General features: G+C 61.3%; 75 protein-coding genes and 3 pseudogenes (1 of these 78 running past the window's edge). 34 read left to right on the forward strand and 44 right to left on the reverse strand.

The features are described from left to right. Positions 1 to 198, forward strand: partial view of a hypothetical protein gene (locus MESCI_RS31805; protein ID WP_164753874.1) — the 3' portion only. Its footprint begins 54 nt before the window's first position; the window shows 198 of its 252 coding nt (coding positions 55-252); its start codon lies off the left edge, out of view; the stop codon is at positions 196 to 198. 77 nt (positions 199 to 275) lie between these two features. Next, on the forward strand, positions 276 to 761 hold the full coding sequence (locus MESCI_RS31810) for a terminase small subunit (protein WP_013525313.1): 486 nt from the start codon (positions 276 to 278) through the stop codon (positions 759 to 761). On the opposite strand, the pseudogene MESCI_RS31815 reads toward MESCI_RS31810, so the two are convergent. Then, positions 686 to 868 (reverse strand): annotated as a pseudogene (locus MESCI_RS31815) (helix-turn-helix domain-containing protein); the annotation flags it as partial. The gene MESCI_RS31810 and the pseudogene MESCI_RS31815 overlap by 76 nt on opposite strands. A gap of 404 nt (positions 869 to 1272) precedes the next feature. Continuing rightward, the gene (locus MESCI_RS31820) at positions 1273 to 2649 is read right to left on the reverse strand and encodes an ISNCY family transposase (protein ID WP_164919931.1); all 1377 of its coding nucleotides are present in this window, start codon (positions 2647 to 2649) and stop codon (positions 1273 to 1275) included. A gap of 355 nt (positions 2650 to 3004) precedes the next feature. Between MESCI_RS31820 and MESCI_RS31825 the strand changes: the two genes are divergently transcribed. Beyond that, complete coding sequence (locus MESCI_RS31825) at positions 3005 to 3205, forward strand: hypothetical protein (protein WP_013525315.1); 201 nt, start codon at positions 3005 to 3007, stop codon at positions 3203 to 3205. 410 nt (positions 3206 to 3615) lie between these two features. Then, on the forward strand, positions 3616 to 6252 hold the full coding sequence (locus tag MESCI_RS31830) for a bifunctional diguanylate cyclase/phosphodiesterase (protein WP_013525316.1): 2637 nt from the start codon (positions 3616 to 3618) through the stop codon (positions 6250 to 6252). Between the two features lie 261 nt (positions 6253 to 6513). On the opposite strand, the gene MESCI_RS31835 is transcribed toward MESCI_RS31830, so the two are convergent. Further along, a complete protein-coding gene (locus MESCI_RS31835; protein ID WP_245265372.1) occupies positions 6514 to 6720 on the reverse strand; it encodes a hypothetical protein in 207 nt (68 codons plus the stop codon). A gap of 236 nt (positions 6721 to 6956) precedes the next feature. On the opposite strand from MESCI_RS31835, the gene MESCI_RS31840 reads away from it, so the two are divergent. After that, the gene (locus MESCI_RS31840; RefSeq protein WP_013525318.1) at positions 6957 to 9170 is read left to right on the forward strand and encodes a putative bifunctional diguanylate cyclase/phosphodiesterase; all 2214 of its coding nucleotides are present in this window, start codon (positions 6957 to 6959) and stop codon (positions 9168 to 9170) included. Between the two features lie 202 nt (positions 9171 to 9372). On the opposite strand, the gene MESCI_RS31845 is transcribed toward MESCI_RS31840, so the two are convergent. The 10 genes from MESCI_RS31845 to MESCI_RS31890 all read right to left on the reverse strand — a co-directional run bounded on the left by MESCI_RS31845 (position 9373) and on the right by MESCI_RS31890 (position 19370). Continuing rightward, positions 9373 to 11352, reverse strand: a complete 1980-nt coding sequence (locus MESCI_RS31845) for a D-apionate lactonase family protein (protein WP_013525319.1) — start codon at positions 11350 to 11352, stop codon at positions 9373 to 9375. Continuing rightward, positions 11349 to 12443: an ABC transporter ATP-binding protein gene (locus MESCI_RS31850; protein ID WP_013525320.1), complete on the reverse strand. Its 1095-nt coding sequence runs from the start codon at positions 12441 to 12443 to the stop codon at positions 11349 to 11351. Before MESCI_RS31850 ends, MESCI_RS31845 begins: the two co-directional genes overlap by 4 nt. 12 nt (positions 12444 to 12455) lie before the next feature. Then, entirely contained in the window at positions 12456 to 13304 is an 849-nt protein-coding gene (locus MESCI_RS31855) for a carbohydrate ABC transporter permease (RefSeq protein ID WP_013525321.1), read from the reverse strand. Continuing rightward, positions 13304 to 14245, reverse strand: coding sequence for a carbohydrate ABC transporter permease (locus tag MESCI_RS31860; RefSeq protein WP_013525322.1), 942 nt, complete (start codon positions 14243 to 14245; stop codon positions 13304 to 13306). Before MESCI_RS31860 ends, MESCI_RS31855 begins: the two co-directional genes overlap by 1 nt. A 104-nt stretch (positions 14246 to 14349) precedes the next feature. After that, the gene (locus MESCI_RS31865; protein WP_013525323.1) at positions 14350 to 16005 is read right to left on the reverse strand and encodes an extracellular solute-binding protein; all 1656 of its coding nucleotides are present in this window, start codon (positions 16003 to 16005) and stop codon (positions 14350 to 14352) included. Between the two features lie 115 nt (positions 16006 to 16120). Continuing rightward, positions 16121 to 17128, reverse strand: a complete 1008-nt coding sequence (locus MESCI_RS31870; protein WP_206619016.1) for an NAD(P)-dependent oxidoreductase — start codon at positions 17126 to 17128, stop codon at positions 16121 to 16123. Between the two features lie 59 nt (positions 17129 to 17187). Next, on the reverse strand, positions 17188 to 17964 hold the full coding sequence (locus MESCI_RS31875) for an HpcH/HpaI aldolase family protein (RefSeq protein ID WP_013525325.1): 777 nt from the start codon (positions 17962 to 17964) through the stop codon (positions 17188 to 17190). 50 nt (positions 17965 to 18014) lie between these two features. Beyond that, on the reverse strand, positions 18015 to 18320 hold the full coding sequence (locus MESCI_RS31880) for a putative quinol monooxygenase (protein ID WP_013525326.1): 306 nt from the start codon (positions 18318 to 18320) through the stop codon (positions 18015 to 18017). Further along, positions 18317 to 19027 (reverse strand): transcriptional regulator NanR, encoded by a 711-nt coding sequence (gene nanR, locus MESCI_RS31885; RefSeq protein WP_013525327.1) that lies wholly within the window; start codon positions 19025 to 19027, stop codon positions 18317 to 18319. The genes MESCI_RS31880 and nanR overlap by 4 nt, the downstream gene beginning before the upstream one ends. Before the next feature lie 52 nt (positions 19028 to 19079). Beyond that, on the reverse strand, positions 19080 to 19370 hold the full coding sequence (locus MESCI_RS31890; RefSeq protein WP_164920106.1) for a hypothetical protein: 291 nt from the start codon (positions 19368 to 19370) through the stop codon (positions 19080 to 19082). 400 nt (positions 19371 to 19770) lie between these two features. Between MESCI_RS31890 and MESCI_RS31895 the strand changes: the two are divergent. The 6 genes and pseudogenes from MESCI_RS31895 to MESCI_RS31920 form a co-directional block, all read left to right on the forward strand. Continuing rightward, positions 19771 to 20085 (forward strand): annotated as a pseudogene (locus MESCI_RS31895) (type IV secretory system conjugative DNA transfer family protein); the annotation flags it as partial. 939 nt (positions 20086 to 21024) lie between these two features. Beyond that, positions 21025 to 22227 carry a plasmid partitioning protein RepA gene (gene repA, locus MESCI_RS31900; RefSeq protein ID WP_013525328.1) on the forward strand — a complete coding sequence of 401 codons (1203 nt, stop codon included), beginning with the start codon at positions 21025 to 21027 and terminating at the stop codon, positions 22225 to 22227. Positions 22228 to 22304: 77 nt separating this feature from the next. Then, the gene (gene repB / locus MESCI_RS31905; protein WP_013525329.1) at positions 22305 to 23270 is read left to right on the forward strand and encodes a plasmid partitioning protein RepB; all 966 of its coding nucleotides are present in this window, start codon (positions 22305 to 22307) and stop codon (positions 23268 to 23270) included. Positions 23271 to 23423: 153 nt separating this feature from the next. Beyond that, positions 23424 to 24629 (forward strand): plasmid replication protein RepC, encoded by a 1206-nt coding sequence (repC, locus tag MESCI_RS31910; RefSeq protein ID WP_013525330.1) that lies wholly within the window; start codon positions 23424 to 23426, stop codon positions 24627 to 24629. A 186-nt stretch (positions 24630 to 24815) separates the two neighbouring features. Continuing rightward, positions 24816 to 25205, forward strand: coding sequence for an MbcA/ParS/Xre antitoxin family protein (locus MESCI_RS31915; protein WP_013525331.1), 390 nt, complete (start codon positions 24816 to 24818; stop codon positions 25203 to 25205). Continuing rightward, positions 25202 to 25720: an RES family NAD+ phosphorylase gene (locus tag MESCI_RS31920; RefSeq protein ID WP_013525332.1), complete on the forward strand. Its 519-nt coding sequence runs from the start codon at positions 25202 to 25204 to the stop codon at positions 25718 to 25720. The genes MESCI_RS31915 and MESCI_RS31920 overlap by 4 nt, the downstream gene beginning before the upstream one ends. 23 nt (positions 25721 to 25743) lie before the next feature. On the opposite strand, the gene MESCI_RS31925 is transcribed toward MESCI_RS31920, so the two are convergent. Further along, entirely contained in the window at positions 25744 to 26916 is a 1173-nt protein-coding gene (locus MESCI_RS31925; RefSeq protein WP_013525333.1) for a site-specific integrase, read from the reverse strand. A 124-nt stretch (positions 26917 to 27040) separates the two neighbouring features. On the opposite strand from MESCI_RS31925, the gene MESCI_RS31930 reads away from it, so the two are divergent. Both MESCI_RS31930 and scpB read left to right on the forward strand, forming a co-directional pair. Next, a complete protein-coding gene (locus MESCI_RS31930; protein ID WP_013525334.1) occupies positions 27041 to 27994 on the forward strand; it encodes a DUF1403 family protein in 954 nt (317 codons plus the stop codon). A gap of 2 nt (positions 27995 to 27996) precedes the next feature. Next, the gene (gene scpB / locus MESCI_RS31935) at positions 27997 to 28719 is read left to right on the forward strand and encodes an SMC-Scp complex subunit ScpB (RefSeq protein WP_013525335.1); all 723 of its coding nucleotides are present in this window, start codon (positions 27997 to 27999) and stop codon (positions 28717 to 28719) included. 38 nt (positions 28720 to 28757) lie between these two features. Here scpB and MESCI_RS31940 read toward each other — a convergent pair whose 3' ends face one another. The 3 genes and pseudogenes from MESCI_RS31940 to MESCI_RS31950 form a co-directional block, all read right to left on the reverse strand. After that, on the reverse strand, positions 28758 to 29282 hold the full coding sequence (locus MESCI_RS31940) for an RES family NAD+ phosphorylase (RefSeq protein ID WP_013525336.1): 525 nt from the start codon (positions 29280 to 29282) through the stop codon (positions 28758 to 28760). Beyond that, a complete protein-coding gene (locus tag MESCI_RS31945) occupies positions 29279 to 29665 on the reverse strand; it encodes a hypothetical protein (RefSeq protein WP_013525337.1) in 387 nt (128 codons plus the stop codon). The genes MESCI_RS31940 and MESCI_RS31945 overlap by 4 nt, the downstream gene beginning before the upstream one ends. A gap of 264 nt (positions 29666 to 29929) precedes the next feature. After that, positions 29930 to 30851: pseudogene (locus tag MESCI_RS31950) on the reverse strand (type I restriction-modification system subunit M); the annotation flags it as partial. A gap of 417 nt (positions 30852 to 31268) precedes the next feature. On the opposite strand from MESCI_RS31950, the gene MESCI_RS31955 reads away from it, so the two are divergent. Together MESCI_RS31955 and MESCI_RS31960 are read left to right on the forward strand one after the other, a co-directional pair. Next, positions 31269 to 35681 carry an autotransporter domain-containing protein gene (locus MESCI_RS31955; RefSeq protein ID WP_164920107.1) on the forward strand — a complete coding sequence of 1471 codons (4413 nt, stop codon included), beginning with the start codon at positions 31269 to 31271 and terminating at the stop codon, positions 35679 to 35681. Between the two features lie 74 nt (positions 35682 to 35755). Then, the gene (locus tag MESCI_RS31960) at positions 35756 to 36802 is read left to right on the forward strand and encodes a hypothetical protein (protein ID WP_013525339.1); all 1047 of its coding nucleotides are present in this window, start codon (positions 35756 to 35758) and stop codon (positions 36800 to 36802) included. 150 nt (positions 36803 to 36952) lie between these two features. Here MESCI_RS31960 and MESCI_RS31965 read toward each other — a convergent pair whose 3' ends face one another. The 3 genes from MESCI_RS31965 to MESCI_RS31975 form a co-directional block, all read right to left on the reverse strand. Next, positions 36953 to 37579: a LysE family transporter gene (locus tag MESCI_RS31965; protein ID WP_164778385.1), complete on the reverse strand. Its 627-nt coding sequence runs from the start codon at positions 37577 to 37579 to the stop codon at positions 36953 to 36955. Between the two features lie 131 nt (positions 37580 to 37710). Further along, positions 37711 to 38820: a helix-turn-helix transcriptional regulator gene (locus tag MESCI_RS31970; protein ID WP_244507013.1), complete on the reverse strand. Its 1110-nt coding sequence runs from the start codon at positions 38818 to 38820 to the stop codon at positions 37711 to 37713. A 74-nt stretch (positions 38821 to 38894) separates the two neighbouring features. Further along, positions 38895 to 40037 carry a helix-turn-helix transcriptional regulator gene (locus MESCI_RS31975; protein ID WP_013525342.1) on the reverse strand — a complete coding sequence of 381 codons (1143 nt, stop codon included), beginning with the start codon at positions 40035 to 40037 and terminating at the stop codon, positions 38895 to 38897. 640 nt (positions 40038 to 40677) lie between these two features. Here MESCI_RS31975 and MESCI_RS31980 point away from each other — a divergent pair. From MESCI_RS31980 to MESCI_RS32015, 8 genes are all read left to right on the forward strand, one after another. Next, complete coding sequence (locus MESCI_RS31980) at positions 40678 to 41685, forward strand: YadA-like family protein (RefSeq protein ID WP_224673607.1); 1008 nt, start codon at positions 40678 to 40680, stop codon at positions 41683 to 41685. 175 nt (positions 41686 to 41860) lie between these two features. After that, the gene (locus MESCI_RS31985) at positions 41861 to 42367 is read left to right on the forward strand and encodes a hypothetical protein (protein ID WP_245268661.1); all 507 of its coding nucleotides are present in this window, start codon (positions 41861 to 41863) and stop codon (positions 42365 to 42367) included. An 825-nt stretch (positions 42368 to 43192) separates the two neighbouring features. After that, positions 43193 to 45628, forward strand: coding sequence for a hybrid sensor histidine kinase/response regulator (locus MESCI_RS31990; RefSeq protein ID WP_013525345.1), 2436 nt, complete (start codon positions 43193 to 43195; stop codon positions 45626 to 45628). Between the two features lie 5 nt (positions 45629 to 45633). Next, on the forward strand, positions 45634 to 46011 hold the full coding sequence (locus MESCI_RS31995) for a response regulator (RefSeq protein ID WP_013525346.1): 378 nt from the start codon (positions 45634 to 45636) through the stop codon (positions 46009 to 46011). Between the two features lie 263 nt (positions 46012 to 46274). After that, on the forward strand, positions 46275 to 46667 hold the full coding sequence (locus tag MESCI_RS32000) for a response regulator transcription factor (RefSeq protein WP_013525347.1): 393 nt from the start codon (positions 46275 to 46277) through the stop codon (positions 46665 to 46667). Continuing rightward, the gene (locus tag MESCI_RS32005; protein ID WP_013525348.1) at positions 46667 to 48409 is read left to right on the forward strand and encodes a YaiO family outer membrane beta-barrel protein; all 1743 of its coding nucleotides are present in this window, start codon (positions 46667 to 46669) and stop codon (positions 48407 to 48409) included. Before MESCI_RS32000 ends, MESCI_RS32005 begins: the two co-directional genes overlap by 1 nt. Before the next feature lie 2 nt (positions 48410 to 48411). Further along, positions 48412 to 49449, forward strand: a complete 1038-nt coding sequence (locus tag MESCI_RS32010; RefSeq protein ID WP_013525349.1) for a HEAT repeat domain-containing protein — start codon at positions 48412 to 48414, stop codon at positions 49447 to 49449. After that, complete coding sequence (locus MESCI_RS32015; protein WP_013525350.1) at positions 49449 to 50873, forward strand: glycosyltransferase family 2 protein; 1425 nt, start codon at positions 49449 to 49451, stop codon at positions 50871 to 50873. Before MESCI_RS32010 ends, MESCI_RS32015 begins: the two co-directional genes overlap by 1 nt. Before the next feature lie 15 nt (positions 50874 to 50888). Here MESCI_RS32015 and MESCI_RS32020 read toward each other — a convergent pair whose 3' ends face one another. Then, the gene (locus tag MESCI_RS32020) at positions 50889 to 51173 is read right to left on the reverse strand and encodes an Hpt domain-containing protein (protein WP_013525351.1); all 285 of its coding nucleotides are present in this window, start codon (positions 51171 to 51173) and stop codon (positions 50889 to 50891) included. Between the two features lie 667 nt (positions 51174 to 51840). Between MESCI_RS32020 and MESCI_RS32025 the strand changes: the two genes are divergently transcribed. After that, the gene (locus tag MESCI_RS32025) at positions 51841 to 52509 is read left to right on the forward strand and encodes a N5-glutamine methyltransferase family protein (protein WP_164752012.1); all 669 of its coding nucleotides are present in this window, start codon (positions 51841 to 51843) and stop codon (positions 52507 to 52509) included. Beyond that, positions 52506 to 53621, forward strand: coding sequence for a hypothetical protein (locus MESCI_RS32030; protein ID WP_013525353.1), 1116 nt, complete (start codon positions 52506 to 52508; stop codon positions 53619 to 53621). The genes MESCI_RS32025 and MESCI_RS32030 overlap by 4 nt, the downstream gene beginning before the upstream one ends. Positions 53622 to 53669: 48 nt before the next feature. Here the strand turns inward: MESCI_RS32030 and nadE are convergent, their stop codons facing one another. Genes nadE through asnB form a run of 4 tightly spaced genes read right to left on the reverse strand, consistent with a single transcriptional unit; the run spans position 53670 to position 58472 of the window. Further along, on the reverse strand, positions 53670 to 54677 hold the full coding sequence (nadE, locus tag MESCI_RS32035; RefSeq protein ID WP_013525354.1) for an NAD(+) synthase: 1008 nt from the start codon (positions 54675 to 54677) through the stop codon (positions 53670 to 53672). Beyond that, positions 54674 to 56218, reverse strand: a complete 1545-nt coding sequence (locus tag MESCI_RS32040) for a class I adenylate-forming enzyme family protein (protein WP_013525355.1) — start codon at positions 56216 to 56218, stop codon at positions 54674 to 54676. The genes nadE and MESCI_RS32040 overlap by 4 nt, the downstream gene beginning before the upstream one ends. Positions 56219 to 56244: 26 nt before the next feature. Next, positions 56245 to 56511, reverse strand: a complete 267-nt coding sequence (locus tag MESCI_RS32045; protein ID WP_013525356.1) for an acyl carrier protein — start codon at positions 56509 to 56511, stop codon at positions 56245 to 56247. A gap of 23 nt (positions 56512 to 56534) precedes the next feature. Continuing rightward, positions 56535 to 58472, reverse strand: a complete 1938-nt coding sequence (asnB, locus tag MESCI_RS32050) for an asparagine synthase (glutamine-hydrolyzing) (protein ID WP_013525357.1) — start codon at positions 58470 to 58472, stop codon at positions 56535 to 56537. Positions 58473 to 58658: 186 nt separating this feature from the next. Between asnB and MESCI_RS32055 the strand changes: the two genes are divergently transcribed. Next, positions 58659 to 59057 (forward strand): M24 family metallopeptidase, encoded by a 399-nt coding sequence (locus tag MESCI_RS32055; protein ID WP_027163535.1) that lies wholly within the window; start codon positions 58659 to 58661, stop codon positions 59055 to 59057. A 738-nt stretch (positions 59058 to 59795) separates the two neighbouring features. Here the strand turns inward: MESCI_RS32055 and MESCI_RS32060 are convergent. Then, positions 59796 to 61295: a winged helix-turn-helix domain-containing tetratricopeptide repeat protein gene (locus tag MESCI_RS32060; protein ID WP_013525359.1), complete on the reverse strand. Its 1500-nt coding sequence runs from the start codon at positions 61293 to 61295 to the stop codon at positions 59796 to 59798. Positions 61296 to 61417: 122 nt separating this feature from the next. On the opposite strand from MESCI_RS32060, the gene MESCI_RS32995 reads away from it, so the two are divergent. Beyond that, positions 61418 to 61675, forward strand: coding sequence for a DUF1127 domain-containing protein (locus MESCI_RS32995; RefSeq protein ID WP_013525360.1), 258 nt, complete (start codon positions 61418 to 61420; stop codon positions 61673 to 61675). Between the two features lie 345 nt (positions 61676 to 62020). Here the strand turns inward: MESCI_RS32995 and MESCI_RS33000 are convergent, their stop codons facing one another. Together MESCI_RS33000 and MESCI_RS32075 are read right to left on the reverse strand one after the other, a co-directional pair. Next, the gene (locus MESCI_RS33000) at positions 62021 to 62215 is read right to left on the reverse strand and encodes a winged helix-turn-helix domain-containing protein (RefSeq protein ID WP_027163536.1); all 195 of its coding nucleotides are present in this window, start codon (positions 62213 to 62215) and stop codon (positions 62021 to 62023) included. Between the two features lie 178 nt (positions 62216 to 62393). Then, positions 62394 to 63800: an FAD-binding oxidoreductase gene (locus MESCI_RS32075; RefSeq protein ID WP_013525361.1), complete on the reverse strand. Its 1407-nt coding sequence runs from the start codon at positions 63798 to 63800 to the stop codon at positions 62394 to 62396. Between the two features lie 86 nt (positions 63801 to 63886). Here MESCI_RS32075 and MESCI_RS32080 point away from each other — a divergent pair, with 86 nt between their 5' ends. Then, positions 63887 to 64918 carry a GlxA family transcriptional regulator gene (locus MESCI_RS32080; protein WP_013525362.1) on the forward strand — a complete coding sequence of 344 codons (1032 nt, stop codon included), beginning with the start codon at positions 63887 to 63889 and terminating at the stop codon, positions 64916 to 64918. Positions 64919 to 65204: 286 nt separating this feature from the next. On the opposite strand, the gene MESCI_RS32085 is transcribed toward MESCI_RS32080, so the two are convergent. The 12 genes from MESCI_RS32085 to MESCI_RS32140 all read right to left on the reverse strand — a co-directional run bounded on the left by MESCI_RS32085 (position 65205) and on the right by MESCI_RS32140 (position 76681). Further along, positions 65205 to 66209 carry a response regulator gene (locus MESCI_RS32085; RefSeq protein ID WP_013525363.1) on the reverse strand — a complete coding sequence of 335 codons (1005 nt, stop codon included), beginning with the start codon at positions 66207 to 66209 and terminating at the stop codon, positions 65205 to 65207. A 13-nt stretch (positions 66210 to 66222) separates the two neighbouring features. Next, on the reverse strand, positions 66223 to 67242 hold the full coding sequence (gene cheB / locus MESCI_RS32090; RefSeq protein ID WP_013525364.1) for a chemotaxis response regulator protein-glutamate methylesterase: 1020 nt from the start codon (positions 67240 to 67242) through the stop codon (positions 66223 to 66225). Between the two features lie 22 nt (positions 67243 to 67264). Then, positions 67265 to 69538 carry a hybrid sensor histidine kinase/response regulator gene (locus MESCI_RS32095; protein ID WP_013525365.1) on the reverse strand — a complete coding sequence of 758 codons (2274 nt, stop codon included), beginning with the start codon at positions 69536 to 69538 and terminating at the stop codon, positions 67265 to 67267. Then, complete coding sequence (locus MESCI_RS32100) at positions 69535 to 70239, reverse strand: chemotaxis protein CheW (RefSeq protein ID WP_013525366.1); 705 nt, start codon at positions 70237 to 70239, stop codon at positions 69535 to 69537. The genes MESCI_RS32095 and MESCI_RS32100 overlap by 4 nt, the downstream gene beginning before the upstream one ends. After that, on the reverse strand, positions 70239 to 71480 hold the full coding sequence (locus MESCI_RS32105) for a CheR family methyltransferase (protein ID WP_013525367.1): 1242 nt from the start codon (positions 71478 to 71480) through the stop codon (positions 70239 to 70241). The genes MESCI_RS32100 and MESCI_RS32105 overlap by 1 nt, the downstream gene beginning before the upstream one ends. Next, positions 71477 to 71944: a chemotaxis protein CheW gene (locus tag MESCI_RS32110; protein WP_013525368.1), complete on the reverse strand. Its 468-nt coding sequence runs from the start codon at positions 71942 to 71944 to the stop codon at positions 71477 to 71479. Before MESCI_RS32110 ends, MESCI_RS32105 begins: the two co-directional genes overlap by 4 nt. A gap of 23 nt (positions 71945 to 71967) precedes the next feature. Beyond that, positions 71968 to 73605 (reverse strand): methyl-accepting chemotaxis protein, encoded by a 1638-nt coding sequence (locus MESCI_RS32115; RefSeq protein WP_013525369.1) that lies wholly within the window; start codon positions 73603 to 73605, stop codon positions 71968 to 71970. Positions 73606 to 74122: 517 nt separating this feature from the next. Continuing rightward, positions 74123 to 74566, reverse strand: coding sequence for a type II toxin-antitoxin system VapC family toxin (locus MESCI_RS32120; protein WP_013525370.1), 444 nt, complete (start codon positions 74564 to 74566; stop codon positions 74123 to 74125). 2 nt (positions 74567 to 74568) lie between these two features. Continuing rightward, entirely contained in the window at positions 74569 to 74820 is a 252-nt protein-coding gene (locus MESCI_RS32125) for a type II toxin-antitoxin system Phd/YefM family antitoxin (protein WP_024505312.1), read from the reverse strand. Positions 74821 to 74939: 119 nt separating this feature from the next. Next, positions 74940 to 75293: a hypothetical protein gene (locus MESCI_RS32130; RefSeq protein WP_013525372.1), complete on the reverse strand. Its 354-nt coding sequence runs from the start codon at positions 75291 to 75293 to the stop codon at positions 74940 to 74942. A gap of 155 nt (positions 75294 to 75448) precedes the next feature. After that, complete coding sequence (locus tag MESCI_RS32135; RefSeq protein ID WP_013525373.1) at positions 75449 to 76096, reverse strand: helix-turn-helix domain-containing protein; 648 nt, start codon at positions 76094 to 76096, stop codon at positions 75449 to 75451. A gap of 138 nt (positions 76097 to 76234) precedes the next feature. After that, positions 76235 to 76681, reverse strand: coding sequence for a pyridoxamine 5'-phosphate oxidase family protein (locus MESCI_RS32140; protein ID WP_013525374.1), 447 nt, complete (start codon positions 76679 to 76681; stop codon positions 76235 to 76237). Between the two features lie 185 nt (positions 76682 to 76866). On the opposite strand from MESCI_RS32140, the gene MESCI_RS32145 reads away from it, so the two are divergent. Continuing rightward, positions 76867 to 77076: a hypothetical protein gene (locus MESCI_RS32145; protein WP_013525375.1), complete on the forward strand. Its 210-nt coding sequence runs from the start codon at positions 76867 to 76869 to the stop codon at positions 77074 to 77076. Here MESCI_RS32145 and fixJ read toward each other — a convergent pair. Both fixJ and MESCI_RS32155 read right to left on the reverse strand, forming a co-directional pair. Beyond that, positions 77073 to 77687, reverse strand: a complete 615-nt coding sequence (gene fixJ, locus MESCI_RS32150) for a response regulator FixJ (protein WP_013525376.1) — start codon at positions 77685 to 77687, stop codon at positions 77073 to 77075. The two genes, MESCI_RS32145 and fixJ, sit on opposite strands and share 4 nt — an antisense overlap. Continuing rightward, positions 77674 to 79230, reverse strand: a complete 1557-nt coding sequence (locus tag MESCI_RS32155) for a PAS domain S-box protein (protein WP_013525377.1) — start codon at positions 79228 to 79230, stop codon at positions 77674 to 77676. The genes fixJ and MESCI_RS32155 overlap by 14 nt, the downstream gene beginning before the upstream one ends. Positions 79231 to 79415: 185 nt before the next feature. Between MESCI_RS32155 and MESCI_RS32160 the strand changes: the two genes are divergently transcribed. Together MESCI_RS32160 and MESCI_RS32165 are read left to right on the forward strand one after the other, a co-directional pair. After that, positions 79416 to 80228, forward strand: a complete 813-nt coding sequence (locus MESCI_RS32160; protein WP_024505310.1) for a universal stress protein — start codon at positions 79416 to 79418, stop codon at positions 80226 to 80228. A 157-nt stretch (positions 80229 to 80385) separates the two neighbouring features. Further along, positions 80386 to 80655, forward strand: coding sequence for a DUF6455 family protein (locus MESCI_RS32165; RefSeq protein ID WP_013525379.1), 270 nt, complete (start codon positions 80386 to 80388; stop codon positions 80653 to 80655). A gap of 57 nt (positions 80656 to 80712) precedes the next feature. Here the strand turns inward: MESCI_RS32165 and MESCI_RS32170 are convergent, their stop codons facing one another. Continuing rightward, on the reverse strand, positions 80713 to 81411 hold the full coding sequence (locus MESCI_RS32170) for a CBS domain-containing protein (RefSeq protein ID WP_013525380.1): 699 nt from the start codon (positions 81409 to 81411) through the stop codon (positions 80713 to 80715). Between the two features lie 148 nt (positions 81412 to 81559). Between MESCI_RS32170 and MESCI_RS32175 the strand changes: the two genes are divergently transcribed. After that, positions 81560 to 81775, forward strand: coding sequence for a DUF1858 domain-containing protein (locus MESCI_RS32175; RefSeq protein WP_013525381.1), 216 nt, complete (start codon positions 81560 to 81562; stop codon positions 81773 to 81775). A gap of 2 nt (positions 81776 to 81777) precedes the next feature. Here MESCI_RS32175 and MESCI_RS32180 read toward each other — a convergent pair whose 3' ends face one another. Then, on the reverse strand, positions 81778 to 82479 hold the full coding sequence (locus tag MESCI_RS32180) for a Crp/Fnr family transcriptional regulator (protein ID WP_013525382.1): 702 nt from the start codon (positions 82477 to 82479) through the stop codon (positions 81778 to 81780). A 150-nt stretch (positions 82480 to 82629) separates the two neighbouring features. On the opposite strand from MESCI_RS32180, the gene MESCI_RS32185 reads away from it, so the two are divergent. Further along, the gene (locus MESCI_RS32185; protein ID WP_013525383.1) at positions 82630 to 83067 is read left to right on the forward strand and encodes a pseudoazurin; all 438 of its coding nucleotides are present in this window, start codon (positions 82630 to 82632) and stop codon (positions 83065 to 83067) included. A gap of 102 nt (positions 83068 to 83169) precedes the next feature. After that, positions 83170 to 84345: an NnrS family protein gene (locus MESCI_RS32190; protein ID WP_013525384.1), complete on the forward strand. Its 1176-nt coding sequence runs from the start codon at positions 83170 to 83172 to the stop codon at positions 84343 to 84345.

Genomic DNA, 84345 nt, shown 5'->3' on the forward strand with positions numbered 1-84345 from the left:
AAGGTTGAGCCGGATGATTTGACCGGCTGCGAAACTCCTCGCAAATTCCTCGTTGTCGAAAAGCTGTTGGGTGGTCACGCCATCCTCGATGATCTGCACCGCCCATTGGCCGTCTATGTGTTCTACCCGAACACCGTCCTTCTGATCGTCGCCCACGCCCGCACTCCCACACAACGATGTGGGAAAAAAACCATGTGATCGGCAATCCAGCAAGTCACAAAACCGTACGAATCCGGCCGCTGGTTAACTTTGTAAAAGCGTCGAAATTTTCGCAAATGCCCGCACCCGCAGGAAACCAATTTTGGAAGGCCCGTAGCTCACACGGCCGCAGCCCGATCATCATCGATCCAGAGAAGCTGTGGACGGCATGTTGCGAGTACTTCGAATGGGTCGACGCGCACCCGCTCTATGAGGCCAAGCCCTTTGCGTATCAGGGCGAGGTGAAGATAGAGAACGTGGCGAAGATGCGCGCCATGACGATTTCACCAGCCAGGTCGAGGAAATCATCCGCACCCAGAAGTTCGAATCGGAACTCACCGGCAAAGACGGCGAACCGTTGCCGCTGGTTCCCGTGGTCAATGTCACAGTCCGCAGTTCTTGACCTGGAGCTGCATCCCAAGCAGGGGATAGCATTCAACACCGAAGCGACCGAAACGCTGTATGGTGGCGCGGCCGGCGGCGGCGGCTCCTCATCATGGCGCCGATTGCTCGGTCGGCCGCGCTCCTTCGACACCAGCCCGCCGGCGCCGTCCTGGTCATAGGCTTGCAACAGCCGGTGAACCTGACTGCGGCTGAGATGAAGAAGCTCCGCCGCCTGGACGCTCAGCCGCCGGTCGCGGATCTTCTGGATGGCTTCAAGACGATGCAGCTCTTTTTTGCGACAAGGTGATCAAAGGCATGCCGGCTCCGCAATACGCCCGGTCTCACGCCAGGCAGTGTGAAGTCGTCAGCCTTCCTTTCCAGCTTCGAGTTGGCCAGAGCATGAGCTGTGAAAGTCGGGGACTGTCGCATCTCTAAATTGCTCAAGTGTCGCATCTCTATATAACTGCTACATCCAGTGTGGCGGCGATGTAGAAATGTCGCTCGCTCTGCAAAGTAGAAATGTCGCCAGGGCCTGTTCGAAGGGCAGGGCGCAGCAAGTTAGAAATGCGACAGTGAGGCGCTTCTTGGCACCGACGTGAGCGTCCGATCGGGCGTCAGCTGGCCGGGGCTGCGCAGCCCGATCGGGGGCGATCCAGCTTGGCTCTCTGACTTTAACTTTGAGAGCCCGCCTCACTCGGCAGCGGTCAAGCTTGCCAGTGCCTGTTCTCGCCGCGCGATGACTGCAGGATCGTTCATGAAGTCCGTCCTGCGGCCCGGCTTGGTTCCGCGCTTCTTGTAGGCACTCTGCTCGCTGTTGGTCTTGATCTTCGGCGGAGGCCGCGCCTCATCCTGCTGAGCCTTGATCCAAGTCAGCACTTCGCCGAGCCGCTTGTTCTCGGTGACCGCCGTGTGCGTGACGCGCTGCTCCTTGTCGAAGACGGTGTAGGGCAAGGAACACGCTCTCCATCGAACATCCAGCCGACCGTCGGCGAACTCATGGATATCGACGTATTTGCCGACCAGTCCGCACGAAAGTTCGTTCTTCTCAAGCATGATCTGCCTGCGTTCGTAGGAGAACGACAATTGCTGGCCGACATAACGCTGCTCCCGCTTGCACAGCACGTCACGCAGCCGATCTGGCGCAACATTCAATGCGCGATGCAGATTGTCCGGTCGGGCAGGGACCTTGGCGAACCTCTCGTTGAAGTCGACCATGAACGCCGGCAGGAACGCATTGGCCGCCTCGATGTCCGATATCCCGGCAAGCCGCAGTTCCTTCACAAGCCGGTCCTGCAGCGTCCGATTGACCCGTTCGACCCGGCCCTTGGCCTGGCTGGAATTGGCACAAAGGATCTCGATGTTGAACTCAGACAAGGCACGCCCGAACTGCGTCATGCCGCGGCCGGCGCGAGCCTCGGCCTTCGCCACCCGAAACACCGTGTGCTTGTCGGAATAGAATGCGACCGGACAACCGTGCGTCTTCAGATAAAGCTCCAGCGCTTCGAAGTAGCTGAACGTACTCTCCGACTTCACAAAGCGAAGTTGTTGAAGCGCGCTGGTTGCGTCGTCGATGAAGACGAGCAGGGTGCATGGGTCGCCCCGCTCCTCAAACCAACGGTGATCGCTGCCGTCGATCTGCACCAGCTCGCCATACGACTCCCGACGTAATCTGGGCTGATGGAACGTCCTGCGGTGCTTTCGGGACAGCCAGATTCCAGCTTCCGCCATCCATTTGCGCAACGTCTCTCGTGACACGACCAGGCCGTGGTTCGCCGCCAACTTCTCGGCCGCCAAGGTCGGCCCGAAGTCGAGATAGTGTTCCCGAACCAACTGAACCGCCAGTTCGCCGATGCCGGCGACATATCGATGGTTTGACGGTCGTCCTCGAGCCTTGTGCCGAAGTGCTGCGGCGCCTTCGACGCGGAACGCCTTCAGCAGACGCTGGACCTGGCGGGTCGTCATATCCAGCACATGCGCCGCCGAGACGACCGTCATGCGCTGCTCCAAAACCTTCGACAGCACCTCGATGCGTTGCAGCTCGCGCTCGCTCATTAAGATCAGTCCCAACCCGCCGTCTCCCTCGCTCATGGACGAGCAAGGCGACATTCCTACTTTGCGGAATCAAGACATTTCTATTTTGCGGCAATAATCCAGAAGTCGCATAACATACATTATGGAACATGAAATTATGATTTGAAATCAATGTGTTGGTAAAATTTATCGGCTGTTAGCCACCCGCTCCATCATGCTTTCGCCGCACAAGAAAAGCAAAATGCGTTTCATCGTTGGGCCACCGGGCCCCTTTTGTTGCGAATAGCTGCTTTGTGCCGCGAGGACCTTGGGAAGCTATTTCCTTTCGAAAAAACAGATTTTTCCTTTCGGGTAGAGGTTGGGATATGATTGCGCGACAGGAGTGCGATCTATGCAGAGTTTCACCGTCGAGCTGATACGCGACGGCAAAGCTGTGGAACGTGCCGAGGTTCAGGCCGAAAATGTTGTTGAAGCTGCGAAGACGTGGGGACCAGTAACCATCCCGTACGCCGAAGAGCCTGACATCGGCGAATGGATCAGGGTAACGCACCCTTGCGGCAGCACGACAAGTTGGTTCGAGCCGGATCGTTAAGCGCGGCCAATTTAGAGCTCACTGGCCAGGATGCGTCAGGGCTGTGGGTAAGAGCCGTGACGAACGTCACGGCGTCGGGATCATAGCAGAAGATGGACGGATGACCCGGTGCGAACCAGCGATGACAGCATGTAGTAGGCTAATCCATCTTCCTGATGTCGATCTCGCCCCTCCCCTCTCCCAGGCTGTCCGTCTCGCTTTCCCTACCCTTCTTCCGCCCGAGCAGGACGACCCTGCTGTTCGGCGCAGCAGGACTGGCCGGCACAGGCCCAACGGTACTACGCGCAGCGCCCAAGCGCAGCCTTTCGAAACTTGGTGGCACAGACCAGAAGCTTTTATGCAGATTGGAAGTCCAAATTTAAACAGTTCATCCTACGTTGGCCGATGGGCTTTTTGTCAAGGAAACGCAATTGAGCCGGTCGGGCAGAACGGATTTTGACTTTGATGGTGCAAGAAAGGCGGTTTTTTCGACCGCCAACTTGCCGGCGGCAATTGCGTTGGCCGTGCTTGTGATCTGCGCGGTCCTTGCGGACTTGCAGAACACGAAAGTGTCCGATCAACTCGCGCGCGCCGAAGTCCAGGCCAAGGTCAACATCATAAGGGCCAAGCTCGAAGGCAATGTAAACGGTAATCTCCAGCTTGTTCAGGGCCTCGTCTCGGCCATAGTTACAGAGCCGTACATGGGACAGCAGAGATTTGCGTCCCTGGCAAGCAACCTGTTCCGACAGAGATCGCAACTGCGCAACATCGCCGGTGCGCCCGATCTCGTCATCTCGCTGATGTACCCGATGGAAGGCAACCAGAAGGCGATCGGGCTCGATTACCGCAAGAGCGAGGCGCAACGGACGGCGGCGCTTCGCGCGCGAGACCTCGGCGTTCTTGTGTTGGCAGGCCCCGTCGACCTGGCCCAGGGAGGGCGGGGCTTTGTCGGGCGCATTCCCGTCTTTGTGCCGACGGCGGGCGGCGGCAGCCGATTCTGGGGCATCCTCTCCGCTGTCATCGATGTCGATCAGCTTTACGCGGCGAGCGGCTTGAATGACCCCGGGATTGATATTGATGTCGCCCTGACGGGGACCGACGCGCTTGGCGGTGGCGGCAAAAAATTCTTCGGGGGAGACAATGTCCTCGCCGGCAAGCCGGTGTCGGCCGATGTGCAACTGCCTTCGGGCTCCTGGCTGATTTCGGCTATACCGAAGGGAGGCTGGCCGGCCATTCCGAACAATGCGTGGATGTTGCGGGGGCTCATAGCCTTTGCCGGCGCGCTGGTGGTGCTGCCGATCCTGGTGGCCGGGCGACTGTTCGGCGAACGACAGAAAAACTATGCCGAGCTCAGACGTCTGTCTGGCCGCCTTGAGTTGGCCCTGGAAGCTTCTGGAATTGGCGTGTGGGAGCACGACCTGGCCACAAAAGAACTGCTATGGGACGACCGCGTCAACCAGATCTACGGCAAGCCAGCCGATGGCAAACCGCGCGGTTATGAAGACTGGGCGATGGCCATTCATCCCGAAGATTTTGACAGGGCGCGCCAGGAGTTCGACGCGGCCGCCGAGAGGGAGGGACCGTATTCTTCGCAATATCGAGTCCTGCTAGCGGACGGTACCACGCGCCACGTGCGCACGCGCGCAGCCTTCTTCCAGGACATCGGCGGCACGCCGAAGATGATCGGCGCCGAGTGGGACGTCACCAGCGACGTGCTGCTCAATGAGACGCTCATTCGAGAGCGCCAGCTGTCGGAATCGAAAAATGCCGAACTCAAGGTCGCAAAGGCGCATGTAGAGCATGTTGCGCTGCACGACCCGCTGACCGGCCTGCCCAACCGCCGCTATCTCGATGAGTTGCTTGCCGAAAAAAGCGTAACGGGGACCCGCACAGCGCTGCTGCATCTGGACCTCGACCGCTTCAAGCAGATCAACGATACACTCGGCCACGCAGCCGGTGACGCCATGCTGGTGCACGCCTCCAAGGTCATCAAGGTCAACACGGGTCCCGGTGATTTTGTTGCACGCATCGGCGGTGACGAGTTCGTCGTGGTGAGCCATGGACGTGATGACAAGCAACTTTCCGCGCTCGGCGACCGCATCATCACGCAGATGCGCCGACCGGTCGATTTTCAGGGCAACCCGTGCCGGTTCGGGGTGAGCATCGGAATTGCCGCCGGAACCGACGCCAAGCAACTGCTCGTCAACGCCGACCTCGCTCTTTACCGGGCGAAAGGAAGCGGTCGCAACCGACACGAATTCTTTGACGAAGAGCTGCAAAGCGAGATCGTGCGGACCAAGCAAATTGCCGACGAAATCCTGGGCGGGTTGGAGCGCGCCGAATTCACAACATACTATCAGCCGCAGTTCGACGCCAGGACACTTGAGATCGTCGGGGTCGAGGCGTTGTCGCGTTGGAAGCATCCCGAACGCGGCATCCTGGCCCCACAAAGCTATCTCAAAGTGGCCGAAGAACTCAACGTCGTGGCAGTCATCGATCGCGCTGTCCTGGAACAGGCGCTTGAGAATTTCGACCAATGGTCGAACAGCGGTCTCAAGATCCCGCACGTCTCGGTCAATGTCTCCGCCAAGCGGTTGGAGGACAAGGATCTGATCGATGGCTTGCGCAAGCTTGCCATCAGGAAGGGCACGGTGTCGTTTGAGCTGGTTGAGTCCATCTTCCTCGATGAGAATGACGACCTGGTCACCTGGAACCTGGAGCACATTAAGGAACTCGGCATCGACATCGAAATCGATGACTTCGGCACCGGCCATGCCTCGATCGTGTCCCTGCTCAAGCTGCAGCCGCGCCGGCTCAAGATCGACCGCCAACTGATCACGCCCGTCACCCAGTCGATCCCGCAGCGTCAGCTGGTCTCGTCGATCATTGAGATCGGCAAATCGCTCGGCATCGAAGTCATTGCCGAGGGTGTCGAGACGAATGATCACGCGCGCATCCTGAAGGAGCTTGGTTGCGATATTCTGCAGGGCTATGTTTTTGGCCGCCCAATGGACGCCAAGGCCTTCACGGCGTTTGCCCAATCGCGCAAATGGTTGGCCGTGGGGTAAGGTCATGCCTCGCGCGGTAAGGCAGGCAGGCCGAGCGGTTCAACCGGCGCCCAGTCGCGAATTGGCTCGAGCACACTGCACTTGCATCGGCAAACCCACCGCCACCCTTGTCCCCAAAGTGCCCGACCGGCTCTGCGTGCCGGTGAAGTGACCGAAAGCAAATTTCTCGTCAGGTCTCTCAGATCTCATAATCCGACGGTCCGGTGGCGCGGCATGGGCTGTTAGCTCCAGACAGCTGAAGATAGCCAAAAGCGTCCGGCGTTATGGGCGAAGGAGCGCGGCACCAAATTGCGCCCACAATCGATCGCAGTCATTTGCCCTGAGGCTTGGCGTTCCCGGTTCGCCGTAGAAGACCATCGCCGAACGGACATCGTAACCGAGCACCGAGGCATTGGCCACGAACTGAATTGCCATTCCCAAATTCATCGCGTTGATCCTTACCTCGGCTTTAGTGCTGAGATCGACCACGCCGAAAATTTCCGCACCCCCACTTCTGCCGGCCATAACCGTCGTCGAGAGCGCGTTCCCCAAAGCGAGTAGCATTCGTGTTCAGTCCCCGCAAAGGCCGCTCTCGAACGCGCGCGCGGCGAATTTGTTCCTTGGCAGTTCAACGCCGGGCTATCGAACTGGCCTTTTCAAACTTGCAGCTTGCCTGATGCCGCGCCTTTAACGGTCCAGCAGTTTTCTTAGCGTAAAGCAGCCTCATGACGCTGCTCCGGCATTTCGGCGAACCAACACGTCGCCTTTTTTTCAAGCGAACGGCTTTGCCCATCATTGTCGTGACGCTGCTTGTTGCGACCCTCACCACAGGCCTTTTGCTGTGGTCGGCGACCCAGTCCGATGGTGTTGCCGTGTCGCGGCAGAAAAGCTTGGTCGCCTTGATCATATCCAAGCTGGAGAGCGGAATAGCCCACGATCAGGAGAGCGTCACCGTCTGGGACGACGCGGTCAGCGCCCTGCGGAGCCAGGATGCCAAATGGGTCGACACCAATCTCGGCACCTGGATGCACACGTATTTCGGCCACGATGAGGTCTACATTCTCGATCCGAAGGACGCGCCAGTCTACGCATTCGCCGATGGATCGGCGGTGGATCCGGCGAGCTATCAATCCATACGCCCGACCACTGCGCCTCTCGTGGAGAACCTCAGGGCGAGGCTGAAACAGGGGGACACCGACGGCGTCACCGAGCAGGTGCTCACGATAGGTGCTTCCGACATGGTCGTCATCTCCGGCCATCCTGCCATTGTCAGCATCAAGCCAGTCGTTTCCGACAGCGGCCACATTGCACAAGTACCAGGTCAGGAATTCCTACACGTTGCCGTTCGCTATCTGGACGGCAGTCTGCTTGCCTCCTTGCGCCAAGACTATCTCCTCGACGACGCACACTTCTCCTGGTCAAACATGCTTAGCTCTGAAGAGGCGTCCTATCCCCTCGTCGGTCGCTCTGGTTCGACTGTCGGCTTCTTTGTGTGGCAGCCATATCGGCCCGGGGCGTTTGTCCTTTTTCAACTGGTGCCAACACTCGTGGCGGTGTTCGGACTGGTACTTGGCGGAATTATTGTAGCTCTGGCCGCTTTGCGCCGGCGGACTTTGAGGCTGATTGAGACCGAGAATCACATCTATCACCTGGCCCACTACGACCTGCTTACAGGGCTGCACAGTCGCGGCCATTTCAACAGTCGTTTGGCTGATGCGCTGACACTGCTGCCCGCGACGGGCGAGCAGCTCGCGATCCTCTATCTTGACCTCGACCGGTTCAAGCAGGTCAATGACAGCTTTGGCCACCCTGCCGGTGACGAGTTGCTCAGGGAGTTCGCAGACCGGCTGAGGCGGCTGACCCTGGAGGTGGACACGGTGGCGCGCCTGGGCGGTGACGAATTCATTATCATCCAGCGCGCGGTCGCAGGCGAGAATGAGGTCAAAACATTGTGCGAGCACTTGATCGAGTCCGCGCGCCGGCCGTTCGAGGTCGCCGGAGTTCAGGTTTTTGTCGGGGTGAGCGTCGGCGTAGCTCTTGCTCCCAGGGACGGGGTGGACCAGGTCGAGTTGGTGCGGAAAGCCGACCTCGCCCTGTATCACGCCAAAGCCGGCGGTCGCAGCGGCTATGCTCTGTTTGAACCCGAGATGGACCAGACGCTGGCAAAGCGTAAGGGTCTCGAACAGGACCTGCGCAAGGCGCTGCAAACGCCCGGCCACATCCGGGTGCATTATCAGCCGCTTTACACCGCCGACACCAACAGGATGACGGGCGTCGAAGCCCTCGCGCGCTGGTCGCACGCAGAGCGTGGTTGGGTCGCCCCTGACTTGTTCGTACCATTGGCAGAGGAAACGGGGCTCATTGAAGTTCTAGGCGAGCTGGTTCTGCGCCAGGCCTGCCTTGACGCGGTGCATTGGCCGATCGAGACCCTGGCAGTGAACGTATCGGGGTTGCAGCTGAACAATCCGAGCTTTGCCATGAAAGTGACGAGCATCTTGTTGGAAACGCAAATGGATCCACGGCGGCTCGAGCTGGAGGTTACGGAAAGCACGCTCTCCGAGCGCCCCACCGAATGCCAGCAGAACATGGCAGCGTTGCGCAGTGTCGGGGTGCGCTTTGCGCTTGACGATTTCGGTACGGGATTTTCCTCATTGGGCCGACTGCAGAGCCTGGAAGTGGACAGGATCAAGATCGACCGAAGCTTCGTGCAGGGCTTTGGCGGCTCGAACGGTGACGAGGCCATCGTTCAGGCGATTATCGACCTGGCTCGCGCGACTGGCCTCAGCACCACAGCGGAAGGGGTCGAGACCGAGAGCCAGTGCAATTATCTGCGCAAGCTCGGCTGCGACCAGCTACAAGGCTTTTTGCTTTCAAGACCGGTGCCAAAAGAGGACCTTCAGGAACTCCTCGACGGCGGATCAAGGCGGGCGACCGCATGAGAATGCGTCTATGTGATTCCCGACGGTCGACGATGCCGCACGCGGATGCAAGCAGCGAATCTTGGCGGCCTGGGACAAGGTGCGTCGACACTCCCCTGGCCAGTGACGCCTGACGATCTGTGTCACCCGCTTCGGGCCAGAGCGATTGATGCGGCTGCGCATGACGTTGGGCTCAACTCTCAACTTCAGCGCACATCGGGCTCTAGGTCGAAAATGGTAGGTCGAGATCAACTCGCGCGACGGCGTAAGCGTCAAGCGAGATGAATTGGTCATCCAGCGGTCTTGCGGTACTTTCCATGAAGTTGGGATCGGTTGCCGCCCGTTCGAACTGCTCGGCGCCAAGAAGAGCTATACGGGCACTGCTCGGCGCATCCGGAAGTTTCACAGATTGCGCCTTGGAGGTGAGGTTGGCGACCCACAGTGTCACGCGCCAATCTTTTTCAGCTGCGATCGTCGCAATGGCGTCAGCGCCGGAAGTTCCTACGGACAGCAGGGTGGCTCCGCCGAGCCTTGAGAGACCCGCCATGACATGGAAAGCGGGATAGACCGTTCGGCCGTCCTGCTGGTCATACCATGGCTGGACGAAATCAGCCTTCCTGTGGATATGGCCAAAGGGGCCGGTGAAGTCCCCTACCGCGACGGCCTCGACCCCTCCGCGAGCGCAGGCCGCGAAATAGCCGAGCGTCCATGCCGCATTGAACAGCCCGCGCTGCCGTGGATCGATGCGGCTCAGACATATGCGGGCGTTCGCTTTGTTCGGCGCGGTGCCCTTTCCGTAGGGGTTCTCGCGGCAGCCGAGCTGACTGGGACCTATGCGCAGCGGCACGCGGTCGCCCGTGAAAGCATGTGCCGAGCGTATCTGATGAGGGATAGCCTGAAGCGTTTCCATCACCGAAATATCATCCGCCGCGTGCACGCTTGGACAGGTGGTGAAGGTCACGTAGTCGAGCGCTTCGGCTGGCGGACGCTTGCGATTGAGTTCGGTGAAGTAAGCGGCCATGCCTCCGCCCAGCCCGATCCCCGGGAAAGCCCGGCGAGCGGCGGAGTAGCATTCGTGGAAGCTGGGCATGACCGGCCGCGGTGCTCCCGGCTGAACGGATTTCATGTCCTGCGCCGGAAAGACGGAGACAGCTTCCAGTTTGAGGCCGATTGTATGGACCGCATCAGCGACGGGCGCCAATTCGCCGAATGGGTCGAGCGTGCCCTTGGTGATGATCTCGAGGACCACGCCTGCGCCGGTCAGCCGTGCAAGCGCGGCGTAGCTTTCGAGTTCATCATGGCCGTGTCCGAATCGGAGATCGACTTGGCAGACCATCCACTGCGGAGCCATTCGTCGTAGAAGCTCGGGGGATTCAAGCGCGTGCCTTGCCTCGTCGCCAGCGACGCCGACGCCAACGCGAGGCACTTGGCCGACGGGTCTGCCGATCGTCAGGTTGATGAGTGGATTGCGGTTTTCAGACGCCCCGGCACGAAGCGTTCCTGACACGTGTAGCCGGACGACCTGGGTGAATTTCTGGCCCTTGGGCAGTCGGTAAGGCCACGGGCGACGCAGAGGGCGGACATAGGTTTTATAGGAAGCGTCAGACCAATTGCGTTGATCCTCCATCTCGAAGGCATCACCGTCCATGGTGCATGTGGCCCAGATCCCAGGCGCGATCTCATGCGACAACGCCCGGATATCGGTGAACGGACATTTAGGGTCGATGTGGTCCGGAAAGAGCGATAGCTCATCATGACCATCCTCATGCAGCACCTTTACCGGCTTGCCCGCCAAGGCTTCGATCGGATGAAGGACGATGAAGCCGGTCCGATTCGTCAAAAGGTCAGTCTCGGGCTCTGCCTCGGCCGCAAAAGCCAGCGCACCATCACTACTGCCCGAGATCCGTACCTGATAAACCAGGCGACCGGATGTTGCGGAACATGTTGCACGGTATGCGACGCTGAACACATCCAGCCTTTCATCGATGTGGAGATCATCGAGAACGGCTGTAGCGGTTCCCCAATTTTCGTCCCGCACAAGGAACGAGATTCCGCGCAGAATCTCAATTCCGTCAAGGCGGATGTAGCGTAACGCCCCATTGTCGAAGTCGACCGACAACGATCCCGCGCGAAGTGTGCGCAAGGGTGGCTCGACCTGTTCGGTTCCACACAAGCGGATGGCTCGAGATGCTGCCAAGGTCAAATTGCTTGCTCCGTCGCAGCGTCAAAAATCGACGCCCGGTTCATGTTGATGTCGATCGGCAGTCTCTCGCCGGGACGGCTGACGTCGTGCGCCTGAAGCTCCGCCACCACTGGCGCGCCGGCAAGGCGGAAGGTCGCATAGCTGCGCGAGCCAGTCGGCTGCAGCAGGTCGATGGTTGCATCATAGCGCAGCGTGCCCGGCTCGGGGGTAGCAGCGTGTGCGCGTGTCAGATGTTCCGGGCGCAGCCCGAGCAGCACCGACTGCCCATCTATAGCGCCATTTAGAGTCCGCCCGGGGGCGATCGGCAGCAGACCATCGGCCAGCCGGATGGCGGCGGCGCTCCCGTCCAAAGCCAGCGTGCCCGGCAGGAAGCTCATGCGTGGGGAACCGAGAAAGCCCGCGACGAAGATCGAGGCGGGGCGCTCGAACAGTTCGAGTGGCGCGCCCTGCTGCTCGATCAACCCGTCGCGCATCAGCACGATGCGGTCAGCCAGTGTCATCGCCTCGATCTGGTCATGGGTGACGTAGATCATCGTCGTGGCGATGTCCTGGTGAAGGCGCTTGATCTCGCCGCGCATTTCGTCGCGAAGCTGGGCATCCAGATTGGACAGCGGCTCGTCGAACAGAAAGATGCGGGGGTTGCGGACTATGGCGCGGCCGATGGCGACGCGCTGACGCTGCCCACCGGATAACTGGCGTGGAAATCGCCCGAGCAAGGGGATGATGCCGAGCATACGCGCTGCCTCGGCAACGCGCGCCTCTACCTCGGGCTTCGGCATCTTGCGCGCCTTGAGACCGAAGCCGATGTTCTTCGCCACGCTCATATGTGGATAGAGCGCATAGTCTTGAAACACCATCGCCACGTCACGATCGCGCGGCCGCAAGTCATTGACCACCTCGCCGCCAATCTCGATCGTGCCTTGCGAACTCTCCTCCAGTCCTGCAATCGTCCTCAAAAGGGTACTCTTGCCGCATCCGGAGGGGCCGACCAGAACGGTGAACTCACCGTCGCGAATGTGGAGGTCAATGCCGCGCACCGCATGGAAGGCGCCGTAGCGCTTGTGCAAGCCGGTGATCCTGACTTCAGCCATGCCTGCCTCTTTCTATCCGCGAACGGCGCCGAGCGTCAGCCCGCGCACGAGATGTCGTTGAGCAAGGACTCCCAGAGCGATGGATGGCACGAGGGAAACAATGGCCAGGGCCGCCGCTTCACCATATTGCGCGCCCTGGAAGCCGATGAAGGAGCGGAATACGGTTGGCAGCGTGAACGCAGTTCGACTGGTCAAAATGAGCGCGAAGAAGAACTCCGTCCAGCAAGCGATGAAAGCGAAGACGGCCGCCGCGACGATGCCCGGGGCGGCAAGCGGCACGGCAACACGCCAGAACGCCTCCCAACGCGTGCAGCCATCGACCAGGGCCGCCTCCTCCATCGACTTCGGCATGCCGCGGAAATACGCGAACATCATCCACACCGACACCGGCAGCGTGAAGACCGTATAGGCGATGATCAGACCAATATGGGTGTCGTACAGCCCGACGCCACGATAGATAAGGAATACCGGCAGGACGATGCCGATCGGTGGCAGGAAGCGCTGTGACAGCACCCAGAAAGACAGGTGCTGGCCGCCCGTGTTGTAGCGCGCCAGACTATAAGCCATCAGCGTGCCCAACAACGCTGAAAGCACGGTGGCCGACAGCGAAATGATCAGACTGTTGATGAGCCCGTCGAGGCCGCGATAAGCGAACAGCGCAGCTTTGTAGTGTACAAGGGTCGGCTCGGCAGGGAACCAGACGGGCGGCACGGTGAGGTAGTCGTCGCTCGGCTTGATCGAGGTGTTGAACATCCAGTAGAGGGGCCACAGCACGAACACGAGGAAGAAGCCGAGCAGCAGCATGCGACCGATCGGCACCGACCGGCGTTTCCTGCGGCGGGCGGGCGCGACGGCGGCCATCAGACCGGCTCCACCTTCAAGAGCCGCCGCACCAGCAGCGTCACTACCAGCGCGGTGAAAATCAGGAATAGCCAGCTTCCGGCCGTCGCCTGCGACAGATGAAACTGGGTGAAGCCGACCGTGTAGAGATAGTAGGAAGCCGTGTAGGTTTGCGTACCCGGGCCGCCGCCGGTCATGATAAAAATGGTATCGAACATTCGGATGGCGTCAAGCAGGCGGAAGGTCAACGCCAGCAGCATCATAGACCCGAGATGCGGCAGCGTGATCGCCCAGAAGGCCTGCCAGGCATTGACGCCGTCGAGTTCCGCCGCCTCGTAGAGGTTCGGAGGGATTGCGGTAAGCCCGGCGAGCAGGACGACAAACATGAACGGAGTCCACTGCCAGACATCAGCGATGATCAGCGAGACATAAAGCCATGGGCGCTCGGTCATCCAGCCGATCGTCACCTCCTGCCCCAACAGTTGCGTCAGGATGTAGTTGGTTGGCCCGAAAGGCCGCTGAAGCAGCAGCGTCCACGCTTGGCCGACTATCACCGGGCTGATGAAAAGCGGCACGATCAGGATCGACATGACGACACCGCGCCCCGGAAAGCTGCGCACCATGGTGAGCGCCACCAGAAGGCCCAGCACGAATTCGATGGCGACGCTGATGCTCGACAGGCAGGCCGTCAGCAAGAGCGACCACCGTGCCACGGGATCGAACACCACCCGCTCGAAGTTTTTCAAGCCGACAAAGGCGTGGCCCGGCACCTGGAAGTCGTAGTTGATGAAGGACACGACCAGTGAGAACAGCAGCGGATAGATCGACAGCGCCAGTATCAACAGCACCGCGGGCGCGACCAGAAGCCATTTGAAGTGGCGGTCCGCCCACTGTGCGAGGGTCGAAAGCCGAGGCGGGGCGCCGGTGGTCGTCATGCGACTGATCGTGGTGGTGTGCGGCATCGATTTATTCCAAAGATCGCCACGCGGTTGAGCCAGGGTGTTGCGAGCAAAGCGCCCGCAACACCGGTCTGGTGCTAGAAACCCGGCTCCCCTCCAGGCGAGTCTCAGAGGGTGACTGCCATGCCAAGCTTCTCCACTGTGTTGTCAGCGGTGGCGCCGGGCAGTTTCAGGAACTCGGTGTAGAATGCCTTTTGCGACTCCATCCCGAGCCGATCGGTCGTCTCGTTCCACTCGGCGGCCGCCGTTTCCAGCGATGCTTTCGGATCCGCACCAGCCCACACTGCGGTGCACATGCGGTCGATGCTCAAGAAATAGTCCTGCGCACCTGGCATGATCGGGTCGAGCAGGCCGACATTCGCCGAGTTGTTGAGGTTGGCCAGGTACTCCTTGGCGCTCGGGAACAGTGCTCCATAGAGCTCCGACTTGAAATGCGAAATGCGGTATGGGTCGCGCAGCGCATAGGGCAACATGCAGCGCGCCAGTGAGACGGGAGGCGAGCAGGCCCACTGCATGAACAGATACGCCGCCTCCCGATTGGGCGAATCCGCCGACAGCGCCTTGTTGTAGCCGGTGGCATGTTCCGGATTGCCCGGCACGACGGCATAGCCAACCTTGCCAGCGATCTGCGACTGGGGAATGAAGTTGATCGCCGTGGCGGATTGCGAATAGTTCGCCGCCATCCGGCCGCTTGGAGGCCAGGAATAGATCATCGCAACCTTCCCCGTCAGGAATGCCGCCCAAAGGGAGACGGCGTCGAGCTCGTTGTTACCGGGGATCGAGGCCTTGTTGGCCGCGAGCATGTTCGTCAGCGTCTTGACGCCCGCATCCGACACCAAGCCGGCCTTCATGTCGTCGCCGAACAGTTTCCCGCCGTTGGCACGGTACTGCTGCAGAAAGTCGAACTGATTGCCCGGGCTGCCCGCCTTGCGGAAGTGGCCTGCACCATAAACCTTCGGTGCCATCTGGTCGGTGATGAATTGGGCGATCTGAGCATATTCCTCCCAGGTCTTCGGTGGTCCGAGCTTCGCGTTGAACTTGGTCTGGTAGGCCTCCATCATCTTCGGATCCTCGAAGATGTCCTTGCGGTAGTAGAGAGCGAACATGTCGCCGTCGTCGAAGAAGCCCCAGATCTTTCCCTTGTAGGTCGGCAGCGCCTTGTAGAGAGGATGATAGTCCTCGAGGTCTGCAGGGTTCATATATTTGGCGATATAGTCGTCGAGAGGTGCGATGACGCCGCCATCGGCGAGCGACGGTGTCCAGGCTGGCGAGATGTCGAGCACGTCATAGGCGCCTGAGCCGGCAATGTGCTCGGCGACCGCCTTGGAGTATTGATCGGGATTCGACAGTTCGACCACATTCGACTTCATGCCCGTAAGCTGCTCCCACATCGGCCCACTGAAATTGCGTGGATCGAGCGCCTGCAGGCCTGCCTCGTAGGTCATGTTGATCGTGACGCCCGCATGCGCCTTGGCCGCCTCGACCGCGCGGAAGGCGGAGCCCTCCGCCGGTCCTTCCTTAGATGCTTTCAGCGCAGCGGCCTGCGCCTGTCCCAGCGGCGACGTGGCGTCGGCCAGTTCGAGCTTCTGCTGCGCCAGCGCCCAACCGGTCATCATACCCAAAATGGGTGCAGACGCTGCCAACATACCGGTCATCTGGCCGAAGCGGGTTATGAAATTCCGGCGGGTCGTTTCGCCACGCATGAAGGCGTCGACCTCTGCTTCGAGACCGGCCTGAAAGTCACGTTTTTCACGATCGTTCATAGTGCTTGGTCCTCCCGTTTCTCATTTGCTCACTCGTCCGCAGGCGCGGCGGTCGAGCATTCCTCCCGTAAGGCCCCCGCAATGGCCGCGGCGGCGCGCCAAATTCTCGCCACTCCTAGCTTCCGAAGCGGCCCGCGAAAACGGCCAGCCTATCCTTCCACCGCTCGCTCGAAAGCACCTCGCGATTGACCACACCGCGCGGCTCGCGACCATGTTGAACCTCGATTACCGCTTTGACGTCTGCAGCGCCGTTGCCGGCAAAGCACTGGTCGGTCCAGCACAATGCGTGCGGCGCAAGGATGACGTTGTCGAGTTTGAGGATTGCATCGTCAGCATCCGGCGGCTCCTGCTCCAGCACGTCGAGACCGGCGCCGGCGATACGACGCTCCCGCAGGGCTTGTGCCAACGCCTTCTGGTCGACGATCGGGCCGCGCGCTGTATTGATCAGGTAAGCAGTAGGCTTCATCAGGGCGAGCCGCTCGGCACTGACGAGATGACGCGTGTCAGGCGTCAGCGGACAACTTACCGACAGCACGTCGGCGCGACGAAACAGATCTTCCAGTCCGACCAGCTCCACGCCTAGTTCGGCAGCGACCTTCTTGTCTGCAAATGGGTCATGGGCGATGAACCTCATATCGAAGGGCTTTGCCAGGCGAAAAACTTCGGCGCCTATGTTGCCGATGCCGAGCGACCCCAGCGTACGCCCCACGAGCCCGACACCCATATGTTGGGAGCGCTCCTGGAAGCCATGAGGTCCCTTACGGGTGAGGGCGTCCTTCGTGAACAGCTTGCCGGTGAGTGCCAACATAAAGGTGATGACGGATACGGCGACCGGCCGTCTTACCCCATCGGGCGTGATGACCAGAGCGATGCCGGCGGCAGTGCAGGCCTCGACGTCGACAGTATCGTAGCCGACGCCGAAGCGGGCAACGACGGCCAGCCGACCGCTCTTGGGGACACTCGTGGAAACGAAGCGATGAGTGAGAAGGATCAGCGCATCGAAGTCCTCAAGCTGGTCGGCGCGAAGCGGGTTATTCGATTCCAGGAATGTCATCTCGAGGCCTGGCGCCTTGCGCAGAGGCTCCAGGTCGAAGTCGGGATAGGTCAGCGAGCCGTCCGGCATGCGGAAATCACCGGAAAGCGCCACCTTGAACTTTAGGTCGCCCATTCTCTCCTCCGTTCTTACTGGCACCCGGCCCGGATTTTGGAGACCGCGTCGGCGATCGCGTCGTGCAGTATCCAGACGTCGCCCGAATAACAAATGAAGTCGAAGCCTTGTGCGTAGAACTCGTGGCCCTGCTGGACGTTGGGCACCAGGCGCCCGAGCGACTTGTTGTGCCTTTTGGCGGCGGAAACGATTTTGGCCATCGCGGCGATGAAGGTCGGGTGCGCGAAGTCGCCGGGAATGCCGAGCGAGACCGACAGATCAAAGTGACCGACCCACAGACAATCGACGCCGTCCAATCCCGCAATGCCGTCGATGTTCTTGACGCCGTCGGCGGTCTCGATCAGGCAGATGAACACCGAGCGCTGGTTGGCCGCCTCGAACTTATCTGCAACCGAGCCCGGACGGTAACGGTCATGCGCGATCTGCAGCGCCACGCCGCGAGCGCCAGCCGGATGGTATTTCATGGAACTGATGATGTGCTGCGCCTGCTCGACGGTACTCACCATCGGCGCGATTAATCCTTCGGCCCCCATATCCATGGCGCGGGCGAGGAAATGGTAGTCCTGCGATGGCACACGCACCATAACCGGCAGGTCGGCCGCCTCGAAATAGCGGATCGCGCTCTTGACCGTTTCCAGGCTGAAGCCCGAATGCTCCATATCGAAAAAGGCGAAGTCACAGCCAGCGGACTTCAGGATGTGGCCTATCCCCGGCGTCGCGAACTCGGCGACAAGGGTCCCGAGCTTGACGCGTCTGTGAGACGCTAGCGCCTTGAGACTTGGCTCCGACATGAACTTCCCTCCCGTTCGCCCACAAAGGGCGCATTGCGCCTATGCGTTCTTCAAGACGAAGCTTCGACAACAAGGTCGCAGATCGTCACCAGCTTGGTGTCGACGAGCGGCGCGCTCTGCGAATTGAATTCCTCGAAATGGGCTGTCCGGCAGTGGAGCTTGAATGCCGCCTCGCTGTCGTAAATCTCGTAGAGCAGGACCCGGTCGGGCTCGCCGCGCGCCTGCGTCACATCAAAGCGGCGGCAGCCGGCTTCGCGGCGTACCGACGCGGTCGCGTTGGCGTCCACGAGCTCTCGGAATCTGCCCCGGGCACCCGGCTTGAGGCGGAAATCGACCCAGACCACGAAGCCGCTCATCCCTTGCCACCCGCAATTTCAAGATAGCGTCTGGAGACATATTCCAGATGCCTGCGCATAGCCGCTTCGGAGGCGTCTGGATCGCGCGCGGCGACGGCATCAAAGATTTCGCGATGAGCCTCGTAGGCCTTTCGGTCTTCACCTTTGGCCAAAGTTGTGCGCCGCTGTTCCAGCAGCCATTCGGCCAACGCCGCGTGAATGGCTGTGAAGATACGATTGCGGGTGATCACCGCCAGCACGTAGTGGAAGTCCACATCGGTGCGCTCGAAGCGCGTCAGGTCCCCGATCGACTGCCGGTTGATTTCGAGCGCCTCCTTGAGGCCCTCAATATCCTCTGACGTGGCATTGATGGCGGCGTTGCGGGCAAGCCCGACTTCGAAAAACAAACGCGCGCTCTGGAAGTCATGAACCCCGCCAGGGGCCGAAATCATGTGGCGCGCCGGCCCCGAGAGGGCGTCGATCACGAATTGGGGGGTTGGCCGAGTGACGCGGGCGCGCTCGCCGGATTTCACCTCGACAAGCCCCATCTTGCTCAGATGCAGCAGGGCCTCGCGGATTGAAGGGCGCCCGACCCCGAACTGCCGCATGAGTTCCCGCTCGGATGGGAGCCGGTCGGCTTCGGCCAGCTCTCCCCTGCGGATCATCCGCTCGAGGTGCGCTGCAACCTCCTCCGAAAGCTTCCGCGGTTTGATCAGAACGCCGATCATGTGGCATACCTGTTATACCAGTCAGATACGCTAGGCTCCCAGAGCGCCTCTGTCAACGATCACTTGGGCTGGATAGAGACCGAACAGAGATGCCCAGGCTCGCGCGGCCCGCCTCTTGGATGGCAAGGACGACGATGGGCTGCTCGTAGCAGATCAGCGGCGCAACCTTCACGCCCTCGACCTCGACCACAGGAGTGGCACAGACATGTGCCCTCGCCCCGCTGCGCTGCCCGACCCAGGCAAGCCAGGGCTGCCAAAGGGCGAGCGGATTTCCGCTCCAGCCGATCGCGCCAGCGGCCACACCGCCGGTGATGAAACCAAGCGAATGCAGCGCTTCAAGCATGAAAGTGAGCAAGGCCGAGAATGCCGTCGACCTGAACCCGTCCAGCGTGAGTCATATGAACCTGGGAATCTGGAGTGAAGGAAGCCATCGCCCGGAGGAACCACACCGCCGACAAGGCTGTGATGATCCTACCCTCGGAATAGATTGTGCGAAGTTCGGAATTCCCAAAGCGGACCGGTTCCGCGGGCGCACAGACCTCGCGGGAGATAGCCGCGCACAACCGCAAGGTCAGAGGCCTGCGACCGGGGCGGACAGATATGGCGATGTCACCGACTCTGGGCTCGTGCTGAATTGCTTCGATTCGCCGAAGGCCAAGCGGATAGCTCGGTGTCATGTTCAGCCGACACCCACTCCATGCGACGTGGTCGAACCACTGCTGCGCGGCGTGACGCAATGGGTTCCGGAACCAAAACTGCGACCCGATTGCAGGATTGCGACTCGTCGCAAAGCGCATTTGTCCGCGAAAACGTCGCCCGCTTCATCAACATGACACCGGAGACATTCTCGGGCATCTATGGGGCCGCATCCAGGGAAACGCACTGGCTGTCCTACGAGAGCTACGCCGCGCTCGTCTCGGGCAGAAGTTTGCGACCGACGAGGTTGCAGCGGGCAAAATCGACATCTTCATCAACGTCGACTCAACACACTCGAGAACCATCCGGACCTCGCCCGGGTCATCATTGGCTCACTGATGAATGCCATCTACAATCGCAATGAAGCAGGCCAGTTCGGATCTTGTCGATGAGCTGATTTCCATGAAATTCGTTCAGGAGATGAAATCCACCCAACAGCGCGTTGGCAAGCCTCCGACCCCGCTTGAAGATGGGCCCCCCTCCCCTTCCCGAGATCAGCTGTTCAACGGTGTCCGCGGCAGCCTACGGCGACAGCGACCTCAAGGGCCAAGAGTGACACCATAGAGCCGGGAATGATGGTCTTGGCATCGTTGTTCCCGAGCCGACAAATTCGGTTTCTACCTCAGGCCGGATTTCATCACCAAGCGTCTGCTATCAACGCTCGGGTGGCACCCTCGTCGGTTGCGAACGCTCCCTTGGCGAGCAGATAAAGGAAGTTTCGGGCGCTCGCCCGCACCGCTCAAAACGATGGTGCGCGAACTGCGGTCTCCAGCGATCGGCTTTCAGTCGGGTAACGGTTGACCTCCGCATGCAAACGCACCTGCAGGAGGCACGCTGACCTACCCTATGTCAGCGAATATCGTTTGAGGCCGCTAGAGACGAATTGGGGTCGGTCCGAGCTTTGGACGTTTGCGTCTCGTCATGATGGAGGAGGTCGGCCATTGCTTTTGATGCCTTCGACCAAGCCTCAGCCGGCAAAGCGAGCCCGCCTACCGCCTTGAGCGGGTGGAAGCGCCCTCCCCTCCCCTAAGCCGCTCCGCTGATGGGGCGGTTTTTACTGCCGTAAAGACTGCTCTTTGTGTCAGAAAAACCAGGCGTTTAGCCAGATGAGCGGGAGAGTTCCAGTCGAACGACAACCCGCCATTATCCGACGACAGCAGGAATCGGCCGCAAGGAAGCCCGCTAGTGCTGTTCACCTTCTGTTAACCTAAAACTTCTTGCCGGGCTTTCCGAATCGGAGCTTAATGGCGCTTGTTGAATAATTTCATCGCAAAAAGCGCCAATTCAGGTTTTCGACGAGAATGAATATCGCCATGCGGCTACCGAGCTTCGAGTTCGATGAGAAAATCCTCGAGCAGGGTGCTGAGATATCACGGCGCCTTAACCAGCTTCGGATGGAGAAATTTCCCCCCGATGCGGCGAAGACGCTGCGTTCGTTTTCGATGGCAGAAGTCGCTCACTATCTTGGTGTCTCGCAGAACAATCTGAAGCGCCTTCATCTGGAGGGCAAGGGCCCCCTGCCCGAGCAGATCCCATCGGGACGCCGGTCCTACACTGCCCAGCAGATGCTTGAGCTGCGCCATTTCCTGGACCAGCATGGCAGGACCGAAGTCAAGAAGTATGTCCCGCACCGCAAGTCCGGCGACAAGCTCCAGGTCGTTGCTGTCGTCAACTTCAAGGGGGGCAGTGGCAAGACAACGACTGCCGCCCACCTCGCCCAGCATCTGGCCTTGACCGGCCACCGTGTTCTTGCAATCGATCTCGATCCTCAAGCCTCACTGTCGGCCCTGCATGGCTTCCAGCCGGAACTTGATAACAACCTCTCGCTCTATGAGGCGATTCGTTACGATGACGAACGCCGCTCGATTGCGGACGTAATCCTTCCGACGAATTTTCCAGGTCTCGATATCATCCCCGCCAATCTCGAATTGCAGGAATACGAATACGACACGCCCCTCGCCATGCAGGATAAGACGTCAAATGCCGGGCGCCAGTTCTTCACGCGCATGGCGAAGGCGTTAACGGAGGTCGACGATCGCTATGACGTTGTCGTGGTTGATTGCCCGCCCCAGCTTGGCTACCTGACGTTGACGGCCATGTCGGCGGCGACGTCGGTTCTCATTACAGTTCATCCGCAGATGCTCGACCTGATGTCTATGAGCCAGTTCCTGCTCATGCTCGGCGGCATATTGAAAACCATCAAGGCCGCCGGTGCGGCAATCGAGCTCGATTGGTTTCGATATCTGATCACACGCTACGAGCCGACGGATATCCCGCAGGCGCAGATGGTAGGCTTCATGCAGTCCATGCTTGCCGGCCAGATCCTGGAGAATCCGATGTTGAAGTCGACGGCGATTTCGGACGCGGGTCTCACCAAGCAGACGCTCTACGAGGTGGAGAAGTCGGCCTTTACCCGTTCCACCTACGACCGTGCACTGGAATCCCTCGATGCGGTCAATGCTGAAATCGCGACGCTGATCCATCGTGCGTGGGGACGGTCATGACGGCGAAGTTTACGGCAGTAAAAACTGGAAATTTTGTCTTTGAAATCAAATCGCTAACCGCGATTGGAGGCGGTTAAATGGCACGCAGGGACATTTTCGGCAGTGTGTTGGGCCCTGCGACGGCAGTGGCTGATGCGAAGGACGTATCCGGGTATGCCGTTCGCGGGGCGTCGCGCTCCATCATGCAATCCTTCGAGGAGCTCTCCAAGAGCTCGGTCGTGGATCTCGATCCGGCATTTGTCGACACCTCCTTCGTTTCGGATCGCCTGGACGAAGACGATGAGGCATATCAGGAGTTGCTTGCGGCCATTCGGGAAAGAGGCCAAGATTCTCCGATCCTGGTCAGGCCTCATCCTGAGCTCTCCGGTCGCTTTCAGACCGTCTTCGGGCATCGGCGCGTCAAGGTTGCCCGCCAGCTGGGACGGCCAGTACGCGCGGTCGTCAAGAAGATGGGCGATGAGGATCATGTTATTGCCCAGGGCCAAGAGAACGCCGCAAGGGCCAATTTGTCCTTCATCGAAAGGACCCTGTTTGCCGATCGCATTCTCAAGCGCGGCCACACGCCCGACACGGTGAAGTCGGCTTTGGCGCTCGATGACACGACCTTCTCGAAGATGCGTTCTGTTACCAGCAACATTCCAGAGCCAGTCATTGTGGCCATTGGCGCCGCCAAGACTGTTGGTCGGGACAGGTGGTGGCAGCTCGCCAAGCTCATGGAGCATCCGGATAGCGCGGGCAGGGCGGCCGACTATGTGGCAAGTCCAGAGTTCGCCACGTCAGGCAGTGACGCACGATTTGCGCGTCTGTTCGACTTCATGAGCGCGCCGGCAAAACGCGCGCCAGCAGCATCGAAGACACAGGAAAAGGCTTGGGCACCGCACGACAGATCCGTGCGAGCCAAGATCACCGACACAGGAAAAGTGTTTACGCTTGCCCTGAAGGCCAAGGAAGCCTCGCCGTTCGGAGCGTTCATAACCGATCGGCTGGACGAGCTTTTCGAGGCTTTTCGGCAATCGGAAACAGCCAAGAAAACAGGAGACTGAAACCGCAAAAGAAAAAGGCCCCCGAACGTCGCCGTCGCGGAAGCCCTTCTCGTCTGTAGCAAGCTGAGAATCGCACTTCCCCGAATCACTGTCAAGAGTCGTGGCGCCATTTCGGCGAGCAGATTTCTTTTGCCTGATTGAAAGGTGAGGGAAATGGAGAGTGGGTTTGCGACGACGCCCTTCGGGCGGCGGCCGATGACGCTTGCGTTGGTGAAAGCCAACACGGCGTCAAGGCAGATACCTCAGGGGTCTGTCGTCGAGAAATGGCAGGTTTATCGGTGGCTGTGCGAGGGCAAGTCGATTGTCGGCGTCGGCGATCGCGCCCTGGCGGTGCTCAGCGGGCTTTTGACGTTTTATCCAGACGACCAGATCAGCGAGGAAAACGGGTTGATGGTCTTTCCGTCCAACGCTCAGCTATCGCTGCGGGCGCACGGCATGGCCGATTCCACGCTGCGCAGGAACCTGGCGGAACTGGTAAGTTGCGGCCTCATCATCCGCAGGGACAGCGCCAACGGCAAAAGATTTGCCCGCAAAGGGCCGGGCGGGGCTGTGGTGGAGGCCTTCGGCTTCTCCCTGGCCCCGTTGATCACCAGGGCAGCGGAGTTTCAGCAGGCGGCCGACCAGGTTCGAGCCGACGGTCGGGCGCTCAGACTGATGCGGGAGCGCATCACGCTGCACCGCCGCGACATCCATAAGCTGATCGAGGCGGCTGTCGAGGAGGATGTGCCCGGGGACTGGGGAACGCTGTGGAAGCGGTTCCGGGCCATTGTGGACGCAATTCCACGCCGGGCAGGCCTGTCGGAGCTGGAAGGGGTCGTCGCCGAGCTGGTAGAGCTGCACGAAGCGGTCAACAAGATGCTGGAAAGCTTCACAAATGCCAAGAATCCTAGCGGCAATGAGTCCCATAATGAGCGGCAGCAATCTGATTCAAACACAGACTCCGCTTTTGTATTTGAACCGGCTTTCGAAAAAAGCAGGGCGGAGGCCGAGCCAACATCCCACCCCCCCGAGAAGCCGAAAGGCTACCCGATTGGACTGGTGCTGCGGGCCTGTCCCGATATTGCCGACTATGCCGTCAACGGGATCGGAAGCTGGCGCGACTTGATGATGACCGCCGCCCAGGTGCGAGGATACCTTGGCGTGTCGCCTTCAGCCTATGAGGAGGCTTGCCATGTGATGGGCCAGGAAGTTGCCGCGATCGTGATCGCCTGCATTCTGCAAAGAGCGCAGCATATCAACTCGGCTGGCGGTTATCTGCGCGTGCTGACCGAAAAGGCAAAAGCGGGTGAGTTTTCTGTTGGACCTATGCTCATGGCGGCGCTGAAAGCCAATGGCGCGTCAGCACGGATGACCGGATGAGCGGCAAGATATCGCGGGGCAGCGGCGTAAGGATGTGACCGGTGCTGTTGAGGTGGCCTGGCACATTCCCACCTGTCGGCGGGGTTTGCGGCGCGGCCACTGAACGGGTTCGTTCTTGAAAACAGTCTACAAGTGCCATATCTTCTGCACACGAAATATGACTCCCGATATGGTAGGATGAACACCATGGGCCAGGCACTCAAGATAGCCGAGCAGAATGGACCTCTCATCTTGTCCTACATGGACCGGAATGGGAAGATTGCGATTGGGCAGGTCGCGGACGGTTTTGGCATGTCCAAAGGCCAGTTGGCCCAGACTGCAGGTCTTGCACGCGAGACGCTTTATCGGTCAGAGCGTAGCGCCACGGTAAAGACCCAGGGGCGTCTGCGAGAAATGCTCGAGATCATCAGCCGAGTGACGGAATGGGCGGGTGGCAAGGAGCAGGCGATGGCCTGGTATCGGGCTCAGCCGCTTCCGGCATTTGGGGGACGCACCGCTGAGGCGCTGGTGAAGGACGGCAAGGCAGCAGCGGTCCGTGATTATCTCGATCACATGGCCGTTGGCGGGTTTGCGTGAGGTTCGTCGGAACCTGCTACCGCGCACATGATCCACGTTGGGCATTCAAGCCGACTTCCGGCGAAGGAGCGGCGATCCGAGGGGCTCGATTCAATCCCAAAGGCGTGCCGGCGCTCTATCTGGCGCTGACCATCATGACAGCGATCAAGGAAGCCAACCAGGGCTTCGCACAGCGGATCGATCCCTGCGTGCTTTGCTCCTATGAGATCGATTGTGACGACATCGCGGATCTGACAACGGAAGAGCGGAGAGGAGAGTTTTCTGTGACGCTCGAAGAGATGGCCTGTGCCTGGGCGACGGCTCTCAGCAACGGAGAACGTCCAGCGTCCTGGTCCATCTATGAGCGGTTGCAACCCCGAAATGTTGCCGGCATCGTGGTTCCGAGCTTCGCGCCGGGGGCCGAGATGGAGGATCGCAATCTGGTCCTTTGGAACTGGGGCCCCGATCTCCCGCACAAGGTGGCTGTATTCGACCCCAGTGGTCGGCTGCCGAGGGATCAGCTGTCTTGGCGATAGACCGATCCGCCAGGGGAGGGGGCCTACAGTCCACTGGCCCTGGTGAGATTGACGCGAAACCGGTCCCTGCGCCGCTGGTAGCGGCGGGTCATTTCGGCCGACGTATGGCCAAGCTGCTTTTGAACGTAACGCTCGTCGACCTCAGCCGATGAGGCAAGACCGGCGCGCAAGGAATGACCGGAAAATTTCTCTGCACGATCGCCTTCGGACAGGTCGCCACGAACCCCGGCTGCGAGGGCGGTGCGTTTGACCAGCCGCGCCACTTCCTGGTCGTTGAGCCGCTCGGCTGCAACTGCTTTGCCGTTTCCGGTGACGCGTCGAAACAACGGCCCATGGCCGACCCTCGCCAGTTTCAGCCAGGTTTGCACCGCCACAACCGGGCATGTGGCATCGGACGAGCCACGGCCGATCTCGACCTCGCGCCAGCCGGTCTTTCCGCGCAATGCGACGAGAACGCCTTTGTCCAAAACCTCGATCCAGCCGCGGCCGTCCTGGGTTTGGTCCCTGGCAACGTCCAGGCCAACGATTTCAGAACGCCGCAGGCCGCCGGCGAAACCCAACAGGAGCATGGCGCGGTCGCGCAGGCCGCGCAACGTTCCACGGTCAAGGGTCTCGAGCATGGCAATCAGGTCTTCAGTCAGAATGGCTTCCTTTTGCCGGGGAGGGGAGGCGTGAGTGTTGCGAATGCCGGCCAGCACAGTGGCGATATGCCGGTCCTTCCTGTCCAATGGCTGGCCACGCTGAGAAAAATTCCAGGTGATCGAGGAGAGACGTCGCTCGATGGTCGAGACGGCGTTCGGCTTCTTGTCGCCCGTCACCTTACCGGACGCGCAGGCCGTGATGTAAAGGCCAACGACCTGCGGGTCGGGCGGCAACACATCGAGATGCTGGCGGCGCGCCCAGGCGCAAAAATGCTTCCAATCGGCGGCGTAGGCGCGCCGGGTGTTCGCCGAGCTTGCTGCCTCGACGTAATCGCGCGCGCGCTCGGCGAGCCCTTCCAGGTGCGCCGGCAGGGGAGGGGCGTTTTGCGGCTCGCAGGGTGCCTGCGCCATTTCCATGACGATATCGACAATATCAGGCAAGTCGTCAGCTGGAGGCGAGGGAGGGGAGGTGCTGGCGATCGCGGTCGTGCTGTGGGACGGCGCTTTGCTCTCCTCAGGACGATTTTCGCGGCTCAGGTCGACGATAGGGGCCATTCTGCTAGCATGGCTTGTAACGAACGATAATGCAACATTATCATTCATTATATCTGCACGACAGGCTGTGCGTTTTGGGTCGAAATTGATGGCGCAAAGCGCACGGGCGCTTTACGCTCCAATCATGATTCGCCTCGATCCCGCGACCGCCAGCCTCGCCGCGCCGCCGACCGTACCGGCCTGGGCGCTCGCGTCCGGTCGTGACGCCAGCGAGATCGACGCCGCCTTCCAGGCCGGCGCCGCCCTGGGTGCCCTCGACACGCTTGCCCGCGCGCAAGCCAGTTGGGCCGGGACCTGGCGGCAGCGGCTGGCGCTTCGCTGTGCCGCCGCCAGCATGCGGTTGGCTGGGCGCGCCGAAGACGAGGCCGCCCTGCGCGACGCCTGGCACCTGCGCCCGGCCGGCGCCGATCCCGGCCCCGCCGGCGCCATCCTTGGCGCCTGGCGGCAGTTGGCCGGGCAGCCGCCCGGTGCCAGCGCCGATCGACTCGAAAACATCGTCGGCCAGCTCGGCCTCCATTGGGAAGGCGCCGCGCTTGCCGACCTGGGCACGGAGATCGAACAAGTGGTGAGGTCGCAGCGGCCGGCGCCGTTCGCCGCGGCGGCGATCGCCGCTCACGTCGTCGCCGTACGCCCCGACTGCGAGCTTTTGGCTTGGTGGCTGGCCGACCTGGTGCTGGCGCACGGCCTGCGCTGGCCGCGGCCGGTGCCGCTGCTGATGGCGCAAGCCTTTGGGCCGACTTTTCGCGGCGAGGCCGGCGGCAAGCGCATCCGACCCGCGGACAAGAATTTTGAGCGCGCGGTCTGCGTCGCGCTGGTTCACGCGGCGGCGGACGCGTGCCGGCTGGCGGCCGAGCTGTCGCGTCGCGCGGAGCGGCTCATCGCCGTCGCACCGAAGCTCAGGGCGAAGGGGGCGGGCGATGTGATCCAAAGACTGCTCGACGACGACGCCGTCTCCGGATCGCTGACGACCAAAAGCCTGTCGCGCTTTGCGGCGCGACGCCTGTTCGAGCGGCTGCAACAGCTCGATGCCGTGCGCGAGCTTTCCGGCCGCACTACTTTTCGGCTGTTTGGGCTGTAGCGATGAGCGAAGCGTCCGCCCGCCGCAAGCCGAACGAACAGCCTGTGCTGCTCGACACCGAACTCGCCCACCTGCCGCCGGAGCTGCGCTGGCGCGAATGGATGGGCCGCGTCGAAGCGGTCATTTTTGCGGCCAGCGAACCGGTGACACGCGGTGTCCTCGCGCGGGTGGTGGGAAAAAACTGCAATCTCGAGCTGATCATCGACGACATTCGCGCCGAGCTCGCCGGCCGCCCCTACGAGCTGGTCGCGGTCGCCGGCGGCTGGCAGCACCGGACCAGACAGATCTTTGGCGACGCCATCCGCGCCGCATTCGGCACGGCAGCGGGCGAGCGGGCAAAAGAACTGTCGCAGGCGGAGGCGCTGGTTTTGATGTGCATCGCCTATTTCCAGCCGATCACGCGTGGCGAGCTGTCTTCCTTCTTCGGCAAGGAGGTGTCGCGCGACCTGATCGGTGTGCTGCGGGGGCAGGATCTCATCGCCTCGGGGCCGCGCAGTCCGCAGCCGGGCGCGCCCTATACCTATGTGACGACCAAAAATTTTCTGTCGCAATTCGGGCTCGACACGCTGCGCCAGCTGCCGGATTTCGAGGCGCTCGAGGACGCCGGGCTGCTGTCGAAGGAGAAGCTGCTGGCCGGGGATATACCGACCGGTCTTGTCCGGGGGGAGGGCGACTTCGAAGAGGGCGACCCAACGACTGGCGTCGTTGAGGATGAGGCGCTCTGAACTGATCGGAAATCGGGTTGCTTACGACAGCTAGCAACTCAGGGCCATGATGACTGATCGGTCGGTAGCCGGTGATCGGGATCGTGAACCGCGACCTTATCACCGTCGACAAGATTGGCCGGAAAGATCACCAGATTGGTGCCGCCGGCGTGACGCAGCGACGGAAACAGAATACCGCGAAGCCCGGTCGTAACGACCAGGTCCGCAAGCTTCCACGATGACGGTATCTTGCTGTCGATGCGAGCGATCTGGCGCCAGGCACAATCCCATTCGTTCCAGGCACTATCCCAAACATTCGGGTCGAACCCCTGAGAAAGATCGGCGATCTCGGAAAGCGTGATCTTGTAGGCGGCAAGGGTGGCGGGCGGGGTGATGCTGGCACCCTGCTTGTATTCCTCCAACGCTGTCTGAGGCGCGCGGGACAGGTAAACGGCTTCGACGCCGGGCCGATTGAAGCGCCCGCCATCGATCGCCGCGCCCCCACCACTGGTGGGCAGGAAGGCCCATTTGGGTGTCAGATAGCGATGGAAGATCTCGTCCGGCCCGACGCGGGTGACCTTCACCCGCGCGCCCCGTTCTCGAGATCCCGGATGAAGGCCAGCACTGCTTCGACCTGGCCGCCCGCGACGAGTTCGGCCGCCGTGCGATGGCCATAGTCGGCGATCGGCTCATTGCGATACCAGTAGATCGCCTTGTCGACGTCGCCGGTGAGTTCCGTTGCGGCCGAAATCACCTTCACCATCTCGCGCATCCGACCCTGCAGTCGCTCCGACGACGGGTTACGGAGCGTGTTGCGGTGGACGCCGGTCAACTGCGCCAAGTTGGCCACCTTCACGCCCAGCGCCTGCGACAGGCGCTTCGGCGAGATATAAGGCGTGCGCGGCTCCTGCAGGCTGTCGACAAAACCTGAGACCACTTTCGATTGTGCGAGCTGTGCGTGGGTCATGACAAATCTCCGACCTCTCTCTTACGCACAATATATGCACATTCCTAGGCATAGCAAGTGAACAGAGCCCGACGCCATTTCCAGCGCACTGCTTGTGCTTCCCCATCCTCGTAGCGGATGATAGCTAGCTGTGAGCTAGCGGCAGCAATGCGCCTCATTACCGCCGTACAAGCCAACATCGATATAGACCGAAAGCGGACGTGGGAAATCAGCAGCTCTCAAGGCGCACCGGCGCGCTGCTTGATGGTCGATTCGAGCCCGGCGTCATCCTTTTGAAAGCGGCAAGGTTGGAAGCCCAAGCTCGCGCAAGAATGTGTTGTGCTTCGCTGTCGCTGCGCGAAACTGCTTCTGACCAAGTCTTCATTGGCGGCTATTAGATCGATTTCGAGCTCATCCTCAGCCGTTCTGATGTAGCGGGAAATATTGAGGTTGTGACCCTCGTCGGCGATACGATCGATGCTGACGCGCTTGGAATAGGTCCTCCTCCTTACGGAACTTGTAGGTTTCGATGATCTTGCCGATATGGTCCGTTGTCCCGTTCTTGCCATCCCCTAATTTGTTCTGACGCTTGTCCTTCAAAAAGTGCTCGGCTGCGTTGATGAAGAGAACATCGTCGGGCTTCTTACACTTCTTCAGAACAAGGATGCAGACCGGGATACCCGTCGAATAGAACAGGTTGGCGGGCAGTCCGATGACGGCGTCGATGTGACCGTCCTTCAGCAGCTTGGTTCGAATGCGCTCTTCCGCCTCACCTCTGAACAGCACCCCGTGGGGGAGGATGATGGCCATTACGCCTTCATCCTTCAGGTAGTGGAAACCGTGCAACAGGAAGGCAAAGTCCGCGGCCGACTTGGGCGCCAGCCCATAGTTCTTGAACCGCACATCGTCGCCCATCGCCTCAGTCGGATCCCAGCGCAAACTGAAGGGCGGGTTGGCCACAAATGGCATCGAAGGAAGGCTTCTTTGCAGGATTCAATTCGCGCAGGATGTCCCAGTCATTGGAAAGCGTATCGCCGTGGTAGATCTCGAATTCAGTGTCCTTCACGCCATGCAGCAGCATGTTCATGCGCGCGAGGTTGTAGGTGGTGATGTTCTTTTCCTGCCCGTAGATTCTGCCGATGCCGTGCGGCCCCATGCGCTTGCGCACGTTCAGCAGCAGCGAGCCGGAGCCGCACGCGAAGTCGAGGCGCAGATCACCCGGTCTCTCTGGAGCGAATATTCGCCAAACCGGAAGCCGCCGGCAGAGCCGGCTCGTGGCGTTGTTGAAAGGGGCGTAGGCATTGTGCGGACAGAGCTCTGACGGGTGGCGTCAGCTCTGCCTGCCACTATTTTCACCTTGGTCGATAATTAGCACAACAGAATATGTGGCCAGCCGGCAACAAGCCGGCCAGCAATCTATTGCTTACCCACAAACCGACGAACAGTCGTCATATGACGACTGTTCGGTCCACGGCCTTGGCCGCAGTCTCCGCCGCATTCGAGAATTCGACGGGAACTGAGCGTGATGGCAAGAATGATCGGGCACAGGCAGGCTGTTCTTTCGCCTTCGATTCCGGGAAAGGCTTCCACGAATTCGGCTTTGCGGTGGAAGCTGCGTTCTCAAGTGAGCCGGCTTGCACTGCGATCCGCTGTTGGCGTTGCCGCAGCTGCGGGCGCGACCCTGCTGGCACCGGGACAGGCCTGGTCGGCTTGCTTCGTTGTTGGCGCCACGATCCAATGCGACAATACCACCACCATCGACACGACGTATCCTGATAACCCGCCCAATGACCGAGCTTACTCTGGTGCCATCGCAACACCGATCATCCTCAACATCGATGCAGGAACGACGGTAAGCGGCAATGGCCTCGCAGTTTCCAACACTGGCGCCGGTGGTCTCAACGTCACCAACAATGGCACGATCAGCATTGATGCCGGCAACATGCCAACAGCTGGCGGCACCGCGGCGCTCTCGCTCTCGGCAGCCGGCGGCGTGATCACCTACACGGGTGGGAGCATCATCAACAACGGCACCGGCAATGCCTTCGATGCGGCGCAGACGGGAGGTGCCGGTTCGGTCGACATCAACATCGCCGCAAGTGTCTCTGCGGCAACAGGCGAAGGCATCACCGTCCGCGACGTAGCGACCAGCACCGGCGTTTCGGTCAAGACCAACAATGTCAGCGCGCTGGCGTTTGGCAAGGACGCGATCGATGCGCAGAGCCAGTCGCTGACCGGCAACATCGCGGTGACCGCCAATGGCGACCTTCAGGCGGGTAACGCCGGTTTGGTGGCGGTGATCGTTCCAGGTGCGGCAACCGGCAATATCGAGGTGACCACCAACGGGTCGATTGACGCCCGGTTCGGCATCGACGCCGAGAATCTCGGCACGGGCAGGACGACGGTGGTCGCAGGGGGTCCAATTGCCGCGACCACCGGCAACGGCATCTTTGCCGCATCGGTCGGCAGCCATGTAATAGTGGCAGCGCGCGATGTCACCGCCACCGGCAACACGGCGATCGTAGCCTGGCACGCCGGAGCTGGCGCGGGCGCGGTTGACATGAGCGCGAACAATGTCTCCGGCACGACGGGCATCGTGGCCACCAACAATGGCACGGGCACGGTTGGCGTCACTGCCACCGGCACGATCACCGGCACCCTCGCCGAGGGTATTGTGGCGACCGGTAACAATGCAGTGAGCGTAAGCGTCCTCGAGGCAGTGACCGGGGCGACCAACGGCCTGACCCTGATCGGCGGGACCGGCGGCGGCGGCGACATCTCGGTGACCGGCGTCGGCGGCTTCGTCGGCGGGACCGGCGACGCGGCGAACATCCTCAACAACGGCGCCGGCACCCTCACGGTCGACATTGCGGGCGCGAGCAACTCCACCGGCGGCCATGGCATCTACGTTCGCGATACAGCCCTTGGCGGCGACATTGGCGTCACCACAGGTGCCGTGAGCGCGCTGGCCGGAACCGCAATCGACGTGCAGACCCGGTCGGAGACCAGCAATCTCGACGTGACGGCCAACGGCGCAATCGATGGCCGCAGCGGGATTTCCGCCGTAAACTTGGGCGGGGGCACGCTCACGGTGACGGCGGCTGGTCCGGTCACCGCGACTGGCGGCGGCAGTGGCGGCATCTTTGCGCAGGGCAGTGGCGGCAATATCAAGGTGACTGCGGGCGACGTCACCGCCACCGGGTTTGCAGGCATCACCGCCCAAATGGTCTTCGCAGCGACTGCGGCCACGGTCGATGTGACCACAGGCAATGTCTCTGGCACGAGGGGCATCGCCGCGACCACTGGCGGCACGGGCGCGATCACCGTCACCACGGCCGGCATGATCACCGGCACCCTCTCCGAGGGCATTCTGGCGGCCGGCGGCGGCGCAGTGACAGTGAATGCCGCCAACACGGTGACCGGCGCGACCGATGGCCTGGAGCTGATCGCCGGCACCGGCGGCGCTGGCGATATCTTGGTCACCGGCGCCGGCGGTTTCGCCGGCGGCAGCGGCGATGCAGCCAACATCCTCAACAATGGTTCCGGCACGGTCAGCGTCAACATCTCAGGCGCCAGCAGCTCGATGGCAGGCAAAGGCATTGTGGTGCGCGATACCGCCGCAGGCGGCGCCATCACTGTCACCACCGGCGCGGTAACGGCGCTGGCCGGCAGCAAGGACGCCATCGATATCCAGGCGCAGTCGACGACCGGCAATGTCACGGCGCTGGCGAACGGCGACATTAAGTCGGGCAATGCCGGCATCGTCACCGCGATCTTCCCAGCTGCCGCAACTGGCAACATCAACGTGACGGCCAATGGTGCCATCGGCGCACGATTCGGCGTCGACGCGGAGAACTTAGGCTCCGGCTCGACGACGGTGAAGACGGTCGGTCCGGTAACCGCGACGTCGGGCAATGGTGTCTACGCGCGCACCACCGGCGGCAGTGTGTTGGTGAACGCCGGCGCGGTGTCCTCAACGGGCAATACGGCGATCATCGCGCGTCAGACCAACGCGGCGGGCGCCGGCACAGTTGGTGTGACGACCACCGGCGCGGTGTCGGGCCTGACCGGCATCGAAGCGACTAATAGCGGCACCGGCACGGTCACGGTGACTGCCAACAGCGCGGTCACCGGCACTGCCGCCGAAGGCATCAAGGCAACCGGCGCCGGCGTGGTGAACGTCAATGTTGCCGGCACGGCCAGCGGCGTAGCGCGCGGTGTGACGGTGACGGGTTCCAGCGGCACCATCACCAATACGTCGGTTGGTACGATCCGCAACAGCTCCGGGCTGCTGACCGACTCAGCGCTCGTGGCCACCGGCGGGCCGTTCGTCCTTGCCAACGCAGGTTTCATCACCGGTACGGTGACCTTTGGCGCTGCTGCTGACACATTCAACAACAACGGCACTTGGCGCACGGCGGGCGGCACCAGCGATTTCGGCGGCGGCGGCGGCGGCGACACGATGACCAATGGTCCCGGGAGCATCGTCGATGCTGCCGGAGTGGGCGGTATCGCGACAACCAACTTCACCAACCTGGCGATGTTCGTGAATCAAGGCCGCACGACGGTGGTCAACGGCTTCGCCGGCGATGTGCTCAACACGAGCGGCAATGCGCAGTTCGATGGAAGCTCGATCTATGCGGTCGATATCGGGGGCCTCAATCAATCGGACAAGTTTGTCTCGACTGGCACGACGACGCTGGCTGCCGGTTCCACTCTTGAAGTCCATATGGTGGGCAACCTGCAAGTCGGCGCGCAATACAAGGTGCTCACCGCCGACGGCGGCTTGACCGGCGAATTCGGTTCGGTGACCGGCGTCACCAATACCGCATTCCTGTCGGTGACCGACACCTACGACGCCAACAACGCCTATCTCGACGTGGCCAAGGTGCGTGACTTCGCCGATGCCGGGCTGACGCCGAACCAGATCGCCACGGGCGAAGGGCTGGACAGGCTGACTAGCGGGGCTGTGTTCGGCGCCGTCGCCGGGTTGGCCACCGATGCCGAGGCACGCACTGTCTTCGACCAGCTGTCTGGCGAAATCCATGCCTCGGCCAAGGGCATGCTGGTCGAGGACAGCCGCTTCGTCCGCGATGCCGCGACCAGCCGTGTCCGCGCCGCCTTCGGCGATGTTGGCACCGCAGCACTTCCCGTCATGGCCTATGGCGAGGGTGGCCCCGAGATGGTCGCCGCCGACACCGATCGCTTTGCCGTCTGGGGCCAGGCTTTCGGGTCCTGGGGCAACACCGACAGCGACGGCAACGCCGCCGCTTTCGATCGTTCGACGGGGGGCCTGCTGGCGGGCGCCGACACGCTGGTGGGCGGCTGGCGTGTCGGTCTGCTTGGCGGTTACAGCCATGCGAACTTCGATGCCGATGATCGCAGCTCCAGGGGCGACGCCGACAACTCCCATCTCGGTCTCTATGGCGGCACCAACTGGGGCGCCATCGCTTTCCGAACCGGTGCGGCCTACAGCTGGAGCAGCCTGTCGACAAAACGCTCGGTCGCCTTCAACGGATTTGCCGATCAACTTTCGGCCGACTATGACGCCGGCACCGCGCAGATCTTCGGCGAACTTGCCTACAAGGTCGGTAGCAGCGGGCCCGATGCCGAGGGCTTCAAGTTCGAGCCCTTCGTCAATCTCGCCTATGTCAGCGTGCACACCGACGGCTTTACCGAAAAGGGCGGCGCGGCAGCGTTGACCAGCGCGGGTTCCACCACCGACGCCACCTTCACCACGCTCGGCCTGCGCGGCTCGACCGGTTTTGCGCTCGGCAACATCAATGCGACAGCGCGCGGCATGCTCGGCTGGCGGCACGCTTTCGGCGATACCACGCCGCTGTCGACGGTCGCCTTTGCCGGCAGCGATGCCTTCACCATCGCCGGCGTGCCGATCGCCACGGACAGCGCCGTGATCGAGGCCGGCATCGACCTCAAAATGTCGGCCAATGCGACGCTCGCCCTGTCCTATTCGGGACAGTTCGGCGGTGGCGCTGTCGACAATGGCGCTAAGCTCGATCTCGCGGTGAAATTCTGACGGCGAGAGGTGGCGATCATCAGGAAGCGCCGTCACCTTGGTTGCAAGATTAGCCAGAGACTGATGGAGGCAGCATGGTCAAGTCGATGGGCGATTTCCACACGAAGCATGAAAGCGGCTTTACGCCAACAGAGGGGTGTAAACTGCCGTTCGACGCGGACATTCTGGAAGGTGAGGCCAAGGCGCGAAAGCAATTGCTTGGCCATCAGAACGCTTTCCTTTCCAAGCCCAAACGGTCCGCCAAAGACGTCGACGATCTGATCGAACAGATGGTCGCGTTCGACAAGATCCGGTCCGGGCACTATTGGCGAGAATATCGAACGGATCTGATCGCGCGGAACGTGCGTTCGGCGGTTGGCGAAGCAGGATCCATGCTTGATCTGGGCAAGTTGTCGCCACGACCGGCGACCAGCACAGTCATGATACCGCGCCTCAAATTGCCGGACTTCGACCCCGTTCCTTTTGGTCCGGTCGAACGGGGGGAGCGACAGATCATCGACCTGAGCTCGGTGGCTCGAGGAACCTACTTCGACAAGTGGTTCAACTACAATGGGCGCTGGACGCTCACCCAACTCTTCGATCACGCCGTGACTGATCCGGTACCCCTGTCAATGGATTTCGTCAGCGCCAACAATTTGGACCCATACGATGCGGATGGCCTGTGGGCTGCGAGCGAAACCGGCGTCTGGTTCACCTATGTGCCTGATATCGACGGCTACGTAACGCTTTTCTGGCTATCGGACCCACTTACCTATCGCCTGTTCACACAATACTCTCCGCGCGACGCGGACGGTTGGGCGAATGGTTGGCTCTCGGTGGAAGGGGTTGTCGGCATCTGGACACAAAATTCATTCGCAGGGCGCGACTATGTCGAGATAGCGAGCAGCAACGGCAATGCGCATGACACGCTGCAGGCAACCGGCGTCCTTTTCATTCACAACAGCACATACCCCGTCCAAGCCGGGAAACCGGTCAATGTGCTGATCGGAACGCGGTCGAACATATTTGGTGTCTGCGACGGAACTGGGATTAATTTCGGAGCGGGCGTTGTCGCGCGGATTGACCAGCCCATCTCCGTCTTCACACGAGCGGACCGGGAGCCATATTCGCCGTTCTATTAAACCGCGCAGGCGAGCCGATCTTCGGGGACTGGAGATCGTCGGGAGTGCGTCGCTAATCGCCGATGGCGCGAGTGCGGCCCGGTCGTCGCTTGCCGTCCTAGCAAATTGCAGTGAGCGCGACCCTGTCCAGTCCAGACACCGCTACATGTTTTAGCCCTTCAACGACCCAAGCGCGGCGAAGCCGAGCGCCACCAGGGCACCTCCCAGGACGATATCCGCATGCTTTCGGAAACGTCTGTAGAACCGCTGTGTTACAGGTTGGGAAATGCAAAGGCCAAGAAGACCAAACCAGGCGATCGCAATGGCAAACACCAATGCGACCACGGTTAGGTAAGTCGCCCCGCGGAGATTTAAGTTCAGCGTTGAAGAGGCGAAAAATATTGCAGTTGCGGGATTTGCCACCGCAGTGACAAAACCCAGCCGGAAGTGCCGAACGTTTGCGACCGGTTTCGGCTCATCCGGTCCCGTCTTGATCGACCAAGCTCGCCGCATCGAGTTCCATCCAATGAGGACCAGCAGTGCGCCGTAGAGGCTGGCGGCTATCTGATGCGCGATGCCCTCGTGCGGCAATGAACCGACCCCCGTCGCGACGACGGCCGCCAGCGAACTTGCGCCAAGGGCGATACCGGCGGCAGCGGAAAGCGCCGTAGCACGCGACGCGGTCAGCCCGGCCTGCGCAACGACGGCAAAATTGGCACCCGGCAGCATTGCCACGAGCGTATAGGAAACGGCAAACGGAAATAATCCGGCCGCGACAACGTATCCGGTTTCCATCATTGATTGGCCCCGCATCATCAACGACCTGCCCTACTTCATGGCTGGCCACTGCAAACCTAGCCAAAATCTGGCCGAAAGACGCGGCCCCGAACAATCGGCAAATGCCGACTGTTAGATTTTTTGTTCGGGAATTACCGGCCACGGCCGCTGAGCGGCTCGGTACTTTTGAGCAGCGCGACCAGTTCGCTCTGCTGCCGGGTCCGGGTCTTGGAGAAAATCCGTTCGAGATAGGTGCGGCAGGTCTTCACGGTAATGTGGGAAAGGGCCGCGGCTTCCTTTAGAGACCGCCCCGATGCCAATGCCGTTGCAAGCCTCGCTTCGGCGGGTGTCAGGTCAAACAGGCTGCGAACATGTAGCTCGAAGCCATCGGGAGTGCGCCGGGCGACCTCCGTCACCATGATCACCGCGCAGCGCTCCGACGCCAGGCCATAGGCGCGGGCATCGACGAACGGTGCGACTGACAACACCAGCCGCGTCAGATCAGATCGCTTGTGATCCGATGGCACGATCAGCGTTCCTCCGGTGCCTGGCATGGCGCCGTTCCGCAACGAGCAGGCATCGGCAACCAGCCGTTGAAGCTCCTGCGCATCTCCGGCATTGGAGGCGACTACCACACCGTGCTTCAGCGCCAGCGGACTGTCGGGCCGCGCCAGCATCGCCTCGGCGGCCTCGTTCATCTGCACGATCCGCTGATGGCCGTTGATCAGAAACACGCCGAAGGGCAGATGCGAAAAAGCCGATGCCAGCGCTGACGTATTCTCCAGCCGCCGGCCGATCTGCCCGGCGCGCAGCATGTGCGGCACGATCTTTTGCAACAGCTGGACGTCGTCGCCACCGAACGCTTCCTGCCTCAAACCGCGATGAATATCAAAAAACCAATAGGAGCCGTTGGCGGCCAGAAGATTACAGGCAAGCCCGTGATACATGTCACGCGGCCTGTACCAGTCTTGCCAGAGTTCACGGCGGCGGAAGCCGGCGCCCCCTTCCGTTACCAGCGTGCGGTCATAGACTTTGCCCACAGGCAGGGCGGCCGCGACTACGCTGATGGGATCGCGCATGTGCGCAGCGGTTACTTCGGACGAAACGAACTCGGGATCATAAACTGTTGAAACTGCGTTGCTCGTCGTTGGATCGAGCCGCACAATGCAGGAGCGCGAGCCGCCAAGGAGATCGCGCAGACCAGTCACTGCCTCGAGCCAGCGTTCCTGATCGTAGGCAGCCTCGTAGATCTGGCCGACCACGGCGGACACCGCTTCCAGGTTTGCGTCAGCCATTGGCCTCGAAATCCTTAGCACGCTCGCTGTGCATGAGCCGGCTACCCGCCGCGCCCGCTAAGCGGTTCGGTGCTCTTGAGCAGCGCAACCAGTTCGCTCTGCTGCCGGGTGCGGGTCTTGGAGAAGATACGTTCGAGATAGGTGCGGCAGGTCTTCACGGTGATGCTCGAGCTTGCCGCGGCTTCCTTCAGCGTCCGCCCGGATGCCAATGTCGCTGCGAGCCGGGCTTCGGCCGGCGTCAGGTCGAACAGGCTGCGGACATGCGTCTCGAAGCCATCGGGGATGCGCCGGGCGACCTCGGTGACCATGATCACCGCGCACCGTTCCGAGGCCAAACCGTAGGCGCGGGCGTCGACGAAGGGCGCAACCGACAGCACCAGCGGCGTCAGGTCGGAGCGCTTGTGATCCGACGGCACCATCAGCGTTCCGCCGGGTCCGGGCATGGCTCCGTCCGGCAGCGAGCAGGCATCCGCGACCAATTGTTGAAGCTCCTGCGCATCCCGGGGATTGGAGGCGACGATCGTGCCGCCATTCAGCCTCAGCGGGCTGTCAGGCCGCGCCAGCATTGCCTCGGCGGCCTCGTTCATCTGAACGATCCGCTGGTGGCCGTTGACCAGGAACACGCCGAAGGGCAGGTGGGAGAAAGCCGATGCCAACGCCGAGGTGTTCTCCAGCCGCCGGCCGATCTGCCCGGCGCGCAACATATGCGGCACGATCTTCTGCAACAGGTCGATGTCGTCGGCACCGAACGCGTCCTGCCTGGAGCCGCGGTGAATATCGAAAAACCAATAGGAGCCGTTGGATGCGAGAAGATTCGAGGCGAGCCCATGATGCATGTCGCGCGGCCTCATCCAGTCCTGCCAAAGCTCACGGCGGCGGAAGTCGGCGCCGTCTTCCGCTATCCGTGCACGGTCATAGATGTTGCCAACCGGCAGCGCAGCCACGACGGTGCTGATGGGATCCCGCATGTGTGCTGCCGCCGCCTCGGGAGTACACAGTCCCGGATCATCGACAGTCCCCACCGCGTTGAACGCCCGCTGATCAAGCCGCGCGATACAGCTTCGCGATGCCTTGAACAGGTCGCGCAGGCCGGTTACCGCACCGAGCCAGCGTTCCTGGTCGTAGGCCGCCTCATAAATCTGGCCGACCACGGCGGAGACCGCTTCGATGGTGACGTCAGCCATGGGAACTTTCCGATCCTTGGGACCATCAGGTTTCGTGAAGAAGCCTAACACACGGAAGCTCTCGCGCAAGTTGCATTGTCGCTGAAGGCGATGATGTCGCCACCGGGTTCCCCTCATCGATAATTAGCAAAAATGAATATGTGACCATGCGGCAACAACCCGACCCAACAAGGAGGTAGCGGCCTCACAAAGCGAGGAACAGTCGGCATATGACGACTGTTCGCTTCATCGCCTTGTCTGCACTCTCCCGACACATCGGCAATTTGATCGGGGGTTTTTGGGCGTGGTGGCAAGAATGATCAAGCAGGCGGGCGCGCCGCGCCAACTAGAGACAGCCGCACCGTCGGATGGGAGGCGGTTCCGTCTCGCATCGAGAGACGCGAAAGCGACTGAGCAAGACAGCTCGCGCGGCGGTCCGGTCCTCGTCACCGCTTTGGCCGGCGCGATGGTTTTGGCCATCTCGGTATTTCCAGGGCATGCGTTGGCAGGTGAGTGCGCTGGCGGCCACGACACTGGCCATTCCAACAGCCTCGCCTGCGGCAATGATACCAGTATCCCTATAGGACAGGCACAGACATCTGCTGCCTTCGCCACAGCCGTCGGTCCGCACGCGTATGTGGGAGAACTCGAAGGCTCGGCCGTGGGTTATAATGCGGAGGCAGGGGCGCAGGGCACTGCCCTGGGCGCCTATTCAAAAGCGGGACTTGATATCGGCTTTCTGAGCAGCGGTGGCACGGCCATCGGCATGGGCGCCGAGGCGGGCGTAGCGGCTGATGGGCAGAACGAAGCCACTGCATTGGGTCACAACTCAACCGCCAATGCCTTGAACGCCACCGCGCTGGGCGCTGGGGCAACCGCCAATTTCTTGGCTTCCACCGCGATCGGCCAAGGCGCATCGACAACGCGCGACAACCAGGTCGCCATCGGCACGGGCGGAAACACCTACACGCTGGCCGGCGTCAATTCGCAGGCGAGCAAGGACGCGCAAGGCGCCACGACCTATCTGATGACAACGGACGGCGACGGCAATCTGGCGGCTTCAACATTCGATGTCGCGACCCTCGAAGGCCTGCCGGCACAGGTCGCCCAGAACAGCACCGACATCACCAATCTGAGCACCACGGTAAACAGTCATACAACGCAGATCACCGCTAACACCGCCGAGCTCGTCGATCATGAGACGCGCATCACCAACAACACGACGCAGATCGCGGCCAACACCACCGAACTCGCCGATCACGAGACGCGCATCACCAGCAACACCAACACGCTCACCACGCACACCACGCAGATCGCGGATCTCGACACCAGGGTAACGACCAATGCCACCAATATTGCTGCGCTCGACGGCCGCGTTGGCGCGCTTGAATCCGGCTTCCAGGATATTGGCAAGCAGATCAGCGCAAACCGCACGGAAGCCCGTGGCGGTACGGCGCTAGCCCTGGCGACGGCGGGACTGCGTTACGATGACAGGCCTGAGAAACTGTCGATCGCTGGCGGCTTTGGTCATTTCAAGGGGCAATCGGGCCTGGCGCTGGGACTTGGCTACAACACCAGTGAGGATTTTCGCCTCAACGCCGCCGTGTCGGCGACAACCAGCCGTGGCGATGTCGGCGTCAGCGTCGGAGCCTCATGGACACTGAACTGACGCGGCCGGCATGAACGGGGTTTTGGGGCTTCAGCAGATCGTGTCTTTTCAGTGGCGGGCGCCCGGTTGGCGGACCCCGGGCGCCCGCGGTTTTTTCGCTGCGTTGGCCGTCGCGCTGATGGTCGTCTCGGTGCCTGTGCAGCCCGCGCATGCGCAAAGCAGAGACAAGCGGGTGATGCAAAAGGCAGCCCATCCCGCCAGCATCGACCGCAACGGCGTGCTGATCCTCACCAGGACAACGCTGCTGGCGCTCGACCAGGCCAACAAGACCGGCAACTACACCGTGCTGCGCGATCTCGGCTCACCGAATTTTCAAGCCAACAGTGCCGCGGGGCTCGGCGACATCTTCGCCAGTCAGCGCAAGCAGGCGCTCGATTTCAGCGCCGTCGCGGTGCTCGATCCGCAACTGACCTTGCTGCCGCAGATCGAGCCGAACGGTATGCTGCACATAGCGGGGTTTTTCCCATCGGTACCGCTGCAGGTCAATTTCGAGCTGCTGTTCGAACCGGTGAACCGGCAGTGGAAAGTCTACGGTGTGTCGGTCAACCTCACGTCCGGCGGGCCGCAGGCGCCCGACACACCCGCCGCCGAGCCGCCGAAGAGGGCCGTTACAGGCCCGCCGCCGGATGGGCCCTCGATCGCCGTGCAAGCGAAGAAGGGAACCAAAGCGGTCAAGCCGTAGGAACGTGGATGCAGGCGGAGCGCTGTTCATCAATGAAGGCGCAACCGTTACCATCAGCAATGTCGACCTTTCCGGCAACGAGGCCAAGGGCGGCGTGGCCAGCAACATCCATCTTTCGTTTGGCGGCGGGTCCGGCGGCGCAGGCAAGCTTCGGGTGGCAATGACTCGGCAAGCCAGGGCGGCATTGGCGGCTCGCCCAATGGCGGCAACGGCGGGACGATGCTCGCAACGGTCGTCATAACCAATACGGCTCGATCGGCGGTGGCTTCCGCCTTATTGTAGTGGAGGTAGGGCACACCCAGCAGATGCCTTCCCAGATTTGCCCTGCGTAAATCGTCAGTGTCGGCAAGGACTAGGGGACCACCTGCTGTAACTGCCCCGGACTGCGCGAGTTGGTGAGCTAGAAGTCCGCCGATCTTTACGCGGCCGATAAGAAGTATGGCTTTGCCACCAAAATTGCCGCGCGATCCCGTGTTTCGACTATAGATGTACCCACGGGGCAAATGTTCCCACCCCTGTGTCTCACAGGCGTGCCGATTTTCGTCAAGGGCTGGTGGGGCAGGGGACGGGTTTTGGCGAACAAGGCTGTTCACGTGAAAAGGATGGATGGCGACTGTCTGCCAAAAATTGGCGGAACGCGGACTTCACTGCCCTAACCGGACCGTCGGCTTTGCGCCTCATGTCGGCCATAGATGCAGCAGCAATCAAGGTGGCCCCACCGAGCTGCCCTGATCGCGGGGTCGACCGCACCGCCGACCGGGCTGTAGCTTCTTTAGACCTCGGATAGGTTTTGGCGCTATCTATCGGAAAAAAGGAGCCGAAGTCATGATCGAGATCTGGCAGTCACTCCTCGCCAATCTTGCACTGGTCTCCATCCTCGTGGTCGCCTGGGACCTTGTGGCGGACTTCACCGGGCGCCTTTCGAAGCGGATGCAGTCGCTGCTTCTTGGCGTGGTCATGTGCGTGGGCGCGATCATTTCGATGGCGACGGCGTTGTCCGTCTCCGGCTTCGTCGTCGATCTGCGCGCCGCCTTCATTGCTGCGGCCGCGTTCTTCGGCGGATGGCCGGCAATGCTGATCGCCACGGTCGGCTCCATTGCCTATCGCGTCCATCTCGGCGGGCAGGGCGCCAGCGCCGGGGTGATGGGTATCCTCATCACCGCAATCGTCGGTATCGCGTGGCATCACATCGTCGCGGCCCGTTCGCGCACCATGTACGACATATTCGGTCTGGGCGTAACGGTCGCTCTCGCCGGGCTGATCACGCTTCTGGTCATCCCCACGCAAGCCGTCGCCGGCCTGGTGCAGCAGAGCACGTTCCCGTCGCTCGTGTTCCGCTTCCTCAGCACAATCATCATCGGCGTCCTGCTCGATCGGCAGCAGCGCCGGCGGGAGCTCTTGATGTCCAACATGACCTACCGGGCCATGGTTCGCGAACTGCCCGATTGCCTGAACATAAAGGATGTCGACGGCCGCTTCATCGCCGCCAATCCGGCCACCGCCGAAATGGTTGGCGCCACTTCAGTCGACGATCTGATAGGCAAGACGGATTTCGATTTCTATCCGAAAGAAGTCGCGGAGCGGTTCCGGCAGGATGAGATGGGCGCGCTGGAGGCAGGGCAGACGCTGCGGATCGATCAGCCGGCGCTTTTGCCGGATGGCCGGCAAGGCTGGCTCTACACGCTCAAGGCACCGTTCCGCGACGAGTCCGGCAAGATCGTCGGTGTCATCACCTACAATCGCGACATCACCGAGCAGAAACGCACCGCCCAGCTCAAGAACGATTTCATTTCCACGGTCAGCCATGAGTTGCGCACACCGTTGACCTCTATCCGGGGTTCGCTCGGCCTGATCGCGGCCGGCGTGGCCGGCGAACTGCCGCCCAAGGCCGCCAATCTCGTCAACATCGCCCATACCAATAGCGAAAGGCTGGTTCTTCTCATCAACGACATTCTGGACATGGAGAAGATCGAATCGGGCGTGATCACCTTCAAGATCAAGCAGATGCCTGTCCGCCAGGTCCTGGAGCAGGCCATTGCCGCCAGCTCCAACTACATGGCCGACAGTCGGATCAGGATCGTTCTGGTCGACGATGCCCCGCGCGCCGAGGCCAACATCGATCCGGATCGCCTGCACCAGGTGATGGCGAACCTCCTGTCGAATGCGATCAAGTTCTCGCAAACCGATGGGACCGTCACTGTGAAATTCCAGCGTCGTGACCGCGACATGCTGCGCATTTCCGTGGTGGACCAGGGCGCCGGCATCCCGGAGGCTTTCCGCAGCCGTATATTTGGAAAGTTCGAGCAGGCGGACGCCTCCAGCACCCGTAAAATTGGCGGCACCGGCCTGGGCTTGAGCATCGTCAAGTCCATCACCGAAAAGCTCGGGGGCGCCGTTTCCTTCGAAACCGAGGAAGGCCAGGGAACCTCGTTTCACGTCGACCTTCCCGAGGCGCACAGGCAGGCCGACAAGCCGGTTTTGGTCGAGCGCCGGGCGCGCAAGCGCGATGGCCGCCTGCGTGTCCTCATCTGCGAGGACGAGCCCGACATCGCTGCGGTGATCGCGGCACTTCTTGATGCGGAAGGCTTTTCCAGCGACGTCGCGCCCGATATCGACACCGCCAAGGCGCTCCTGAGCTCCCGCGACTACGTAGCGCTGACGCTCGACATCAAGCTGGCGGGGGAATCCGGCATCAAGCTCTTTCACGACTTAAGGGCATCACCGGTGAATTCCGACATTGCGGTCATCGTCATCTCCGCCGTCGCCGACGAGGCCAGGCGCTCGCTGAACGGCAGCGCCGTCGGCATCATCGATTGGCTGGAGAAGCCGGTGGACTCGAAACGGCTTCACGCCGCTCTCGCCAAGATCGTCGGCCGCAGGGTCGAGCCGAGGCCACAGGTCCTGCATGTCGAAGACGACGAGGGCGTGCTCGCGGTGATGTCGGAGGGGCTGGGCTCGGGCGTCTCGATCACATCCGCAAAGACGCTGCAGGAAGCTCGGCAGGCGGTCGCGAAGCATCGCTTCGATCTGATCATCCTGGACATTGCACTCCCCGACGGATCTGGCCTGGATCTCCTCGTCGATCTGCCGCTGGAGACCGGCGTCATCGTGTTTTCGGCGGCGGAGCTCGACCAGAAACTCGGCGATCGCGTGCAGGCGATCATGACCAAGACCAAGGCGTCGGAGATCGATGTGGCAAAGCTGGTCAGGAGCATGTTGGTTACGTCCCGAACCCGGCTTGCCGCGAACGCCAAGGAGTGATGCTGATGCGCGCAAGGATCCTCTATGTGGATGACGAGGACGATATCCGCGAAATCGCCCAGATGTCGCTGGAGCTCGAGCCGGAATTCGAGGTGCGGTCCTGTTCTTCGGGCATGCAGGCACTGGCCGATGCCGCCGAATGGCAACCCGACCTCATTCTGCTCGACGTGATGATGCCGGACATGGATGGGCCGGAGACGCTGAGGCGTCTGGCCGAGGCTGGCGCGACGGCCTCGATACCCGTGGTGTTCATCACCGCGCGCACCCAGACGCATGAGGTCGAACGCTATCTGGCAATGGGCGCGGTAGGGGTGATCGCCAAACCGTTCGACCCGCTTGCGCTTGCCCGTGAAGTCAAAAGATTGCTTCTGTCGCGCGCCTGAGTCGACGATTGACTGGCCACCGAGCGCGTTCTGGCTGCAGACTGTGCGATGCCGTTCAGGGCTCCTATACCATGTCGCCTTATTCATCTACTGATTGTGCCGAGGGTGCAGGCGCAGCGAATCAGGTTGTCTATAATCGCGGTGGCATCGGCGGACGTCGATGAGAGAGCTGAGAAGAATATTTCTGTCTGCATGAACCGCATTGGCGGATGTCGGTTCATGGGTTGATCACTCCGGGGGGCGACGGAACCGGAGCAAGGCTGGTGAACGGATCGAAGGCAAGAGTTCTGATTTGCGACGACGATCCCTTGTTGATCGAGCTGATGGAATTCAGGCTCAGGGCAAAGGGATATGAGGTCATCAAGGCAGTAGACGGGGCGGAAGCGCTCTTGAAGGCGGAGCATGAGGCGCCGGACATCATCGTGCTCGACGCGATGATGCCCAAGGCCGACGGCCTGGAGGTGCTTGCCCGCATCAAAAACGATCCGGCTTTGTCCGAAACTCCGGTCGTCATGCTGACCGCCCGCAAGGGCGAAAGGGATATCGTCTCGGCCCTGGAGAAGGGAGCGGACGACTATCTTGTGAAACCATTCATTCCCGAGGAGCTGCTGGCCCGGCTTGCGCGTCTGCTCGCGCGAAAGAGCGGGAAGCGCTGATGCGGCGCGGCCGGCGCGCAGCCCTTGCCGCATGGCTGGTCCTGACGATCGCTGCGCCCCAGGGCGCGGCGTTGGCGCAGACGGTGGATGAACTTTACGAGTTCGGCGTCAAGGCCAGGCAAGCGCAGCGTTTCGAGGCGGCGGCGGGTCTTTTCCGGCGAGCCCTGGCGCTCAGGCCCGACAATGCCGACGCCCTGGTGCAACTCGGTTTCGCCGAGCTTGGCCGCAACAATCTGCCGGCGGCGCGCGAAGCCTTTTCCAAGGCACTGTCCCTTGCCCCAACCTATCGGGACGCCAGCTTCGGCATGGCCGAAGTCGAGTTCCGCTCGGGCAATCCGGACGCCGCCTTGCCGCTCGCCGAAGAGGTGTCGCGTGCCGAGCCCGACAATGCCGATGCAAGTACCCTTGTTGCCAACATCCGCAAAGCCCAGCGGGCCGGCAGCAGCAAGGCGAAACCTGCGACCGCGAGGAAGATACCGCGCCCGCCGCGGCCGGATCCCGTCGCCGGCCTGATGGAGGAGGGCCGACGATCGCGGGCTGCGGGACAATTGCCGGAGGCGGAGAATGCGTATCGCCGCGCCCTTCGGCTGGCGCCGAAAAACACTGATATCCTGGTCGCCATCGGTTTGGTGGCTGGCTCCCAGCAGAAATTCGACCAGGCCGGGCAGTTCTTCGACCAGGCGCTGGCCATTAGGCCCCGCCTTCTCGGTGCCCGCCTCGGCAAGGTGCGCCTGGCGATCTGGCAGGGCGACGTACCGCGCGCCCGCGCGATGATCGATGATGTGCTTGGCACCGCGCCTGACAATGTCGAGGCGATGGCTCTCGACGCGCGAATTTCCCTGCTCGAGCAGGATTACACGCGGGCCGAGCAGTCGTTTCAGCGGGTGCTGGCGGTAGATTCGCACAATGCCGAGGCGCTGGTGGGGATCGGCGACCTGCGCCGGGCGCGTGGCGACGACTTCGCCGCGCGGGAAGCCTACCGCCAAGCGCTCGCCATCGAGCCGGGCTCTGCCGATATCGTGCAAAGGCTGGCTGCGCCGCCGCCGCGCAAATGGCGACTCGATCTGGGCAGCGAAGTCAGCGATCTCACCGAGGGGCTTGGCGACTGGACCGACAGTTCGGTTGGCCTTGCCTATCAACTCACCCCGCAGACAACCATTTCAAGCCACACCCGGATGGCGACCCGCTACGGTCGCACCGATGTTCAGATCGACGGCCGCATCGACCAGGCCTTTTCGCCGACGGTTTCGGCCTATGTGCTGGCAGCGGCGACGCCGGATGCCGATTTCCTGGCCCGATATTCGATCGGCGCCGGCGCTTCGTGGCAGATCATGGCGCCCGCGAAAGCGCTCGGTCCGTTCTCGCTCAACATCGATGCTCGCTATGACAATTTCGTCACCGCCGAGGTCACCACAATCTCGCCCTGGGTGCAGGCCTATGTCCTGGACGGCCGGCTGGGGCTTTCGGCACGTTGGGTTCACGCAGCCGACGATATCGGCACACGCGCCGATGGCTATGTGCTGCGGGCCGATCTTGCAGTCACCCCGGCCGTCAACGTTTTTGGTGGTTATGCAGATGCCCCCGAGATCTCCGACGGCACGCTGGTGCCGACGCGTACCGTCTTTGGCGGCATCTCCTGGGACGTCACCGATCCGCTGACGCTGCGCGGCAGCCTCGCCCATGAGCAGCGCCCGACATTCGACCGAACCACATTCGGGCTCGGCCTAACCACGCGGTTCTGATCATGTTGTACATCTGGCACTTATCCATCCTGCTCAGTGCCCTTTCCCTGGCGATCATGCTTCTACTGATCGTGCGTCGGGTATTGCAGGAGCGCCGGGGGACGACGGGCGCCGATCAGCGGCGCCTTCTTCTGACGGCGCTGATCGCCTTCACCGAAAATCGCGATCGCGAGGCATTGAAGACGGCGCTGCTTGCGGTGCCGGCGAGGGTGGCGGTCGATGCCGGTTTCGAGTTTATTTCGCTGTTGCGCGGCGAGGAGCACGACGAGCTCCTCTCAGCCTTCAACGAATGTGGCCTGCCGGCGCTTGTCAGTACCCAACTGGAAAAAGGCAACGCCGCCGAACGCATCCACGCGACCGAGATGCTGGCGGCGCTGCGTTCGGAAAACGCAGTGGCAAGCCTGCTTTCGGCACTCGACCGCGACGGATCACGCGAGGTCAGGATCGCCGTCGCGATCGCGCTCTGCGATCTCGGCGCCTTGCCGCCGCTCGTCATAACGCTGCGCAAGATCGGCGTGGCGGGACAGCGCTCGCGACGCCTGATCGAGCTTTTCAGGCGCTTTCCGCCGAAGCGGCTCGACGAACTTGAGGATTACGCCAGACTTCAGGGCGCGGTGCCTTTCATTAGAGCGGCCGCAATCGATGCACTTGCCCGCAACGGCGGGTTCCGGTTTGGCGACTTCTTTGCCCGCGCGGCCGGCGATCCGTCATCGGAGGTTGCCGCAGCCGCATTGCGGGCACTCGGGCTGACCGGACATGCCAATGCGACGGCCATCCTGACCAAGGCGATGGAAATTGGCGGCTGGAATGTGCGTGCAGACGCTGCCAATGCGGCGGGCCGCCTCGGCCTGTCTGAACTCGCCGCGCCCCTCGCGCAGCTTATGGACGACGAGGCATGGACTGTGCGCTATGCCGCCGCCAACGCGCTCCGCTCGTTCGGCCAGAAGGGAGAGCAGGTGCTGCGCGAGATCGCCACCAGCGAGGTCTCGCGCCGCCAGCGCACCGCCTCGCTGATCCTTGCCGAGGGGCCGGCCGCCTGATGTTCGACTGGAGCCAAGAGATCGTCCTGGGTGCCTCCATCCTGTCCTGGTTCATCATTGGGGCAGGGCTGGCGCAGACGGCGGTATACCTGCTGCAGCTTATTATTGCCGCCTACGCGCTGTCCAAGCGCCCGCCAGTCGCGCGTTCGGCGCTGCTATGGCGCCGTTATGGGGACGTCGCGCCGCCAATCGCGCTCCTGGTACCCGCCTACAATGAGGAAGTGAACGTAGTCGAGAGCGTGCACTCGATGCTGGCGCTTGAATATCCGAATTTCGAGGTGATCGTCATAAACGACGGCTCGAAGGACCAGACTCTGCAGCGCCTTATCGAAGGCTTCAAGCTTGTGAAATTCCATCGGCCCTATGAGGAGGCCCTGACGCACAAGCCGATCCGCGGTCTCTATTCCTCGCCGATGACCGAACGGCTGTTTGTGGTTGATAAGGAAAATGGCGGCAAGGCCGATGCCCAGAATGCCGGCGTCAACGTCTGCCGCGCGCCGCTGTTTTGCGTGATCGACGGCGATTCCATCCTCGAGCCCGATGCGCTAATGCGTGCCGCGCAGCCCTTCATCGACGATCCAGAGCGCACCATCGCTGTGGGCGGCACGATCCGGATCGCCAACGGGTCCAGGATCGAAGGTGGCAGGGTGCGTGAGGTCCGGCTGCCGAACCGGCTGCTGCCCCTGTTTCAGGTGGTCGAATATCTGCGGGCCTTTCTCATGGCGCGGCTTGCCTGGAGCCGCATCAACACGCTGATGCTGGTGTCCGGCGCCTTCGGCATGTTCCGCCGCGCCGAAGTGGTAGCGGTTGGCGGCTTCACCGGTGGGTCGATGGGTGAGGACCTCGATCTTGTGATCAAGCTGCACCGTCACATGATGGACACCAAACGCAAATACCGCATCCAGTTCATTCCTGAGCCGGTGTGCTGGACCGAAGCGCCCGAGTCACTCCGCGTTCTTGCCAGACAACGCACGCGCTGGCAGCGCGGTGCGCTCGAATGCTTCTTCCGTTACCGCTCCATGCTCTTCAACCCCCGTTATGGGCGTGTTGGCTTCCTCGGCTTTGGTCACATACTGGTTGTTGATGTGCTGGGGCCGATTTCGGAAGTCCTGGGCTATGTGCTCATTCCGACCTTTTGGCTGCTCGGCATTCTTTCGACCGAGTATCTCTTGGCGTTCACATCGCTGGTTTTCACCTACGGCGTTTGCGTGAGCGTGTGTTCGCTGGTCCTCGAAGAAGCCGAGCTTCAGCGTTTTCCGCGCGCGCGGGACCTCGCCGTGCTCACGGCCGTGGCAGTGATCGAGAACTTCGGCTACCGCCAGCTCAACAATTTATGGCGCGTGAAGGGCTGGTGGCAGTATCTACGCGCCGACCAGAGCTGGGGCGAGATGACCAGGACCGGCCTGACTGGACCTAAGAAGTGAGCCCTTTCGGTTAAGTCACTTCAACGTATGCTCGAGTTGTTCGATAAGCCCGTCGAGTGCGGCATGCACGGCCCCGTCATCCGGCTGCTCGATCAGCAGTGTTTCCAGCGCCGATGCCTGTACGCTGATCTCCGCAAACCCGAACGTTCCCGCGGCTCCGGCGAGCGAGTGCGCGGTCGCAATCAGTGAGTCGTTGGAACCCTTGAAAAGGACTGTGTGCCGCGCCGCCTTCAACTCCGCCAGTTGAGCGGCGCACCTGGCCAGGAAACGTTGCCGTAGGGGGGCGAAGGGATCGTTCAAAGTGGGAGGCGCTCCGCGACCAGGTTTCAGAGACATTCAAGCATAAAATTCGGTGGAGTGAAACGAAGGCTCTCCCTTTGAGTCTGCCCTTGGCTGCGAAGAACTCCGCACCCTCACCAGCCTTCAGCGCGTCGTCGAACTCCTGAAGCAGCACCTCCACCGTTCTTGTCAGCTCGCGCTGCTTTGGCGGCGGGAGATGGTCTATGCTGGATTTCATAAACGAGGATCTGTCGTCCATCGGGTATGCTTAGCCGAGACTACGCCTCGAATCCACAGACTGCCTCCCCGGGCAGACGCAATTGAAGTATGTGGAGCTTGCTGGCTCATTCGTTCGCCGCTCAGCAGACCGAGGTTGCCGTCGGTTGCAGCGGTACTCAACCGCATGCTGGCGTGCGCACGCCCGGAGTCTGTCCGACATCAAGTCCGGCAGCTACAATCGGCAACTTCAAAGACCGAAATGCGTTCGATTTCATATCCGCGCACCAACGCCGCATCTATATGGCCGAGTTGGTGCGCTGCGCAGTATCGGCGGCGATATCTTTAGCAGCCGTTTACCGGAGCGCGATAGGTCCTGTGTATGCAATACTGTCGGATGACGTAAGGAACCGCCGTGCCGCACAGAGCAGCAGCCCTAGCCGGCCGTTCTACGCCCCGCCTGCATCGTTTCATGAGCGTGATGCTCGAACTGGCTCCGGGCGTTCTCGTGCCGCGTCAGGAAACGGAGTTGCTCGGACAGAGGGCGCTTGCGATTCTTGGCGATCGCGCGCCCGGCCCGATGGTGATCGACATGTGCTGCGGCTCCGGCAACCTTGCTCTGGCGATCGCCGCGGAAGTTCCGTCGGCCCGCGTCTGGGGGGTGGACGTGACTGACAGCACGGTCGCGCTCGCCCGGAGCAATGCCGAACGCTTGGCCCTTCAGGACCGGGTCACCATCCGGAAAGGGGATCTGTTCGGTGCGCTGGAGGGCGATGGGCTTATCGGCGCAGCGGACATGATTGTCTGCAATCCGCCCTATATCTCGACCGCGCGCCTCGAAGGCGAGAGCGCGCATCTGCTTGAGGGCGAGCCGCGCGAGGCCTTCGACGGGGGGCCTTACGGCATCTCGATCCAACAGCGGCTGATCCGGGACGCAACCGATTTCCTCAAGCCTGATGGCTGGCTGCTGTTCGAGTTCGGGCAGGGGCAGGACCGCCAGGTGGCTGCCCTGATAGCCAGAGCCAAGGCCTATGAACCCGTGACATTCGCCAAGGATGAGGTCGGAATGCCGCGTGTCGCACTCCTCCGCAAGCTTGGGAACGGTTCGCCCGCGATCTCATCCTCCGCGAGTTTGGCATGAGCCAGATTCGTCCCCTGCAGGCTGCGGATATTCCGGCCGTCGCCGGGCTCTTTCAAAGAACCTTCCGGGACGGTGGCAAGCCGCCGCCTCCGGCGCTCGAGACTTATCTGCGCTGGCACTATCTCGAAGGCCCGGTCTGCGATCCGGAGATCGCGTCTCTCGTCCATATTGCGAGCGAAGGCGACATTTCAGGCTTTGTCGGCGTAAATGTGCTGCCGATGAGGCATGGCCAGTGCAAGCTGCGCGCCGCCATCTGTGGTTCGCTCATGGTCGAACCGCGGGCGAACGACCCGATGGCCGGCGCAAGGCTGCTCAGGACATTCCTGGCCGGGCCGCAGGACATCTCCTTCAGCGAAACCGCAAATGCCCTCTCGACGCAGATGTGGACGAAACTGCGCGGGGTCGCCCTGCCGCAATACAGCCTGGACTGGATCCGGGTCATCCGGCCTTCGGCCTTCCTGCTCGATCTAGCCTCGCGGCGAGCCGGCGCCGTGCGCTTGCTTGACCCGCTCGCGCGCGGACTCGATCGCTATCTTCGCGGACGGATGCAGGAGAACGAGATGCGCTGGTCCGGGGTCCCGGAACTCTGGAATGGCAAGGGCGGCCTCAAGGTAGCCGAAATCGATCAAGCCGGTTTTGCGGCTCTTTTGGACCCGTTGACGCGGCAGTTCCCGCTCCGCCCCGACTGGAGCGCCGAGCAGCTTGCGCATATCCTCGCGGAGGCTTCCCAGAAGCCGGACTATGGTGATGCCGTGTTCGCGTCCGTCTCCTCCCCCAGCGGGGCGCTGGTCGGCGCCTTCCTCTATCACACCCGCCCGGGCAGGATGGCGCGCGTGCTGCAGGTTCTGGCCCTGCCGGGGCAAGCTGGTTCCGTCGTCGACTGCTTGATTGGCGATGCGGCGCGGCGCGGCGCCGCCGGCCTGCGCGGCCGGACGCAACCCGCTCTGCTCGCAGCGATGCTGGGCCGGCGGGTCGCCTTCACTCAACCGGCCTCGACCGTGGTGCATTCGCGCGACGAGGAGCTGGTGAACGCGTTTCTGAGCTCGCAAGGCTTCTTCAACGGGCTGGCCGGCGAGCGCTGGAATCGCTTGGCCGGGGAGCAGTTCGAATAGGCCGTCATTTGCCCGCGCGGCGACGTAATCCCGATGGTCGCGCCGATCTCAGCTGGCGATTTCCTCGACGGGGCGGACGAGCTGCGGGCCAAGGTGCAGATGGCGCGTCGCCCGGCGCTTGGCGGCGATATCGGCCCAGACGCGTTCGACCTCGACCGCAGTCAGCTTCGCGGCGGCGCCGACGTCCGCGGCTGAAAGGCCGTTATTCAGGCCGAAGAGGCAAATATCCATGCGGTCATAGGGCAGGGAGAAGTAGAACTCTTCCTGCGTCTGCTCGAGGGAATAGGTGTCGGTCGTCGGCGCCCTGCGGCAGATTTCCTCGGGAATGCCGAGATGGGCGGCAAGCGCATAGACTTGGCTCTTGTAGAGATGGGCGATCGGTTTGACGTCAGCCGCGCCGTCGCCATTCTTCACGAAGAAGCCTTGGTCGTATTCGAGCCGGTTCGGCGTGCCGAGCACGGCGAAATTCAGCCGGTCGGCGTGATAGTACTCGATCTGTTTGCGCGTGCGCTGCTTCATGTTGGTGGCGGCGACGATGCCGAGATAGACCGCCGCCGACATGCGCAGCTTCGTCTGCCGGCCTTCGGGGTCCTGCACCACCAGCGAGGAGATGTTGTAGCCCTCCCCGGCGAGTGAATTGGCGATGACGATCTTTGAGGCCCAGCCCGGCCCGTATTCCGGCACCAGCTCGCGGATGAAGGTATCCCGCCGCTGATAACAACCCATCGCGTGCAGCGTCGGGCCGATATCCTCCACGATCGCTTCGACGCCAAAGGTTTCGGCGGCCAGCCGGCCGAGGCGGAGGCTGTCGGGATCGGAGTCGCTTTCCGGCATGAACAGGCAGAAGACGTTCTTCGCGCCGACGGCGCGGGCGGCGAGCGCGACCGAGACGCTGGAATCGATGCCGCCAGAGAGGCCGAGCACGAGCCCGCGCTTGCGCATGCCGCGTAGCTGCTCGCGCAACCCGGCGACGATGCGATCGGTTTCCGCTGCGTTGTCGAGCGTCAGCGCGTCGGCCGAGAAGGCGGGACGGCTCGGGGCGAGGGAGAGATTCATTGTGCAGTCCCCAACGTTTCGGCCGCCAGCCTTCGGCTGACCTTTCCGGTATCGGTCTTCGGCAACTCGCGGCGGAACTCGATGAGCTTCGGCACCATGAAATCCTCGAGATGAACGGCGCAGTAGCGAATGATGTCCCGCTCGCTCAGGGTCTCGTCCGAGAGAACGACGAGAGCGGCAATGGCGTGGCCGAGCACCGGATCCGGCACGCCGGTCACCACGGCTTCCACGATGCCTGGATGGGCGTGCAGCACAGTTTCGACTTCCTTCGGGGCGACCTTTTCGCCGCGCGTCTTGATGATGTCGTCCTTGCGGCCAACGAAATAAAGGAAGCCGTCCTCGTCCGTCCGGAACAGGTCACCGGTGTGGAGCCGCTTTTCCCAGGGATGCGGCCCGGGACGCAGCATCTGCTCCGTGGCCACGTCGTTGCGCCAATAGCCCTGCATGACATGCGGGCCGCGGATGACCAACTCGCCCGCCACGCCCGGTGGCATGCGGTTGCCCTCATCGTCGACGACGATCGCTTCCGTGTTGGGAATAGCGATGCCGACGGAACCCGGCCGGCGGTCCAGCTCCTCCGGGGGCAGGTAGGTGCAGCGCTTGCATTCCGTCAGACCGTACATGGAAAAGAGCCGTACGCCGGGGAACAGCTCGCGCAGCCGGGCGATATGCACCGGCGGCAGGGCGGCGGCGGTGTTCGAGATATAGCGAAGGCTCGGCAGGAAACCCGGCGCCAAATCGCGCATCTGCAGGATCAGCGCCGCCATCGTCGGCACCAGCGGGAAACCGGTGACCTTCTCGGCGCGGATGCGCTCGAAAATGGCCTGCGGAAAGGCGAATGATTTTTCGAGGACGAGGGTCGCGCCGAGCTTCGTCGCCATCAGCAGCTGATAGAGGCCGTAGTCGAAAGCCAGGGGCAGGACATTGAGGATGATGTCGTCACGGGTGTTGCGCAGATAGGTCGTGATGGATTCGGCCGCGGCATCGATATTGCGATGCGTCATCATCACGCCCTTGGGGCGGCCGGTGGAGCCCGAGGTGTAGATCAGCATGGCGAGGTCGATATCGATCCCGCCATGGCGAATGGGCACGGGCGCGACCTTGAGACAATCCTCGAAGGAGGCAGCGCCATCCGGCGTATGGCTGGATGGCGCTTGCGTCGACGCGACGAAGAACGGCCGGTCCGACAGCGCACGCGCCTGGATCACGACAGGCATCAGCTTGGCCTGAGTCAGGATCGCCGCAGCCTCGCAATCGTCGATGACATAAGCGAGCTTGTCGGCCTTGGTGGAGGCGTTGATCGGGCTGAAGGTCGCGCCCGCCTTGAGAACCGCGAAGATCGAGACGGCGGCTTCCCAGCAATTGTCCATGAAGACGAGAACGCGGTCGCCGCGCTGCACGCCATTCTCGGCGAGAGCGGTCGCAAGCCGGTTCGACAGATCGTCGAGCTCGTCATAGCGCAACCGCTCCCGGTCGGTGACAAGCGCCGTCTTCGCGCCATGCGCGGCCGCGTTCGTGATGAGGAATTGCTCGACCCGCATGAGCTCGGGCCTTCCGCTGCCAGCCGTCACGCCGCGACGAGCGATGCGGTCTTCGCTGTGATGAAGGCCGTGATGCGCGCCAGTGAATCGAGGTTGGCCGGCACGATATCGGCGTCCGCAACTGTGATTCCGCAATGGTCCTCGATAAAGGCCACCAGTTCCAGAACGCCGGTCGAATCGATGATGCCGTTCTCGATCAGCGAGTCCGTATCGGCGAGGGCGTGGGTGGTGTCGCCGAACAGGAAGTTCTCGATGACAAAGGCCTTCACTGCGTCTTGGATCGTATCGGTCATGTCGTTCGCTTTCCTTGGTGGTGTCAGGCGGCCTTTGCGTTGCAAATGCCTGTGCCGGTGAAAGTCGTCAGCCACAGCTGCGTCGACAGGATGCCGACAAAGGCCGCGTTGTCGCGAAAGCCGGAGGCCGGCTGGCGGCTGCATTTCTCATGTAGTTTTGCCACTGCCTTCGGATTGAAGAGCCCGCCGGCGCTGACTGCGGCGTCGCCCAGGGCCGACTGGACATAGTCCCTCGTGCCCGGCCCAACGAAGGACTGGCTATCCGGTGCGCGATAGGGCTGCTTGGTCCGCCGGCCGATGGCGGCCGGCAGCAGGTCTTTGGTCGCCTCCCGCAGAATATGCTTCTCCACGAGCCCCTTCAGCTTCATCTCGGGAGGAAGGCCGGCGGCAAACTCGACCAGATGATGGTCGAGGAAGGGAAAGCGGCCCTCGATGCCGTGGGCCATCGCCATGCGGTCGCCCTGGCTGGACAGGATATAGCCAGGGAGAAGGAAGCGGGCTTCCAGATATTGCGCCTGATGCAAGGGATGCCAGCGGGCGAACGCCTCGGGCAGCCGCGCGGCGAGCTCCTCGGCGGCGTCATATCCGGACAATGTGGCACGCAGATCGCCCGAGTAGAACAGCTTCGTCGCCGCCGTGCCGTCGAACCTCGGCCGATGGGAGAACAGCGGATCGTCAAGCGTCGCGCCGCTAGCCCCGAAGAAGGAGAACAGGTACTCGGCCGATTGCTGCCTTAGGCCGGGAAGATAGGGGTAGAGCTTGCGGAACAGATGCGGCCGGATGCGGGAGCCGGGCTGTCTCCCGCAAAAGCGCCGAACCCTGGCCTCCTTGAAAATATCGTAGCCGGCAAAGACTTCGTCGGCGCCTTCGCCCGTCAGCACCACTTTCAAACCGGCCTCGCGCACGAGGCTCGAGAGCTTGTAGAGCGGGGCAGGGGCAGTGCGCAGGATCGGCCGCTCGGTGAAGCGGATAACGTCAGGGAAGACGGCGGCGATATCGCCTTCCCCGCAGGCGACGGCGCTGTGATGCGTGCCGAGCGCACGGGCCATCTCGATCTGGAAGGGGCTCTCGTCATGTTCGGCGCTATCGAATGTGACCGAGAAGGTCCTGAGGCCACCCGGCGCCATGCCCGCCGCCAGCGCCGATGTGATGGAGGAATCGAGGCCGCCAGACAGATAGGCGCCGACTGGCACATCGGCGCGCATGCGCATGCGGGTCGCCTCCGTCAGGAGGGCGCGCAGTTCCTCGGCCGCGGCACGCTCGTCCCCCTGCCGGGGCGGCGCGTCCCGGTCGGGATACTCCAGACTCCAGTAGGGCCGGGTCGAGACGCTGCCCTCTTGCACGATCATCAGGCTTGCGGGTTCGATCTCGTAGATGTTGCGGAAGGGCGTGCGCGGCGCGATCGGGGCCCAGAGCGTGAAGATCTGGTCGAGTGCGACCGGATCAATCTCGGCCGCGACGCCCGGGGCCTGGAGGAGCGCCTTGACCTCCGAGGCGAAGTAAAGCCGTTCGCCCTGCCTTGTATAGAAGAGCGGCCGGACCCCCATGCGGTCGCGGGTCAGAACCATGCGGCGGCGGCGGCCGTCCCAGAGCGCAAAGGCGAAATCGCCATTGAGCGCGGAGACGCAATCCTCCCCCATCTCGTCATAGAGATGCAGGATCACTTCGGTGTCGCTGGTTGTCCGGAAATGGCGGCCTTTCGCGCGAAGCTGCTCGCGCAATTCCACATAGTTGAAGATCTCGCCGTTGAAGGCGATCGTCAGATCGCCCGTCGCATCGGACATCGGCTGCTGGCCGTCCCCGAGACCGACGATGGACAGCCGCGCATGGCCGAGGCCGGCCGCCTTTGTGGTGAAGAACCCCTGCTCATCGGGGCCGCGATGCGCAATGGCAGCCGTCATCCTTTCAAGGAGCGCCCTCCCATCCCGGACAGTGCCGAAATAGCCGCTAAAACCGCACATGCCGAGATATTTCCAAGTCCACCAGCGCGGCCCGGACTATAGCCGCCAAGATATCGGTAGGTGTTAAATATTTGGGACTATTCATGAGAATGGTAAATTTTGAGCGGCCGCCGACGGCTGATTCCTTGCGTGAGCATTGGATCTGCCGCGAGATGAGGGCAATGAAGCTTTTGGCGTCGTGTTCGCATGATGTTCACGGGGTCTGAGGGGCAGGCCCTCATCGCCTTCTGTCGAGGGCTAGGTCTGGGACTTCTCAAGGTCTGTCGTTGTCGGGGAAAGTGGTCCGCGCGGCAGAATGAAATCTACGACGGTGCCATTGCCGGAATTGAGGCAGGCGTGGCCGCATGCCGCCTTGGCGTAACGGCAAGCGATCTGTACAAGGCAGTCCTCGATGTTCTTGACGGCCGCGGAATTTTTTGCGGCTACCCAATCCATGGCCATTCCTTCGGACTGGGCTGGGGCGGACCATGGTTAGTGCCAGATAACAGCTTCAAGGTTGGAGCCGGGATGGCCATCGCCGTCGAGTGCATGGCGGGCCGCGAAGACGTCGGCTATGTCAAGTTCGAGCACAATTGTCCATCCTGATCGCACCGAGCTCATTTCCACCTGTCCGGCGAGGCTCTGAAGACTTGCCCTCAAACGCATGCCCAAAACACAGCTGGTATTGGTAGCAATCCGAGCGGACCAGGCGAGGCTGCCTCACTGCCGGGTAGCGAGAGAACCCACTTGGTGAACTCACGCGTGCGCCTGACATTCCGGGCACCGTGGACACGCGTCAAGCCGAGAGGATACTGCGCGAGCGATATCGAGTCCATGTCAAGTACCGCAATGTAGAGAACGTCGCGACTGCGCGTTTCTTTCCAGTTTTACATGCACGAGGACGAACCAGATATTGTTGCCGAAGGTCGAAACCAGCCGTCGCTGACACTCATGGGAGTATGGCGGTCCCGAACAGGATGCCGTGACGCCCGACCGTGGTGATCGGGTCCGGCAGCTTCCACATGGCGGGTCTTTCTTCTCGATGCGAGCGACCTGGCGCCAGGCACAATCCCATTGTCCTTCCTCACCCTCGCAGCGGTTGCCGGCTGGCGGCAGCAATGCGCCTGATCTCGGAGTTCGGCAAACTTTACCTTCGCCCGAAAGCGGACGGTCTGCCAAAGGTAACATGACTGCGTTGCTGGACGACGGGCCTGATCCAGCAATGACCCCGTATGTCAGGTTCCAACAGTATGGGAGGTTGTCCTGTCGAATATCATTGCCGTCGTCCTTCTTACTGCTCACATGCACGCAACTGCGGCGATGAGTTGTCGGACCGGCTGGATCCTATAAAAAGCCGGCCTTTCTGAAGCCGGAGAGGAAGTGTTCGGAGGAAGATGGGTCTGCGAAGGGAAGGTGGGCAAGGTAGCCAAGCGAGAGGTCCGGTTGCAGCCTCAGTGTGGCTTCGACTGCGACATGCGCGTTTTCCATCTCGCCTAGATGGGCGTAGGCCGCCGCGAGAAAGGCATGGATGAAGAACTGGTCGCCGGCCTTCCGATAAGCGTCGATGGCGTCGGCATATCGGCCGAGCAGGAAGAGCGCGCTTCCCTTCACCTCCCAGAACCAGACCGGGGGCAACGGGTCGAGCAGTATGGCCCTTTCGAGGACCGCCAAGGACTGCTGAGGCTGGCCGCCGTAGTTGAGCCAGCTTGCATAGTCTCCGGCAATGTTGACGTCGTGCGGATTGAGCGTACGGGCCTGCTGGAAATGCAGTCCGGCATCCCCATGCTGGCGCATATGTACAAGCACGAGACCCATGCTCTGGTTGCAGATGCCGTCATTCCGGTCGAGCAGGAGCGCTGTGCGCGCAGACCGCAAGGCACTTTGCAGCGTACGAGGATCGCGGTCGTACCAGAATCGCGCAACCAGGCACTGCGCTAGATAGGCATGCCCTTGAGCAAAAGTCGGATCGAGTTCGGCGCTCCGGGTAAACATGGATTCGCCCTTGTCCATTTCATACTGATGGTAGTGCGCGCGACCCTGCAAGTAGTAGTCGTAGGCGGCCCAATCGGCCGGCGGCGTTCGCCGCGAGCGGCTAGTCGCATCTGCCTCGGCGGCGCCTTGGACGGTTGAAGCCACGAGGGCCGCCACCTCCTCCTGAACCGAAAAGATGTCCTCAAGCGCCCTGTCGTAGCGTTGAGCCCACAAATGGAAGCCGCTGGCGCCGTCGATCAGCTGCGCCGTGATCCGGATACGGCTCCCGAGCCGTCGCACGCTGCCCTCGACGAGGTAGCGCGCGCCGAGTTGCCGGTGGACTTCCGCGCCCTCCGGCGCTGGCCCACGAAACTGAAAAGATGAATTACGCGCGATCACCACGAGCGACCGGTAACGCGCCAGTTCAGTGATGATATCTTCGGTGATGCCGTCGCTCAGATAATGCTGGTCCTGATCGCCGCTCAAATTGGCGAAGGGCAGCACGGCAATGGTGGGTTTGCCGGACGGCGCGATTGGTCGCTGCACTGAACCTTCCACGCGCTCGACAGGCGCGGTGAAGCGGTAGCCGACGCGAGGCACGGTGGCGATCCAGTCGCCACCTTGGTCGGTGGGGCCGAGCGCCTTCCTCAGCGTCGCAATCTGGACGGTGAGATTGCTTTCCTCGACCGCCAGGCCCGGCCAGGCAGCTTCCATCAGCTCGGCCTTGGTCAGGATGTCGCCGGGCCGGGCCGCAAGCGTGGCGAGCAGCGTGATGCCGCGATGCCCGATGGAGATCGGTATTTCATGTCGCAGGAGCGTCCCCTTCTCAGGGTCGAGCACGAACGGACCAAAGGTGAGGTGAACCCGTTGCATCCCGCCATATTAAACGTTTCGGAATTTTTCGGAACAGTTTCGGCCGCGCTTTAGTACGCAGGTCCGCTCATCCGCCAAAGTAGCGTTATCGATTTTAGCAGCACCAAGAAAGGACGAGCCAAATGAGCACGCAGCTTTCTCTTACCTCAAGACTCTACCAGTCTCTCTGGAGCGAACAGCCGACGTGGACGACTGAACCGGTATCGGTCTGGGCGAGACTCTTCGCCCTGCGCGGCCTGGTCGCGGTCTGGCGCGAGCGCAAGTACTATCGCGAGGAACTGAAGCGACTGGCGGAAGATGGGCCTCAGCGGATCGACGACGTCGGTCTCACCCTGGCTGCCGTCGAGGCGGAACTTCAAAAGCCGTTCTGGAAGGCGTGATTTGCATCCATAGCTGTGAACGATTGTCTGCACAGGGCCAGCAAACTCCGCAAGTACTGTCTCATCGACGCCGCAAAGACACGACCGGCATGTTCTATCAGTAGCCGATCAAGGACCTGCCTGTAGGCCGGGGTAGGTGCAGCAATGCTCCGCTCATCCTGGCCTGCCGGCCGGACCTCGGCGGCCAATTCTGCCGCCAGAATTGTAATCATTCTTGGTCCGGCATTTGAGGGAAGGACCAACCTGTAACCGCGCGTCGGCACTGTCTGCACGACGGCCTGGCGACTGTCGTGAGCGCCGCACGGATCTCGTGAATGCATTGGACCAGGCTGTCATCGGTGACGGCTAGCCCGTCCAGACCGCCTTCATCAACTCGTCCTTGGTGATGACGCGATCAGCGTTCTCCAGAAGGTGGCGAAGTACCGCGAAGGTCTGGTGGCGAACTGCGATTGTCCTGTTGAATTGGTCGCGCAAGGTCTCCCTACTCACGTCGGCGGTCACGCCGTTGAGTACGAACGTTGCAGGCGGCGAGCTATTCAAGCCGGTTCCCCTCAAGCACGAAGCCGCAGTCCAATACTAGCACGGTTTCGCGCTGCGAAGACTGATCATCATCCAGCGCGTGCGGGGAGCTCGGATTTCGGCGAATGATCGTAAGCCGTTCGTGACTTGGCAAATGCCCAGGCGAGAGTCGCTACCGTACGCCGACTTGAATTGTGCGTTAGTGCATTGGCAGGATGTTCTGGTTGAGGCGGAACAGATTGTCCGGATCGTATCTGTGCTTGATCTTGGCGAGCCTCCCATAGGCTTCGGCTCCCAAGGCGTCGCGTACGAGGTCCGCTCCTTCGCCATGGCCGGGGAAGTTCAGATAGAGGCGGCCGGTCGAGTAGCGCTGCACGTCCTGCCAGAAGCTGCGAACCCAGCTGATGTTCGCGTCGTCCTCATCAGCGCCTGGCCAGATGGCGTCGAGGCTGAGCATGAAGGGCATGGACCGGTCACCGAAGGCAGTCTCATCGGCTGCAACGCGCTGGACGAAACCGCCGAACTTCCAGATCGAGGCGAAGGTCATTTCGGAGGGCCGCTTCGCCATCCGCGCGGTGATCTCCCCGATAACCTCGTCGTCGAGGCGCGAGAGGTAGGTGGATTTCCAGTAGCAACGGTCGCGGCCTTTCGGGAACAGGCCGTCATAGAGCGACTGGATGGTGCGATACGGCATGCGGCCGCTGAAATCGACAATCGGTGCTCCAAAACTGCGTAAGGGCGCCACGACCCGCTCGCCCTCGTCGGCCAGTCCGTCATAGACATGCGCAAGCGCCAGGACGCGCCGGCCCCTTGCACGCTCGGGAATCGAGGGATCGTTCGGCAGCGTGGAGAATTCCGCTAGGCCGCTCAGGCGATCGGGTGCGGTCTGCATGAAGTCGCGCCAGAGTGGAATGATCTCGTTGGCGCGCTCTTCGGGATAGGCCGGACCGCATAACATCAGCTCCGGCTCGATCGGATGCAGCTTGAACTCGAAGCTCGTCACCACGCCGAAATTGCCGCCGCCGCCGCGCAGCGCCCAGAAGAGATCCGGGTTCTGGGTCGCGTCGGCATGGATGAGGCGGCCATCGGCGGTCACCAGATCGGCCGCCAGCAGATTGTCGACGCTGAGGCCGTGGCTGCCGCGCAGCCAGCCGATGCCGCCGGAAAGAGTCAGGCCGGCAACGCCCGTCGCCGAAATCAGGCCGCCCGGCGTGGCGCGACCAAGCGGGGTGGTGGCCGCATCGACATCGGCCCAAATAGCGCCGCCCTCGACGAAGACACGATCGAGGCCGGGCGCGACCCGCACGCCATTCATCAGCGACATGTCGATCATCAGGCCGCCGTCGCAGACGGCGTAGCCTGCAACATTGTGGCCTCCGGAGCGGATCGCGATCGCCAGCCGCTCTTCGCGCGCGAAATTCACCGACGCCTCGACATCGGCAAAACTCCGGCAGCGCGCGATGAGAGCGGGACGTCGGTCGATCATGCCGTTCCAGACGATCCGCGTCGTGTCATAGGATGGGCTCGACGGCTCCAGCACCTCGCCGCGCATGATGGAACGGAAGCTTTCGATGCTCGATGCTGCAAGGGTAGCGGTGGCGGCCATGTGGCGGTCTCCTCGTTTCACACACGCTAGCGCGGCGCGGGCAGGGCCGCTAAAGTCGAAAATGCTGAAAGGCGGTCATTTCTGCCATGGTTGAACAGATCGGCCCATTGAATGTGGCGATCCTTGCCGTTCCGGAGGCTACCGCCTCCACGATCTACGGCATGTTCGACCTGTTTTCCTCGCCCGGCAGGGATTTCCTGTTCATAACCAGCGGTGCGGCGGGCACGCCGCGCATGCGGCCCTATGTGGTTGCTGGGGACGGCAGCCCGTTTCGCGCTGCAAACGGCATCTGGATGCGCCCAGATCACAGCCTTGCCGATTGCCCGCCACCCGACATCGTCTGTATTCCAGATTTCTTCGTCAATCCGGGAGAAAGCGTCGCCGGGCAGTATGACGCCGAAGCCGCATGGCTGAAGCGAGCGCATGACGACGGCGCCATGCTGGCCAGCGCTTGTTCGGGCGCGGTGCTGCTCGGCGAGGCCGGGCTACTCGACAATCGCGATGCCACCATTCACTGGGGCTATGTCGAGACGCTCACGAACAACTATCCCGGCGTTAAGGTGAAGCCGGGCCAGTCTCTCGTGCTGACCGGCGAGGCCCACCGCATCGTCATGGCCGGGGGCGGCTCGAGCTGGGAGGATCTCGCCCTCTATCTGATCGCGCGCTTCGTCAGCCTCAAGGAGGCGATGCAGGTCGCCAAGGTCTACATGCTGCAGTGGCACGACATGGGCCAACAGCCCTTCGCCGCGCTGATGCGCTTTCGCCAGACCGACGACGCGGTGATCAACCGCTGCCAGAAATGGGCCGAAGGCAACTACCGGACGCCCTCGCCCGTCGCCGCCATGACCAAGTTGTCAGGCCTGTCCGAGCGCTCCTTCGTGCGCCGCTTCGCCAAGGCCACGGAAATGAAGGCAATCGACTACATCCACGCGCTCAGGCTCGAGCAAGCCAAGCAGATGCTGGAGACCGGCGATCTCCCGGTCGAAGCGGTGGCGAGTGAAGTCGGCTATGAGGATGCGAGTTTTTTCGGGCGTCTCTTCCGCCGCAAGGTCGGGGTGACGCCGGCGCAATATCGCATTCGCTTCGGTGCTCTCCGGCGAGCATTGACCCGCGATTGAATCTCAACCATCGCGGCGCGATGCTGATATTCCGCTTTGCGCCTCAAGTCAGCCGTTGAGCTGGCCCCAGCGGAATCCCAAAAGCAGAAATTCGAGCGATCAGGCGAACCGGCACGTTCCCACCCAGAACCGGACGCCCAGCGGTCATTAACGATGGGTTCGAGCTCCAGCCGCAAAGTAAGCGAGCTGGTCGGCATAGAGCTTCTTGAAGGCCCGGGCGAGCCCAGGCGCGTTCAACGTACGCTCAGAAAGTTCCATCTTAGCCTGAGAAGTACGTTCAGCTTGTCTAGCTGCGGGACATATGAACCGCGACACGATTTCGTCCTTCCGATTTGGCACGAAATAGGGCCAAATCGGCAGCATTGACGAAATCATTTGGCGTCTCGTCCGCGGTGGGCACCGCTGTTGCAACCCCGACGCTGATGGTCACACGATCCGGGCCGTGGGGTATGTTCAACTCCCGCACGCCCTGGACGAGCCGCTCTGCGATCGCACTGGATTGTTCCAGTAAAGTGTCGACCAGCACGACCACGAACTCTTCGCCTCCGTACCGCGCAGCTAGGTCGGTGGAGCGGCCGGAACCGCTCTGGATTACGCGGGCGATTTGCTTGAGCACCTCATCGCCGGCCATATGGCCATAGGTATCGTTGTATCGTTTGAAGTTGTCGGCATCAATCATCAACAGCGACAATGGGGACTGTGCGCGAAAAGCGCGCTTCCATTCGGCCGCCAGATATTCATCAAAATAGCGCCTGTTGCCGAGGCCCGTCAGGCCATCGATCCGCGTCAGACGTTCAAGCTCGAGATTTGCACCGATCAGCTGTCGCTGGCTTTCCCTCAGCGCTCGGTATGCCGCGTCTCGCTGGACGTGATCCAGATAAGCCCGCGTGTGATATCGAATACGTGCAATCAGCTCGATACGATCCGGCAGTTTGACGAGATAGTCGTTCGCTCCCGCAGCGAAGGCTTCGCCCTTGGTGGCTGGATCTTCCTTGCTCGACAGCACAATGACTGGGACCGCGCGCGTCGACGCATGCTTCCTGTATTCTCGCACCAGATGCAGCCCATCGACGCCGGGCATGACGAGATCCTGCAGGATAACGGTTGGCTTTACCTCATCCGCGACTGTCATTGCTCTCAACGGGTCGGTGCAGAAGTGTAAGGAAATATCGGGCTCGTTGGCTAAAGCACGCCTGACCGCCTCGCAAACCATGATCTGATCATCGATGAGCAGAACCATGGATGAATAGTTATCTGCGAGTGGCGGGACCAGCTCTGGTTCTTGCGTCATCTGACGAGCCCTTTCACGTGGAGCGTTCGCAGGCTTCGATTATACGTGAGCCGATCGCACTCAAAGGAAGAATATCAACAGCCGCGCCGATGTCGGCAGCGGCCTTCGGCATGCCATAGACGGCACTCGTTGCTCTATCCTGCGCGATTGTGAGATGCCCCTTGTCGCGGAGCTGTCTTAGCCCGCGCGCACCATCTCTGCCCATGCCTGTGAGCAGGACACCAATCACCGAGCCAGGCCACCATTGCGCCGCACTTTCGAAGAACACATCCACGGACGGCCGATAAACATTGTCCTTGGGGCTGGGCGTATAGCCAAGTTGCTGAGCCGATTTGAAAACCAGATGATCCGCAGAACTGGCTACGAGAACAGTGCCCGCTTGAGGACTATCCTTTTCCCGCGCCGGACGGATCGGGAGAGGCGTATGCTGTCCCAGCCAATCAGTAAGCCCCGGCACGAACTGAGCATCGAGATGCTGGACGAGCACGATCGCGCCGTCAAAATCAACGGGAAACGCACTCAGGACTGCGGCAACGGCGGCCGGCCCGCCCGCGGAGGCGCCGATTGCAATTAAGCGTCGAGGTGTCGGCTCAGCGTCACGTGACATCCGCCTTTTTGTCTTGGCCGGCGCATCACCGATCAGCTTGCCGATCGTCGCAATCTTGTTCGTTAGAAGCCGTGCGGATTGCGAGGACGCGTTACCTTCGATGCCTACTGACGGAATATCGACCGCGTCAAGCGCGCCATGACCCATTGCTTCGTAGACACCGGCGAGGTTGGCTTCGATACTGGCGGTCACCAGCAAGATTGAGCACGGGGTTTCCGCCATGATTCTGCGCGTCGCTTCCACGCCGTCCATCTCTGGCATCGCTAGATCCATGAGTATCAGATCCGGCAGATCACGTCTGCAGACCTCGACCGCCTCACGCCCATTGGTCGCGACCCATGCGACCTGATGTTCGCCGGTCGACAAGACCAGCCGGCGCAGAAGCTCAACCGCCATCGGCATGTCGTTGACTACGCCGATTCTCATTCGTTGGCTTCCAATTTCGATCTCATTCAGTCGCCTCGCCAATCATGTCCACGACCGCATGGATCAGCGCCTCGTCCTGAAAGGTACTCTTGGTCAGATAATAGTCCGCACCGGCGTCAAGCCCGCGCGAGCGATCTTCTTCCCGATCCTTGTATGAAACGATCATTATGGGTGTGTTCTTGAGATGGGCGTCCTTTCTGATCAAGCTCACCAACTCGATGCCATCCATGCGCGGCATATCTATGTCAGTGACGACAAGATCGAAAGGACCAGACCGGACGGCATTCCATCCGTCCATACCGTCGACCGCCACTTCGACATCATAACCGTGATTGCCCAACATCTTGCGCTGGAGTTCGCGGACCGTGAGTGAATCGTCAATCACGAGCACGCGCTTGCGTCTGCTCGGTTCGGGACCGCCCGCAGCGCGCCGAACAGCCCTAAATCCGCTAGACGATGCAAGTTTTTCCACCGATCGGATCAGATCATCGACGTCGAAGATCAGAACTGGCGAACCGTCTTCCATCAGGGCCGCTGCGCTGATGTCCTTGATCTTGGCAAACCGTGGATCGAGAGGTCTGATCACCAGCTCGCGTTCCCCGAGAAAACGGTCAACGATCAGGCCGTATGCATCGCCCCGACCTGCATCCACGACGACGACCGAGAGTTCGTCCGGTTCCGATCCGGACTCTCCTCGATCCAGCACTTCGCGCGCGGTCACCAGCCCGATCTGTCGATCGTTCAAGCGAAAATGCGGTCGGCCCTGCAGCAGGTTGATCTGCATCCGCTGCAATCTCATTGTCTTGGAGATGGCGGCGAGTGGAAACGCATAGGGCTCTCCATCGACTTCGACGAGTAGTGTGCGCAGGACTGACAACGTCAGCGGCAGCTGCAGTTGAAACCGGGTTCCACGACCAAATTCCGAGGAAACGCTCGTGATTCCGCGGACCTCCTTCGTCATCGCCTGCACCGCATCGAGGCCCACACCACGGCCGGACACGTCGGTAAGGCCCGCTTTCATCGAAAAGCCTGGCAGAAACAGGAATGCGAGCAATTCGGTTTCGCTGAGTGTGTCAGCACTTTCCCTGGTCGCAAGCTGTCGGGCGATGACAGCCTCGCGCAGCTTCGAGATCTCGATCCCCCTGCCGTCGTCCACCACGGCTATCTGCAGCAGCCCGGCATTGTGCCTCGCTTCGAGCCTGATCAGCCCCTCTTCGGGTTTCCCCATCGCGAGGCGCTCCTCAGGCGGTTCAAGCCCATGGTCTACAGCGTTGCGCAAAAGATGCCCCAAAGGGGCATCGAGCTGTTCGAGGATATCGCGGTCGATGCCGGTCGAGCCGCCTACGATCTCCAGTCGCGCCCGCTTGCCAAGGGTACGGCCGAGATCGCGGACCGTTCTTGCGTAGTGTCTCACGCCGTCCTCGAAAGGCCGCATCCGGCTCGCCAACGTTTCGTCGTACAATCTGTTGGCAAGATCGGTCGCTTTGCGATCCACTGAATCCAATTCATCGAGACGCTCCGCCAGGAACGCTTGGCTCAACCGAAGCTTTCGCTGGGCTTCAGCCAGCGCCGCCACTACGGCCGCATCATTTGAACCCGGCGGCAGCACTGCGTGAAGGTTGTCGAACGCACTTGCGAGGTCCGATTGAAGTCGCTTCAGTCGCAGTAGCCCGTCAGCGAATGGCCTGAGCCGCCGAGCTTCCATCAGCGACTCGCCAGCCAACCCGAGCAATCGGTTCAGGCTGTCTGCCGTCACCCGAACCATTCTATCTGAGCCAATGCTGCCGTGGGTTTGCGGTGGCGTCCCAACGAGGAGATTCGCTGAAGAGGTCGTCGCCAGCTGATCCTGGGCATGATCAGGAGTGGCGAAATCAGCTGCAAAATTTTGGGCCCCGGGCTTCGCCTCGGGGGGCGACAATTCCTCAAACTTCGCGAGAAAGCTTTCGATTTCTGAGTTGGCGCGCTCGCTCGATGATCCCGATGCGATCAATTTCAAAAGGTCACAGCCTTGCAGGAGCGCATCTATATGCTCCCGTCCCACTCTCAGATGCCCACGTTGCGCGGCGACCAGGCAATCTTCCATCGCATTTGCAACTTTGACCGCGGGCATCAGGTCGATGATGCGGGCAGCTCCCTTCAGGGAATGTGCGGCACGCATGCATGCTTCCAGGGCATCGGCGGCGACAGGATTGCGTTCCAGTGCCAGAAGCCCAGACGTTAGTGCCTGTGACTGCGTCTCCAGTTCGGCCTGGAAGAGGCTGAGCATCGAAACCTGGCTGAAGTCCTCATCTGTCATGCCATGCTCCGATCCAGCATCGTGAGCAGTTGTTCTGGGTCGAGACAACCAACGGCCCGTCCCTGCCAGGGCAGAACGGCATTAGTAGCCGCAGACAGCGCCTTGTCGATCGTGGCTGGCACAGCGAGAGTGTCGCGCGCCCGATAGCGATGTAAGCCGTGGATCTCATCAACCGTAAAGGCAACCCGCTTGTCGCGCTCGCCCACAACAACCAGGCGGCGAAATACCTTGGTTCGCGTGCTTTGCTCCCCCTCCTTGCGCTCGTCTATCCCGAGCAATTCAGCCAGGGACAGGCAAACGAGCAATTCACCACGGACATTCGCAATACCGAGCAGTGCACGGTTTCTGCGATGTGGAAGTGAATGAACGCGGCGAGATTCAGCCACTTCATGAAAAATACCGACCGGAAGTGCCAGCCATTCTTCCCCCAAACGGAAGAGAACAGCCGTCTGCAGCGCCTCGCCGTTGGCCGGATCGATCCCCGCTCGACCAGCGTTACCAGGCCATTCGTCGCGATATACCGAGGGAGCCGCACGGTCGAGGAGGTGTCGTGCAATCTTCTTATAGGTCGGGCAATTCCGGCAGTGGAGATGCTGCTCCAGCAGCGGACATGACTTGTCACCCCGTACGCCTATTTGCCGCCAGCAGTCGTCGATTTCAATCTGCTCCAACGGCTGAGCGATCCCTGTCGAAGCCGCCATCAGCTGCCGCTCCTTTTCTGGACCCGGCCTAGCCGGCCAGCCAGGGCCTCGGCGCCGTTATGGTCGCCTTGCTTGCGAAGCAGCAAAGCCAGATGGATGAGAGCTTCTCGATGATTTGGCGCGAGATAGAGCGCCTTGCGATAGCTTTGCGCGGCTTGGGGTGCTGCGCCATCCGCATCCTGGACGAGGCCCAGCAAGTAGAAGATTTGCGCGGAAGGACCGAATTCCTTGAGATGCGCCAGGGCGACCTCCTGTGCCTCCTTTACCCGTCCTGCATTGGCGATCCGTTCAACCGCGATGAGGCTTTCCGAGGCCTGTGCAAGCGGCTTGGCCGGCGCCTGGCCACGGGCTTCATTGCCAATTGTCGGTCGGGGCCGAAGAAGAGGCTTGCTCTTGTTGACCTTCGGGGTTGGCGTCGGCACCGGGATGGCGGCCGAAACTGTCGGCGCCGTGGTCTTGACGGGCTCCGATTTCAGGAAGGCAAAGGCCAATGGCCATTCAGCGGAAATAAAGCCATGCAACCTTGGAAGAGCTGCTTCCGCCGGACCGACCAGGAGGAGTCCGTCTTTGGCCAGTAGGTCCTTCAGGCAGATCAACGCGCGATCCTGCAGCTCTCGATTGAAATAGATCAGCAGATTGCGGAAAAGCACGATGTCATAGACTTCTTGCCCGAAAGACGCGCGAGAGCCGAACAGGTTTCCTACCCTGAACCGAACCTGTTTCAGCACCGCAGCTGTAGGACGCAACCCGCTCTCGGCCGCTTCGAAATAGCGATCCTTGAATTCGAGATGGCTGCCGCGAAACGAATTGCGCCCATAGATCGCGCGTTCAGCCGTCGCGATATTGCGGCTGCTGACGTCCACACCATCGATCTTGAACTCGTGCGCCTCAAAGCTGGCATCGAACATGGCCATGGCGACCGAATAGGCCTCTTCGCCGGTTGAACATGGCAGGCTCAGGACTTTAATCGGCTGAGCACGCTTGTGCACGCGCGCATGCCGCGCCAGCATGGTGAACGCTTCTCGGTCGCGAAAGAACCAGGTCTCCGGGATCACCACCGCATTGATCAACTCCTGCAACTCCTGCGAGGAACCGGTCAAGTGTTCCTTATAGGTCTGAGGGTTGGTTATCCGGCATGCTGCCATCCGATCTCTGACCGCCTGACGGACCACTGTCGGACCAACGCTGGCACTGTCCAGTCCGATGGTTTCCGTCAGGAGCTTTTCAATTGCGCCGGTCATTGATCACCGGTCGCGGCCTGGCGGAGCAATGCGGTACGTATCTCTTCCGAAAGCAGCGATGCCACTTTGACCCACTGAATGATCTCCGAACCATCGGAAGCCACCGGCCCAAGATAGGGCGGGGTTCCTGGTTCAAGTCCGAACGGCGCGAAGTCGGCAGGGTCTCGCTCAAGCGTATCCGTCACCCGTTCCGCGATCAGTCCCAGCAGGCGCTGCTCGCCATCCTGCGCGTGATAGCGCGTCACAACGATCCGGGTGCTCAATAGGCGCTCCGACGGCCGGCCAAGCGCAAGAAGAGTAACATCGATCAGCGGGATGGGTATTCCGTTGTAGCTGACCAGACCCATCACACCGGTTGGCGCACCCGGCAGGACCTTCACATCGAGACGAGGCAGCACCTCTTCAATTTGGTGGACATCGATCAAGTAGCGATCCGGACCCATGCTGAAGGCGAGAAATAGCATTGTCACCCCCTACTGCCGGCTCGCTACGCTCTCAGCTTGAACCTCGAAATGCTACTTCGCATGCCGCCTGAGACTTGATTGAGCTCGTCGATCGCGAGCGTCGATTGCTGAAGGGATTCGACTGTTTGCTGAGCTGCCTCACTCAGCTGCGTTAGCGTGTCGCTGATCTGCCCCGCGCCGGTCGCCTGCGCTTGCATGCCTTCATTGGCGACTTCGAAACGTGGCACCAGCCCCTGAACCTGCTGAATGATCTCGAAGAGTTGCCCGCCGACCTGCTGGATTTCCTGCATACCCCGGCGGACCTGTTCGGAAAACTTGTCCATGCCCATCACCCCGGCCGCGACTGCCGACTGGATGTCCTTGACCATCTGCTCGATATCGTATGTGGAGACAGCCGTCTGGTCCGCGAGCCTTCGGATTTCCGTCGCCACCACTGCAAAGCCCCGGCCATATTGGCCGGCCTTCTCAGCCTCTATGGAAGCGTTGAGCGACAAAAGGTTCGTCTGATCGGCCACTTTGGTGATGGTCGTCACCACCTGATTGATGCTGCCGGCTTTCTCGCTCAGGATCGCGAGTTTGGAATTGATCGCGCCGGCCGCTTCCATGACCTGCTGCATGGTTTCTTCCATACGGGTTAGCCCCGCTTGCCCTCCGCCGGCGACGGCAGCAGTTTGCTCGGCAACTGTCGAGACCTCGTTCATCGTGCGGACGAGCTCGTTTGACGTGGCGGAGATCTCCTTGGCTGTCGCGCGGATTTCTGTTGTGGTCGCTGCGATTTCAGTCGCAGTTGCCTGCTGTTGCTTGGAGGTGGCGGCGATCTCAGTTATCGATGTGCCGACCTGTATGCTGGACCTTTGAACCTGACCAATGAGGGTTGTGAGATCGTCCGCCATTGCGTTGAAGCCGTCGGCAAGAACGCTGAATTCGTCTCGGCGCCTCAGATCGAGGCGTTCGCTGAAGTCGCCTTGCCGCATCAATTGAACCGCGTTGACCAAACGAGTGAGCGGACCTGTAATGGCGCGAAACAGCTGGTAACCCAAAAGAAGGGCTAGTCCGAGGGCTATCAACAAGCCAACGCTCAAACCGACTTCGGCCGTTCTAACGATCGAGCTGATCCGCTGCGTCGCGCTGTTTGCCTCGCCTCTGTGATCCTCAACCATGGCCTGCAGAGCGGACTGCAACTTTACAAAGATCGGCTCTACGGTGTTCTTGATGGCCAGGCTTTCATTGGGAGTTTCACCTTTCGACAAGGCAGCCCGGCTTGTGTCCAGCACAGCAGTTTCAGCCAGACGAAATTGGTTGGCGAGTTCTTTGACGACTGCATAATTCTGCTTGTCGATGTCGGAGACGATTGTTGCTTCATAGTCGCCCATCGACCGCTGCACTTGGTCGCGATTGGTCGTGATCGCGCTTTCAAGCGTGCTTCTATCCGATGGGTTGTCCTGAAGGGCATATTCCTGAAGCAGACTATGGGCCGTCATCTGGCCCACCATGATCGCGGTGCTGTGATAGAGGTCTGGAAGGATGCCCTTCTCGACCTCAGTCGCCTCCTGCCCCGCCTGAAGAAACCAGGCGTACGCGATGACGGCGATCACGGACATGACCACCAGAACGGCAGCGAAACTGACGAGGATGCGGTGGCGTATTGTCAGACTCTTCATGGATCCGATTCACCAATGGGGGCATCGTGGGCTGCGCGACAAGCGCTCGTTCCGACGTGTTCGAAAAAGGTGCGTCGAAAAGCGGTAGTCTGACGCTGAATGGTTTCTTTTCCGTTCCATCACTAAAGATGGCGATGCCGCTCGCCAGAAGTGACGGTCGAGGACACGTGTTCCGTCGGCGCACATCAGCCCGACATCCGCTGGGCGGCACGCCCGCGTCAAGGTGGGTGGATGACTGATTGTTACCGTCTCGTTGGACGTCGATGAGAAAGGTATTCGCTGACGATGAAGCTCTCACCTCACGTCCAAGGCCCTGTCAGCGTTGGGCCTTTGAAGCAAACAACCTGGACAGCCCATAGGCAACAAGGCCTATGAACCTTGAAGGGGCACAAATATACGCTGGCCGCTGGTCGATCCAGGAAGTCCGGTGCACCGCCATCAGACTCGCCCAGCGTCGCATAACCCCGCCTACGTCATCGCATGGTCATGCTGGAGGCGCCCATCGGTCGCCGTCCGCCTATTCTGGAAGCCCGATGAACGGATTCTGATGCCGAATGCCGAGCGGCCTGAAATCCTTCTCGTTGTCCGTGAGCACGATCAGATCGTGTTGCATGCCTGTTGCAGCAATAGCGATGTCCTCGAAACCAGGTGAGATGCCAGCGGCCCGAGCGACTGTCATGAGTTGCCCAGTTATTGTTGCCGTTTCGAGGTCAAGAGGGAGGATGCGGCTACTGTAGTAGTGACGGATTTCTCCCCACCATTCAGCGAGCGCGCCCGCCTTCTTGGTGGCACCGGTTCGCTTGGCGTTCGCGATGCCGTCCTCGATCTCGGCCAAGGTGATTACGGAGAGCCAAAGGTCGGACGATCGCTCGACTATCCAGGCCGCTAGTTTCTCATCGGAGGGCGTCCTGCGTTTTGAAGGGGCAAGCAAGCTGACGACATTCGTGTCCAAAAGGTACAATGTCAGAACGCCGGATCGCGCAGAGCCCGTGCGGGCTTTCGGCTTCGCGCTGGCAGGTCAGCTTCCTCCAGGGGCGAGTTTGTGAGCAGCCAACCCAGCGACGGCACACGGGAAAGGCGTTCGTACTCCGAATAGCTGATTACGACAGCCTCTCTTTTGCCGTGACGGGTGACGACCGTCGGTGTGCCCGCAACCGCTTCGTCGACCACATGTGAGAACGTAGCCTTGACGTCTTTGAGCTGAATCTCTTTCATCATGATTGCTCCCGTGACTAAAGTGGTCATATAAATTATGGAGCGAGTTTTGGCAAGCAGTCAGGACGGATCGGTGCGCCTACGGCGCTCGATCTGCCGCCAGTTGGCAGGCTGACATCTCACATCAGGTCTAATCCGGAAAACCGCGTCTTCCCCGTTGATCTGGAAAGTACGGCGATCGACCCCGACACAATCGCGATTAGCCAGCAACACGCAGCAGCCGACACCGCCGACGGCAGATAGAGCCTGTCAAGACTGGACTGGGCGGCAGCGAGCAGCGGCTCGACCTTCTGCCCGGCGACGCTCAATTCGATGTCGGTTAGCCGCCGGGGTGATTTCCGGCCTGCAGGAACCAGCCTGTGCAACGAGGCCGAGCGCCGCCACGAATCGACCAGCGCCGATTTTTCAGCGGCATCCGACGTGATCGATGCTTGAACACGGTCTGCACGCAATGTGGCCATGTGCCGGTCCATGCCTTCCTCCCGAAGCCTGAACGCCGATAGACTTGCCGCTGTTTCCTCAATCTTCCAGCGGCATAACAGATGTCCTCCGCGCTGCTATCTTGCTCTTGTTGCCCCGCTGTCAAATGGTCTGAAGTGCTTGTACCATCCAGGAGTCGGAGCGCAGCTCATTCGCTCATCGCATGAAGCGCATCATGCCTGATGATTTCGATGCTGCGCAGGCTGAGCAGGCGGATGACGCCCTTGTCCTTCAGCCGGGTGAAGATCCGCGATACCGTCTCGATGGTGAGGCCAAGATAATCGCCGATATCCATGCGCGACATCGGAAGTTCGACCTGCCGCAATCCGCCCTGGCGCTCCGACAGGTCGACCAGGAACGCGGCGACGCGTTCGATGGCGCTCTGGCGACCGAGGACCAGCAGGTGTTCCTGCGCTCTGGTCAACCCCTTCAGCGCCAGAGGCAGCAACTGATGGGACATATCCGCTCCAGCTGTGAGGCGGAAGACGCGGACACCGGTGGAATTGACCGCTTCAGCAAAGAAATGGTGCGTCGTGTCGGCTTCGAAGCCGAATGTCTCTCCGGCGAGATGAAAGGCACTGATCTGCCGGCGGCCGTCAGCAAGCAGGCGGTAGACGCGGACGGCGCCGAACTCCACCTGGTAGAAGCCTCCGGCCTTCTCGCCCTGGGCGTAGATTTCCGCGCCTGCGGGATAGAAGCTGAGTGGTTGCAGCAGTGCGGGCTCAAAAGCCTCCGGCAGGTTGGGCTGGGCAGACCGTGACGGCAGCGAAATTCTGGAGGAGGTGTAGGCGTGCATGGCTGTTTTCCCGGTTTATCCGTGACACAGCAATCGCGCGAATCCGCGGGTCGCGAAATTCGGTTATGTCCCTACGGGAAACTACCTAGAGCCGCTCCTCCTGAATCGGTCCAGCGCTGGTCGCCGCAGTGAAGAAAGCTATTCACTTGCTTCGCGGCCCGACACCTGCTGGATCAAGATACGGAAGAAAACGTGGGGTGCACTGTCCGACACCGCAGGCATGAGTGGCTTGAGGGCGCCGGGCTCCCACCAAGCGGCATGCTTGCTCAACATCGCCCATGCATGGTCACGCTCGAGCTTGTGGCCAATCCGGTCCGGCAGTTCCTCATAACGGCCATCGACGACGACGCTTCTCCAGCCTCGGCCCTGGCCGCGTTCACCCACCTGGACGGACACCAGGGGATTGGCACGCATCCAGTCGATCTTCTTGCCGGGCATGGAAAACGCGTAGAGATGATTGTCGGCGTGCGCATAGTGCACCGGCACCACGTAGGGCTGCCCACCCTTCGCGCATGCCAGATGACCGACACGGTTGGCGGTCAGCAATTTCGTGCATTCCAGGGCGGATAATGTGCGGATCAGCATGTGTGATCTCCTGAGTCTATTGGTCGTCCAACAGACTGTTGGCCCAGCCGCCGGAGCTGTCATTGATTGCAATCAAGGCAGCTTGCCGCTCGTCCGCAGCGGCATAGGCGGCAATTTCGTAAATGATTTAAATCAAGGCGCTGCTTGCCGCTTCCCCAGATCATGGGGAGATGTGGAAGCCGATCATGAGCGCTCCGTTTGGTCGCGAACTCGAACTCGCCGTCTTCGACGAGGAGGGCGAACATGCGCTCGTATTTCCCTGTATAAAAGGCCGGCAGGGTTGGAAGCACGCCGGGACTGGCGTGCGCGTCGATATCCGCCCGACCCATTGGCGCTACTGGCAGCCGAAGGCAATGCCGACAGACGGCGGCAAGTCTCTCGGGGACGCTTGCTAGTGTTTGGATTCCACGATCAACGCCATGCGCACGAGATGCGACAGGCTGCCCGCGGCCATCTTGCTCATCACATTGGCACGATGAATCTCGACAGTGCGCGGACTGATACCCAGATCATAGGCGATCGTCTTGTTCGGCAGACCCGACACGAGCCCGTCCAGAACCTGCCGCTCCCGCTCCGAAAGTGTGGCCAGGCGGCCGTGGATTTCGGAGGATTGCGGATGCGTTGCATTCGCCTGGTTGCGGTTGGCCAACGTGGAGCGGATCGCGTCGATCAGCATCTCGTCATCAAACGGCTTTTCAATGAAATCGGAAGCGCCTTCCTTCATTGCCTGAACGGCGAGCGCCACATCGGCATGGCCCGTCATGACAATAACTGGAATTGTATGCCCGCCGGATCTCAGTTGGCGCAGGAATTCGATGCCGTCTATGCCCGGCATGCGCACGTCGGTGACGATGCAGCCGTCGAGGTCGCCCTTTGCCGTCGAGAGAAAAGCCGTGGCCGATTCGTGCAGGCGTACTGCAAAATCTGCAGTCGCCAGAAGAAAACCGAGCGACTTGCGCACGTCCATGTCGTCGTCAACCACGTGCACCAGATCACTGCCGGCCATTTGTGACCTCTTCCTTCTCCACAATGCGCAAGGTGAATCGGAAGGCGGTCCCGCCAGTCGGCATCGCCTCGGCCCATATGTGACCACCGTGCGATTCCACGATGGTGCGGCAAATGGAGAGACCGACACCCATGCCTTGCTTCTTGGTGGTTACAAACGGCTGGAAGAGTTGAGCCGAGACTTCCGGCGCGAGACCCGGGCCAGTATCGATCACGCTTACCTCGGCCATCCCATCATCCCGGGCAATTGTTGTGACTTTCAATTCGCGGCGCGGCGAGTCCTGCATAGCCTCAACCGCATTGCGCATCAGGTTGAGCAAAACCTGCTGAATCTGGATGCGGTCGGTTAAGACCAGTTCGGCGACTGGATCAAGCTTGTAGCTGACGAGGAGATTTATCTCTCTTGCACCAACCAAGGCTAGGGAGGCGGCTTCCTCGATCAGCATTGGCAGTCGTTCGACCTGGCGCTCGCTTTCGCCCCTAGCTACAAAATCCCTCAGGTGACGGATGACGTCGCCCGCCCGCAAGGCCTGCTCAGCTGCCTTTTCCACGGCATCCCGAAGCATGGGCGCATTCTCGTCCCGGCTCTTCTCAAGCAGCCGACGACTGCCTTTGAGGTAGTTCGTGATGGCGGTGAGCGGCTGGTTGATCTCATGAGCAAGCGTTGAGGCCATCTCGCCGAGTGCGGTGAACCGCGCCATGTGCAGCAGTTCCTGCTGCTGCTCCTGGATTCTTGCTTCTGCCCGGTGGCGTTCGGTCAAGTCGCGGCAGAAGCCGGTAAAGAAACGTCCCGTCCCCGGATGCATCTCGCCAACGGAAAGCTCCATCGGGAAAGTCGTGCCATCCTTGCGTGCCCCGGTCACGGTGCGGCCGAGCCCGATGATCCGGCGCTCTCCCGTCGTCAGGTAGCGAAGCAGATAGGCGTCATGCTCGTCGCGGTAGGGCGAGGGCATCAGCATTTTCACGTTTTGACCGATGACTTCGCCTGACTGGTAGCCGAACAGCGTTTCGGCAGCGGTGCTGAAGGATTGAATCCCACCCTGCTCGTCGATGACGACCATCGCGTCCGGCACTGTTGCCAGGATCGACCGCAAATGGTCCTCACGCAGCCGAAGTGCTGCATTTGCAAAGGAGAGTTCGCTGACATCAGTACCTTCAATGAAGATCGCGGTGATCCGGCCATCGTCAGCCTTGACTGGCTGATAAACAAAATCAAGGATGCGCTCTTCGACCGGGCCGTCGGCTATGTTGCGAAGGCCGACCTTCACCCCGTGGCCAATGTAGGGCTCGCCGGTCATGTACACATGGTCCAGATGTTCGAAAAACCCATTCCCTTCGAGCTCGGGAAAGGCGTCCCGCACTGACTTTCCAATCACTTGCCTGTGGCCAGTCAATCGCTGGTAGGCGGCATTGGTCAGCTCGAAAATGTGACCTGGCTCGCGCAGCAGCGCTATAAAGCCTGGTGCCTGATCGAACATTTGAGACAACAATGATTTCAGTGTCGTCCCGCCGGGTGACAAACTGAGTGCTTCGTCTTTGATCACCTGAAGTTCCTGGGTTCGACGGTGCTACCGGGGCTAACTATCACTTCTCGCCGCACACGCAAAACGGATCGAGCCGAGGTTTTCGAACGCAGATGCAGTTGCCGGCCTTTGATGCGCATCAAGGCATTGGACGCTGTCGAATGCAATTCATCCCGCATTCCATCGTTCAGCGAAAGGCGCCCGCAATGTCTTACAAGTCGATCATCGTCAACCTCGCCATCGATGCGCCTCCCGCACCTATTGTAAAGCTGGGGATCGAGCTCGCGGAACGGTTTGGCGCCCGTCTCATCGGTCTGGCGGCTGCGGATGTTCCGCCCTTGGTCGCGACCGGCGACGGTATGGTCTACGAAGGCGAGGTCATGCAGATCCAGCACACCGAAATCGAAAAGCGGCTTGCCGAATTACGCGCCGAGTTCGAGAGGCTGCTTCCTGCATCGATCTTTAGCGAATGGGGCCAAGCTGTTTGCAGCCCAACCCGTTTCCTGAGCATTTCGGCTCGATCCGCCGATCTTATTGTCACCGGCAGCGAGAAGGGGGGAAATGTCTTCCGTGCAGTGGACGTCGGCAGTCTGGTACTTGGTATTGGGCGGCCAGTCCTGGTTGCCGCGAGCAATGTCGAGCCTGTCATGGCAAAAACCGTTCTTGTTGCCTGGAAGGACACCAGGGAAGCGCGGCGGGCGATAGCAGATGCGTTGCCCCTTCTGGCCACGGCCAACGAAGTCGTTATTGCCACAATGGATACCGACCGCGACAAGAGTATCCGCGACAGCCTTGCCGACGTCGCGGTCTTTCTCGAACATCACGGCATCATGGCAGGAACTGAGCTGATCGCCGGCGACCCAGACGGCGACAGGTTGCTGACATTTGCGCGGTCGATCCATGCGGACCTGATCGTCTCGGGTGCCTATGGGCACAGCCGTCTGCGGGAATGGGCGTTCGGCGGGATAACCCGCTCGCTGATTGAGGAAAGCGGCATCAACCGCTTCATGTCGTATTGATGGGTGGACGCCCCAGCAGCCGAGTACGCGGTGGGGTCCAGGAACTTCACTCTACCCCTTTCGCCGCCTTGGCCCGGCGACGGCTCCGTCGGTTGATCGAGATCAAGTCGTCGGCTGCCTGCATGGCTATGAGTCTCATAAGGCAGGAGTGACCAAGATGAGCTTTCTCGACTACCTGATTTCAGTCGACGCCAGGGTCGCGTTGATGGGTCGCATGATGCGCAAGCTGGGTGTCGACAGGCAGTTGAAAGTGGTGGCGGACCATGCAGCCGTCACCGATCGTGCGGTCAACCGCTGCCGATCCTGCGGCCATCAGGACGAATGCTCGACTTGGCTCGACCAAAACGAGCAAGCCGATGCTCCGCCAGACTATTGCCGCAACCGCGACCTGATCGCACGGCTACAACATGTGGCCGGACAGCGTTAGAACGTCGGGCGGCCAAGCACACATTTCGCCCCGGGAAATGGTGGTGCTAGCCCTTGGCTACGAGACCAGGATGACGGACAACGGCTCGGCGCAAAACAGATTGTCCTCAACGCCTTTAACGCCGGCTGCATTTTCGGCCGCGACGATTGCTGCCCGGCGCTCGCGCTCGTCGAAGATGGCGCCGTTCAGTTTTACGATCCCTTTGTCGACAGTGACATTGATCAGCTCATTTCGAGCCCATTTCTGCGCTGCAAGCTCCGCGACGATGCTCTGGCGTATCTGTTCGTTGTCAATGGCCATCGGGGTTGAGGCTGGCTGCATGTCAAGTAACGCACGAAGAAGATCGGAACGGGCAATCATTCCGACAACTTTATCGCCGTCGACGATCGGGACGCGTTTGATGCGGTGATGCGTCATCAACTCGACGACCTCGGCAAGCGATGCATTGGGGGATGCCGTGACGACGCTGTCGGTCATCACCTCTTCGATCCGTCGTCCGTTGGCGAGGACATATTCTTCGGCAACTCGTCCCGGGCTGACAAGAAACTCCAGCCAGCGTGGGCGCTTGCGCTGAGTGCCCAGCTCTTCACGGCGCAGGAGATCACCCTCGCTGATAATGCCCACCAGCGCGCCGTCACGGCGAATGACGGGAAGCCCGCTGATCTTGCTGGAGAGCATCAATCCGGCTGCATCGGCGATCGACGCAGACGGATCAATTGCAACGACCGGTGTGGTCATTATGGTTTTGGCTTGCATGCCAACCTCCTCAGATACTTTATCCCATTGCTTATCGAGGTCGCGCGCGCCGTGTCTTGATCTGAATCATTTTCAGATTGCGAAAGCGCAACGAGAGCGGTCCGAACGCGATTTATGAAGAGGCTTCGCAAATCGCGGAGACTTCATCGTGAAGCAACCCAGTTCGATTGACCCCGACATGGTCGTTGACGAAATCATGAGGAAATGGCCGGCAACGGTGGCTGTGGTGCTGAGATACAAGATGCTGTGCGTCGGCTGCCCGATCGGCACATTCCATACCGTGGCTGAAGCGTGCCTTGAACACCACGTCGATGAAAGCCGTTTCATCGCCGACCTGGAAGCGACTGTCCGCCGCAGAGAATGAGATCAGCGCTTGTCCCGGTTCTCGGCCCGAACTACAAGGCGGTGCGCATCCTTCACGGTGACCTTCTGGCGTCCGCTGACGATTATCCCATTGTCTTCCCACTTGCTGAGCAAGCGGCTGACGGTGTGCAGCGTCGTTCCCGTCATCTCGGCAATGTCCTGCCTGGAAATCGGGAAATCGATTTCGATGCCGCTGTCGGTCTTTCGGCCGGTCTGGTTTGCCAGTCGCAGAAGCGCATGCGCAACCCGCTGCTCCACCTGCTCGGTGGACATCTCCACGACCCGCGTCTGCGTCTCCTGCAGCCTGGTTCCAACCGTCCTGTATGTGGCCGCCCCAAACACTGGGAAGCATCCCGCCAGGTCCGGCCACAGAGCGTTTGGCCAGGCGAGCACCACGCAGTCCACCGCCGCAATTGCGCTGGCTGGGTAGGTCGTTCGGCCAAGTGCCGCGGCGACGCCAAAAATCTCGCCTTCGCTGATGTATCTGGCGATGACCTGTTGTCCGTCCGGTGTGGTGCGAACGACACGGATATGCCCGGCGATCAGCACGAAGAAGGAATGAGCCTCGGCTTCCTGCTCGAAGATCGCAGTCTCCTTGGCATAGCGAGACGACCGCGCATCCCGCAGGATCTCGCTCTGCTCGTCGGGCGTCAGACCCTGGAAGAGCGGCAGTCGCGAAATCAGCGATCGGTCCAGCGCAGCCAAGCGATTCCTCACGGCCCTACGGTTCCGCATCAGTCGTGCGGAAGACCTTTCTTATCCTGAGTTTGCGCCAGCGCAAATTGTTCCCAGCCGCGTCAGGCTAAATGGCATGGAACGGCGCAATGCCGCGAAGACGAAACAAAGGACAAATCGATGAAACTCTCCATCCTCGCCGCCGCAGTCTCTATCCTGGCGCTCGCCGGCGGCGCAAGCGCCGAAGAGCATATGGTGCAGATGCTCAACAAGGGCGAAAAGGGCGCCATGGTTTTCCAGCCGGCCTTCGTCAAGGCAGCCCCTGGCGACACCGTCAAGTTCGTGCCGACCGACAAGAGCCATGATGCCGAGTCAATCAAAGGCATGCTTCCAGACGGCGCCGAGCCCTTCAAGGGAAAGCCCAGCGAGGAAATCACCGTTACGCTGACAAAGGAGGGCGTTTACGGCGTCAAATGCGCGCCTCACTACGGCATGGGCATGGTCGCCCTGATCGTTGTCGGAAAGCCGGTCAATCTCGATGCCGCCAAGGCGGTCAAGCATCCCGGGAAGGCAAAGACGGTGTTCGCCGACCTGTTCACCCAGGTTCCGGTCAACTGATCGGCAATCGATACAGCCATGCCTGCCGCATGAGGGCAGGCGAGGGCCGGACGGACCGAGGGCGGCGGTTCATCCGGCCCTGTTCATTTGGAGACGCAAATCATGGGGATTCCACGCCTGCGGGCCTACACAGGACCCGCATTTCTTTCCTACGGATTCAGGCCCTTCTTCTTCCTCGGGTCGCTGTATGCCGCGCTCTCCATTCTGCTTTGGCTGCCGATATATGCCGGCGAAGTCGATGCCCACAGTGCGTTCGTTGCCGTCGACTGGCACATTCACGAGATGCTGTTCGGCTATCTGCCGGCGATCGTTACCGGGTTCCTGCTGACCGCCATCCCCAATTGGACTGGCCGGCTGCCCGTACAAGGCTTGCCACTGCTGGCGCTGGTCGTCCTGTGGCTTGCCGGGCGCGCCGCTGTCTACTTCTCGACCGACATCGGCTGGCAAGCAGCCGCGGTGATCGATGGCTCATTTCTGTTTGTGGTGGCTGCCGCCGCCGCCCGCGAAATCATCGCCGGACGCAACTGGCGCAACCTCAAGGTGCTGCTGCCGCTTGTCGTGATGGCGTGCGCCAACGGCATGTTCCATATCGAGGCGCACCTTCAAGGCACATCCGACATCAGCCGCAGGCTCGGTATGGCTGCGGGGATCGTACTCATCTCGCTGATCGGTGGGCGTATCATTCCGAGCTTCACACGCAACTGGCTCGCCCGGGAAAATCCTGGCAAGCTGCCTGCACCGTTCGGCCGTTTTGACATCGCATCGATAGCCATCTCAGCTATCGCGCTGGGAGCGTGGACGTTCGCCCCCCACAACCGCGTCTCAGGAATGCTTATGGCCGTCGCTGCAATCTGCCAGGTGTGGCGTCTGTCGCGCTGGGCTGGCGAACGCACATTGCGGGATCCGCTCGTGCTCATCCTCCACCTTGCATATGCTTTCGTGCCCGTCGGTTTTGCGTTGGTTTCGGCGTCGATCCTTTTGCCCGCAATCGTACCGGTCGCTGCCGGGCTGCATGCGTTCGGCGTCGGCGCCGTCGGGTCAATGACGGTCGCAGTGATGGCCCGCGCCACGCTTGGCCATACCGGCCGGCAACTACGGGCCGGACTGCAAACCATTGTTGTCTTCGCGGCGATCCTGATCGCTGCCTTGTCACGAATCCTTGCGGTTTTTCTCCCTAAGGACGCGATCGTCAATGTCGCCGGCGTTGCATGGGTTCTGGCCTTTGCTGGCTTTCTCCTAGCCTACGGCGTGGCCTTGACGACGCCGAAGGCCAAGTAG

The sequence above is a fragment of the Mesorhizobium ciceri biovar biserrulae WSM1271 genome (assembly GCF_000185905.1).
GTDB lineage: Bacteria > Pseudomonadota > Alphaproteobacteria > Rhizobiales > Rhizobiaceae > Mesorhizobium > Mesorhizobium ciceri.

Coding starts and splice junctions, on each gene's coding strand:
- MESCI_RS31810 (WP_013525313.1), top strand. CDS start 276: ATGCCCGCACCCGCAGGAAACCAATTTTGGAAGGCCCGTAGCTCACAC.
- MESCI_RS31825 (WP_013525315.1), top strand. CDS start 3,005: ATGCAGAGTTTCACCGTCGAGCTGATACGCGACGGCAAAGCTGTGGAA.
- MESCI_RS31840 (WP_013525318.1), top strand. CDS start 6,957: ATGACGCTGCTCCGGCATTTCGGCGAACCAACACGTCGCCTTTTTTTC.
- MESCI_RS31850 (WP_013525320.1), bottom strand. CDS start 12,443: ATGGCTGAAGTCAGGATCACCGGCTTGCACAAGCGCTACGGCGCCTTC.
- MESCI_RS31855 (WP_013525321.1), bottom strand. CDS start 13,304: ATGGCCGCCGTCGCGCCCGCCCGCCGCAGGAAACGCCGGTCGGTGCCG.
- MESCI_RS31860 (WP_013525322.1), bottom strand. CDS start 14,245: ATGCCGCACACCACCACGATCAGTCGCATGACGACCACCGGCGCCCCG.
- MESCI_RS31865 (WP_013525323.1), bottom strand. CDS start 16,005: ATGAACGATCGTGAAAAACGTGACTTTCAGGCCGGTCTCGAAGCAGAG.
- MESCI_RS31870 (WP_206619016.1), bottom strand. CDS start 17,128: ATGCCGGACGGCTCGCTGACCTATCCCGACTTCGACCTGGAGCCTCTG.
- MESCI_RS31875 (WP_013525325.1), bottom strand. CDS start 17,964: ATGTCGGAGCCAAGTCTCAAGGCGCTAGCGTCTCACAGACGCGTCAAG.
- MESCI_RS31880 (WP_013525326.1), bottom strand. CDS start 18,320: ATGAGCGGCTTCGTGGTCTGGGTCGATTTCCGCCTCAAGCCGGGTGCC.
- nanR (WP_013525327.1), bottom strand. CDS start 19,027: ATGATCGGCGTTCTGATCAAACCGCGGAAGCTTTCGGAGGAGGTTGCA.
- MESCI_RS31890 (WP_164920106.1), bottom strand. CDS start 19,370: ATGCTTGAAGCGCTGCATTCGCTTGGTTTCATCACCGGCGGTGTGGCC.
- repA (WP_013525328.1), top strand. CDS start 21,025: ATGAATATCGCCATGCGGCTACCGAGCTTCGAGTTCGATGAGAAAATC.
- repB (WP_013525329.1), top strand. CDS start 22,305: ATGGCACGCAGGGACATTTTCGGCAGTGTGTTGGGCCCTGCGACGGCA.
- repC (WP_013525330.1), top strand. CDS start 23,424: ATGGAGAGTGGGTTTGCGACGACGCCCTTCGGGCGGCGGCCGATGACG.
- MESCI_RS31915 (WP_013525331.1), top strand. CDS start 24,816: ATGGGCCAGGCACTCAAGATAGCCGAGCAGAATGGACCTCTCATCTTG.
- MESCI_RS31925 (WP_013525333.1), bottom strand. CDS start 26,916: ATGGCCCCTATCGTCGACCTGAGCCGCGAAAATCGTCCTGAGGAGAGC.
- MESCI_RS31930 (WP_013525334.1), top strand. CDS start 27,041: ATGATTCGCCTCGATCCCGCGACCGCCAGCCTCGCCGCGCCGCCGACC.
- scpB (WP_013525335.1), top strand. CDS start 27,997: ATGAGCGAAGCGTCCGCCCGCCGCAAGCCGAACGAACAGCCTGTGCTG.
- MESCI_RS31945 (WP_013525337.1), bottom strand. CDS start 29,665: ATGACCCACGCACAGCTCGCACAATCGAAAGTGGTCTCAGGTTTTGTC.
- MESCI_RS31960 (WP_013525339.1), top strand. CDS start 35,756: ATGGTCAAGTCGATGGGCGATTTCCACACGAAGCATGAAAGCGGCTTT.
- MESCI_RS31965 (WP_164778385.1), bottom strand. CDS start 37,579: ATGATGGAAACCGGATACGTTGTCGCGGCCGGATTATTTCCGTTTGCC.
- MESCI_RS31975 (WP_013525342.1), bottom strand. CDS start 40,037: ATGGCTGACGTCACCATCGAAGCGGTCTCCGCCGTGGTCGGCCAGATT.
- MESCI_RS31985 (WP_245268661.1), top strand. CDS start 41,861: ATGCAAAAGGCAGCCCATCCCGCCAGCATCGACCGCAACGGCGTGCTG.
- MESCI_RS31990 (WP_013525345.1), top strand. CDS start 43,193: ATGATCGAGATCTGGCAGTCACTCCTCGCCAATCTTGCACTGGTCTCC.
- MESCI_RS31995 (WP_013525346.1), top strand. CDS start 45,634: ATGCGCGCAAGGATCCTCTATGTGGATGACGAGGACGATATCCGCGAA.
- MESCI_RS32005 (WP_013525348.1), top strand. CDS start 46,667: ATGCGGCGCGGCCGGCGCGCAGCCCTTGCCGCATGGCTGGTCCTGACG.
- MESCI_RS32010 (WP_013525349.1), top strand. CDS start 48,412: ATGTTGTACATCTGGCACTTATCCATCCTGCTCAGTGCCCTTTCCCTG.
- MESCI_RS32015 (WP_013525350.1), top strand. CDS start 49,449: ATGTTCGACTGGAGCCAAGAGATCGTCCTGGGTGCCTCCATCCTGTCC.
- MESCI_RS32025 (WP_164752012.1), top strand. CDS start 51,841: ATGAGCGTGATGCTCGAACTGGCTCCGGGCGTTCTCGTGCCGCGTCAG.
- MESCI_RS32030 (WP_013525353.1), top strand. CDS start 52,506: ATGAGCCAGATTCGTCCCCTGCAGGCTGCGGATATTCCGGCCGTCGCC.
- nadE (WP_013525354.1), bottom strand. CDS start 54,677: ATGAATCTCTCCCTCGCCCCGAGCCGTCCCGCCTTCTCGGCCGACGCG.
- MESCI_RS32040 (WP_013525355.1), bottom strand. CDS start 56,218: ATGCGGGTCGAGCAATTCCTCATCACGAACGCGGCCGCGCATGGCGCG.
- MESCI_RS32045 (WP_013525356.1), bottom strand. CDS start 56,511: ATGACCGATACGATCCAAGACGCAGTGAAGGCCTTTGTCATCGAGAAC.
- asnB (WP_013525357.1), bottom strand. CDS start 58,472: ATGTGCGGTTTTAGCGGCTATTTCGGCACTGTCCGGGATGGGAGGGCG.
- MESCI_RS32055 (WP_027163535.1), top strand. CDS start 58,659: ATGATGTTCACGGGGTCTGAGGGGCAGGCCCTCATCGCCTTCTGTCGA.
- MESCI_RS32060 (WP_013525359.1), bottom strand. CDS start 61,295: ATGCAACGGGTTCACCTCACCTTTGGTCCGTTCGTGCTCGACCCTGAG.
- MESCI_RS32995 (WP_013525360.1), top strand. CDS start 61,418: ATGAGCACGCAGCTTTCTCTTACCTCAAGACTCTACCAGTCTCTCTGG.
- MESCI_RS32075 (WP_013525361.1), bottom strand. CDS start 63,800: ATGGCCGCCACCGCTACCCTTGCAGCATCGAGCATCGAAAGCTTCCGT.
- MESCI_RS32080 (WP_013525362.1), top strand. CDS start 63,887: ATGGTTGAACAGATCGGCCCATTGAATGTGGCGATCCTTGCCGTTCCG.
- MESCI_RS32085 (WP_013525363.1), bottom strand. CDS start 66,209: ATGACGCAAGAACCAGAGCTGGTCCCGCCACTCGCAGATAACTATTCA.
- cheB (WP_013525364.1), bottom strand. CDS start 67,242: ATGAGAATCGGCGTAGTCAACGACATGCCGATGGCGGTTGAGCTTCTG.
- MESCI_RS32095 (WP_013525365.1), bottom strand. CDS start 69,538: ATGACAGATGAGGACTTCAGCCAGGTTTCGATGCTCAGCCTCTTCCAG.
- MESCI_RS32100 (WP_013525366.1), bottom strand. CDS start 70,239: ATGGCGGCTTCGACAGGGATCGCTCAGCCGTTGGAGCAGATTGAAATC.
- MESCI_RS32105 (WP_013525367.1), bottom strand. CDS start 71,480: ATGACCGGCGCAATTGAAAAGCTCCTGACGGAAACCATCGGACTGGAC.
- MESCI_RS32110 (WP_013525368.1), bottom strand. CDS start 71,944: ATGCTATTTCTCGCCTTCAGCATGGGTCCGGATCGCTACTTGATCGAT.
- MESCI_RS32115 (WP_013525369.1), bottom strand. CDS start 73,605: ATGAAGAGTCTGACAATACGCCACCGCATCCTCGTCAGTTTCGCTGCC.
- MESCI_RS32125 (WP_024505312.1), bottom strand. CDS start 74,820: ATGAAAGAGATTCAGCTCAAAGACGTCAAGGCTACGTTCTCACATGTG.
- MESCI_RS32130 (WP_013525372.1), bottom strand. CDS start 75,293: ATGGACCGGCACATGGCCACATTGCGTGCAGACCGTGTTCAAGCATCG.
- MESCI_RS32135 (WP_013525373.1), bottom strand. CDS start 76,096: ATGCACGCCTACACCTCCTCCAGAATTTCGCTGCCGTCACGGTCTGCC.
- MESCI_RS32140 (WP_013525374.1), bottom strand. CDS start 76,681: ATGCTGATCCGCACATTATCCGCCCTGGAATGCACGAAATTGCTGACC.
- MESCI_RS32145 (WP_013525375.1), top strand. CDS start 76,867: ATGAGCGCTCCGTTTGGTCGCGAACTCGAACTCGCCGTCTTCGACGAG.
- fixJ (WP_013525376.1), bottom strand. CDS start 77,687: ATGGCCGGCAGTGATCTGGTGCACGTGGTTGACGACGACATGGACGTG.
- MESCI_RS32160 (WP_024505310.1), top strand. CDS start 79,416: ATGTCTTACAAGTCGATCATCGTCAACCTCGCCATCGATGCGCCTCCC.
- MESCI_RS32165 (WP_013525379.1), top strand. CDS start 80,386: ATGAGCTTTCTCGACTACCTGATTTCAGTCGACGCCAGGGTCGCGTTG.
- MESCI_RS32170 (WP_013525380.1), bottom strand. CDS start 81,411: ATGCAAGCCAAAACCATAATGACCACACCGGTCGTTGCAATTGATCCG.
- MESCI_RS32185 (WP_013525383.1), top strand. CDS start 82,630: ATGAAACTCTCCATCCTCGCCGCCGCAGTCTCTATCCTGGCGCTCGCC.
- MESCI_RS32190 (WP_013525384.1), top strand. CDS start 83,170: ATGGGGATTCCACGCCTGCGGGCCTACACAGGACCCGCATTTCTTTCC.